Source organism: Klebsiella sp., from assembly GCF_027492335.1.
GTDB classification, from domain to species: Bacteria; Pseudomonadota; Gammaproteobacteria; order Enterobacterales; family Enterobacteriaceae; genus Klebsiella; species Klebsiella huaxiensis.
This window is the reverse complement of record NZ_JAPUEW010000011.1, coordinates 1-115,343: the sequence shown is the minus strand read 5'-3', so window position 1 is coordinate 115,343 and position 115,343 is coordinate 1. Positions and strand designations below refer to the sequence as shown.

The window sequence follows — 115,343 nt, the reverse complement described above, 5'->3', positions numbered from 1 at the left end:
TGGCGATGGTTTTGTAGCGCTCGCCGGTGAGGACGTTAAGCACCGCCTGGGTGCCGACAATCTGTGAAGTCGGGGTGACCAGCGGGATAAAGCCGAGGTCCTCGCGCACGCGGGGGATTTCCGCCAGCACCTCATCCAGCCTGTCGGCGGCGTTCTGTTGCTTCAGCTGACCCTCGAGGTTAGTGAGCATCCCGCCCGGCACCTGGGCCACCAGAATACGGCTGTCGTAGCCCTTCAGCTGGCCTTCAAAGGCGTGATATTTTTTGCGCACCTCGCGGAAGTACGCCGCGATGCTCTCCAGCTTCAGGATATCCAGCCCGGTGTCGTACTGTGTCCCGGCGAGGGTGGCGACCAGCGCTTCGGTGGCCGGGTGGCCGTAGGTGGCACTCATGGAAGAGATGGCGGTGTCGACGCCGTCAACACCCGCTTCGATGGCCTTCAGCAGGGCCATCTCCGCCATCCCGGTGGTGGCGTGGCAGTGCAGGTGCAGGCGCACGTCGTGGCGTTTTTTGATTTCGCTCACCAGCTCAAAGGCGGCAGACGGGGTGAGAATGCCGGACATATCCTTGATGGCGATGGAATCGACGCCGGTTTCCAGCAGCTGTTCGGTCAGGTCCAGCCAGGTCTGCAGGGTGTGCGCCGGGCTGGTGGTGTACGAGAGCGTGCCCTGAGCGTGCGCGCCGTGGCTGCGCACGGCTTGTAAAGCCGCCTTCATATTGCGCGGGTCGTTCATGGCGTCGAAGACGCGGAACACGTCCATGCCGTTTTTAACGGCGCGTTCAACGAAGCGCTCCACCACGTCATCGGCGTAGTGGCGGTAGCCGAGCAGGTTCTGGCCGCGCAGCAGCATCTGCAGCGGGGTCTTCGGCATGGCTTTTTTCAGCTCGCGCAGGCGGACCCACGGGTCTTCGCCGAGGAAGCGGATGCAGGCGTCATAGGTGGCGCCGCCCCAGCATTCGAGGGAGCCGTAGCCCACGTCGTCGAGCTGAGCGGCGATGGGCAGCATATCGTCAAGGCGCAGGCGGGTGGCGAAAAGGGACTGGTGGGCGTCGCGCAGGACGACATCGGTAATGGCAACGGTCATGGAATGCTCCGTGAATTAAGGGTTAAGGCGGCGATGGTGGTGGATAGCGGCGGCAATCACCGGCTTTAAGCGGGCGAAGTCGTCAGCGGGCGCGGCAGCAACGGGAGCCGCTTTGGGCGCCGGGGCCGGTTCAGGGAAGAAGCGGTTGACGGCGGCGGACATGCCCTGGATGGCGAAAATCAGCAGGAACAGAAACGCCAGCACGAATCCCATGCCGAGGAACATCAGGGTGAAGCCTTCACCCAGCAGTACTGCATCACTCATGAAAAGGTCCAAAAGTAAGGGCACGATGGCGTGTTTGAAAGTAAATTCATTGGTGCGTCCGGCTAAGGAGTAGGGTGGATTTCCCGAAGCCGCCCCCGGCCCTGGACCCTAATTTGCACCGCTGTGGTTTACGCTCAAACATCGCCATCGTGCGTGTTTATTACATCATCATGCCGAACACGATGCTCGCGATGACCAGCACAATACCGCCGCCCAAACGGGAGGAGATTTGCGCATAGGAGATAAGATTCATACGGTTACAGGCAGAGAGTACTTCCAGGTCACCGGAACCGCCGCGGTTAGCCATACACAGGCCAGCGGTAATTGCGGATTCAATCGGGAAGAAGCCAATCAGCCAGCCGCCGACAGCGGCACCGACGACGGCACCCACTACGATGACTGCGGCAATCACCACGTTAGCGAAGGTGATCGCGTCGATGATCTCTTGCAGGTCGGTGTAGCACACGCCGACGCCGACCATCAGCACCCACAGCAGTTGCTTAGAGAAGAAGTCAGACAGACGTTTAGCTCCGGCTTTGATTTCCGGCGAGCAGAGGCCAGAGGCATTCAGCGCCGCGACGATCAGCACCATCCAGGCGAAGTAGTGAATGGATACACCACCAATGCTTGGCAGAATTTTCTTGGCAATCACGTAGGCCAGCAGGAAGCAGGTGGTGGCGAGTACCAGGCCGACAGCCGTTTCACGATGGGTAATCGCGCCCGCTTTTTCATCGTCTTCGACTTTGAATGAAGCTTTACGTACCAGCTCGCCCTCACCGCTCAGCCAGGTATATTTTTTGCCGATAATATCGAGGAGTGCGGCGAAAACGATGGCGAAGATGTTGGCGATGGTCAGAATGGCAATCGCGGTCGAGTAGTACTCTTCACGAGAACGACCGGTGACGGAGTGATAAATTTCAGACAGCGGAACCGCGCCTGCGCCGTTGCCGCCGCCCATAATCGGCAGGACATACAGCATCATGATGCGATCGATAGAAATACCGAAGCACAGCCCGATAGCAATGCCAAAGATTGATGCCCCGAGGATCCCCATAAGGATAGTTGGAATATAACCCAGTAGGGATTTCAGCAACAGTTTACGGTTAACCGCGAGAATAGCACCGGTAATCAACACTGCGATGAATAAGTTCAGGAAGTTACTTTTATCCATCACATTGGTGATTGCGTCGATTTCTCTCTGTGTGAAAATACCGGCATAAACAAAATACGCAGCCACCAGGAAGATCATTACCGGTGCGCCACCAATATATTTATTAAATATCGGTAGACGTTTACCAATTTCACCAAAAATAGCGCCAATAATAAACATTATCGCGAAGCCGCCCACGATATCAGTGGGTAGCGCGTCATAAAAGTGTGAAAGGAGTAGTGTAATTAATGCAAACGCGTAAAGCGGGAGCGGCATACCGAAGATTTTAAACCCCAGTATATCGCTAACGCCTTTTTTCTCCGCTGCCGGAGCCTGGCTCATGTTAGTCATGACGTCACCCTGTGAAAAATAATAAGGCCGTTGGAAAAAACAATAATAAGACGGCGGCATCATAATAAATATACTCCTGGCTGATATGTGATTATCTTCACTGATCGGCTGTGTTTTTAATTAATTTAATTGTTTTTATTCCTCTGAATTAATTAACAACATAAAAACCATAAAGCCAATTAAGGTACGGGGAAAAGTGTGATTTAAATAAAAGAACCGCTACGGGAACGGTGGCGAAATACAGTTCGTTTTTGGTTAATGAAGCGCGAAAAAATGAATCTGATATTAAAACGCGTCGTGGTACAAAAAGATCCCCGGCGGCGAGAGGCGGTTGATCTCTTCCTTCACCAACATCAGCTCTCTCTCGAAGCGGATTGCGAAATCGTGATTGTCGCCGAGCATCAGCGGCGTATTGTCGGCTGCGGTGCGATTGCCGGGTGCGTGCTGAAGTGTATTGCCGTCGACCCGTCGCTACAGGGGGAAGGGCTAAGCCTGAAGCTGCTGACCGAACTGATGACCCAGGCGTATGAACTGGGCCGCAGCGAACTGTTTTTATTCACCAAACCTTATTCCGCCGCGCTCTTTTCCTGCGCTGGATTCTGGCCTATCGCCCGCGCGGGCGACCAGGCCGTATTAATGGAAAATAGCCGCGAACGTCTGGCCCGCTATTGCCGCCAGCTCACGATGTACCGTCAGCCCGGGGAGAAAATCGGCGCTATCGTGATGAACGCCAATCCTTTTACGCTGGGGCACCGCTGGCTGGTGGAACAGGCCGCCCGCCAATGTGACTGGCTGCATCTGTTCGTGGTGAAGGAAGACGCGTCATTTTTCAGCTATCAGGATCGCGTAGCGCTGATTGAGCAGGGGATTGCGGGAATTGAAAACGTCACCCTGCATCCTGGATCGGCTTACGTTATTTCCCGGGCAACCTTCCCCGGCTATTTCCTCAAAGACAAAGGCGCGGTTGACGATTGCCATTGCCAGATCGATCTGCAGCTCTTCCGCGAACATCTCGCCCCGGCGCTAGGCATCACTCACCGCTTTGTCGGCAGCGAACCGCTGTGTGGATTAACCCGCAATTACAACCTGCGCATGCGGCAACTGCTGGAAGCGCCGGGCGAGACGCCTGCAATCAAGGTGGTTGAGCTGGATCGGGTTGAGAAGGGCGGCGAGCCAATCTCTGCTTCCCGAGTGCGCAAGCTCTATAACGCGCGGCAGTGGTCGGCTATCGAGCCGCTGGTGCCGCCGGGAACGCTCTCTTTTCTGATGCATCTGGCGGAAAGCGAACATCAAACCGCCTGATTTTACCTCCATAACTAAGGATCTGCCTCTATGGAAATAATGATTGACGCCCTGGCCGGCACGCTGGAATCCAGCGATGTGATGGTCAGGATCGGGCCTGCTAATGAGCCGGGCATCCAGCTTGAAATCGACAGCATTGTGAAGCAGCAGTTTGGCGCGGCGATTGAGCAGGTGGTCAGAGAGACTCTGGCGCAGCTTGGTGTTACCCAGGCGAATGTGGTCGTCGATGATAAAGGCGCGCTTGAATGCGTACTGAAGGCGCGCGTTCAGGCAGCGGCGCTACGCGCAGCGCAACAATCTCAACTGCAATGGAGCCAGCTATGAAACCTCGTCGCAGTATGCTGTTTATTCCCGGCGCCAACGCCGCGATGTTAAGCACCTCTTTTGTTTACGGCGCAGACGCGGTGATGTTTGACCTCGAAGATGCCGTTTCGCTGCGTGAAAAAGATACCGCCCGCCTGCTGGTGCATCACGCACTACAGCATCCGCTGTATCGGGATGTCGAAACCGTGGTGCGTATTAACCCGCTCAATACCCCGTTTGGCCTTGCTGACCTCGAAGCGGTAGTGCGTGCGGGTGTGGATATGGTCCGTTTACCGAAAACCGATAGCAAAGAAGATATCCATGAGCTGGAAGCCCACGTTGAGCGCATTGAGCGCGAGTGTGGCCGGGAAGTGGGCAGCACCAAATTAATGGCGGCGATTGAGTCGGCGCTTGGAGTGGTGAATGCGGTCGAGATCGCCCGCTCCAGCCCGCGTTTGTCGGCCATTGCGCTGGCGGCCTTTGACTACGTGATGGATATGGGCACCTGCCGCGGTGATGGTACCGAGCTGTTTTATGCTCGCTGCGCGGTGCTGCACGCCGCCCGCGTCGCCGGGATCGCGGCCTATGACGTGGTGTGGTCGGATATCAACAATGAAGAAGGTTTCCTTGCGGAAGCGAATCTGGCGAAAAATCTAGGCTTTAACGGCAAATCGCTGGTGAACCCGCGCCAGATTGAGCTGCTGCATCAGGTTTATGCTCCAACGCTTAAAGACGTCGAGCATGCGCGCGAAGTTATCGCGGCGGCGGAAGAGGCGGAAGAGCGCGGTCTGGGCGTGGTATCGCTGAACGGTAAGATGATAGATGGACCGATTATCGATCATGCGCGCAAGGTCGTGGCGCTGTCGGCTTCCGGCATTCGTGATTAAGGGGGAAATAATGAAAGAGACCGTGGCAATGCTTAATCAACAGTACGTCGTGCCGGAAGGATTAGAGCCCTATGCGGGCGTGACGGCGAAAAGCCCGTGGTTGGCCAGCGAAAGCGAAAAGCGCCAACGTAAAATTTGCGCCTCGCTGGAAGAGGCGATTCGCCGCTCCGGGTTGCAAAACGGCATGACCATCTCCTTCCACCACGCGTTTCGCGGCGGTGACAAGGTGGTCAATATGGTGGTGGCGAAGCTGGCGGAAATGGGCTTTCGCGATCTGACGCTGGCTTCCAGTTCGTTGATTGACGCCCACTGGCCGCTGATTGAGCATATTAAAAATGGCGTGGTTCGCCAGATTTATACTTCCGGCCTGCGCGGTAAGCTCGGGGAAGAGATCTCCGCGGGCCTGATGGAAAACCCGGTACAAATTCACTCCCACGGCGGTCGTGCGCATTTAGTGCAAACCGGCGAACTGAATATTGACGTGGCGTTCCTTGGGGTGCCGTGCTGCGATGAGTATGGCAACGCCAACGGCTTTAGCGGCAAATCGCGCTGCGGTTCGCTCGGCTACGCCAAAGTGGATGCTGACGCGGCCAAATGCGTGGTGCTGCTGACCGAAGAGTGGGTGGATTATCCGAACTACCCGGCTAGTATCGCGCAGGATCAGGTTGATCTGATCGTACAGGTTGAGGAAGTTGGCGATCCGGCGAAAATCACCGCTGGGGCGATCCGCCTGACCAGCAACCCGCGCGAGCTACTGATCGCCCGCCAGGCAGCAAAAGTGATCGAACATTCTGGCTACTTCAAAGACGGCTTCTCTTTGCAAACCGGTACCGGCGGCGCGTCGCTGGCGGTAACCCGCTTCCTCGAAGATAAGATGCGTCGTAATGAGATCACCGCCAGCTTTGGTCTGGGCGGGATCACCGGCACGATGGTCGATCTGCATGAAAAGGGTCTGATTAAAGCACTGCTGGATACCCAGTCTTTCGACGGCGATGCTGCGCGTTCGCTGGCGAATAACCCGAACCATATCGAAATCTCTGCTAATCAGTACGCGAACCCAAGTTCTAAAGGTATCTCCTGCGAGCGCCTGAACGTGGTGATGCTGAGTGCGTTGGAAATTGATACCGGATTCAACGTCAACGTGATGACCGGCTCCAACGGCGTGCTGCGTGGGGCATCTGGTGGCCATAGCGATACGGCGGCAGGGGCTGATTTAACTATTATAACCGCGCCGCTGGTGCGCGGGCGCATTCCGTGCGTGGTGGAGAAGGTGCTGACTCGCGTCACGCCGGGGGCCAGCGTAGATGTGCTGGTGACCGACCACGGTATCGCCGTGAATCCGGCGCGTCAGGATCTGATCGATAACCTGCGCAGCGCCGGTATCCCGCTGATGACTATTGAAGAGCTACAACAGCGCGCCGAGCTTCTGACTGGTAAACCTGAGTCGATCGAATTTACCGATCGGGTGGTGGCCGTCGTGCGCTATCGCGATGGTTCGGTGATTGACGTGATTCATCAGGTTAAAACCGCCAGCTAAACGCATCGAGGAGAGAAGGCATGAGCGAAGTGATCATGAGCCAGCATCGCCAGTTGAGTCGTCAAACGGTCGCGGCGGAGGATATCGTTTCTCGCGTGGAGCGGGCGCTGCTGACGGAAGTTCGCCTGACGCCGAAGCCGGGCTTGGTGGATATCCGTAATACCGGCGCGCATCAGGATATGGATCTGGCGTCATTTGAAGCCAGTACGGCGGTTGTCGCCCCATGGATGGAGAAGTTTTTCATTATGGGGCACGACACGGCCAATATCACACCGGAACAGGTGCTGATGATGCTGCGTCCGGTGGGCATGGCCTGCGAGACGGATATGCTGGAAGTCACCGGAGGGGTGAATACTCATCGCGGGGCGATCTTCGCTTTTGGCCTGCTCAGCGCGGCGGCAGGAAGGCTGGTTGCCCGAGGGGAGCCGGTTGAACAGCACCGGGTTTGCGATCAGGTTGCCCGATTCTGTCGCGGCGTGGTTGGGCGCGAGCTTTCCGCCTCGGAAGGGAAGAAGGTGAGCAAAGGCGAGGCGCATTTCCTGCGCTACGGGCTATCTGGTGCCCGGGGTGAAGCTGAAAGCGGCTTTCGTACCGTGCGCACTCAGGCGATGCCGGTATTTAATCGCGTGATGGAAGATACCGGCGACACCAATCTGGCGTTATTACAGACCTTGCTGCATCTGATGGCGTGGAATGACGATACCAACCTGGTTTCACGCGGCGGGCTGGAAGGGCTCAACTTTGTTCAGCAGCAGGCGCAAAAGTTGCTGTGGGAAGGTGGGGTACTGGCCGACGGCGGGCTGGAAGCGCTGCGTCAGCTGGATGATGAGCTGATTGTTCGCCATCTTAGCCCTGGCGGCAGTGCCGATCTGCTGGCGGTGACCTGGTTCCTGTATGGCTTTCCTCCAGGAGAGCTGTTCCTGCATTAATTGCTCGGTTTTTCATCGATAGCTGACCCCGGATTGACCTGCAAATGGCCGAACCGGGGTTCCAGCCCCCATTTGTTCATCCCTTCTCACTGCCCTTTGGCCGATTCCCGGCACAATCGTATAGTTTTTACTGATATCGGCGGCAGTTTGTCATAAATTTCTAATTATCGGTGTTTTTGAGTAGCGGCTCATCGATGGGCTGGTTACTCTGAAAACAATTTACGTAGTGTTAACAAAAGAGAATAGCTATGCATGATGCAAAAATCCGCGTGGCCATCGCGGGCGCGGGCGGCCGGATGGGACGCCAGTTAATCCAGGCGGTACAGCAAATGGACGGCGCGGCGCTTGGCGCGGCGCTGGAACGTGAAGGCTCCTCACTACTTGGCAGCGATGCGGGCGAGCTGGCGGGCGTGGGTAAGTCGGGCGTTGTGGTGCAAAGCAGCCTTGAGGCGGTAAAAGATGATTTCGACGTGTTCATCGATTTTACCCGCCCGGAAGGCACGCTGAACCACCTCGCTTTTTGCCGTCAACACGGTAAAGGGATGGTGATCGGCACCACCGGCTTTGATGATGCCGGGAAGCAGGCGATTCGTGATGCTTCGCAGGAAATCGCCATTGTGTTTGCTGCCAACTTTAGCGTCGGCGTCAACGTGATGTTAAAGCTGCTGGAGAAGGCGGCGAAGGTGATGGGCGACTACACCGATATCGAAATTATCGAAGCGCATCATCGTCACAAAGTCGATGCTCCATCAGGTACGGCGCTGGCAATGGGCGAGGCGATTGCTGGTGCTCTGGATAAAGATCTGAAGGACTGTGCGGTCTACAGTCGCGAAGGCTACACCGGTGAACGCGAGCCGGGCACGATCGGTTTTGCCACTGTACGCGCTGGAGATATCGTCGGTGAGCATACGGCGATGTTTGCCGATATCGGCGAACGTATCGAAATCAGCCATAAGGCCTCCAGCCGTATGACTTTTGCAAATGGTGCAGTTCGCTCTGCATTATGGTTGAAAGGTAAAGAAAACGGTCTTTTTGATATGCGTGATGTGCTTGAACTGAACTCTTTATAACGATTATTACCCATCGTGATGTGGTTATTGCATTCAATATGTAATTGATTGCAAAGGGCAATATTTTATTGCCCTTTTTATTTTTCCAGTATTTTTATATTTTTATCATCAAAGCTTCAAAATATTATGTTATCTCCGTGTTTCTTGTTGTTTTATTGTAAATTTTGACCATCTGGTCTACTTTTTTGTTCTCCCTTCAATAATTTTACAATAATCCGGCCCCGCAAGCGTTTTCCCAGGCGAGTTAGTTGATCTTTTTGCCCATTAAGACAGGTATTACTGAATAGTCTCCTGAAATGAGATTAAAAATATCCGCTTTAAGTTGACTTTTACCCGCCATCTCTCCAGAATGCCGCCGTTTGCCAAAATTCTGCGGGCAACAGATTTGCATTGATTCAGATCTGCATTATGAATTAATATGCAAATAAAGTGAGTGGATATTCTCTGGAGGGTGTTTTGATTAAGTCAGCGCTATTGGTTCTGGAAGACGGAACCCAGTTTCACGGTCGGGCCATTGGGGCTACCGGCACGGCGGTTGGGGAAGTCGTTTTCAATACTTCAATGACCGGTTATCAAGAAATCCTCACTGATCCTTCCTATTCCCGCCAAATCGTCACTCTGACTTATCCCCATATCGGCAACGTCGGCACTAACGCCGCCGATGAAGAATCTTCTCAGGTACATGCGCAGGGCCTGGTCATTCGCGACCTGCCGCTGATTGCCAGCAACTTCCGCAATACTGAAGACCTCTCTTCTTATCTGAAGCGCCATAACATCGTGGCGATCGCCGATATCGATACCCGTAAGCTGACCCGTCTGCTGCGTGAGAAAGGTGCGCAGAACGGCTGCATTATTGCGGGCGATAGCCCGGATGCGCAGCTGGCGCTGGAAAAAGCGAAAGCGTTCCCGGGCCTGAACGGGATGGATCTGGCGAAGGAAGTGACTACCGCAGAAACCTACAGCTGGACGCAAGGTAGCTGGACTCTGGCGGGTGACCTGCCGGAAGCCAAAGCAGAAAGCGACCTGCCGTTCCACGTTGTGGCCTATGATTTTGGCGCTAAGCGCAACATTCTGCGCATGCTGGTCGACCGAGGCTGCCGTCTGACGGTAGTGCCGGCGAAGACCTCCGCTGAAGAGGTGCTGAAGATGAATCCGGACGGCATCTTCCTGTCTAACGGCCCCGGCGACCCGGCTCCGTGCGACTACGCCATCGAAGCAATAGAGAAGTTCCTCGAAACCGAGATTCCGGTATTCGGCATCTGCCTCGGCCATCAGCTGCTGGCGCTGGCGAGCGGAGCGAAGACCATCAAGATGAAGTTTGGTCACCATGGTGGTAACCACCCGGTTAAGGATATCGATAACAACGTGGTGATGATTACCGCGCAGAACCACGGTTTTGCGGTGGATGAAGCCTCGATGCCTGCTAACCTGCGCGTGACCCACAAGTCGCTGTTCGACGGCACCCTGCAGGGGATTCATCGTACCGACAAACCGGCATTCAGCTTCCAGGGACACCCGGAGGCGAGCCCGGGCCCGCACGATGCCGCGCCGCTGTTCGACCACTTTATCGAATTGATTAAGCACTACCGTTCTTCAGCAAAATAATCAGGAGCAAACAAAATGCCAAAACGTACAGATATAAAAAGCATCCTGATTCTTGGCGCTGGTCCGATCGTTATCGGCCAGGCTTGTGAATTTGACTACTCCGGCGCGCAGGCGTGTAAAGCGCTGCGCGAAGAGGGTTATCGCGTCATTCTGGTGAACTCCAACCCGGCGACCATCATGACTGACCCGGAAATGGCCGATGCGACTTATATCGAGCCGATTCATTGGGAAGTGGTACGCAAAATCATCGAAAAAGAGCGTCCGGATGCGGTTCTGCCGACCATGGGCGGCCAGACCGCGCTGAACTGCGCGCTGGAGCTGGAGCGTCAGGGCGTGCTGGAAGAGTTCGGCGTGACCATGATTGGTGCTACCGCCGACGCGATTGATAAAGCAGAAGACCGTCGCCGTTTCGACGTCGCGATGAAGAAAATCGGCCTCGACACCGCGCGTTCCGGTATCGCGCACACCATGGAAGAAGCGCTGGCGGTTGCCGCTGACGTTGGCTTCCCATGCATCATCCGCCCGAGCTTCACCATGGGCGGCACCGGTGGTGGTATCGCCTACAACCGCGAAGAGTTTGAAGAAATTTGCGAGCGCGGGCTGGATCTCTCGCCGACCAACGAGCTGCTGATTGATGAATCGCTGATCGGCTGGAAAGAGTACGAGATGGAAGTGGTGCGTGATAAAAACGACAACTGCATCATCGTCTGCTCTATCGAAAACTTCGATGCGATGGGCATCCATACCGGCGACTCCATCACCGTAGCTCCAGCGCAGACCTTAACCGATAAAGAGTACCAAATCATGCGTAACGCCTCGATGGCGGTGCTGCGTGAAATCGGCGTAGAAACCGGCGGATCTAACGTTCAGTTCTCGGTGAACCCGAAAGATGGCCGCCTGATCGTTATCGAAATGAACCCGCGCGTCTCCCGCTCTTCGGCGCTGGCCTCGAAAGCCACCGGCTTCCCGATTGCCAAAGTGGCGGCAAAGCTGGCGGTGGGTTATACCCTCGACGAGCTGATGAACGACATCACCGGCGGCCGTACTCCGGCGTCGTTTGAGCCGTCCATCGACTACGTTGTGACGAAAATTCCACGCTTCAACTTCGAGAAATTCGTTGGCGCTAACGACCGTCTGACCACGCAGATGAAATCTGTCGGTGAAGTCATGGCGATTGGCCGTACCCAGCAGGAGTCCCTGCAGAAAGCGCTGCGCGGTCTGGAAGTGGGCGCGACCGGTTTCGACCCGAAAGTGAGCCTGGATGACCCTGAAGCGCTGACCAAGATTCGCCGTGAGCTGAAAGATGCTGGTGCCGAGCGTATCTGGTATATCGCTGACGCCTTCCGCGCCGGTCTGTCCGTTGATGGCGTGTTCAACCTGACCAATATCGACCGCTGGTTCCTGGTACAGATTGAAGAGCTGGTGCGTCTGGAAGAGAAAGTGGCTGAAGTCGGTATTACCGGTCTCGACGCCGACTTCCTGCGTCAGCTCAAGCGCAAAGGCTTTGCCGATGCGCGTCTGGCGAAACTGGCGGGCGTGCGCGAAGCGGAAATCCGCAAGCTGCGCGACCAGTATGACCTGCACCCGGTTTACAAGCGCGTGGATACCTGCGCGGCGGAATTCGCCACCGACACCGCCTACATGTACTCCACCTATGAAGATGAGTGCGAAGCGAACCCGTCCGCTGACCGTGACAAAATCATGGTTCTCGGCGGCGGCCCGAACCGCATCGGTCAGGGCATTGAATTCGACTACTGCTGTGTACACGCCTCGCTGGCGCTGCGCGAAGACGGTTACGAGACCATTATGGTCAACTGTAACCCGGAAACCGTCTCCACTGACTACGACACCTCCGACCGCCTGTACTTTGAGCCGGTGACGCTGGAAGACGTGCTGGAAATCGTGCGCATCGAGAAGCCGAAAGGCGTTATCGTGCAGTACGGCGGCCAGACTCCGCTGAAGCTGGCGCGCGCGCTGGAAGCCGCAGGCGTACCGATTATCGGCACCAGCCCGGATGCGATTGACCGTGCAGAAGACCGCGAGCGTTTCCAACAGGCGGTTGACCGTCTGAAGCTGAAGCAACCGGCAAACGCCACCGTGACCGCCATCGAAATGGCTGTCGAAAAAGCGAAAGAGATTGGCTACCCGCTGGTGGTGCGTCCGTCCTACGTTCTCGGTGGGCGGGCGATGGAAATCGTTTACGATGAAATCGACCTGCGCCGTTACTTCCAGACCGCTGTCAGCGTTTCTAACGATGCGCCGGTGCTGCTGGACCGCTTCCTTGACGATGCGGTTGAAGTTGACGTCGACGCTATCTGCGACGGCGAAATGGTGCTGATTGGCGGCATCATGGAGCATATCGAGCAGGCGGGCGTGCACTCCGGCGACTCTGCGTGTTCACTGCCTGCCTACACCCTGAGCCAGGAAATTCAGGATGTGATGCGCGAGCAGGTGCAGAAGCTGGCCTTTGAGCTGCAGGTTCGCGGCCTGATGAACGTGCAGTTTGCGGTCAAAAACAACGAAGTCTACCTGATTGAAGTCAACCCGCGTGCAGCGCGTACCGTCCCGTTCGTGTCGAAAGCCACCGGCGTACCGCTGGCGAAAGTCGCGGCGCGCGTGATGGCGGGCAGAACTCTGGCTCAACAGGGCGTCACTAAAGAGATCATCCCGCCGTACTATTCGGTGAAAGAGGTGGTGCTGCCGTTTAACAAATTCCCGGGCGTTGACCCGCTGTTAGGGCCAGAGATGCGCTCTACCGGCGAGGTGATGGGCGTCGGCCGCACCTTCGCGGAGGCGTTTGCTAAGGCGCAACTGGGCAGCAACTCAACGATGAAGAAACAGGGCCGCGCGCTGCTCTCCGTTCGCGAAGGCGACAAAGAGCGCGTGGTGGACCTGGCCGCTAAGCTGCTGAAGTTTGGCTTCGAGCTGGATGCGACTCACGGCACCGCGATTGTGCTGGGTGAAGCGGGTATCAACCCACGTCTGGTGAACAAGGTGCATGAAGGTCGTCCGCACATTCAGGACCGCATCAAGAATGGCGAATATACCTACATCATCAATACCACCGCAGGTCGTCAGGCGATTGAAGACTCCAAGCTTATTCGCCGCAGCGCGCTGCAGTACAAAGTACATTACGACACCACGCTGAACGGCGGCTTCGCCACGGCGATGGCGCTGAATGCCAACGCGATGGAGAAGGTGACGTCGGTGCAGGAAATGCACGCGCAGATTAAAAAGTAATGTAATCTGCCAGTAACAGCGCCTCCGGTGGTTGACACCGGAGGCGCTTTTTTATGCGCGGCGGTGAGCTTCAAGCTAAAACGCCACTTCGGAGAGTTCTGGTTTTTTCTCCCGATTCAGTCAGCTAGCCTAAAGTGGTTAGGGTGATAATTAATTTGACTGAATAACGGGAGAGAAACACGATGCAATTCAAACCACTCACTGCGGCAATTTTCACCGCCGCTGCACTGTTTACCATCGCCGGGTGTTCAACAAACCAGTCCCTAAAAACCACCGATGGCAGAACGATTGTGACCGATGGCAAACCGCAGGTAGATGATGATACCGGGCTGGTGTCCTATAAAAATGCTGAAACCGGTCGCACAGAGCAGATCAATCGCGATCAGGTGAAATCGATGGACGAACTGGATAACTAAGCGTTATCCGTGGCCCCGCGAGGAGTGCGGCGGGGCCGGTTGATTTACAGTAAGGCGTAGTCAATTTTGACGATAATTTTGCGCAACGGCGCGCCTGCATCCATCGCGGCCATGGGCCGGTGTAGTTCGCCTGGGAACAGGATCGCCAGCTCTTCAGGATGTAGGTGAATCAGCGTTTCGCTGCTGATTGCCTGGCAAAAGCCAATATCATGCGCGGTATTAAACGGCCCATCGTCAACGATCTCCAGACCCTTATTACCGGCACCGATAATCTCTTCGCCTTTCAGTACAATATGAATATCTATGTACTGACGATGATATTCCGGGCGCTGCTCCGCCAGTGGTTTAGTGCTGCCTTCAACAACGGTAAAAAACAGATTATCGCCATCAACGGTATATTTCCCCGGCGGCAGGGCGTGCGGCTCCTGTTGCAAAACTGCCTGTAGTGCTTTGCGGATGACCGACGGATAAAAGCTATTTTTGGCGGCGGCGGTTAAGGTATCGATAATCATGCCGGGATCTCCTGTCGTTGATGATGGTCGAGTAGCGTGATGGAGTGCGCCACAATGCTCGCGACATCAGGAGCGATATCGACGGCTAAAATGTCGCTTTCGCTGGCGTCTGGCGTTTCCAGCGCAGCGAACTGGCTGCGCAGCAGGGCTTCAGGCATAAAGTGGCCTTTGCGCGCCTGCATACGCTGCAAAATGCAGTCGTAGTCGCCGGTCAGCCACAGGAAGCGTAAATGGGGATTCCCCTCACGCAGCTGGTCGCGATAGCGCTTTTTCAGCGCCGAACACACCAGTACGCCGGACTCGTTTTTCTGCCCGAGACTGAAAATGACATCACCAATACGCTCCAGCCACGGCTGGCGATCGTCGTCATCAAGCGGCTGACTGGCGGCCATTTTGACGATATTTTTGCGAGGATGCAGATCGTCGCCATCGATAAATTTCGCGCCAAGCGCCTGGGCCAGGGCCTGACCGACGGTGGTCTTACCGGTGCCGGATACACCCATCAAAATAATGCATTGTCCTGCCATGGTGAACTCCTTGTTCAGACGGCGACCAGCATTCCGCCGTCGACGAACAGCAGATGGCCATTAACAAAATTCGAGGCGTTAGATGATAAAAATACTGCTGCGCCGACCAGTTCCTGCGGGTCACCCCAGCGAGCGGCGGGTGTGCGTTTGCACAGCCAGTCGGTAAAGGCTTTATCGTCAACCAGCGCCTGGGTCATGGCGGTTTTAAAGTAGCCTGGCGCAATACCGTTGACCTGAATGTTATAACGCGCCAGCTCGACGCACATCCCGCGGGTCAGCATTTTTACTGCGCCTTTCGCCGCAGCATATGGGGTTATGGTGTCGCGCCCGAGTTCGCTCTGCATTGAGCAGATATTGACGATTTTTCCTTGCTGGCGGCCAATCATGCGTTTGGCGACGGCCTGGGAAACGAGAAATACGGCAGTTTGGTTGACCGAAATAACGTCGTTCCACTCCTGTACCGGAAATTCGGTAAACGGGTGGCGGCGCTGAATTCCGGCATTATTAAATAACACGTCAATTACGCCAATTTCATTTTCAATTTGATTAATGGCTTTTTCTACGGAATCAGCATCGGTAACGTTAAATACCGCTGCATGTGCGGTAGCGCCTTCATCGCGTAATTTCATTACCGCATCATCAGCGCGTGATGCCGAAATATCGTTAATAATAATTTCTGCACCATATTGCGCAAGGCCCTGCGCCATGACAAAACCAATACCCTGTCCTGCGCCAGTAATTAAAATACGTTTGCCTTGTAAGCTGAAAAGATCTTTCATCTTGATATCCTGATTAACGGCTGAATATATACCCGTCATACTTCAACGTAAGTGGAATAACCTGTGCTCTATCTCACGGATTTTCGACGGGTAAAACTGTGATGTAGATCACTCAAAACCATGTTACTAAAAGGGGTTACGTTAAACGTGAAGCGAGGCGGAAATTACCGTCGCTCAGCGGGTTAACCGGACAGCGGTAAGATTCTCTTTTTAACCCGCGACAGGCATAATGGCCTGATGCAGTGGATGTATTTGACGGGCCGATAGATGAAAGCACAACGCATTACGCTCAATGATATTGCAGCGCTGGCGGGCGTAACCAAGATGACCGTCAGCCGCTATTTACGTACCCCGGATAAAGTGAAGCCTGAAACGGCGGAGCGTATCGCCAGCGTGATTGCCGAAATTGGCTATGAGCCGGACCCCGATAATCCGGCGATGATCAGCGTTGTCGTCCCGCGCATTGGCGTGCTTATTCCCTCCTTTCATAATCAAATTTTTGCCGATCTGCTGGCTGGAATTGAGTCGGTCACCACCGCGCACGGTTATCAGACGCTGGTGGTGAACTACGATTACGACCGCCAGCGCGAAGAGGAGCAGATCGCCGCCGTGCTGGCCTTTAACGTCAAGGGCCTGCTATTGACCGAGTCGGCGCATACTTTGCGGGCAGACAAATATCTCAATGCGGCAAAAATTCCCGTGGCTGAAGTGATGGGGCTGACGGACAACGTCGGGCGTATCAATGTCGGCTTCGATAATTTTAAAGCCGGGTTCGATATGACCAATATGCTGCTGGCGAGCGGCAAGCGGCGGGTTATCTACTTTGGTTCGATGTCTGACGTGCGTGATGAGCAGCGCTATGCCGGTTACTGTCAGGCGATGGCGAATGCCGGATTGCCGCAAGGGCGTATCGCGCCGAATAAGGTATCGTCGGTATCAATAGGCACCGGAATGATGACCCTGGCGCGGCAGATGTACGCCGATATGGACGCGATTCTGTGTACTAATGACGATCTGGCGGTCGGCGTGTTACAGGAGTGCCTCGCTTGCGGTATCAATGTGCCGCAGGAGCTGGCGATTGCGGGTTTTCATGGCCTGGAGATAGGGCAGATAGTGTCCCCGCGTCTCGCCAGCGTGCTGACGCCGCGTTTTGAAATGGGTAAAGTCGCGACAGAGATCTTAATTAAGAAAATCAAAGGGCTGCCCACTATCGAAAAAGTCGATCTGCATTATCGGCTGTCGATGGGCGAAACCATTTAACCCTGCCTGAACGGCGATGGCTCGGTGTTAGCAGAAGGTTAACGCATCGTCCACCGTACGCCCGCCGCAAGCCAGTTTTGTCTTAGCGATCACGGAGAGCGTAACAGCTATTTTTAACACGATTCAGCGTGACGCAGATCGCAAAAAACCACACAAAAAACCCGTTTGATAGTGACTACCGTCGTACTGAACTATCAAACAGGTGATCTGATGAATAATGCTATTACCCGCGCCGTCCTTTTAGTGGCCCCCGTTATTGACGCTCTGCAGGCGCAACTGGCTGCAGAGTTTCCGCTGTATCGCCTGTATGAGCAGGAAGACCCGATTACTTTTCTGCGCGAGCAGGGGGAAAACATTGCCGCTGTTGTGACCCGGGGTGATGTTGGCGTACAGAACAGCGTTCTGGAACTGCTGCCGCACGTTGGGTTGATTGCTATCTTCGGCGTGGGGACTGATGCCGTCGATTTAGATTTCGCCCGTTCCCGGCAGATTGCCGTCTCTATCACTTCCGGCGTGCTGACCAACGATGTCGCGGACCTGGCGATGGGTCTGCTGCTGGCGGGTTCACGTCAGCTGTGTCAGGGCGATCGTTTTGTGCGTGAGGGGCGCTGGCTGAACGGCGGACTGCCGCTGGCAACCCAAGTGAGCGGCAAACGCATTGGCCTGCTGGGGATGGGCAATATCGGCCAGGCTATCGCCCGCCGCGCGAGCGGATTCGATATGGAAGTGCTCTATACCGATCGCAAAAAGGTTAAAGGACTGCGCTATCAGTGGTGTGCGGATCTGCACACGCTGGCCCACGAAAGCGACTTTCTGGTGATCGCGGCTTCGGGGGGCGAAGCTAACCGCGGGCTGATTGATGCTTCCGTGTTTAACGTCATGCCGAAACACGCCTGGCTGATTAATATCGCCCGTGGTTCTCTGGTGGACGAAAAAGCGCTGATTCATGCGTTACAAAACGGTGTTATCGCCGGGGCGGGTCTTGATGTCTTCGAAGATGAGCCACATGTACCGGCTGAACTCATTGCGCTCGATAATGTCGTCCTGCAACCGCACGTTGCCAGCGCCACTCACGAGACACGGCAGAAAATGAGCGATGTGGTATACGCCAACGTTGCCGCTTATTTCGCCGGCGCGGAATTACCCAACGCGATTAATTAATTACCATTTCTTTTTCTCTGTCCCTACGCTCACTTTATTACAATGATAACCTCTGCATAGAGAGTGCGATATATGAACGATAAAATTCCCAGCACCCGCTGGCTGCGTATTATTACGCCGGTGTTGATCGCCTGTATTATTTCGTTTATGGACCGGGTTAATATTAGCTTTGCGCTGCCCGGCGGAATGGAAACCGATTTAGGTATTACCAGCCAGATGGCCGGTGTCGCCAGCGGAATATTTTTTATTGGTTATTTATTTCTGCAAATACCCGGCGGCAGAATTGCGGTAAACGGCAGTGGGAAGAAATTTATTGCCTGGTCGCTGGTGGCCTGGGCGGTGGTCTCTATCGCCACCGGTTTTGTCACGCACGAATATCAGTTGCTGGTGCTGCGTTTTATTCTCGGCGTTTCTGAAGGTGGAATGCTGCCGGTAGTGTTGACCATGATCAGCAACTGGTTCCCGGAGAAAGAGATCGGCCGGGCGAATGCTTTCGTGATGATGTTTGCCCCGCTGGGCGGTATGTTGACCGCGCCGGTATCGGGCGCGATTATCGCGGCGCTTGACTGGCGCTGGCTGTTTATCATCGAAGGCCTGCTGTCGATAGTGGTGCTGGTAGTGTGGTGGTTCATGATCAGTGACCGTCCAGAAGAAGCGCGCTGGTTGCCGGAAAGCGAGCGTCAGTATCTGGTCACTACCCTGGCCGCCGAGCGGGCGGCAAAGCTGGAGGAAGCGCCGGTAAGCAACGCGCCGGTTAAAGATGTGTTCCGCAACCCTGGCCTGATGAAGCTGGTGATCCTCAATTTCTTCTACCAGACCGGCGATTATGGCTACACGTTGTGGCTACCGACCATCCTGAAGGGGCTGACCGGCGGCAGCATGGCCAGCGTCGGGTTCCTCGCCATACTGCCGTTCATGGCGACGCTGGCAGGGATCTATGTGATTTCGCTGTTCAGCGATCGTAGCGGCAAACGTCGTCTGTGGGTTCGTTTCTCGCTTTACTGCTTCGCAGCAGCGCTGGTGGCCTCGGTAATATTGCGTGAACATGTGGTGGCGGCCTATATCGCGCTGGTGGTCTGCGGCTTCTTCCTGAAATCGGCAACCAGCCCATTCTGGTCAATGCCGGGACGTATCGCCTCGCCGGAGGTAGCCGGTAGCGCGCGCGGCGTGATTAATGGCCTGGGTAACCTTGGTGGGTTCTGCGGTCCGTATCTGGTGGGGGTGATGATTTATCTTTACGGGCAGAACGTGGCGGTTTGCGCGCTGGCCGGCTCGTTAATCATTGCCGGGACCATTACCTTCCTGCTGCCGAAGAAGTGCGACCTGGATACCACTCAGCCGGATGTTGCGGTCACTAAACAACCGCGAAATGCGTAACACTATGAGATATAAATCACACTTATCATTGTAAGCGATTCAATTAACTGTCTACACTCTTGCTGATTACAACAAGAGTTAACGCAGGCGAATCAATGATTCTTATAATTTATGCACATCCCTATCCGCAGCACTCGCATGCGAATAAGCGGATGCTTGAGCAGGCAAGGACGCTTGATGGCGTAGAGATACGCTCTCTCTATCAACTTTATCCCGATTTCAATATCGATATCGCCGCCGAACAGGCGGCGCTGGCCCGTGCCGATCTGGTTATCTGGCAGCATCCGATGCAGTGGTACAGCGTACCGCCGTTGCTGAAGCTGTGGATGGATAAGGTGTTATCGCACGGCTGGGCTTACGGCCACAACGGTATCGCGCTGCGCGGGAAATCGCTGATGTGGGCGGTGACCACCGGTGGCGGCGAAAGCCACTTTGCTATCGGTTCATTCCCCGGTTTTGACGTTCTGGCGCAGCCGCTGCAGGCGACGGGTTTGTACTGTGGTATGAAATGGCTGCCGCCGTTCGCCATGCATTGCACTTTTGTCTGCGATGACGAAACCCTTCAGGCGCAGGCGCGCCATTATCGGCAACGCTTAATCGAATGGCAGGAGGCGCACAATAATGGATAGCCATACGCTCATACAGGCGCTCATCTATTTGGGGTCCGCCGCGCTGATTGTGCCGATTGCCGTGCGTCTTGGGCTGGGGTCGGTGCTCGGCTACTTAATCGCTGGCTGTATTATTGGCCCGTGGGGGTTGCGGCTGGTCACCGACGCCGAGTCGATTCTGCATTTTGCGGAAATCGGCGTGGTGCTGATGCTTTTTGTCATCGGCCTGGAGCTGGATCCGCAGCGCCTGTGGAAGCTGCGCGCCTCGGTGTTCGGTGGCGGGGCGTTGCAGATGGTGGTCTGCGGGGCGCTGATCGGCCTGTTCTGCATGTCGCTGGGCCTGCGCTGGCAGGTGGCGGAACTGATTGGTATGACCCTGGCGCTCTCATCAACGGCGATTGCCATGCAGGCGATGAACGAACGCAACCTGACGGTGACGCAGCTGGGCCGGAGCGCATTTGCGGTGTTACTGTTCCAGGATATCGCGGCAATTCCGCTGGTGGCGATGATCCCGCTGCTGGCGGCGAGCGGCGGTTCAACGACGCTGGGGGCGTTTGCTCTCTCGGCGCTGAAAGTCGCGGGGGCGCTGGCACTGGTGGTGGCGCTCGGCCGCTATCTGACCCGGCCCATGCTGCGTTTTGTTGCGCGCTCCGGTCTGCGTGAGGTGTTCAGCGCCGTGGCCTTGTTCCTGGTGTTTGGCTTTGGGCTGCTGCTGGAGGAGGTTGGGCTGTCGATGGCTATGGGGGCGTTCCTTGCCGGAGTATTGCTGGCAAGCTCTGAATACCGTCATGCGCTGGAAAGCGATATTGAGCCGTTTAAAGGCCTGCTGCTGGGGTTGTTTTTTATCGGCGTCGGGATGTCTATCGACTTCGGTACCCTGGTGACCCATCCGCTACGTATTCTGATTTTACTGGTTGGTTTCCTGGTCATTAAATCACTGATGCTGTGGTTGATAGCCAAACCGTTAGGTGTACCGCGCGCCCAGCGCCGCTGGTTTGCGGTGCTACTCGGGCAGGGAAGCGAGTTTGCTTTCGTGGTCTTCGGCGCGGCGCAGATGGCTGATGTGTTGGACAGTGAGTGGGCGAAGGCGCTGACCCTGGCCGTTGCGCTGTCAATGGCGGCAACGCCGATTCTGCTGGTGCTGCTGACCCGTCTGGAAAAATCTGCCAGCGGTCAGGAGCGTGAAGCCGATGAGATTGATGAAGAGCAGCCGCGAGTCATCATCGCCGGATTCGGGCGCTATGGGCAGATTGCTGGTCGTGTGCTGCTCTCCAGCGGCGTGAAGATGGTTATCCTCGATCATGACCCTGACCACGTCGACACCCTGCGTAAGTTTGATATGAAAGTGTTCTACGGTGATGCGACGCGGGTTGATCTGCTTGAATCGGCGGGGGCGGAAAAAGCAGAAGTGCTGATTAACGCCATCGACGATCCGCAGACTAACCTGCAGCTGGCGGAACTGGCGAAAGAGCACTTCCCGCATCTGCAAATTATCTCCCGCGCCCGCGATGTCGATCATTACATCAAGCTGCGTCAGGTCGGCGTCGAAGCGCCAGAGCGTGAAACCTTTGAAGCGGCGCTGAAGTCCGGGCGAATGACCCTCGAGGCGCTGGGGCTGGGGGCATATGAGGCTCGCGAGCGTGCCGATCTGTTCCGCCGTTTCAATCTGCAAATGGTCGAAGAGATGGTGGCGATGGCGGAAAACGATGCGGCTTCCCGGGTGGCGGTATTCAAACGCACCAGCGATATGCTGACCGGTATTATCAACGAGGATCGCAACCATTTATCGCTGGTTCAGCGCCATGGTTGGCAGGGGACGGAAGAGGGACGGCACACTGGCGATATTGCCGATGAGCCACAGAATAAGCCCTCGGCCTGACGATGAATTACGCGTGTTACGCTAGCTTTACAAGTAACAATTTGTTTTCAATTTAGATCCTGTTCTGGCGGCTCACGTGGCTTACGTGGGCTTGCCAGCAAATCTTAAAATTTTCTGATTCTTTACTCTTCGCCCAGTCGACGAAGTATTACGCTTTCCGTATAGTGGCGGCAATTTTTTGCATTCGGGAATTAATCAATGATCAGTCTGATTGCGGCGTTAGCGGTAGATCGCGTCATCGGTATGGAAAACGCCATGCCGTGGAATCTGCCTGCCGATCTCGCCTGGTTTAAGCGCAACACCTTAAACAAGCCGGTAGTAATGGGTCGTCTGACCTGGGAATCCATCGGACGCCCGTTACCGGGGCGTAAAAATATCGTTATTAGCAGCCAGCCCGGCACCGACGATCGCGTGCAGTGGGTGAAGTCCGTTGATGAAGCCATTGCCGCCTGCGGCGATGTTGAAGAGATGATGGTGATTGGTGGTGGTCGCGTTTACGAGCAGTTCCTGCCGAAAGCGCACAAGCTCTATCTGACGCATATTGATGCTGAAGTGGAAGGCGATACCCATTTCCCGGATTACGATCCGGACCAGTGGGAGTCGGTATTCAGCGAGTTTCACGACGCTGATGCGCAGAACTCCCACAGCTACTGCTTCGAGATTCTGGAACGCCGCTAAAGCTTTCCCCGGTGGCTATGGCTCACCGGGGGACTTTTCTCAGGAGGCGATCGCCTCGCCTTCATCCATATTTTTCTGGCGATTCGACGGCTGCGTGAAGTACATTTTATCTTCCCAGCGCAGACAGGTGAGATCTCCGCCCCAGCAGCAGCCGGTATCCAGCGCGTAAATGCCTTCCGGCGTTCCTTTTCCTTCCAGCGAAGCCCAATGACCGAAGGCGATGCTGTATTCGCTCGCTACCGGGCCAGGAATGGCGAACCACGGTTTGAGCGGTGCGGGGGCGCTTTCCGGCGCTTCTTTGGCATACATATCCAACTGCCCGTTCGGGAAGCAGTAGCGCATGCGGGTAAAAGCGTTGGAGATAAAGCGCAGGCGTGCCAGACCGCTGAGTTCGTTACTCCAGTTGTTCGGCATATCGCCGTACATGGCATCGAGAAAGAACGGGTAGGAGTCGCTGGACAGCACCGCCTCAACATCGCGGGCGCACTGTTTGGCGGTTTCCAGATCCCACTGCGGAGTGATGCCTGCATGAGCCATCACCAGCTTTTTCTCTTCATCGATTTGCATCATCGGCTGACGACGTAGCCAGTTGAGCAGTTCGTCGGCATCCGGCGCTTCAAGCAGTGATTTCAGTCGGTCTTTCGGTTTGTTGCGGCTGATACCCGCAAATACCGCCAGCAGATGTAGGTCGTGATTACCCAGCACAATGCGCACGCTATCGCCAAGCAGTTTTACGAAACGCAGTACTTCGAGCGAACCGGGGCCGCGCGCGACCAGGTCGCCCGTGAGCCACAGCGTATCAACCTCAGGATTAAACTCCACCTGCTCTAATAATGCGATCAGTTCATCGTAGCAACCGTGAACGTCGCCAATAAGGTATGTAGACATTGTTTTAATGGATGAGAGTGGGTACTGCGAGACGGAAAACAGGGACTTCAATGGAGAACGGCGCGCCGTTCACATCGATCATCTCATAGTGTCCCTGCATGGTGCCCAGCGGCGTTTCAATAACCGCGCCGCTGGTATATTGAAATTCGCCGCCGGCCGGAATATGCGGCTGCTCGCCGACAACCCCTTCACCCTGAACTTCGGTCTCACGACCATTGCCGTTGGTGATAAGCCAGTAGCGACCAAGAAGCTGAACCTGAGTCCGCCCCAAATTACGCAGGGTGACGGTATAAGCGAAAACGTAGCGCTCTTCTTCTGGAGAAGATTGCGATTCGATATAGACGCTTTGTACCTGCACACAAACTCGGGGCGAATTGATCATGGTTAGCTCTCCTTGGTGGGCGCGTTCTCAGATAACCAGTTAGCTAACTGACAATACTGCGCCACGGAAATATTTTCTGCGCGCTTCGCCGGGTCGATACCCAGCTCGGTCAGAACCTCGACGCTGAACAGATTGCCGAGGCTGTTACGGATCGTTTTCCGACGCTGGTTGAAAGCCTCGGTGGTGATGCGGCTCAGCACGCGAATCTCTTTTACCGGATGCGGCAGCGTGCGGTAAGGCACCAGACGCACGACGGCAGAATCCACTTTAGGTGCTGGCGTAAAGGCGCTCGGCGGGACTTCAAGTACCGGAATTATCTGGCAGTAATATTGCGCCATCACGCTCAATCGACCATACGCCTTACTGTTCGGCCCGGCAACCAGACGATTGACGACTTCTTTTTGCAGCATAAAGTGCATGTCGGCAATGGCATCAGTATAGCTGAACAGATGGAACATCAGCGGCGTGGAGATATTGTACGGCAGGTTGCCAAACACGCGCAGCGGCTGGCCCATGGTCTGCGACAGCTCGCGGAAGTTCATGGTCATCGCATCTTGCTGATAAATCGTCAGCTTTGGTCCGAGGAACGGATGCGTTTGCAAACGTGCAGCCAGATCGCGGTCCAGCTCGATAACGGTCAACTTGTCGAGGCGTTCACCGACCGGCTCAGTCAGTGCGGCAAGGCCGGGGCCGATTTCAACAATCGCCTGATCTTTTTGTGGATTAATGGCCGAGACAATGCTGTCGATCACGAACTGATCGTTGAGAAAGTTTTGCCCGAAACGTTTACGGGCTAAGTGGCCCTGATGGACTCGATTATTCATTGGGTATTAACAATCATTTTGATGGCGAGATTAAGCGCCGTGATAAAACTGCCGACTTCCGCTTTTCCCTGGCCCGCAAGTTCGAGTGCGGTACCGTGGTCAACAGAGGTGCGAATAAAAGGTAAACCGAGCGTAATATTCACGCCGCGGCCAAAGCCCTGGTATTTTAGCACGGGCAGGCCCTGATCGTGATACATCGCGAGTACCGCATCGGCATGGTCGAGATATTTCGGCTGAAACAGGGTGTCTGCCGGTAGCGGGCCGCTCAGGTTCATGCCCTTTGCGCGCATCTCTTCAAGCACCGGAATAATCGTATCGATCTCTTCCGTTCCCATGTGACCGCCTTCGCCTGCATGCGGGTTCAGGCCGCAGACCAGCACGTGCGGGTCATTAATGCCAAATTTGGTGCGCAGGTCGTGATGCAGAATGGTGATGATTTCACGCAGCAGGTCTGGCGTAATCGCATCGCTTATCGCTTTTAGCGGCAGATGAGTGGTCACCAGCGCCACGCGCAGCTCTTCGGTTGCCAGCATCATCACCACTTTACTGGCCTGTGAGCGCTCTTCAAAGAACTCGGTGTGACCAGTAAAGGCGATACCTGCATCATTGATAATGCCCTTATGTACCGGCCCGGTGATCAGCGCGGCAAATTCGCCGTTCAGGCAGCCATCGCAGGCGCGGGCCAGCGTGTCGACCACGTAACCACCGTTGCTAACGTTAAGCACACCTGGCTCAACCGGTACGTTGAGAGCGACAGGAAGAAGCGTCAGGGTGCCCGCGCGTTGCGCTGAGGCAGGAACGGTGGGGTCGTAAGGCCTAAGGGATAAAGGAAGACCGAGCAGGTTTGCTCGGTCGGATAACAGGGCGCCATCGGCGCAAATCACCAGCTCTACCGGCCAGTCGCGCTGCGCAAGCTGCACGACGAGGTCGGGGCCAATCCCGGCGGGTTCGCCGGGAGTGATTACGACTCGTTGTGTACCGATCATTTAGTTACTCAGAACTTTAACGTACGCGCTGGCGCGCTGTTCCTGCATCCAGGTAGCCGCTTCTTCGGAGAATTTACGGTTCATCAGCATGCGGTAAGCACGGTCTTTCTGCGCGGCGTCGGTTTTGTCGACGTTGCGGGTATCCAGCAGTTCAATCAGGTGCCAGCCGAAGGATGAGTGAACCGGAGCGCTGGTCTGGCCTTTGTTGAGGCGCAGAATCGCGTCGCGGAACGCCGGATCGAAAATATCCGGAGTTGCCCAACCTAAATCACCGCCCTGGTTAGCAGAACCCGGATCTTCAGAGAACTCTTTCGCCGCTTGAGCAAAGGTGGTTTTGCCGCTCTTAATATCTGCTGCGATCTGCTCAAGCTTCGCCCGTGCCTGATCGTCGTTCATGATCGGCGAAGGTTTCAGCAGGATGTGGCGAGCGTGAACTTCGGTAACGGAGATACTTTTGCTGCCGCCGCGCATATCGTTAATTTTCAGGATATGGAAGCCAACGCCGGAACGAATCGGGCCAACGATATCGCCTTTCTTCGCGGTGCTCAGCGCCTGAGCGAAGATGCCAGGCAGTTCCTGAATACGACCCCAGCCCATCTGGCCGCCTTTCAGCGCCTGCTGATCGGCAGAATAGGTGATAGCTAATTTGCCGAAGTCTGCACCGCTGCGCGCCTGCTCAACTACTGAGTTTGCCTGGTCCTGAGCCTCTGCAACCTGCTCGGAAGTTGGGTTTTCCGGCAGCGGGATTAGGATGTGGCTGAGATTCAGCTCAGTGCTGGCGTCATTCTGATCGCCAATTTGTTTTGCTAGGGTTTCTACTTCCTGCGGCAGAACGGTGATGCGACGACGAACTTCGTTATTACGCACTTCCGAAATCGTCATCTCTTTGCGAATCTGACTACGGTAGGTGTTGTAGTTAATACCGTCATAGGCCAGACGACTGCGCATCTGATCCATCGACATATTGTTCTGCTTAGCGATGTTGGCAATGGCCTGGTCGAGCTGATCGTCAGAGATCTTCACGCCCATTTTCTGGCCCATCTGCAGGACTATCTGATCCATGATCAGACGTTCGAGGATCTGATGACGCAGGGTTGCATCATCCGGCAGTTGCTGCCCGGCCTGGCCGGCGTTAAGTTTTACCGATTGCATCAAACCAGCGACGTCGCTTTCCAGAACAACGCCATTATTGACGACAGCCGCTACTTTATCGACAACCTGCGGGGCAGCGAAACTGGTATTCGCGATCATGGCGATACCGAGAAGCAGCGTTTTCCAGTTCTTCATACTTTTTCCATTTCAATTAACCGCAATTGCGGATTACGTTTAAACCAGCCACATCACAGGGAGCTCTGGTACGGTAAAATGTTCGAACGCAGCATCTGCTGGGTGCCGAGGCCGTAATTGGAGCTCAGACCACGCAGCTCGATGTTAAAGCCGAAGGTGTTGTCGTATTTGCTTTCGCTGCTGCTGTTATCCCAGCCGTTAATCTTACGTTCATAGCCGACACGGATAGCGTAGCAACAAGAGCTATACTGCACCCCTAACATCTGATTTGCTGACTTTCTGGTATTCGTGTCGTAGTAGTACGCGCCAACGACTGCCCAACGATCGACGATTGGCCAGCTGGCGGTCATCCCTACCTGCGAAATACCATCTTTATATTGCTTCGCGGTGGAATACGATGGCAGAGTCGCCTGAATGTATTCCGGGCTCGCGTAACGATAGTTAAGCTGTACTAAACGGTTTTCGTCGCGACGGTATTCCACGGTTCCGCTACCGGTAGCGACGTTATCCAGACGCGTATCGTACTGAATTCCCCCGCGTAAACCCCAGTCATCGGTGATGCGCCAGTAGGTATCGCCGGCCCATACCAGTGAACCTCGCGTGTCGTTATTCTCCCAGTTGATGTTGTCGTCACCGGTTCGCGCCTCGGTGAAATAGTAGATTTGACCAACGGAAATGTTAAAACGTTCAACTGCGGCGGCATCATAAACGCGAGATGTGACGCCGGTGGAGACCTGGTTGGCTGAAGCAATGCGATCGAGGCCGCTGTAGGTACGGTCACGGAACAGGCCGCTATAGTCAGATTGCAGCAGCGTTGAGTCGTAGCTACCTATTTTGCTCTGGTCACGATAGGGGATGTACAGATACTGCATACGCGGTTCGAGCGTCTGGGTATAGCTCTCTTGCATATCGCGCTCGAAAACCATTTTGCCATCAACTTTAAACTGCGGCATCACGCGATTAACCGAGTCTTTATAGTCGGTGCCGTTGACCGCGTTGTAATGATCGAGATTGCTCTGCTGATAGTGGGTTGCCAGCAGTTTGGCTTCGGTATTGATGCTGCCCCAGCCGTTAGACAGCGGCAGATCGATGGTCGGCTCGAAGTGAACGCGAGTCGCTTCCGGCATTTTGCTGTTCGAGTTAACAAAATGTACGGCTTGCCCGTAAAAATGGGTATCAAACGGGCCGACATCGTTCTGATAGTAGTTCACGTCCAGCTGCGGCTCAGCGGAATAGGCGTTGCTTGAGTCGCGGTCAAAGACCTGGAACTGCTTGGTCGATACGGTCGCGTCAAAGTTCTGATTGGCGTAGCCCGCGCTCAATTTTTGCGTAGCGTAGCCATCGGTACTGGAACCGTATTTGGAGCTGAAATCGTTAAAGTAGTCCGGGTCGCTGACTTTGGTGTAGTCGGCATTGAAGCGCCACACCTGATCTACGACGCCAGAATGGTTCCAGTAGAACAGCCAGCGGCGACTGTTACTGTCGCCAGAGTGATCGTCCTCGTAAACCTTATCCGATGGCAGGTAATCAAACTCGAATAAACCCGCGCCAGCCTGAGTCAGGTAGCGAAATTCGTTTTCCCACATCACGCCGCCACGCTTGCTCATATAGTGCGGGGTGATCGTGGCATCAAAGTTCGGCGCGATATTCCAGTAATAAGGAAGATAGAATTCTGCGCCGTTTTTGGTGCTGTATTTAGCGTTAGGGATCAGGAAGCCTGAACGACGCTTATCGCCTACCGGCAGCTGCAGGTAGGGACTGTAAAAAATCGGTACCGAGCCGAGCTTAAAGCGTGCGTTCCAGATCTCCGCGACCTGTTCTTCGCGGTCGTGGATAACTTCGCTGCCGACAACGCTCCAGGTGTCAGAGCCCGGCAGACAGGAGGTAAAGCTGCCGTTTTCTAAAATGGTATAGCGGTTTTCACCACGCTGTTTCATCAGGTCAGCGGTACCGCGCCCCTGACGGCCAACCATTTGGTAGTCGCCCTGCCAGACGTTGGTATCTTTGGTGTTCAGATTTGACCAGGCCTTTGGCCCTTTCAGGATAACCTGATTGTCGTCGTAGTGAACGTTGCCGAGCGCATCGACCGTGCGTACAGGTTGCGGCTGACCCGCGGCCTGCTGCTGATGGAGCTGAACTTCATCGGCCTGCAGGCGGCTATTACCCTGATTGATATCAACGTTGCCGGTAAAAACGGCGTTATCAGGATAATTACCCTTCGCATGATCGGCATCGATCGTCACCGGCAGGTCGTTGGGTTTCCCTTCAACCAGAGGACGATTGTAGCTTGGGACGCCAAGCATACATTGCGTGGCGAGATCGGCAGCGAGGCCCTGTTGGCTATACAAGGCGCTGGCAATCATGGTGGCCAGGAGGCTGGGAATACGTTTTTTCATACGTTGTATTTGTTGTTCCGTCATCGTGTGGCAGCGGCTTGCAAACGGTCAGAGCCTAACGTACTCATCTTAATCGCGCTAGTGTTAATCCTGCCCGTTTCGAACCCGAGCGTTAGGCACCGTGTAGAATGACGAGTATGATAAAGCAAATTATAGGCTATGTCCCACAATTGACCGAGGCGTCAACGCTTTGTAATGTGCGGTCAGATATAGCTTAACTGGCGGCAGAGAGATTGGGGAGTCTATGCAGTATTTGGGTAAAATAATTGGCGTTGCGGTTGCGTTGATGATGGGTGGTGGCTTCTGGGGCGTGGTGCTGGGCTTCTTAATCGGGCATATGTTTGACCGCGCACGCAGTCGTCGGCTGAATGTTTTTGCCAACCAGCAGGAGCGCCAGTCGCTGTTCTTCTCCACCACTTTCGAAGTGATGGGGCATCTGACCAAATCTAAAGGCCGTGTCACTGAAGCCGATATTCATGTCGCCAATTTGCTGATGGATCGGATGAATCTGCACGGCGAAGCGCGTACTGCGGCTCAGCACGCATTTCGGGTCGGAAAATCAGATGATTACCCGCTGCGTGAGAAAATGCGCCAGCTGCGCAGCGTCTGTTTTGGTCGGTTCGATTTGATTCGGATGTTTCTGGAAATTCAGCTGCAGGCGGCCTTTGCTGACGGCGACCTGCACCCCAACGAACGCGAAGTGCTGTTTGTCATTGCTGATGAGCTGGGTATCTCCCGCGCCCAGTTTGAGCAGTTCCTGCGCATGATGCAGGGCGGCGCGCAGTTTGGCGGCGGTTCGCAGCAGCAATCGTACGGTCAGCACGGCGGCAATGCCGGCTGGCAGCAGGCGCAGCGCGGGCCAACCCTCGAGGATGCCTGTAACGTATTAGGGGTGAAGCCAACCGACGACGCCGCGACCGTCAAGCGCGCCTACCGTAAGCTGATGAGCGAGCACCATCCGGATAAGCTGGTGGCGAAAGGTCTGCCGCCGGAAATGATGGAGATGGCCAAGCAGAAAGCGCAGGAGATCCAGAAAGCCTGGGAGCTGATTAAAGAGCAGCGCGGCTTCTAAATTACTGGCCTCTCCTCGTCGGGGAGAGGCGTCAGGATGCGCTTGCGGCGCGACGATACATACGGCGCGGATGGCCAATCTTCCCGTACAGCATCTCCACTTCCAGAAAGCCAATTTCCACACAGTGCTCCAGATAGCGCCGGGCAGTGGTTTTGCTTAATCCTGCCTCGCTAACCACTTCATCCACTGAAAAGCAGCGATCCTCTCTGCCGGTAAACAGGTTTTGCACCAGCGCCAGCGTTTTCTCCTCGATGCCTTTACTGCCGCTGTCGGTACGGTAGTTTTTTGCCTGTAGCTGATACAGCGAATCGACGTTCTGCTGGTCGACAATCTTCCATTCGCGCTGTTGATCGTAAAACTGCACAAACCGCTCTAGCGACTGGCTCAGGCGCTTCCATGACACCGGCTTGAGAATGTAATCGAAAGCGCCGTTGCGGATAGCGAGGCTACAGGTTTCCATATCGCTGGCGGCGGTGATAAAAATCACCGAGCAGTGGGCATTAGCCAGAACAGGATCGGTCATCAGCGTGACCCCTTTGCCATCCGGCAGGTAGTTATCGAGCAGCACCAACTGCGGTGGCTTGGTATTGAGCATTTGCCGCGCTTGAGTGAGTGAGGCTGCTATACCTACCAGCCGCATGCGCGGGTGTTTCTGGATAAGCTCGGCGTGCAGTCGCGCCAGTTCGTTTTCATCTTCGATGATCAGAACATCGACCAGGTCATGATGCATAGTGCGTCTCTTGTTGCGGATGAACAGGCCCATCAGCGGGAATAAACAGCGTGAAAATCGCGCCGCGCGGCGCGTTGTCAGCCACTTCAATTGTGCCGCCCGCCTGAGTGACATAACGTTCAATAAGATACAGACCCATGCCGTGATCGCCACGGGTTTTGGTGGTAACGCCGCGTTCAAAAATGCGCTCGCGGATTTCCGCACGAATACCAACCCCGCGGTCAGCCACTTCAATCATTAACTCCCGGGCGTTCAACTGGATCAGAACTTCAACCGGTTCGTGCGGTAGCTCGGCGCGCTGGGTGGCTTCAATGGCGTTATCCAGCAGGTTGCCGATGATAGAAATTAACTCGGACTCCATCAACGATGACAGAGGACGGTCGATACGACAGGCCGGGTCAAAGTTCAGCTCAACGCCTTTTTCCCGCGCCCTGGCGGCTTTACCCAGCAGCAGTCCGCAGAGCGTCGGTGAATTAAAGTGCGATGAGATAAAGTCCAGCAGCTCCTGAGCATGTTCCGACTGGGCCTGAATATAGCGAATCGCCTCATCATAGTGGCCCAGATGCAGCAGGCCGGAAAGGGTGGTCATGCGATTTAGCTGCTCGTGACGCATGATGCGCAGGTTGTCGACGTAGCGTTTGACCTGGCTGAGCTGGGCGCTAAGGGAGTTGATTTCGTCGCGGTCGCGGAAGGTAATTACCCAGCCCTGTAGCGAATCCTCCAGCATGATACGCACCCGGCTGGCGAGCACGGTAAGCTGATTAAAGCGACACAGCTCATCGTGGGTATCGCTTTCGAGCATCTCTGCGCTGGCGAAAAACGGTTGCGGGGTGATGACATTATCGATCGACTTACCGCGCAGCTGGTGCGCGAGTTGGCTCAGCCCAAGCAGGCTGCGGGCGGCGTGGTTTATCACTTTGATACGCCGGTTGTGGTCAATCACAATCACCCCTTCGTATATCGACTCCATCATCGCTTTTTGCTGGCGCACCAACAGGCCGATTTCGCGCGGCTCTAGCGAGAAAATCTGCTTCTTGATGCTGCGGGTGAAGTACCAGGAGAAGACAAACAGCGCGATAAGCAGCAGTACGGCGGCGACGAAAATATTAATCACTTTTTCCAGCGTGATGCTGTCGAGGTAGCTGGTGAGATAGCCAACGGAGACAATCCCCACAACCCGACCCGCATCATCAAGAATCGGCGCTTTGCTGCGTAGCGAAATACCGAGCCCGCCTTTACGGATGGTGGTGGTGCTTTTCCCCTCCAGCACCGCCAGGTTATCGCCGCCAACTAACCGCGTCCCGACCCATTCCGGATGGACCGAGTGAAATAGATGCACTCCCCGCTTATCGCCAATCACGATAAAGCTGGCGTCGCTGTGGGCGGCGATATTTTGCATAAACGGTTTTATCGCCTGCGGGTCTTCACGTGCGACCTGCTGACGTAAATTCGGCATTAAAGCAATTTCTTCCGCCTGTATTTTAGCGCGGGCGCTCATTTCCTGATAAAGCTGATGGCTGGCGTCGAAATAATAATAAGCGCCCAGCAGTGCAAACAGGACTGAGAAAAAGGCGACCAGCGAAATGAACAACTTAAATTGAAATGAAACTTTCATAAGTATGATGCACAGTATCAGGGATGCGGCACTTTATCATCTTTTGCGCTGCCGACATCATGGCTGAAGGAAATTTGTGAACACCTATACCCGTCATACTTCAAGTTGCTTATGTGTTGGCTACGCTCGCTCACCCCAGTCGCATAGTTTATCTATGCTCTTGGGGATTCACTCCCTTGCCGCCTTTAAGCAACTCGAATTATTTAGGGTATACACAGGCATCAGGGAAGCAGAATTATCCGCTGGCGGTGAATTTATCAAAGTGAATTAGCAGGTAGATTTAAAACCATAAAAACCACGCTAATAAATCAGAGAAATATCACATAAATAATAGAAACCATAAAAACCATAATGACCATTAAAACTTCGTGTTTAATCTGTGACGCCTCACATTAAGTCTGCGTATGGCCCTCTAACCTGAAAAGTAATAATAACCAGAGGGCTTAATTATGAGCACCACAGACAATGCATTCTCTGCAACCATCGACCCTATTAATACGCCGAAAGCACCGCTCAAGCAGCGCTGGTGGCATATCCTCGATAACTGGAAAGTCGGTATTATCCCGCTGCCGCTGTTTCTACTAGCCGGTGGCCTGATCGCGCTGGACTGCCTGGGCGGCAAGCTGCCGAGCGACATTGTGGTGATGGTGGCAACGCTGGCCTTTTTCGGCTTTGCCTGCGGTGAATTCGGTAAGCGTTTGCCGGTTCTGGGCAAGCTCGGCGCTGCGGCGATCTGCGCGACGTTTATTCCCTCCGCGCTGGTGCACTATGGCCTGCTGCCGGATGTGGTGGTGGAATCGACCACCAGGTTCTATAAGTCGACCAACATTCTCTATCTCTACATCTGCTGCATCATCGTCGGCAGCATCATGAGCATGAACCGTACCACGCTGATTCAGGGCTTTCTGCGAATTTTCTTCCCGATGCTGTGCGGAGAAATCGTTGGCATGCTGGTTGGCGTTGGCGTCGGTACCGCTCTGGGGCTGGAGCCGTTCCAGGTATTCTTCTTTATTGTCCTGCCGATTATGGCTGGCGGCGTAGGCGAGGGGGCTATTCCGCTGTCGATAGGCTATGCCGCGCTGATGCATATGGATCAGGGCGTTGCACTGGGCCGCGTGCTGCCTATGGTGATGTTGGGCAGCCTGACGGCGATTGTTATCTCCGGCTGTTTAAACCAGCTCGGCAAACGCTTCCCGCATTTAACCGGCGAAGGACGGCTGATGCCAAACCGCCGCAACGAAACGCACCGCGAAGAGTCTGCTGAGGGAAAAATGGATGTGACGACGCTGGCCTCCGGCGCGCTGCTGGCTGTGCTGCTGTATATGCTGGGAATGTTGGGTCAGAAGATGATTGGCCTGCCGGCTCCGGTGGGGATGTTGTTCCTCGCAGTACTGCTGAAACTGGCTAACGGTGTCTCTCCGCGTCTGCAGGAGGGCTCGCAAATGGTGTATAAATTCTTCCGCACGGCGGTAACCTATCCGATTTTGTTTGCCGTTGGCGTGGCGATCACCCCCTGGCAGGAGCTGGTCAACGCCTTCACCGTGAGCAACCTGCTGGTGATTATCAGCACCGTGTCGGCGCTGGTGGCGACCGGCTTTGTGGTGGGGAAAAAGATAGGTATGCATCCGATTGATGTGGCGATTGTTTCCTGTTGCCAGAGCGGTCAGGGCGGCACCGGCGACGTGGCGATTCTGACTTCCGGCAACCGCATGAACCTGATGCCGTTCGCGCAGATCGCAACAAGAATTGGTGGTGCGATTAATGTTTCATTGGGTCTGCTATTCCTCAGTCACTTTTTAACCTGATTTAACTTTTTTGTAACATTTAAATCTGCTTTTTCGTGCTAAATGGCGCAGAAAATTTCTGCGCCCCGTCTCCAAAACAGGGATCGTTTAGCGATACAATCAGCGCCATTATTCGCTATTGCGACGACAGCCCGATCGCTGTCTTTTATTAAGTGAGGAGAGGAACAAATGTCAGTGGATACTCTCGCCCGTGAGGGCGTAAGCATGGAAGCGCTGCTGGCGGCGAAAGAGCAGCGTGCGGCTCGCCAGGCCGACTGGTTAGCCCATTATCAGCAGCCGGTGATTTCGCTGACCCTGGTGACGCCGGGCGCGGTGAAAGACAGCATTCGCTACCGTAATATGATGGGTGTGGCGCTGCAGGCCTGCGATCAGATGCTGTGGAAACATCGCTGGCAAACGCTCGATCGCCAGGTATTGTGGCTGCCGACCGGCCCGGAAGCGCTGTGGTGTGTTGATCACGCCGCCAGTGAAATCAAAGCGTTTTGCTCGGAGCTGGAACAGACTCATCCGCTGGGCCGCCTGTGGGATATCGACGTGATTTGCCCGAAAAATGGCCTGGTTGGTCGTCAATCAATGGGTGAAAATCAGCGCCGCTGCCTGCTGTGCGAAGAACCCGCGCATGCCTGCGCACGCAGTCGTCGTCATGATACCGGGCTGGTTGTCGCTCGCGTCGAGAAGATGATTGATGCGTGGTTTGCCCGCGATTAACGCGAACTTCTCGTTTGCTGAATAAGCAATGGGATAGCCCGGGTGAGCCGCTAGCGGCACGACCCGGGACAGTTCTGAACGATTAGAAATCGACGGGGGCGCGAAATGTCATCGCGTTACCGAACGATGGGTGGGTGATGGTCAGCGTTTCGGCGTGCAGCAGCAGACGCGGCGCCATGGCCAGCGCTTCTGGCGAGGCATAAAAGCGGTCGCCAAGAATCGGATGGCCCAGCGCCAGCATATGCACGCGCAGCTGATGCGAACGTCCGGTAATCGGCTTGAGGCGCACGCGGGCGGTATTATCCTGTGCGAACTCCAGCACTTCATACTCGGTTTGCGCTGCTTTGCCGGTTTCGTAACACACCTTCTGCTTTGGCCGGTTCGGCCAGTCGCAAATCAGCGGTAAATCCACCAGACCTTCCGCTTTTTCCGGATGCCCCCACACGCGGGCGACGTACTGCTTTTTCGGCTCGCGTTCGCGGAACTGACGCTTCAGCTCGCGCTCGGCTGCTTTAGTCAGCGCCACCACAATCACGCCGCTGGTGGCCATATCCAGGCGGTGCACTGACTCAGCCTGCGGGAAGTCGCGTTGAATTCGCGTCATCACGCTGTCTTTGTGTTCCTCCAGTCTCCCCGGCACGGACAACAAGCCGCTGGGCTTGTTGACCACCATAATGTGCTCATCCTGATAGAGGATAACCAGCCAGGGATCCTGTGGCGGATTGTAGTTTTCCATCGCCATATTCGCGTTCCGTTACTGGTGGGTGACCACGATTAAGCGCAGCGCATCGAGACGCCAGCCTGCCTGGGCCAGCGCGTCCATAACCTGCTGACGGTTGCTCTCGATAGCCGCCAGTTCATCATCGCGGATGTTCGGGTTAACGGCACGCAGTGCTTCAAGACGCGACAGTTCAGCCGACAGCTTATCGTCTGCTTCGCTACGCGCGGCATCGATCAGTGCCTGGGCCGCTTTGGCCACCTGGCCTTCGCCCTGTTGCAAAATGGCGTGAACATCCTGTTGGACGGCGTTAACCAGCTTGCTGCCGGTATGGCGGTTAACTGCGCTCAGCTGGCGGTTAAAGCTTTCGAACTCCACCTGACCGGCGAGGTTATTACCGTTTTTGTCGAGCAGCATGCGCACCGGCGTCGGCGGCAGGAAGCGGTTAAGCTGCAGATGCTTCGGCGCCTGCGCTTCGACGACGTAAATCAGCTCCAGCAGCAGGGTTCCTACCGGCAGCGCTTTGTTCTTCAACAGGGAAATGGTGCTGCTGCCGGTATCGCCGGAGAGGATCAGATCCAGACCGTTGATAATCAGCGGGTGCTCCCAGGTGATGAACTGTGCGTCTTCGCGAGACAGCGCAACATCACGTTCAAAGGTAATGGTGCAGCCATCTTCCGGCAGGCCCGGGAAGTCAGGAACCAACATATGGTCTGACGGGGTCAGCACAATCAGGTTTTCACCGCGATCGTCCTGGTTGATACCGACAATATCAAACAGGTTCATGGAGAAGGCGATAAGGCTGGTGTCGTCATCTTGCTCTTCAATGCTTTCCGCCAGTGCCTGGGCTTTTTCTCCGCCGTTAGAGTGGATCTCCAGCAGGCGGTCGCGACCCTGTTCCAGTTGGACTTTCAGCGCGTCATGCTGCTGGCGGCAGGATTTGATCAAATCGTCAAAGCCGTCGGTATTTTCAGGCGCGGCAAGGTAGTTAATCAGTTCGTTATGCACGCTGTCGTAAACGGTGCGACCGGTCGGACAGGTGTGCTCGAATGCGTCCAGCCCTTCGTGATACCAACGTACCAGCACCGACTGAGCGGTTCTTTCCAGATACGGAACGTGGATCTGAATATCGTGGGCCTGGCCGATACGGTCCAGACGGCCGATACGCTGCTCGAGCAGATCCGGGTTGAACGGCAGGTCGAACATCACCAGGTTGCTGGCGAACTGGAAGTTACGCCCTTCGGAGCCAATTTCAGAACATAGCAGCACCTGAGCGCCGGTATCCTCCTCAGCAAACCAGGCAGCGGCGCGGTCGCGCTCGATAATCGACATGCCCTCGTGGAACACTGCCGCGCGGATACCTTCGCGCTCGCGCAGGACCTGTTCCAATTGCAGCGCGGTGGCCGCTTTGGCGCAGATGACCAGCACTTTCTGTGAGCGATGGCTGGTGAGGTGGCCCATCAGCCAATCGACGCGCGGGTCGAAGTTCCACCAGGTGCCGCTATCGCCTTCAAATTCCTGATAAATCTGTTCCGGGTAGAGCATATCGCGGGCGCGTTCTTCGGCAGTTTTGCGCGCACCCATAATGCCGGAGACCTTGATAGCGGTCTGATACTGGGTCGGCAGCGGCAAACGAATGGTGTGCAGCTCGCGTTTCGGGAAACCCTTGACGCCGTTACGGGTGTTGCGGAACAGCACGCGGCTGGTGCCGTGGCGATCCATCAGCATGGAGATCAGCTCCTGACGGGCGGCCTGTGCGTCATCGCGGTCGCTGTTGGCGGCCTGCAATAACGGTTCAATATCCTGCTCGCCGATCAGATCGCTCAGTGCGTTCAGTTCGGCGTCGTTGAGTTTATTGCCCGCCAGCAGCAGGGCAACGGCGTCGGCCACCGGGCGGTAGTTTTGCTGTTCTTCAACGAACTGAGCGAAATCATGGAAACGGCCAGGGTCAAGCAGACGCAGGCGAGCGAAGTGGCTCTCCATACCCAGCTGCTCCGGGGTTGCGGTCAGCAGCAGAATGCCCGGCACGCGTTCGGCCAGCTGTTCAATCGCCTGATATTCACGGCTCGGTGCCTCTTCGCTCCACACCAGGTGGTGCGCTTCGTCGACGACCATAATGTCCCACTCGGCATCGCACAGGTGTTCCAGACGTTGCTTGCTGCGGCGCACGAAATCCAGCGAGCAGATAACCAGCTGTTCGGTTTCAAACGGGTTAAAGGCGTCGTGCTGGGCTTCTGCGTAACGCTCATCATCAAACAGCGAAAAGCGTAGATTAAAGCGGCGCAGCATTTCCACCAGCCACTGGTGCTGCAGGGTTTCCGGGACGACAATCAGCACGCGTTCGGCAGCGCCACTGAGCAATTGTTGATGGAGGATCATCCCGGCTTCGATGGTTTTACCTAAGCCCACTTCATCTGCCAGCAGGACGCGCGGCGCGTGACGGCGACCGACATCGTGGGCGATATTCAGCTGATGCGGGATCAGGCTGGTGCGCTGTCCGCGCAGGCCGCTCCACGGCATACGGTACTGTTCGCTTTGAAATTTGCGCGCGCGATAGCGCAGGGCGAAACGGTCCATGCGGTCGATCTGCCCGGCGAACAGGCGGTCCTGCGGTTTGCTGAAGGACAGCTTGCTGTCGAGCAGCACTTCACGCAGGGTGACGTTGGCTTCCTGGGTATCAAGGCGGGTGCCGGTGTAGGCCAGCAGGCCGTTCTCTTCATTAACTTCGTCAACCTGGAGCTGCCAGCCTTCGTGGCTGGTGATGGTATCGCCCGGGTTAAACATCACGCGGGTGATCGGGGAGTCGTTGCGTGCGTACAGACGGTTTTCGCCGATAGCAGGGAAAAGAAGGGTAACCATGCGCGCATCCAGCGCAACCACCGTCCCTAATCCCAGTTCGCTCTCTGTGTCGCTAATCCAGCGTTGACCAAGTGTAAAAGGCATATATGTTCGGCTCTTTAGTTCTTTAATTGCAGGCAATAGTTGAGAGTCTCCAGAAAGTCGGAGATGTGTCAATATTGGGTCCGGGAATGGAAAGGGCGCTATATTACTGGATGGCGGAACGTTCGTCACGTCCTGCTCACCCTTCAATTTACTGCTTTTTTGCAGGTTGAATGAATGAGTAAAAATCAAAATAGCCCCAGCTGACCTGTCACTATTGTAGCAAAATCGTCGTCGACAAAGGGAAGAATTCCGTCGGCAACAGGCTGTAATTGCTTTGACAAATAGTGCTCATAATCGAGCGGTGATTGCTGATAGTCCACCGGCTCGGGCCCGCTGGTGGTCCAGACATACTTAATGCTGCCGCGCTGCTGATACTGCTGAGGCCTGCCCAGCTTGACGTTTTGCTCATCCGCGAGCCTTGCTGCTCGCACGTGCGGCGGCACGTTACGCTGATACTCCGCCAGCGGGCGGCGCAGGCGCTTACGGTAGACCAGCCGATCGTCAAACTCGCCGTTCATCAGTTTATCAATGGTTTCGCGCACGTAGTCGCGATAGGGCTGATTGCGGAAGATGCGCAGATAAAGCTCCTGCTGAAACTGCTGGGCCAGCGGTGTCCAGTCGGTGCGTACCGTCTCCAGCCCTTTAAACACCATGCGCTGTTCGCTTCCTTCCTGAATCATCCCGGCGTAGCGTTTTTTACTGCCGGTATCGGCACCGCGAATGGTGGGCATTAAAAAGCGGCAGAAGTGGGTTTCAAACTCCAGCTCCAGGGTGCTGGTCAGGTTATCTTTGCCAAGTTCTGTCGCCCACCACTCGTTAACAAAGGCCACCAGCGAGCGGCCGATGCTGCTTGCTTCCTCTTCGCTGTGGGGGCGTTTGAGCCACACGAAGGTGGAGTCGGTATCGCCGTAGATGACGTCATAGCCCTGGGATTCAATCAGCGCTTTGGTCTGGCGCATAATCGCGTGGCCGCGCATGGTAATTGAGGAGGCCAGGCGCGGATCGAAAAAGCGGCAGGCGCTGGTACCGAGTACGCCGTAGAAGGCGTTCATGATGATCTTCAGCGCCTGCGACAGTGGCTTATTTTTATGCCGTTTTGCCTCGTCGCGCCCGTGCCAGATCTGCCCGACAATCCCCGGCAGGCAGTGTTTCTCACGCGAGAATCGCGCGCCAAGAAAACCTTCGGTACTGTGAGCATCATCGGGCTGCGCCAGTCCTTCAACCAGCCCTACGGGGTCGATCAGGAAGGTGCGGATAATTGACGGGTACAGGCTCTTATAGTCCAGCACCAGCACCGAATCGTACAGGCCGGGCCGCGAGTCCATCACGTAGCCGCCGGGGCTGGCCTGTGGCGGCACTTCGCCGAGGTTTGGCGCGACGTAGCCCAAACGGTGCATACGCGGGAAATAGAGATGGCCGAAGGCGGCGACCGAGCCGCCGTGACGATCCGCAGGCAGGCCGTTGACCGTAGCGCGCTCCAGCAAAAACGGCATGATCTCCGTTTTATGAAAGATACGCGTAACCAGCTCGCAATCCTGCAGGTTATAGGTTGCCAGCGCCGGTTTATCTTGGTTAAAGCGGCGATCGATTTCGTCCATCCGATCCCAGGGATTATCAATGGCTTTCCCCTCGCCGAGCAGCTCGCGAGCGACCGATTCCAGGGCAAAAGAGGAAAAGTTCCAGAAGGCGGATTTTAGCGCCTCGATGCCGTCGATAATCAAGCGGCCGTTGGCCTGAGCGAAGAAGACGCCGTTTTTAAACCCGTGCTCGCGCCACTCCAGTTCGCTGTTGCCGCGCCCGAGCATCAGCGGGATACGATAGCGCTCGGCGTGCTTTTGCAGGACACGTAAATCGAACTGCACGACGTTCCAGCCAATCAGTACGTCCGGGTCGTGGGCGGCAAACCAGGCGTTAAGTTTTTCCAGCAGCAGGGGGCGGCTGGCAACATACTCCAGCTCAAAATTGACATCTGGCGAAGAAGCAGGTTCAGGCCCGAGCATATAGACGACTCGCTGCCCGCAGCCTTCAAGGCCGATGCAGTAGAGCTCGCCGTGGCGGCTGGTTTCGATATCCAGTGAAACCCATTTTAGCGGCGGGCGGTAGTCGGGGTTGGGCTTCATCCGCGCGTTAACCAGCTGCTGGCCCCGCGCGTCACCTTCGACCCACACCGGGGCGGTGATAAAGCGCTCCATCAGATAGCGCTCTGGTGGACGAATATCGCCTTCATAGACCGTGATGCCGTTTTCGCGCAGTTTTTTTTCCAGTCGCATCAGCTGGCGGTGAGCGCGGCAGTAGAGGCCAAACACCGGCTGGCGATGAAAATCTTTCAGGGTGAGGGGAGCAATACGGTGGCCGTTTTCCCCTTGCAGCAGGCGTTCAACCTGCGCGCGCTGGGATTCGGGGATGAAAGCAACGGATTCCTGCGGCGGCAGCGTGACCTGAAGCGGGCCGTCATCGGTCGCCAGCCAGAAGGTCAGTTCGGTGCCCTGCGCGGTATCCCGCCAGTGACGGGTCAGTAAAAAACCTTCTCGTGGCTGCGTCACGCCGTGCTCTCATTAGTAAAAACCAGGCCTGATTATAGCCTGGTTCATACAATGGTGCTGGGGTTTTATACAGGTGTGACGGGCATCCGTTCCCGGAGGCGGTGCTTCGCACCTGTCCGGGCTACCAGACTTGCAGACGGTTGTGGAGGGTTACTGCCCGTAATAGGCTTTCGCCCCGTGTTTACGCAGATAATGTTTATCCAGCAGCGTTTGTTGCATATCCGGCAACTGTGGTGCCAGCTGGCGGCAGAAGATGCCCATATAGGCGATCTCTTCGAGCACAATAGCGTTATGCACTGCGTCTTCAGCGTTTTTCCCCCAGGCAAACGGGCCGTGGGAGTGTACCAGTACGCCGGGCATTTGCGCCGGGTCGATGCCTTTTTCACGGAAGGTTTCGACAATCACCTCGCCAGTTTCCCACTCATATTCACCATTGATCTCGTCGTCGGTCATCAGGCGAGTACAGGGGACCGCGCCGTAGAAATAGTCGGCGTGAGTGGTGCCGGTGGCCGGAATCGACTGCCCGGCCTGCGCCCAGATGGTGGCGTGGCGCGAATGGGTGTGAACGATGCCGCCCAGCGTTGGAAATGCCTGATACAGCAGGCGGTGGGTTGGCGTATCTGAAGAGGGTTTTTTCTTACCTTCAACCACTTCACCAGTCTCAAGGCTGACCACGACCATGTCTTCGGCGGTCATCATGCTGTAGTCGACGCCGGAAGGTTTAATCACCAGTACGCCTTGTTCACGGTCGACGGCGCTGACGTTGCCCCAGGTAAGGGTGACAAGATTGTGCTTTGGCAGGGCCAGGTTGGCTTCCAGTACCTGGCGTTTGAGATCTTCTAACATAATGTACTCCAAATAGCAGGCGAGTCAGGTTTCCCTCACCCCGACCCTCTCCAAAAGGGAAGGGGAGAAAGGCGGCATTGCGCTCGAGCGGTCCCCTCTCCCCGCTGGGGAGAGGGTTAGGGTGAGGGGAACGGCCTCTTAACGTTTTGAACCGTAATAAACTTCGTTCCAGCGCAGCGCATCTTTGAACGACGGCAGGCGCGTCTCGTTATCAATGACAGTCAGCTCGATATCCTGCAGTTCGGCGAACTGGCGCATATCGTCCAGGGTCAGCGCGTGGCTGAAGACGGTGTGGTGTGCGCCGCCAGCGATAATCCAGGCTTCAGACGCTGTGCGCAGGTCTGGATGGGCTTTCCACAGGGCGTTAGCCACCGGCAACTTAGGCAGATCGTGCGGGGTTTTCACCGTTTCAATGGTGTTAACCAACAGACGATAACGATCGCCGAGATCGATCATGCTGGCGACGATCGCCGGGCCGGTCTGGGTGTTAAAAATGATACGAGCCGGATCGGCTTTACCGCCGATGCCCAGCGGCTGCACGTCGAGAATTGGTTTCTCGGCGGTAGCGATGGTCGGGCAGACTTCCAGCATGTGTGAACCCAGTGCCAGATCGTTGCCTTTCTCGAAGTGGTAGGTGTAATCCTCCATAAAGGAGGTGCCGCCCTGCAGACCAGTTGCCATCACCTTCATGATGCGAAGCAGAGCGGCGGTTTTCCAGTCGCCCTCGCCAGCAAAGCCGTAGCCCTGCTGCATCAGACGTTGTACGGCCAGACCCGGAAGTTGTTTCAGGCCGTGTAAATCTTCAAAAGTGGTGGTGAACGCATGGAACCCACCTTGTTCGAGGAAGCGCTTCATCCCCAGTTCGATGCGTGCGGCATCAATCACGTTCTGACGCTTATCGCCGTGTATTTGCGCCGCAGGCGTCAGTCGGTAGGTACTTTCGTACTCATCGATCAGCGCGCTGATTTCACCCTCAGTGACCGCGTTGACCACCTGCACCAGATCGCCCACTGCCCAGGTGTTAACCGTGAAGCCGAACTTGATTTGCGCGGCAACTTTATCGCCGTCAGTGACCGCCACTTCACGCATGTTATCGCCGAAACGGCACACTTTCAGATGGCGAGTATCCTGTTTTGATACCGCCTGGCGCATCCATGACCCGATGCGCTGATGAGCTTCCTGATCCTGCCAGTGGCCGGTCACCACACTGTGCTGTTGACGCATACGCGCGCCGATGAAACCGAACTCGCGGCCGCCGTGCGCGGTCTGGTTCAGGTTCATAAAGTCCATATCGATGCTGTCCCACGGCAGAGCCGCGTTGTACTGGGTATGGAACTGCATCAGCGGTTTATTGAGGATAGTCAGGCCGTTAATCCACATTTTGGCAGGCGAGAAAGTATGCAGCCACACCACCATCCCGGCGCACTTATCATCGTAGTTCGCGTCGCGGCAAATATGGGTGATTTCATCCGGGGTGGTACCTAACGGTTTAAGCACCAGTTTGCACGGCAGTTTGGCTTCCGCATTGAGGCTATTCACCACATGTTCGGCATGCTTCGTGACTTGACGCAGCGTTTCTGGGCCATACAGATGCTGGCTACCAATAACGAACCACACTTCATAGTTATTAAAAATTGTCATTTTCATGTCCTTAATGGGTGAGAGCTGCCTGGGATTGCGGGGCTGTTTCCGCCTTTGCAGTCGAAGGGAGATAGAGTTGTTCTGCGCTGACCGACCATTGCTGGTAGCGCTGATAGAGTTGTTCGAAACGTTGTGCCTGCTCAGGGCGCGGCTGCAAGGTGCTTTCCACCTGGCTTGCCATGTTCTCCTGCGCGGTCGGAATATCGCGGTACACGCCAGCGGCGACGGCGGCGAAGATGGCGGCGCCCAGGGCGCAGCACTGATCAGAGGCGACGATTTGCAGCGGGCGATTCAATACATCGCAGCAGGCCTGCATGATCACCTGGTTTTTCCGCGCAATGCCGCCGAGCGCCATCACGTTATTGACCGGGATACCCTGTTCGGTGAAGCACTCCATAATAGCGCGTGCGCCGAAAGCGGTAGCGGCAATCAGTCCGCCGAACAGCGCCGGAGCGTCGGTGGCGAGGTTCAGGTCAGTAATCACCCCTTTCAAACGCTGGTTTGCGTTCGGCGTGCGGCGACCGTTAAACCAGTCCAGCACCACCGGCAGATGATCGAGGGATGGGTTTTTTGCCCAGGCTTCGGTCAGGGCGGGTAGCAGCTGTTTTTGGCTAACTTTGATCTGCTCTTTCAGCTCCGGATGCGCGAGCGCCAACTGCTCGAGCGGCCAGCCAAGAATGCGGCCAAACCAGGCATAGATGTCGCCAAAAGCGGATTGTCCGGCTTCCATACCGATAAAGTCGGGCACCACGCTACCGTCTACCTGGCCGCAGATCCCTTTTACCGTGCGTTCGCCAACGCTTTGTTTGTCGGCAATCAGGATGTCGCAGGTTGAGGTACCGATAACTTTGACCAGTGCGTTAGGTTGGGCACCAGCACCGACTGCGCCCATATGACAGTCGAAAGCGCCGCCGGAGATGGTGACGGTTTGCGTCAGACCCAGGCGCTGCGCCCATTCGGCGGTCAGCGTGCCGACAGGTAAATCGGCGGTCCAGGTTTCGCTGAACATCGGCCAGGTCAGGTTCTGGTTAAGAATGGGGTCGAGTTCATCGAAGAAGCTGGCTGGCGGTAGGCCACCCCAGCTATCGTGCCACAGTGATTTGTGCCCGGCGCTGCAGCGGCCACGACGAATATCCTGCGGACGGGTGGTGCCGGAAAGCAGGGCTGGCACCCAGTCGCACAGCTCAATCCACGAAGTTGCGGCCTCGGCAACGGCGCTATCCTCGCGGGTGACATGGAGGATCTTGGCCCAGAACCACTCGCTGGAGTAGATGCCGCCGATATAGCGAGAGTAGTCCTCTTTGCCTGGCTGGTGGCACAGACGGGTGATGGCCTCCGCCTCTTCCACCGATGTGTGGTCTTTCCACAGTACGAACATCGCGTTCGGGTTGTTGGCGAACTCTTCGCGTAACGCCAGGACGTTGCCGTCGGCATCAATCGGCGCGGGCGTTGAGCCAGTGCTGTCGACGCCGATACCCACGACGGCGGCGCGTTGTTCGGCGCTCAATGACGCCAGAACGCTTTTCAGCGCGGCTTCCATTGATTCAATGTAATCACGTGGATGATGGCGGAACCGATTGTTCGGGCCATCGCAGAACAGCCCCTCCTGCCAGCGCGGATACCATTCGACGCTTGCGGCGAGCTCTTCGCCGGTCGCGCATTCCACTGCCAGGGCACGTACTGAATCACTGCCAAAATCGAGGCCAATCGCAATTGCCATTCTGTTACTCCATGCTAAAAAACATTCATGGTGAAACAGTAGATATTCGTGCCGAAAACCGTCAGGCTGTATTCGCTAATCTTATGGACTATATTGCTGTGAGGTCGCAAAGTGTGACGCCGTGCAAATATTCAATGTGGACTTTTCTGCCGTATTTATAGACACTTCAGTTATGTGCTGAATGCGTATGAATTGTGCGCTGCGCTCAGTTTCTGCCGAGAGAAGGCGGGTTTTAATTCGATTTCTAATCCACGTCGCAGTACGGGCTGTCAGCCAGACGATAAAATACAAGGTATGGACAATTGGTGTCCAAAATGTCTCCGGGAGAGCTGATTTTATGGCCGAAACGCAAAACGATCCTTTATTGCCAGGTTACTCCTTTAATGCCCATCTGGTGACGGGCCTGACGCCAATTGACGCAGAAGGCTATCTGGATTTCTTCATTGACCGCCCGCTGGGTATGAAGGGGTATATTCTGAACCTGACGATCCGCGGCGAAGGGATAATCAACAACCACGGAGAGCAATTTATCTGCCGACCCGGCGATATGCTGCTGTTCCCGCCGGGGGAAATTCACCATTATGGGCGCCACCCTGATGCCCGGGAGTGGTATCACCAGTGGGTTTACTTCCGGCCGCGCGCCTACTGGCATGAATGGCTGAACTGGCCGACGATTTTTGCCCAGACCGGTTTTTTTCGCCCCGATGAGCAGTGGCAGACGCGTTTTTGCGAACTGTTTGGTCAAATTGTTGATGCCGGGCAGGGGGCCGGGCGTTATTCAGAACTGCTGGCGATAAACCTGATGGAGCAACTGCTGCTAAGGCGCATGGAGGCGATCAACGAGTCACTGCACCCACCGCTGGATAACCGGGTGCGCGATGCCTGTCAGTACATCAGCGATCATCTGGCGGATAGCCATTTCGATATTGCCAGCGTTGCCCAGCACGTCTGTCTGTCGCCGTCGCGCCTGTCGCATCTGTTCCGCCAGCAGCTAGGGATTAGCGTGCTGGGGTGGCGTGAGGACCAGCGAATTAGCCAGGCAAAACTGCTGCTCAGCACCACGCGAATGCCGATCGCCACCGTAGGGCGTAACGTGGGCTTTGAAGACCAGCTCTACTTTTCGCGGGTATTTAAAAAGTGTACCGGTGCCAGCCCGAGCGAATTTCGCGCCGGGTGTGAATAATCTAATAAGAGGTGCTGAGATTTATATTTATACTCAGCACCTGATGTTTATTTATATATATTCCGTCACTGTGATTTATTGCATGTATTTATGTGGGGTATATATCATATCATCTAGTATTAATTTACGATTTACCTCCCCTCGTTTTTTGTTTATTTTTGTTTCTCTGTTTTTTTCTTGAGTAAACTCCCGGTAAACTTTTTCTTTTTGGTGATAATAAAAGAAAAGGATGACTTATGTATCGTGATACTCGCCGTGAGCATATCGTCAGGCTACTGCGCTCCAGAGAAGAGCGCAGCGTAAGCGATTTGGCGGAACATTTTTCCGTGACCAAAGAGACTATTCGTGCGGATTTAACGTGGCTACAAAAACGAGGGATTGTTACCCGCCATCACGGAGGCGTTTCATTAAAAAAACATTTGATGCAAAGCGCGCTCTTCCAGCACGACTATGTGGATATGAGCTTGCTGCTAAAACAGCAGCAACGGGGAATTAGTTATTTAACATCTCAGGATGAAAAAGGACGCGCTATGGTTGGAAAAGTTTGCATATTAGGTTCGTTTAATGTCGATATCGTTGCCAAAGTACATCGCTTCCCCCGTGATGGCGAAACCCTGATTGCCAGAGAAACGACGCTGGGCCCGGGAGGCAAGGGAGCGAATCAGGCGTTGGCATCGTATCGCGCGGGTGCTCAGATTCATTTTGCCTGTAAAGTGGGTCGCGACCAGTTTAATCTTTTTGCCCGTAACCATATTGAATCCGTTGGCATGAGCTCATTTACGTTGTATGAAACAGATAATGCCGCAACGGGGTGCGCCGTTATTTATGTTAATGATGAAGGGGAGAATATGATTGCTATTTCTCCCGGTGCCAACCATGAACTGACTGACGGCGATATTGCGCAACTTTCGCATTTCATTGCCGAGTCCGATGTCTTCGTTGTGCAAATGGAAAATAATCTTTCGGCGACCCAGTTAGCACTGAAATGCGCGAAAGAATTACAAATTACGACAATATTAAACCCGGCTCCGTGGTCGCCTGATGTCGCAAGTCTATTGTCATTTGCGGATATTGTTACGCCGAATGAAACGGAGGCAGCAGCCATGTCTGGTGTGCAGGTACATGATATCCCTACGGCTATGCAGGCGGCAACGCATATTAATAATGCCGGGCAGTGTGCCGTTATTATTACCATGGGCAAGCAGGGGGCCTTAATTTTTGACGGTCAGAACTACTCACATATTCCGGCATTTTCCGCCGTTGCAGTGGATACCACCGGTGCGGGTGATGCGTTTAACGGCGCGCTGGCCGCGTCGCTGGCGAAGGGAGAATCGCTGGTCAGGTCGGCCTGGTACGCCAGCGCCTTTGCTTCTTTAGCGGTTGAGCAGGAAGGGGCAGCCAATATGCCGGATGACTCATTAGTCGCCGCCCGAATGAAACAACAGAACGTCGCTATTCAGACTCTCTGATTTATCGTCGAATAAAGGATTGATGAAATGAAAAAAATTGAGGGTATTATTCCCGTTATGTTAACCCCTTTTACTGATGATAATGTCGTTGATTATCCGGGGCTGGGGAATTTAATTGACTGGTATATTGCCAACGGCGCGGATGCGCTATTTGCCGTGTGCCAGTCCAGTGAGATGCAATTCTTAACGTTGGAAGAACGCGTCGAACTGGCGAAATTTGTCGTCGATTATACGCAAAAGCGGATTCCGGTCATCGCTTCAGGGCATATTTCCGACGATCTGAACGCGCAGATTGCCGAGCTTTCGGCGATGGCGCAAACCGGCATTGATGCGCTGGTGTTAGTGACTAACCATCTTGATCCTGAGAATCAGGGGACGGATGCCTTTAAACACCATCTGGACGCTATTCTGGCCGCGCTGCCGTCTTCAATGGCGTTGGGGCTTTATGAGTGCCCAGCCCCATACCGCCGCCTGCTTTCCGACGAAGAGCTGATGTATTGCGCCGCCAGCGGCCGCTTCCGGGTGTTGAAAGATGTGAGCTGCGATCTGCCAACCGTCATCCGCCGCGTTGAACTGGTGAAAGAGACGCCGATGGCTATTGTAAACGCCAACGCGGCCATTGCCTGGGAGGCGATGCAGGCAGGTTCAAAAGGATTCTGCGGCGTGTTTACTAACTTCCATCCGGACCTGTACCACTGGCTCTACCACCATGGCGCACAGCACCGTGATGCCGCAGAGCAGTTGGCCTGGTTTTTATCCCTCAGCGCCGTTACCGAAACTATCGGCTACCCGAAAAACGCCAAAATTTTCCATCAGAAGCGCGGAACCTTCGCCAGCGTTCACTGCCGCGTCACTGCGGACGATGTGCTGAAAAAATACTGGGGCCTGGAGGTGATTTTGCAGCAGATTGCCGATAGCGGCGAGTGGCAGCGTAAACAGCTCGCGGATCTACCGAAGTAAACGAACTGACCTACGATAGAACATCAGACAGGAGTCCAGAACATGAAACGTACCTTCGCAAGTTTAGCGGTTGCTTCACTCTTTGTTTCCACCTCCGTACTCGCTGCATGGCCGGATAAACCTATTCAGATAATCGTACCTTGGGGGGCGGGCGGCAACACCGATACCGTGGCGCGGCTAGTGGCAGAAGGCCTGCAAAAGCAGCTTGGCGTTAACGTCAACGTGGTGAACCGCACTGGCGGCGCGGGTGTCGTCGGACATGATGCCATTGCGCGGGCGAAAGCGGACGGCTATACGCTGGGGATCGCCACGGTCGAAATTGCGATGATGCATCATCAGGGTATGACCAATCTGAGCTACAAAAATTACACACCGATAACCCGTCTGGCGGTAAATCTTGGTGGCGTTCAGGTGGCAGCCAATTCTCAGTTTGAAAATATTGTGCAACTGACGGATTACATTAAGGCTAATCCCGGCAAGCTGAAGGCCTCTGGCAGTGGTCTGAATTCCGGTTGGCATCTTAATTTGATTGGCATGTTGGATAGCATGGGGCTGCCGCCGTCTGCGGTGATCTGGGTTCCGTCTGAGGGCGCTAACTCCGCGCTAATGGAGCTGGTTTCCGGTGGTATTGATTTCACGACCTCTTCACCCGGTGAGGCGAAAAGCATGGTTGATGCCAAAATGGTGCGTAACCTGACCACCATGGCGGAGAAACCGGAAGGTTTATATAAAGATATTCCGGTTTTCCAGCAGGCGACGGCTTATAAATATAGCCTCGCGACCTGGAACTCGCTGGTGGTTCCTGCCGGAACGGCAGATGACATTTCGCAGAAGCTAACCGAGGCGATGAAAGCCGTTTTCGCAGAGGGCAAGTTGCAGGAGTTCGCGACTAAGCAAGGGTTTGAAGTCTATCCGCTCTTTGGTGCTGAAATGCAGACTTTTATGGCTCAGGAAGATGAAAAATACGGCAAGTTAATTAACAAAATAAAATAGTTACCGCAAGCCTGGCGGCGGCTGAGCGCCGTCGCCGTTATGAAGGGATATCATCATGCGTGCATTACCGTTAACCCCTTTTTTAATTCTTATATTTGCTATCACCATTTTCTCTATCAGCGTCACGGAATACGGCGGTGCCGGACAGCATGGCGCGGGGTTTATGCCGACGCTGATTAGCGGGCTGCTGCTATTTCTTACCGCCATTGATGCCGTTATCGATATCAAAAACCGTGGAACTCGGCAGTCATTATTCAGCCGGGCGGAATGTAAAGCGCTGGCGCTGATTATCATTGCGGTGATGCTGTTTGTTTTATTGCTGGATATTTTAGGCTTTGTTGTTTGCTCCTGTTTGCTGCTGTTTATTTTAATGAAAATCAGAGGCGTCAAACTCCTGCTGGCGACGGGAACATCTATTGCCGCATCGCTCATTATCTATTACGTGTTTGCCAGCGTGCTGCTGGTGGCGCTTCCTGCGGGTATCTGGTTTTAAGGGGAGATATGGACATCTTTTTACAGGCATTTGCCTATATTAATCTCAGCGCAATTTTAGCGGTGCTCGCCGCCAGCGCATTTGGTTTATTTGTCGGCTCCATTCCTGGCTTAACGGCGACGATGGCCGTGGCGTTGATGGTGCCGTTCACCTTTTTTATGGACCCTATTCCGGCGCTGGCATTGATGATTTCCGTTGGCGCATCATCCATTTACGCCGGGGATATTCCGGGAGCGCTATTAAGAATACCGGGAACGCCGGCATCGGCTGCCTACGTGGCTGACTCAAATGAACTTGTGAAGCAGGGTAAGGTTAACCGCGTATTAGGCATCGGTTTAGTCAGTTCGGTGATCGGCGGTATTATCGGCTCGTTTATTTTGATGGGCGCAGCGCCGATGTTGGCGAAATTCGCTTTGAAATTTAGCTCTTATGAATATACCTGGTTGTCGCTGCTGGGCTTGACCTGCGCGACCCTGGTGGTGGGTAACCACCCGCTAAAGGGGATGGTTACGTTATGTCTGGGGTTATTAATGGCCTGTATTGGCTACGACCAAATCTCAGGCATACCGCGTTTTACCTTTGGTCAGATTAGTTTGCTGCAAGGGGTTAATTTTATTCCGGCAATGATCGGCTTGTTTGCGATTTCCGGAGCAATTGAGTATTACCGCGATCGGGTGGTCGAGGCGGTACGTAGCGTGCCGGAAACGCAGTCGGGTATTAACCTGTTTAAAGGCATGGGGCAGGTTATCTGGTCGCGTAAGCTAAATCTCGGCCGCAGCAGTATTATCGGTACGCTTATCGGCGCGCTGCCCGGTGCCGGAGCGGATATTGCCGCCTGGATTAGCTATGCGATTTCGAAGAAGTTCTCTAAACAGCCGCAGCTGTACGGCCACGGCTCAGAAGAGGCAATCGTGGATTCTTCCAGCAGCAACAATGCTAGCCTCGCGGGAAGCTGGATCCCCTCGCTGGTGTTTGGTATTCCCGGCGACTCTGCTGCGGCGATCATCATTGGCGTGCTGTACATGAAGGATATGAACCCCGGGCCGACGCTGTTCCTGTTTCAGGCCGATAAGCTGTACGCGGTGTTTATTCTGTTTCTGATTGCCAACCTGGCGCTGCTGCCGCTGGCTACGCTGGCCGTCAGCTTTATTAAGCGCATTATCTGGATTGATAAAGCGATTCTGTACCCGATTATCCTTATCTTCAGCATTGTCGGCTCCTTTGCTATCGATAACTCCGTCTCTTCTGTGGTGGTGATGCTGGTGATGGGTGTTATTGGTTATTGGCTACAGCGCAAAGAGTATCCTATTTCGCCGATTATTCTGGGCATGATCCTCGGACCTATGCTTGAGAAAAACCTCCTGTCATCCATGATTAAGGCCGGAGGCGATCCGATGGCATTCGTTGCCAGACCGATCTCTATGGTTCTGGCCGCCTGCTTTTTCCTCGTGGTCGCTCTGCAGCTGACGAATATTTACCGTTCGTTCCAGCGTCGCGCCTGATACAACTGACCGCTTCTCCCGGAGGCGGTCCCTCTCTCTTTTACTCTTGCCGCATACGTAAATTCCTGTATTACTGCTAAATTCATTAATACAAATAATGTATTGACGCGAATTACGCCTCTCCGCACAATCCTCTGCTGATCACACTGCCGGGTACATTATGCAAGCATTGCTGGAACACTTTATTACTCAATCCACGGTCTATTCCCTGATAGCCGTTCTGCTGGTCGCCTTCCTGGAGTCGCTGGCGCTGGTGGGACTTATCTTACCGGGAACGGTTATGATGGCCGGATTGGGCGCGCTGATCGGCAGCGGTGAAGTTAACTTCTGGCAGGCATGGTTGGCGGGGATTATTGGTTGCTTGCTTGGTGACTGGATTTCGTTCTGGCTTGGCTGGCGCTTTAAGAAGCCGCTGCATCGCTGGTCTTTTTTGAAGAAAAACAAAGCGCTGCTCGATAAAACCGAACATGCGCTGCATCAGCATAGTATGTTCACCATTCTGATTGGTCGATTCGTCGGACCGACGCGCCCGCTGGTGCCGATGGTTGCCGGAATGCTTGACCTGCCGGTCGCGAAATTTATTCCGCCTAATATTATTGGCTGTCTGCTGTGGCCGCCGCTCTACTTTTTACCAGGAATTCTGGCCGGAGCGGCGATTGATATTCCGGCCGACGAGCATAGCGCCAGCTTTAAGTGGCTGCTGCTGGGGGCGGCGCTGCTGGCGTGGCTGGCTGCGTGGTTGTGCTGGCGACTGTGGCGCAGCGCCAAAAGTTCGGGCGATCGCTTAACCCGCTTCCTGCCGCGCTCGCGCCTGCTGTGGCTGACGCCGCTGATGCTTATTGCCGCCGGAGTGGCGCTGACTTTTGCCTTCCGCCATCCGCTGATGCCGGTCTATCTTGAGATCCTGCATAAGGTTATTTTGCGCTAATCCCCAATAGCGACGAGGCACAGCTGTTGCCGCTGAGCAGTTCGGCAGTTGTGCCATCCCAGGCGATTCTCCCCTCGGCGACCACGATTGAACGCGGCGCAATGCGCGCCGCATCTTCCACACTGTGCGACACCATCAATAGCGTCAACTGCTGCTGCTGACAAACGTCGGCGACCAGCGCCAGCATCTCCTGGCGCAGAGCGGGATCAAGCGCCGAAAAGGGTTCATCCAGCAACAGTACCGGCTGTTTGCGCACCAGACAACGCGCTAGCGCCGCACGCTGCCGTTGGCCGCCGGACAACTCGCCCGGCAGGCGGTCCAACAGCGAATCGATACCCATCTGCCCGGCAATAGCCTGCAAACGGTCTGTCTGTTCGGCATTTAACTTAAGCCCCGGATTCATCCCGAGCGCAATATTCTGGCGAATGGTCAGATGGTTAAATAGGTTATTTTCCTGAAACAGCATCGATACCGGGCGGCGCGCGGGCGGCGTATGGGTATGGGACTGGTCGTCGATGGAGATACTGCCGCTGGCGGGCGGTAAAAAACCGGCAATCAGGTTTAGCAGTGTGCTTTTCCCCGCGCCGCTGGGACCGAGAACCGCAATGCGCTCGCCGCGTTCAACGCCGAGCGTAAAGCGCATCGGTAGATGCTGGTAAAGCCAGGTCACATCATTCAGTTTTAGCATCACGCCCCGGAAGTTTTTCAATCACGCTAAAGAGTACAAAGCACAGCAGCAGGAGCAGCAGGGCGGTAACGGCGCCGTCCTGGCTACGGTAAGAGCCAATTTGCTGATACAGGTAGAACGGCAGGGTGCGGAAGTTTTCATTGCCAAACAGCGCTACGACACCGAAATCGCCAATCGACAGCACGCAGGCAAAAGCCAGTGCCTGGGCCAGCGGACGTTTTAAAGCGCGAAGCTCAACCACCCGCAAGCGGGTAAAACCGTGCATCCCCAACGACTGGCACAGCGTGCCATAGCGGGTAGCGATGTCGCGCATAGGGTTTTCCAGCACCTTAAGCGCATAGGGAATCGCCATTAGCGCATTGGTGAAAATCACGATGCCATCGGCGGATTCCGGCAGGCCCACGCTGTTATTGAGCAGCAGGAAGAAACCGGTGGCCAGCACGATGCCCGGCATGGCGAGGATCAGCATCCCGCTGAGTTCAAGCGCCTGGCCAGCCAGCGGGTAACTGCGGGCGCGAAGCTCGCGGCTGCTCCACAGCAGCATCATGGTCAGAATGACGCTTAAGACGCCAGCAGCAAGGGCGATGCGCAGTGAAGCCCATAGCGCCTGCCATAGCGCGGGCTGGCGCAGCACGCTAAACATATTGCTGTTCAGACCGTCGAATATTACCGCCAGCAGCGGAGGTAGCAGAAGCAGCAGCGCCGCGGTGATCAACGCAAAATCGCTTAAGCGACTGTGTAGTCGGTCGTCGGGATCGCGCCAGCCGTGGATGTTGCTGGCCCCGATGGCAAGGGCTTTGCTCAGGCGCTGGCTGAGCAATACCAGCCCGAGACAGCAGATCATCTGGATAAGCGCCAGCATCGCGGCGCGCGCCGGGTCGTAGTCAAAATTAAGCGCCTGGTAAATCGCCAGTTCGATGGTGGTGGCTCGCGGGCCGCCGCCCAGCGATAGCACGGTGGCAAAGCTGGCAAAGCAGAGCATAAAAATAAGCGCGGCGACAGGTGAAATTTGCCGACGCAGCCACGGCCATTCAACCAGCCTGAAGAAGACGTAACCGCGCATCCCGAGCTGGGCGGCGATTTGCCGCTGCTCGCCGGGGATATTCTCCAGAGTCTGAAGTAACAGGCGCGTGGCCATCGGCATATTAAAGAACACGTGCGCCAGCAGGATCCCTTGTAGCCCGTAAGGCGAGAACTCCCACTGCCAGCCGAGAGCGTTAAATAATTCGGCGAGCCAGCCCTGGCGGCCGTAGACGCTAAGAATACCAAACACCGCGACCAGCACCGGTAGGATTAAGGTTATTGCGCACAGACGCAGTAGCAGCATACGTCCGGGGAATCGACGTCGGTAAAGGGCGCGGGCAAGAAATATCGCCGGTATCACCGAAAAAAACGCGGAAAGAAAGGCCTGCCAGAAGGAGAAACGTATCACGTGCCAGAGATAGCTATCACTAACAATTGTACGCCAGGCCGCTTCTGGTGCGCTGAACCACAGAGCCAGAAACGCGGCCAGCGCGACGGCGACCAGTAAGGCGGCCGCCGTCAGGCCCGGCATGAGCCAGCCGAACGTTAGCGGCTGACGGCGCGTTGCCATGCGTTGATCCAGTTCTGGCGGTCGGTTGCGACCTGCTGAGGGGTAAATTCGAGAGTAATTTGCGGTTTCATCAGTGCGCCAAAGCCTGCCGGAAGCGCAACCTGGGTGACCGGATACATCCAGTTGCCAGTAGGGACAGCGTTCTGGAAACCTGGCGAAACCATAAATTTGAGGAATTTCTCCGCCAGTTCCGGCTGCTTGCTGGCCGCTGTGCGGGCGGCAACTTCAACCTGCAGATAGTGGCCTTCTGCGAAATTGGCTGCGGCGTAGTTATCTTTCTTCTCTTCAATAATGTGGTAAGCAGGGGAGGTGGTATAGCTCAGCACCAGGTCGCTTTCGCCTTTCAGGAACAGGCCGTAGGCTTCGCTCCAGCCTTTAGTGACGGTGACGGTTTTTGCCGCCAGCTTCTGCCAGGCTTCCGGGGCTTTATCGCCGTAGACTTTTTGCATCCACAGCAGCAGGCCAAGGCCCGGCGTGCTGGTGCGCGGATCTTCATAAATCACCCGCCATTTCTGGTCGCTCTCAACCAGTTCTTTCAGGCTTTTCGGCGGATTTTTGAGCTTGTTTTTATCGTAAACAAAGGCGAAGTAGCCGTAATCAAAGGGGACAAAGGTATCGTTGTCCCAGCCGCCAGGCACGCTGAACGCGGTGGCTGGTACGCCGCTTTTGGCGAACAGTTTGCTTTGAGAGGCAGCTTCCAGCAGGTTGTTATCCAGCCCAAGCACGACATCGGCTTTGCTGTTTTTGCCTTCCATGCGCAGGCGGTTAAGCAGCGAGACGCCATCTTCCAGCGCCACAAACTTCAGTTCGCAGTTGCAGTCGGCTTCAAAGGCTTTTTTAATCGCCGGACCTGGCCCCCAGTCGGCGGAGAAAGAGTCGTAGGTATAAACGGTCAGGAGTGGTTTGGCGAAAACGGGCGCAGCGACCAGCGCCAGCAGCGGGAGTAATTTTTTCAACACTTTGCACCTCAGAAAAAAGGGGTGGCAAAGGATTTTGAGTGGGCCTCAAATCCCTTCGCCGGCGTTATCCGGATCAGGTTCGACGGGTATTTTCTCAGCCCATACGCTTCATCCTTCAAGCCGTATCTGCGTTAGCTTCGCGCGTTCACCCCCAGTCACATAGTTATCTATGCTCCAGGGGATTCACCCGCTTGCTGCCTTGATGCAACTTGAATGATATTGCGTATGTTTATTAGCACCCCGTTGAGAACGGCAGTTAGTGTAATGATTTTGTTAGCTGACGGAAAGCCTTACGGCTCCGGTGGCGCAAACCACGCGGACTTAAAGTCGAACCAGCCGAGGGTATTCATGCGCACGCCGCGCATGCTGCGCTGCCCCTGGATCATCAGCCAATGGTGTATGAGCGGCACAATGGTTTGGTTGGCCAACAGCTGCTGGCTCCAGGTGGCCGGATTAAGCTCTCCTGCGCGCCAACGGCTGGCGTCCTGCTCCCAGTCGATGGGAATACAGTGGCGAATCAGCGGGACTTCATACAACCAGGCAAACAGGGAAAAATCGATCGGTAACGTGAAGTTGGCGCTATTGAGCCACACGTCGCTGACCACTTCGCCGCGATGCCACTCTTCGTACTCCAGCTCCTGAATTTCCAGTTTGACCTGATGCTCGGCCAGCAGCGTCGCCATAATCCCACCTATCAAGCGATGCTCAACGTGGTCCTGGTAATAGGTCAGTTTGACCGTCTCCAGGCCCGGCGGTTTTTCGCAAGCGTGGCTGCGCGCATGGTGCCAGCGGGGTAGCAGGCCGTAGGCCGGGAACCAGTTGCCCTGATAATGTTCACCAGCGTGATAGAGCAGGCTGGCGGGCTGGAACAGGTAGCTTAACCACTGGCGAACCGCGGTGTTGCCGCCGAGCGGGCTACGGGTATCGAACAGCAGATAGTAGCAACCCTCTTCCAGACGGCTTTCCACCGCTTTTTCACTCTCCGTGGTGCCCTGGAGCGTTAATCCGCCATTGGGTTCTTCGCTGATTTCCGGCAGCACCCAGACGTTAACTTCATCGATCAAGGCCCGATAGCCGAAATAGTCGTCGAAAGCATGAATTTTGAGCTGATTCTGGTTATTGCGTACCACCGAGTAAGGCCCGGTACCAACAGGGATACTGGAGAATTTCTCCATAGACTGCCACTCATGCGGCAGGATCATTGCCGGGACCTGACTTAACAGCCACGGTAGCCAGCGGTCAGGCTGGCTAAGATGAATGTCGAGAGTCCATGCTGTGGGGGAGTCGATGCGCTCGATATGAGAGAACAGCGGCAGCGCGTTGCTACGCTGTAAGGAGGTGATGACATCTTCCATTTCCAGTTCACGTCCATGATGAAAATGAATGCCAGGACGCAGAAAAAAACGCCAGTGGGTTGGGGTAATTTGCTGCCAATGGTGAGCAATATCGGCTTCCAGTTCCCCATTTTCCTCATTTACCCGCGTCAGGGCGCTAAAAATCTGCCGGGCGATATGGGTTTCCGAACGGCGCAACGCGCTGCCGGGCAACAGGTTTTTCATCGGCCGATAATAGAGGACGCGCAGGATATGCCGCCCCTGACGGAAGCTGCGGCCGAGATGGGAAACCAGCATTTGCCGGACGGCGGCTTTATCGCCAACCAACTGCACCAGTTGATCGATTCTGTCCTGCTCAAGCAGGTCTTCCGCTCGCTGTTGTTGCAAGGCGAGACCGGTATAGAGGAAAGCCAGCCGGGAGCGCTTACCGCGCCCGACCTCCGCCTCCCAGGTCAGCCAGCCGCGCTCTTCCATCATATTCAGTAAGGTACGCATATGACGGCGCGAGCAGCTCAACATATCTGCCAGCTCATTTAGCGTTGTCTCCTGCGACTTGCCGTCGCAGCACTGCCATAAGCGGATGAACTGCTGTTGTAAACGACCGGAAGACATAAAAGGGGAACTCCTGATAAAAACTCAGCAATTTATTACTTCCTATATTAAGTCAATAATCAACCTCGATGAAGTGAGGAGGTGAATATGATGAGGTCAACCACAAAACAGTTCTACCTACGCTACTTTTCTGCGACGCAGGATGCGTCCTGGCTGGCCCGCCTGATGGCAGGAAGACAGCAGGAAATTCTTGGCGAACTGATGCAGTGGGGAGTTACGTCGCAGACCTCTGATCATTGACTTGCAGACATCATGTGTGACTGAGTATTGGTGTTATACTCGTCGTCTTTCAAGCTGCAGGTGCGTTGGCTGCGCCCGCTCGCCCAGGTCACATAGTTATCTATGTTTCCAGGGACTTACGTTCTGGCCACCTGCCCGCAACTCGAAATCCATAGAGTATAGAATCACCCGCCAGCAGAAAACCTCTGCTGGCTTTTTTCGTTTTCTTCGCGTGGTTTAAGGACATGACATGCTGTGGTTAATGACGATGGGGCGACGTCTTAACGGCGTTTACGCCGCTTTTATGCTGGTCGCTTTCATGATGGGAATCGCTGGTGCACTGCAAGCGCCAACGCTCAGTTTATTTCTTAGCCGCGAAGTGGGCGCGCAGCCTTTCTGGGTGGGGCTTTTCTATACGGTTAACGCGATTGCCGGGATCCTGGTCAGCCTGGCGCTGGCTAAGCGCTCCGATAGTCGGGGCGATCGTCGGTGCTTGATTATGTTCTGCTGCCTGATGGCGGTAGGTAATGCGCTGTTGTTTGCATTTAATCGCCATTATCTGACGCTGATTACCTGTGGGGTGATGCTGGCTTCGGTGGCGAATGCCGCGATGCCGCAGCTTTTTGCGCTGGCGCGGGAATATGCCGATAGCTCGGCGCGTGAAGTGGTGATGTTCAGTTCGATAATGCGTGCTCAGCTCTCGCTGGCGTGGGTGATTGGCCCGCCGCTGGCTTTTATGTTGGCGCTGAATTACGGCTTTACCACCATGTTTACGATAGCTGCGGGCATTTTTGTCATCAGCCTGGTGCTGATTGCCTTCAAGTTGCCGTCGGTTGCCCGCGTTGAGCAACCTTCGGAAGGTACTGAAGTGCTACAGCAGGCTGGAGGGTGGCATGATAAAAACGTACGTATGCTGTTTATCGCCTCTACCCTGATGTGGACCTGCAACACGATGTATATCATCGATATGCCATTGTGGATCAGCAGCGATCTGGGTCTGCCGGATAGTCTTGCGGGGATTTTGATGGGAACCGCCGCCGGGCTGGAAATTCCGGCTATGATTTTGGCAGGCTACTACGTTAAGCGCTGGGGCAAACGCAACATGATGGTAGCAGCGGTTGCGGCAGGCGTTCTGTTTTATGTCGGCCTGATTCTGTTTCATGACCGGGTAGCGTTGCTGGCACTACAGTTGTTTAACGCTGTGTTTATCGGCATCGTCGCCGGGATTGGCATGTTGTGGTTTCAGGACCTGATGCCCGGAAGGGCAGGGGCGGCAACGACGCTGTTCACCAACAGTATCTCCACTGGAGTGATTCTGGCCGGGGTCATTCAGGGGGCGATATCACAGAGCTATGGGCACGCCAGCGTCTACTGGACCATTGCCGCTATTTCGCTGGTGACGCTGTTTATGACCTGTAAAGTTAAGGATATCTAATTACCTGACTACCCCGGTAGATGGTGCCTGCCGGGGTAGTTTCACGCAACTTGCTATTTCAATACAATCCGTTTGATATCGCCGATAATAAAAATATAGGCGATAACGCCAATAAATGCCGTCAGACCAATATAAATGAGTGCGTAGAAGAAATTACCGGTCATCGATATAATTACGCCAATAATCAATGGGGTAATGATCGATGCCATATTTGCGCAGAAGTTGAAGATCCCACCAGTAAGCCCAGCCATATTTTTAGGGGCAATATCTGAAATTAGCGTCCAGCCCAGCCCAACCATCCCTTGGCCAAAGAAGGCTATCGACATAATAATAATGACCGCAGTGTTACTCTCCACCCAGTTAGCCGCGATGATACAACTGGAAAGCAATAGCCCTGAAATAATGGGTAATTTTCGACTAATATTTACAGACTTGGTTTTTCTTAATATTTTGTCGGAGACCCAGCCACCGAAAAGAATGCCAACAGCCGCTGCCATAAATGGCCAGGAGGCGAAGAAACCAACGTGAAGCCATGGCAAATGGCGCTCATTGGCCAGATAGGTGGGGAACCAGGTCAGGAAGAAAACCAGCGTAGTATTACCTGCAAACTGCCCAAGGCTGGCGCCAATGATTTGCCTGCAGCACAATAAACGTTTTGCATCGGGCCAGTTGAAAGGGACATTTTCATTCGCTTTCTCGGTATTTTCTAAACCGATATATTCCAGTTCGGCTTTATTTGCGGTTTTGGATTCATGCGGTTCGTGATAAAATTTCCACCAAACAAAAGTGAATACAATACCTAAACCACCAGTAATAAAAAATAACGTTCTCCAGCCATGATGTTCAAGAATAATAAAGAGTAAAGGAGAGAATGCCGCCAGGCCAATATATTCTCCGACGGTGTAAGTTGCCGTTGCACGTGCGCGTTCATGTTGGGGAAACCATTTACTCACGACCCGACTGTTGACCGGGAAGCAGGGGGCTTCACTGATTCCCAAACCTAAGCGCAGTAGCAACAAGGATTTTAAACCGACAGAAAAGCTTTGTAATAGAGTGAAGGTTGACCAGAAAAAAATTGAAAGTGCGTAGGTTAATTTGTTACCAAAGCGATCTAAAAACATGCCGCCAGGGATTTGTGCCAGCGCATAGGTCCAGGCAAAAGCAGAAAAGACGATGCCCATCATTGCCGGATCGATATGTATTTCGCTTGTTAACTTAGGAGCAACAACACCAAGGATAGTACGATCAAGATAATTTATCATCGTACCAATAGAGAGTAACATTAAAATTACAATTCGCGTTTTGGTTCGCTTCTGCGTGGCCGGTGGCGAAATAGGCCTTTCCTGAACATCGATTGTCCTCATTGAGAGTTCCTTTAAAGTTTAAAATATTTTTGCATATATTGACACATGCAAAAATATTCTACTGAACCATTGATTTAGTCTATGATATTGCAATCCTTTGTTACGTGATGAATAAAATAACAAAACAATATTTGATGCGACGCCGATATTTGCCCTTTGCGACTCATCATAGATGGCTTGTATGGTATATTAGGTGCATTAGTTTTATTCTTATATTATACGAGCAAAAATAATGAACCTAAAGCAACTTTATTATTTTAAGCGACTGGCAGAAACCGAGCATTACACCGAGGCGGCCTCTAGTCTTTTCATCACCCAGCCCTCCTTAAGCCATGCCATATCTGAGTTGGAGAAAGAACTGGGAGTGGCGCTATTTGCCAGAAAAGGGCGAAATGTCAAGATCACACAGAATGGTAAACGCTTTCTGCCCTACGTTGAAGATGCGCTGGCTTCTCTGGAAAATGGTCGCATGACGCTGCAAAAAAATAGTGCGGAAAACAAAGAGAATATTCGTATTGCTTTTATTTATACAATGGGTGAGTTTGTTGTTCCGCAGTTAATTAATAAGTACTCACTTTCACCATCTTGTCACAATGTGACGTTTTCTTTCACTCAGGGCACGTCGCTAACACTGCTGCAGGAACTGAAGGCCGGAAAGACTGATTTAGCGATTTGCTCTTATATTGCTGATGAGCCAGATATTGATTTTATTCCAATTATTCAGCAAGAACTGGTTGTAGTGACGGCGAAAGATCATCCTCTTGCCAGGCTATATGATGATGAAGTCGATCTCGTGGAAACGATTCATTATCCCTATGTCTATTTTTCAGAAAATAGCGGTCTGCGGCCTTTTATTGATAACGTATTTATGCAGCAAAAATTAGTGCCGGACATTGCTTGCTACGTTGACGAGGATACGGCGATGGCGGGTCTGGTGAGTATTGATTATGGTATTGCGATTATGCCGCGAATTTCCGCACTCTCGTACTACAACGTGCATATCCTGACGATCAAAAATGCGATTCCTCCACGCTATATCTATCTGGCAACGATGAAAGAGCGGGTACTTTCCCCTGCAATTCAGTCGTTTAAGAATGTCATTATTAATGACAGCCAAAAAATGATTTAAGCAGATGCCCGGAGGAAACCTCCGGGCACCGTTTTATCAGGAAAGAATATCCATCAGCTCACGCAACTGAGTAATGGCGATTTGCCCCGGTGCTGACGCCTGACCTACGGTACCGAAGGTCATTGCTGAACCGAATAAACGACCCGTTACCCGGCTAACCCCACCGGATTTACCCATCGACATGGTAATTAATGGGCGGGTTGCATACTTTTCTTTCATCGTCAGGGTTGCAGATAGCAGGGTTAATACATCCTTTGGCGACTGCGGCATGACGGCGATTTTCGGTAAATCGGCACCCAGGTCCTGCATACGACGCAGGCGGTAGATAATATCTTCCTGAGCCGGTGTTTTATGGAAATCATGATTACTCATGATGACTTTTACACCAGCCGCATGGGCATCGTTCACCAGTGAACGAATCTGTGCTTCATCATTGAATAGCTCGACATCAATGACGTCAGCGAGCCCGCTAACCGCCGCCTGGCGATTCAGTTCAAAATAAGCTTCATCACTAATTTCCGTTTCGCCGCCCTCTTTTTTACTGCGGAAGGTGAACAGCAGCGGAATGTCTTTCAGCAACTGACGAATTTCGCCCAGCGCCAACAGTACCTGCTCAATTTCTCTAACCTGCGTGAAGTGATCAACACGCCATTCGATAATGTCGGCTCCGGCGGTAGCCAGGGCACGAGCATTGACTTGCAGTTCGTCAATGGTTTTACCAATCAGCGGAACGCAAATCAGGGTTTCCCCTTCCTGGAAGGTGATGTTTTTTACTGTTACTGCTTTAGTCATGTTGGTATCCATTATTCTTTTTGTCATTGACCATCAGGCGGTTGCTGCAACATGAGATGTTTTTGCAGCGGCGCGAGCCTGAAACTGACGATAACCGATGTACAGAGCGATCACAAAGCCGACGATAGCGATCATGAGATCAAACCACATAATGCTGGCGATACCAATCTTCGACAGTTTTGCCGTGATAAGCGGAATCGTAAAGCTTGCCAGACTCCCTGCGGTATAAAAGATCCCGGTGGCTTTGCCTTTTCCGTTAGGAAAGCTCATCGCCATAATGGTCGCGCCTATCTGCAGAACACCGCCGGCAGCGGCAAAGCCGATGATAAAGGCGAACCCAGTGACCACCATTGGCGTGGGAAACAAGCAGACGATCAGCAATGAAATCATCGACAGGAAGGTATAGATGATCATGGCGATGGCCGAACTGAACACTTCTTTGACAAATGCCGCGGTGACAAATACGCAAGTCAGAGAACCCGCAGTATAGACGCTCAGCAGTTTAATGGCTGACTCATGCGGGATCCCTGCAACGAACTCGCCGTACTGCGCTAACCATTGGCTAACCAGATAGAAAGTCGCCATCCCGATATAGCCGTACAGGGTAAATATCACCATATCCAGCTTGCCGGAATTAGTTTGCGGAGCAGCTGTAGCAGCCTGCGACTTTTCAACAATTTCCTTTTTCGCCCTATGATCCGGGAAAGGCATTCTTATCAGATAGATGGCGCTCAGAACCATCAATGCTGCGGCGATGATAAACGACCAGCCATACCACATATTAGCCCATATCAGCGCGCCGATAATGAATGGCAGCAGGAACTGTCCGGCAGAAACGAAGGCTTTAATCAGCACGTTCGCTCGGCTGGCGGAGTTAGGGAAAGACTCCATCAACGCCGGATAGGTTCCGGAATCGAGGAAGCTGTTTGCCAGACCGGCCATAATGCCGAAGAAGTAGGCCATATAAATGTTTTTCGTCAGTAAAATACCGAGGAAAAACACCAGATAGCTGGCGATCCCGAGATAGATAAAGGGTTTGCGTCCAAAGCGATCGGACAGGAATCCTGTCACGATCGTGGCGAGTTTACCAATACCTAGCGACGATATGACGATGGAGACGCCGGCAGCGTCGGTTCCCCATTGCGTCTGTAAATTCGCCATATTGAGGGTAATTAATAATACCCCCATGCCATGGATCAGATAGTTAAGGTATAGCCCCGCTGCCGTTGGGACATATTTATTTTTCATCGCACCCATCCTTAAAAAAGGATACTTTTGACGTGTTCAACCGGCATTTCTTTGCCCGTCCAGATTTCAAAAGCGCGTGCACCTTGCCAGAGCATCATGCCCAGACCGTTGATGGTGCGGCAGCCTTTTTTCTCAGCGACTTCCAGCAGATACGTTTTGCGCGGGTTATAAACCACGTCAGAAACGATCAGATCCGGACGCAGGAAGCTGTCGTCAGGCAGCAGCATCTGGCCTTCAAACGGTTTCATGCCAACGCCGGTCGCATTAGTAAGAATGACGCTGCTGTCGATCTCGGCGCGCAGTTTGTCATGGTCGTCCAGGTCGAACAGATGGATCGCACAGTTGGTGTTATTACGGATCTTGGCGACGGTTTGTTCTGCGTTGGCGAAGAATTTATCTTTACGGTTGAAGATGGAGATCTCTTTGACGCCATCCAGCGCGGCCTGTACGCAGAGCGCGGTTGCCGCGCCGCCTGCGCCTAATACGGTCATTTTTTTGCCGATGATGTCGATGCCTGCTTCAGACAGCGCGCGCATATAACCGGTGCCATCGGTGATGTGACCCGTTAACACGCCGTTGTCGTTCACCACGGTATTCACCGCGCCAACCAGTTCTGCTGCCGGGGAGAGTTTATCCAGATACTGGCAAATCTCAGTTTTGTTCGGCATAGAGACGTTGCAGCCGCGTAGTTTTAGCGCCCGAAAGCCCTGTACGACATCTTTCAGCTCCTCATTACCGACTTCAAAAGCCAGGTAAACATAGTCCAGCCCCAGTTTGGCAAAGGCTTCGTTGTGCATTGTCGGTGACATGCTGTGGCGAATCGGAGTTGCAATCAGGCCAATCAGCTCAGTGTGTCCAGTAATACGTTCTGCCATGATAAAATCCTCAATATGTTAGAAATGGAATTTTTGTTGATTCGCGGTTACCCAGAGCACCCATGTCTTCCAGGGTGTCCAGCACGTTGCGCCCCTCGCGCACGCCATCAATGATTCGCCGGGCCATCAGGCTGTCGCCGATGTTCATTATTTTTACGTTATTGGCTCTGGCCCATTGTTCAATCTCATTGAGACCGGTGGTATTGGCGCGCATTCCCAGGCAGACGAAGCCGTAATCAAAGGGAATGTCAAAGGTGCTATCCGCGTTTTTAACTGTGAAGTGCGTTGGAGTAACGGCAACCAACTGCGTTTGCATGTGCTGTTCCACGTGATGTTCATCAAGCATGGTCAACATGGCATTTTTAGTGATGATGTCCAGGTCGCGGCCCGCTGACTCCTGCATTTCGATAAGTACTGCGCTGGCACCGCGTGCGGAGAAATATTCGATGACGTCCAGACCGACGGCACCTGCGCCGACGACAGCAATGCGTTTACCTTTCGCATCGGCAAACTGGTCCAGGTGATGAATCATATTGGTAATCGAAAAGACGCTGCCGCCTTCGACATCAATGTTCTCGCGCAGCCCTTCAATTGGTGGCAGCAGGGGAACCGAACCGGTCGCATTGACAATTAAATCAGGGTGCAGGGCGGAAACCGATTCAACAGTGGCGCGTTTGCCGACCTGTAGCATCAGGTTATCCAGCGAGGCGATACGGTTTTTCATAAACTGCGGGAAATCAGCAATACGCTTTTTCTCTGGCAACAGAGAGATCTCGCTGGCCAGCCCGCCGATGCTGTGTTTTTCTTCCAGCAGCCAGGTGTGGCAGCCAACTTCGGCCGCGGTACAGGCCGCTTCCATTCCCGCCGTGCCCGCGCCGATGACCACCACGTTGGTGTCGCGGTTCACACGCTGCTGTTTGTAAGCGTCGCCGTGGATAATATCCGGGTTGATAGAGCAACGCAGAGGGCGAGAACGGGCGATGCGGTGATCCGCGCAGCCAATGTTGCAGGAGATGCATTTACGCATCAGGCGCTCGTTACCGCTCTGAACTTTTTGTACCCATTCTGGCTCGGCGATAAGCCCGCGGCCAATGGCAATCAGGTCGGCATCACCGCTGGCGATAATGTCTTCCGCGACTTTTGGCGAACGAATGTTGCCGGCGATAACCGTTGGTTTGTGGAATTTGTCGCGTACCGCGCGAGAGAGGTAACGCTTCCAGCCATCTTCCAGAGACATCTGGTCAATCTGGAAATTCAGGTTGTCGTTTTGCGCGGCGGAAACGTTGATAATATCGACTTTATCCTGGCACAGTTCGAGGATACGCAGAGAATCTTCGAGCGTATTCCCCCCCTTCAGGAAATCATCAGCGCTAATGCGCAGGCTGACCGGGAAACGCGGGCCTACGCAGGCGCGTACTTTATCGACAATTAAGTTTAATATTCTGGCGCGATTCTCTACGCTGCCGCCAAATTCATCGGTGCGTTTATTAAACAGCGGCGATAAAAACTGGCTAATTAAATAAGAGTGACCCGCGTGTATTTCCACGCAATCAAAACCTGCGCGGCGTACGCGTTCCGCTGCATCACCAAATTTATCGACGGCATGATAAATTTCGTCGTGCGTCATCGGGCGCGGAATATTTCCGTTCTTTTTGGACGGCGTGCTCGAAGAAGAAAGCGGCATTTCACCATTCAGACGATATGCATAAGCCGAAGCGCCAGCATGGTTTAATTGGATGCTGACACAGGCACCGTGTTTATGCAGGGTCTCGGTTAATTTGAACAGGCGTGGAATATATTGGTCGTTATCGATGCGCAGCTGCGTTGTACCGTTAGAAGCGAAAGGAAAATCGATGCAAATATTCTCGATGGTGATGAGTCCCGTGCCACCGCGAGCGCGTAACTCATAATACTCAATCTGTTCCTGAGTGACTTCACCGTTCAGGCTTGCCAGGTTGGTACCCATTGGCGGCATGATGATACGGTTTTTTATTGTCATCCCGTTAATGGTCATCGGGGAAAAAAGATGGGGGTAGTGGCTCATATGCTCTCTCCACTGGATGCCTGATGGCCGCTATACGGCGATCCTGGCCTGTCCAAAGTTAATATTTCTCTATGGGGAAAGATAACGAGGCACCAAATGGAAAAATAATGCTTTTTTTTGCGTGGAGCTATAGTGTTTTTCTATGGAGTTAACGTTTTAGTTACATATTTGTATTCTTATCTTAAATATCTCAAGCGATTTTTTACTTGTACTTGTGAATTGACACAATAAAAGGAGGGGAATGATTGAATAAATGCCCAATTGATAAATATTTATTTTCCTGGCTTTAAATATTTCTATATATCAGGCCGAATAATATCGATATATGTGCGCCAGATCTCATTTTTCTGCTGAGGAAAACAAAAAGCCCGGCGCAAAGACCGGGCTGAGAGATGAACTATGCGTGGTTTTAATTCATAAAGGCGGGTTGTTTATTCTCGTAGGTAGAGATTGCATCTTCATGCTGCAGGGTCAAGCCGATGCTGTCCAGGCCATTGAGCATGCAGTGACGGCGGAAAGCATCAATTTTAAAGCTGTAGGATTTATCGCCCGCTTTAACCACTTCAGCTTGCAGATCAACTTCAAATTTAATGCCTGGCTGCGCCTGAACCAGCTTAAACATTTCATCGACCTGTTCGTCGCTCAGGGTGACCGGCAGCAACTGGTTGCTGAAACTGTTGCCATAGAAGATATCGGCAAAGCTTGGGGCGATAACGACTTTAAAACCATAGTCGGTCAACGCCCACGGCGCGTGCTCACGAGAGGAGCCGCAGCCAAAGTTTTCTCGCGCCAGCAGAATCGACGCCCCTTTGTACTCAGGGAAGTTCAGCACGAATTCCGGATTCGGCTGCTCACCTTTGTCATCAAGGAAGCGCCAGTCGTTAAACAGATGTGCGCCAAAGCCGGTACGCGTGACTTTTTGCAGAAACTGCTTTGGAATGATTGCATCGGTGTCCACGTTCGCGGCATTCAGCGGAACCACCAGGCCGGTATGTTGGGTAAATTTCTCTGCCATGATGGTTTCCTTATTTCAAGCTACGGATGTCGGCGAAATGGCCGGTAACGGCTGCCGCTGCGGCCATTGCCGGGCTGACCAAATGGGTGCGTCCGCCGCGGCCCTGACGGCCTTCAAAGTTACGGTTGCTGGTAGATGCACAGCGCTCACCCGGGTTCAGGCGATCGTTGTTCATTGCCAGGCACATGGAACAACCCGGCAGACGCCATTCAAAACCGGCTTCAATAAATATTTTATCCAGACCTTCTGCTTCAGCCTGCGCTTTCACCGGACCGGAGCCTGGTACAACCAGCGCCTGAACACCTGGCGCCACTTTGCGGCCTTTAGCGATTTCCGCTGCGGCACGTAAGTCTTCGATGCGAGAGTTGGTGCAAGAGCCGATAAAGACTTTATCAATCGCTACTTCAGTTAACGGCACGCCAGACTTCAGGCCCATATACGCCAGCGCTTTTTCAGCACTCGCACGTTCTACCGGATCGGTGAATGATGTCGGGTCCGGAATAATGTCGGTAACGGAGATAACCTGGCCTGGGTTTGTTCCCCAGGTGACCTGTGGGGCAATCTCTTCTGCTTGCAGAGTGACAACGCTATTAAAAGTCGCGCCATCGTCGGTAGTCAGGGTCTTCCAGTATGCGACAGCATCGTCAAAATCCTGACCTTTCGGCGCGTGCAGACGGCCTTTCACATAGTCAAAAGTCGTTTGGTCAGGCGCTACCAGGCCCGCTTTGGCACCCAGTTCAATGGCCATATTGCACAGGGTCATACGACCTTCCATGCTTAAATCACGAATAGCTTCGCCGCAGAATTCGACAACGTGCCCGGTACCGCCAGCGCTGCCGGTTTTACCAATAATCGCCAGTACGATATCTTTTGCCGTGATGCCTGGAGCCGCTTTACCCTTGACTTCAATTTTCATGGTTTTAGCACGACCCTGCTTGAGGGTCTGGGTCGCCAGCACGTGCTCAACTTCTGAGGTGCCGATACCGAAGGCCAACGCACCGAATGCACCATGAGTCGCCGTGTGGGAATCGCCACAGACGATAGTCATACCCGGCAGGGTAACGCCCTGTTCCGGCCCCATCACGTGGACGATGCCCTGGTAAGGGTGGTTCAGGTCATACAGTTCAACGCCAAACTCTTTGCAGTTTTTAATCAGTTCCTGCATCTGGATACGCGCCATTTCACCGGACGCATTAATGTCTTTGGTTTGCGTTGAAACGTTGTGATCCATGGTGGCGAAGGTTTTACCCGGCTGGCGTACCGGGCGGTTGTGGGCGCGCAGGCCATCAAATGCTTGCGGCGAGGTAACCTCATGGACCAGATGACGGTCGATGTACAACAGCGGGGTTTCGTTTTGCGCTTCATAAACGACATGAGCATCAAACAATTTTTCGTATAACGTCTTCGCCATGATTACACCCCTTCAGCGATATAGCGGGCAATGATATCGCCCATTTCATCGGTACCGACCGCTGCCGCACCGCGAGCTAAATCGCCGGTACGCACGCCTTCTTCTAATGCTCGGTTGATCGCATTCTCAATTGCCGTTGCCGCGTTATCGGCATCCAGGCTGTAGCGCAGCAGCAGCGCCAGCGACAGGATCTGCGCGATCGGGTTAGCGATGTTTTTGCCTGCGATATCCGGAGCGGAGCCGCCGGCTGGTTCGTACAGGCCGAAACCTTGCTCGTTGAGGCTGGCGGATGGCAGCATGCCCATAGAACCCGTGATCATGGCGCACTCATCAGACAAGATGTCTCCAAACAAGTTGGAACACAGCAGAACGTCGAACTGAGACGGATCTTTAATCAGCTGCATGGTGGCGTTGTCGATGTACATATGCGCCAGTTCAACGTCGGGATACTGCTTGCTAATTTCACTCACGATTTCGCGCCACAAAATAGAAGACTGCAGCACGTTGGCTTTATCAATAGAAGTGACTTTGTGACGACGCTTGCGGGCAGACTCAAACGCAATGTGAGCGATACGCTCAATCTCAAAACGGTGATACACCTCGGTATCAAACGCTTTCTCGTGCTGGCCGCTGCCTTCACGGCCTTTTGGTTGGCCGAAGTAGATGCCGCCGGTCAGTTCACGAACGCACAGAATATCGAAACCGTTGGCGGCGATATCCGCACGCAGCGGGCAGAACTCTTCCAGACCCTGGTACAGCTTGGCTGGACGCAGGTTGCTGAATAATTTGAAGTGTTTACGCAGCGGCAGCAGCGCGCCGCGCTCCGGCTGCTCTGCAGGCGGCAGGTGTTCCCATTTCGGGCCACCAACGGAACCAAATAAAATCGCATCAGCCTGCTCGCAGCCTTCTACGGTCGTCTGTGGTAACGGAGTGCCCTGACGGTCGATGGCGATGCCGCCGACGTCATGTTGACTGGTGGTAATGCGCATATCAAAACGGTTGCGAACAGCTTCCAGTACTTTCATCGCCTGGTTCATGACTTCCGGGCCAATACCATCACCTGGCAAAACAGCAATATGGTAATTCTTCGACATTACACGGTTTCCTTATTGTTCTCTTTATTCTGAGCTTTGCGTTGCAATTCTTTCTCGACTTCGGCGGCGCGCCAGATGTTGTTCAGGACGTGAACCATGGCTTTCGCGGATGATTCCACGATATCCGTTGCCAGACCCACGCCGTGGAAGCGACGTCCGTTGTAGGTTGCCACGATATCCACCTGACCCAGCGCATCTTTGCCCTGACCCTTGGCGTTCAGGTCGTATTTAACCAACTCAACCTCATAGCCGGTGATACGGTTAATCGCTTGATAAATGGCATCTACTGGGCCATTGCCGTTGGCGGCTTCAGCTTTCGTTTCTTCACCACAGGCCAGCTTCACAGACGCGGTCGCGATATCGCTGGAACCGGACTGGACGCTGAAGTAGTCCAGGCGGAAATGTTCTGGCTCTTCTTGCTGCTTGTTAATGAAGGCTAAAGCTTCCAGATCATAATCAAACACCTGGCCCTTTTTATCCGCCAGCTTCAGGAAAGCGTCATACAGATGATCCATGTTGTAGTCGCTTTCTTTATAGCCCATCTCTTCCATACGGTGTTTCACCGCGGCACGGCCTGAACGAGAAGTCAGGTTCAACTGAACCTGGTTCAGTCCAATAGATTCCGGCGTCATGATTTCGTAGTTTTCGCGATTCTTCAGCACACCATCCTGGTGAATACCAGAGGAGTGAGCGAAGGCTCCGGTACCGACGATGGCTTTGTTCGCCGGGATCGGCATATTGCAAATCTGGCTAACGGTCTGGCTGGTGCGCCAGATTTCGTTGTGATTAATGCGGGTGTGCACATCCATGATGTCTTTGCGCACTTTGATAGCCATGATCACTTCTTCCAGCGAGCAGTTACCTGCGCGCTCGCCGATGCCGTTCATTGCGCCTTCAACCTGACGAGCGCCGGCGTGAACCGCAGCGATGGCGTTACCGACCGCAATGCCTAAATCGTCATGAGTGTGGACGGAGATAATCGCTTTATCGATATTCGGAACGTGTTCGTACAGGCCGGTAATAATATTGGCGAATTCGAACGGCATGGTGTAGCCGACGGTGTCCGGGATGTTGATGGTGGTGGCGCCAGCGTTAATGGCTGCTTCGACGACACGCGCCAGATCGGCAATCGGCGTACGACCAGCATCTTCACAGGAAAACTCAACGTCGTCAGTATAATTACGTGCGCGCTTCACCATATACACCGCGCGCTCAATCACTTCGTCCAGGGTGCTGCGCAGTTTGGTGGCGATATGCATCGGTGAGGTGGCGATAAAGGTATGAATGCGAAACGCCTCTGCCACTTTTAAAGATTCTGCCGCTACATCAATATCTTTTTCAACACAGCGGGCCAGCGCACAAACGCGACTGTTCTTAATGTTGCGAGCGATGGTTTGTACGGACTCAAAGTCGCCCGGAGAAGAGACCGGAAAACCGACTTCCATCACATCAACGCCCATACGCTCCAGGGCCAGAGCAATTTGCAGCTTCTCTTTCACACTCAGGCTGGCCTGTAAGGCTTGTTCGCCGTCACGTAAGGTTGTATCGAAAATAATGACTTGCTGGCTCATGGTTTAAATCCTTAGTCTGTGTCCGGGCGCCTTGCTGACGAGCATAAAAAAACCCGCGCATCGGCGCGGGTTTTATAGTCTTGCTGGAAGATGACTTAACGATGAACGTCGCCCAACAGCCTACCGCGCAAAATGGATGCGTTTAGTAGTAGTAGGCTGAGGAAGCGAGTGGTGCAAATCATTGCGTCATACTCCAAATGAAATCGTTATGCTTTTAGAGTTACTGGATATGGCGTTTAATGTCAACACTCGGAAGAAGAAAACGTCTTTTTGCCAGAGTGGTGAATTAGCTAATTGTGCTAGAGATCGCGCTTTTTGACCGATGATCCTTTTTTGGATGTTGCTCCTCGCTGTGTGACTGTCAACATTTGATAAGTTTTCTTTTCATTTACGCTCTCATTTCCTGTGCGTGATGGCTAGATGATATCTTAATGAAAATTATGAATTTATTTATTTTGTGAATGTTTTTATGTGAATGTGGATAGATTATCAATGATAAATAAATGTTATATTTAAGGTTGACTTAAATAGATACTTTAATAATGCTTAAATTATAGTTAACCACTACTATTGTTGTTTATTTTTAATATTTATGGGTAAAATTAATATCATCAAGTAAACGATATGGTTTAAGTGGTTTCGGTACTTTCAATCGTGCGGATTTTTCGTCGCCACTCATAACCTTGATATATTCCTAAAATTCATCTTTGCCCTTTTGCAAATGTCATATGCATGATAAATGATATTCTCAGAATTAATTACTGCACTTTGGCAAAGGGAATTTAGCGTGACAGTGGAGTTAGATATGTTAATTGAAGGTACTGAATATAAAGCTGCCCCAGGGGCAGAGATCACTAAACCTCAACTGCGTATGGTTGATCTCAATCTACTTACCGTTTTTGATGCGGTGATGCAGGAGCAAAACATCACCCGTGCGGCCCATTCTTTGGGAATGTCCCAACCAGCGGTCAGTAATGCGGTATCACGTTTAAAAGTGATGTTTAATGATGAGCTGTTTGTTCGCTACGGACGCGGCATCCAGCCTACAGCACGTGCTTTCCAGCTATTTGGCTCAGTACGTCAAGCACTGCAGTTAGTACAAAATGAATTACCAGGCTCTGGCTTTGAGCCGCTCAGTAGTGAACGTGTTTTCAATCTGTGTGTCTGTAGCCCGTTAGATAACTATTTGACTTCCGTTATCTTTAATAAAGTTGGCGAAATTGCGCCGAACATTCATTTGGTTTTTAAATCAGCATTGAATCAAAACACTGAGCATCAATTGCGTTATCAGGAAATTGAATTCGTTGTTGGTTATGAAGAGTTTCGTCGTCCTGAGTTTGCTTGTGTTCCATTATTTAAAGATGAAATGGTGCTGGTTGCCAGTCGGAAGCATCCGCGTATTTCCGGGCCGTTAATGGAAACGGATATTTATCAGGAAGAACATGCGGTGGTTGCTCTCGACCGCTACGCATCATTTAGCCAGCCATGGTATGACTCTGCAGATAAACAATCTCGCATAGCGTATCAGGGAAATGCGATGGTCAGCGTATTAAATGTTGTTTCGCAGACCAACATGGTTGCAATTGCACCACGCTGGCTGGCGACTGAGTTTGCCGATAAGCTGGATCTACAAATATTACCTTTGCCGCTGAAAGTGAATAGCCGCACCTGCTATCTCTCCTGGCACGAAGCGGCGGGGCGCGATAAAGGTCATCAGTGGATGGAAGAATTACTGACGAGTATTTGCCAGCGCTAAATTGTCGCTAAACAAACGGGGGCTTCGGCTCCTGCTTTGTGTGATAAAAATCATGAAATGCAGAATTTTATTCTGTTTAACCTTGTTGGTGGTCATCAGTATCAGATGAAAAATGGATGATTTACTGTAGTTGGTAATTTTATCCGAGCATTGGCCATCATATTTTCTTATTTCTGAAGTTTTTCACCACTTTTCCCCTTAGATTCTATCTTTTCTTCTATTAATGCTTGCAGTGTGGCGGCGGTGGCTAATTGCCTGCCCGTTGGCGAGCAGTTATGGTAAAGGCATGCAGTCTATTCACCTCACTGCGGAGCCTTTTTGCTTCGTATTGTGCGAGCGCGCGGAAGCGGAAATTGGATTCCGCTGTCGTTAAAAACAATAAGCCGGGAGGCAAACCATGGAGATGTTGTCAGGAGCCGAGATGGTCGTCCAGTCGCTAGTCGATCAGGGCGTCAAGCAAGTGTTCGGTTATCCCGGGGGCGCAGTCCTCGATATCTACGATGCGTTACATACCCTTGGTGGTATCGATCATATTCTGGTTCGCCATGAACAAGCCGCTGTTCATATGGCTGATGGCCTGGCCCGTGCGACAGGCGAAATCGGTGTAGTGCTGGTGACGTCGGGGCCAGGAGCCACGAACGCGATTACCGGCATTGCGACGGCCTACATGGATTCTATTCCGCTGGTGATTCTCTCCGGACAGGTTGCGACCTCTTTAATTGGCTACGATGCTTTTCAGGAGTGCGATATGGTGGGGATTTCCCGACCGGTGGTGAAGCACAGCTTCCTGGTTAAGCAAACCGAAGATATCCCTGGCGTCCTAAAAAAAGCCTTTTGGCTGGCGGCGAGTGGACGTCCTGGTCCGGTGGTGGTTGATTTGCCGAAGGATATTTTGAACCCGGCGAAAAAGCTGCCCTACACCTGGCCAGATACGGTCAGCATGCGATCCTATAACCCGACGACAACGGGCCATAAAGGGCAAATTAAGCGTGCGCTGCAAACGCTGATTACGGCAAAAAAACCGGTCGTTTATGTTGGCGGTGGGGCGATAAATGCGAAATGTGAACCGCAGCTATATACCCTGGTTGAGAAACTGAAGCTGCCCGTCGTTTCTTCGCTGATGGGGCTGGGCGCTTTTCCTGCATCGCATCAGCAGGCATTGGGGATGTTAGGTATGCATGGCACCTATGAAGCCAACATGACTATGCATAACTCTGATGTGATTTTCGCTGTTGGTGTGCGCTTCGACGATCGTACGACGAACAATCTGGCAAAGTACTGTCCGAACGCGACGGTGTTGCACATTGATATTGATCCCACTTCGATTTCAAAGACCGTTCCCGCCGATGTTCCTATCGTTGGTGATGCGCGTCTGGTGCTGGAACAAATGCTGGAGCTACTCGAACACGAAGAGTCTCTGCAGCCGTTAGATGAAATTCGCGACTGGTGGCAGCAGATTGAACAGTGGCGCGCGCGTCATTGTCTGCAATACGACACCCAAAGCGGCAAAATCAAACCGCAGGCGGTTATCGAGACTATCTGGCGTCTGACTAACGGCGATGCGTACGTGACGTCTGATGTTGGCCAGCACCAAATGTTTGCAGCACTCTATTATCCTTTCGACAAACCAAGGCGTTGGATTAATTCCGGCGGGCTGGGGACCATGGGATTCGGCTTACCCGCAGCACTTGGTGTGAAGATGGCGCTACCGGAGGAAACGGTTGTCTGTGTGACGGGTGATGGCAGTATTCAGATGAATATTCAGGAGCTGTCTACCGCGTTGCAATACGATCTTCCTGTATTGGTACTGAATCTGAACAATCGTTATCTCGGGATGGTTAAGCAGTGGCAGGATATGCTTTATTCTGGCCGTCATTCACAATCTTATATGGAATCGCTACCCGATTTTGCCCGCGTAGCGGAAGCCTATGGTCATGTCGGGATTCGTATTAGCGACCCACAGGAGCTGGAAGCGAAGCTGACTGAAGCTCTGGAGCAAGTACGCAACAATCGCCTGGTTTTTGTCGATGTGACGGTTGACGGCAGTGAGCATGTATACCCTATGCAGATTCGCGGCGGTGGTATGGACGAGATGTGGCTGAGCAAAACGGAGAGGACCTGATTATGCGCCGGATATTATCAGTATTGCTGGAGAATGAATCGGGTGCATTATCCCGCGTGATCGGTCTCTTTTCGCAGCGTGGCTATAATATTGAAAGCCTGACGGTAGCTCCGACGGACGATCCGACGCTGTCCAGGATGACGATTCAAACCGTTGGCGATGAGAAAGCGATAGAGCAAATAGAAAAGCAATTACATAAGCTGGTGGACGTTTTACGCGTTACTGAGCTTGGGCAGGGCGCGCACGTTGAGCGAGAAATTATGCTGGTGAAAGTCCAGGCCAGCGGTTATGGGCGCGATGAAGTCAAGCGCAACACGGAGATTTTCCGTGGGCAAATTATCGATGTGACGCCGTCTATTTATACCGTTCAACTGGCGGGCACTAGCGACAAGCTGGATGCGTTCCTGGCTTCACTGCGCGATGTTGCGCGAATTGTGGAAGTGGCTCGCTCCGGCGTAGTCGGATTGTCGCGCGGCGACAAAATCATGCGTTGAGTCGCTGAAACTGATGTAAAAATAGCCCGACACCGCCTGTCGGGCTATTTTTTTGCGAAATCGGTGGGAACTGTGGACTAAAGCGGTTGCTGTGCTCACTTTTCTGCGCTTAGATGTTATAAAAATGAATCCATACCTGAAGAATGGTTATGTTCTGTACTTATTACCCAAGGGGCAATTGTGAAATTGGATGAAATCGCCCGGCTGGCCGGTGTCTCGCGAACCACCGCTAGCTATGTGATTAACGGTAAAGCGAAGCAGTATCGCGTTAGCGATAAGACTGTTGAAAAGGTGATGGCGGTTGTTCGTGAGCACAATTATCACCCGAATGCGGTCGCTGCGGGCTTGCGTGCAGGACGCACGCGTTCCATTGGTCTGGTCATTCCAGATCTGGAAAATACCAGCTATACGCGCATCGCTAATTACCTGGAGCGTCAGGCGCGTCAGCGCGGCTATCAGTTATTGATTGCTTGTTCTGAGGATCAACCGGATAACGAAATGCGTTGTATTGAGCACCTGCTACAGCGTCAGGTTGATGCCATTATCGTTTCTACCTCGCTACCGCCTGAACATCCGTTCTATCAACGCTGGGCCAATGATTCCTTCCCGATTGTCGCCCTTGACCGGGCGCTCGATCGTGAACACTTTACTAGCGTTGTTGGTGCCGATCAGGACGATGCTGAAATGCTCGGCGCGGAATTACGTAAATTCCCTGCTGAAACGGTACTGTATCTTGGTGCGTTACCGGAGCTATCGGTGAGCTTCCTGCGCGAGCAGGGCTTCCGTACGGCATGGAAAGACGATCCGCGAGAGGTGAATTACCTCTACGCCAACAGCTATGAACGCGAAGCAGCGGCACAGCTATTCGAGAAGTGGCTGGAAACGCATCCGATGCCGCAGGCGCTGTTCACGACATCATTTCCGCTGTTGCAGGGGGTGATGGATGTCACGCTGCGTCGTGAAGGGAAGCTGCCTTCTGAACTGGCTATTGCGACTTTTGGCGATAATGAGCTGCTGGATTTCCTCCAGTGTCCGGTGTTAGCCGTTGCTCAGCGCCATCGTGATGTTGCTGAACGCGTGCTGGAGATTGTGCTCGCTAGCCTTGATGAACCGCGCAAACCAAAGCCGGGCTTGAGTCGCATCCGGCGCAATCTGTATCGTCGTGGTAGTTTGAACCGTCGTTAAACATATCGGCAGTATGCGGTTAGGATTATTCGTAGGTTGTTCGCCAGATGGATACTCGTCTGGCGATAATCCGAACAAATGATGTAAATATTTTTTGGCTGAATATCTTTCAGACAAATCCCTAAACTTCTTTACGTATTATTTTTGTTTTATTAGGACCCATTGCCTTTTTGTATCAAGTGCGTGCATGAAAAGCGCTTCAGGTTTTTATTCGTATTATTTTGTTACATTCATTTGGTTATTTGCTGAATTAACAATCATTTTATGCCCGTGCTCCCCCTCATTACTCTGCACCCCGCGGCAAACGTGCTTCTCTGACAACAACTGGTGCTGTTAACGGACATCAGAATGGCCTAAAATGCCGCTCGCGTCGCAAACTGACACTTTATATTTTCCCCGCGAAGATATTTTGCTGCTTTTAACTGTTACAAGTTTGTTGGTTGTTTTCTTGCCGATATTCATAACGTTAATTTGCTTCGTTTGTTGGGTGATTTTCCATCAGGGTGAATATCGGCTGTAAATAATGGGTTTTTGAGCTCTGTTAGCATCCGTGCTGGCTTGACAAGCTTTTCCTCCGCTCCGTAAACTCCTTCTTGTGGGAATTTGTGGGTTAAAGTGGCGAAAAGGGGTGAGGCTGGCATGTTCCGAGGGGCAACGTTAGTCAATCTTGACAGCAAAGGCCGTCTGGCCGTACCGACGCGTTACCGCGACGGGCTGATCGAGGACGCTTCCGGTCAATTGGTTTGCACCATTGACATTCATCACCCATGCCTGCTGCTTTACCCCTTGCCCGAATGGGAAATCATCGAGCAAAAATTGTCGCGTTTATCGAGCATGAATCCCACTGAGCGGCGCGTGCAGCGTTTGCTTCTGGGGCATGCCAGCGAATGTCAGATGGATAATGCCGGGCGACTATTGATTGCCCCGGTGCTGCGGCAACATGCCGGGCTGACAAAAGAAGTGATGCTGGTCGGGCAGTTCAATAAATTTGAGCTGTGGGATGAAACGACCTGGTATCAACGGGTCAAGGAAGATATCGACGCTGAGCAGTCCGCATCCGGGGAACTGTCGGAGCGCCTGCAGGACTTGTCTTTGTAAAATGATGGAAAATTTTAAACATACTACGGTACTTCTGGATGAAGCCGTCAACGGCCTGAATATTCGTCCGGATGGTATCTACATTGATGGAACCTTTGGTCGCGGTGGTCACTCGCGTCTGATTCTCTCCCAACTGGGAGCGGAGGGACGTCTGCTGGCAATCGATCGCGATCCACAGGCTATCGCCGTCGCGAAGACCATCGATGATCCGCGCTTCTCCATCATTCATGGTCCTTTCTCTGCGCTTGCTGATTATGTTAGCGAGCGCGAACTTACTGGCAAGATCGATGGGATTCTGCTCGATCTTGGAGTTTCCTCTCCGCAGCTTGATGATGCTGAACGCGGTTTTTCGTTTATGCGCGATGGCCCGCTGGATATGCGCATGGATCCAACTCGCGGTCAATCTGCCGCCGAGTGGCTACAAACTGCCGATGAAGCCGATATTGCCTGGGTGATTAAAACCTTTGGCGAGGAGCGTTTTGGTAAACGTATTGCCCGCGCCATTGTTGAGCGCAACCGTGTGGAGCCGATGACGCGAACTAAAGAGTTGGCGGAAGTTGTGACGGCCGCCACCCCGGTAAAGGACAAATTCAAACATCCCGCGACCCGTACCTTCCAGGCGGTGCGCATTTGGGTGAACAGTGAACTGGAGGAGATAGAGCAGGCGCTAAAAAGCTCGCTCAGCGTGCTGGCTCCGGGTGGGCGGCTCTCAATCATCAGTTTCCATTCGCTGGAAGACCGTATTGTGAAGCGCTTTATGCGTGAACAAAGCCGCGGTCCGCAGGTTCCGGCTGGATTACCGATGACCGAAGAGCAGCTCAAAAAACTGGGCGGCCGTGAGTTAAGAGCACTAGGCAAGTTAATGCCGGGTGAAGAAGAGGTAGCTGAAAATCCTCGTGCCCGTAGTTCAGTTCTGCGTATTGCAGAGAGGACGAACGCATGATCGGCAGAGTGACAGAAGCCCTAAGCAAGGTTAAAGGGTCGATTGGAAGCAACGAGCGCCATGCTTTGCCTGGCGTGATCGGAGACGACCTTCTGCGGTTTGGGAAGCTGCCACTCTGTCTGTTCATTTGCATCATTGTTACGGCGATTACGGTGGTGACAACGGCGCACCATACTCGCCTGTTAACGGCACAGCGTGAACAACTGGTTCTGGAACGTGACGCGCTGGATATTGAATGGCGCAACCTGATCCTTGAAGAGAACGCCTTGGGCGATCACAGTCGGGTTGAGCGGATCGCGACGGAGAAGTTGCAGATGCAACACGTTGATCCATCACAAGAAAATATCGTTGTACAGAAATAAGGATTATTGCGACGCATGAAAGCAGCGCCGAAAACGCCAAAAGCAAAACGTCAGGAAGAACAGGCCAACTTTGTCAGTTGGCGTTTTGCGTTGTTATGCGGCTGTATTCTGCTGGCGCTGGGCTTCCTGCTGGGCCGCGTGGCCTGGCTGCAGGTGATTAGTCCGGATATGCTGGTACGTCAGGGCGATATGCGCTCTCTGCGCGTACAGGAAGTTTCCACCGCGCGTGGGATGATTACCGACCGCTCTGGTCGCCCGCTGGCAGTGAGCGTGCCGGTAAAAGCGATTTGGGCTGACCCGAAAGAGCTACACGATGCTGGCGGTGTCACGCTGGATAATCGTTGGAAAGCGCTGGCCGATGCGTTGAATATGCCGCTGGATCAGCTGGCATCGCGTATTAATACCAACCCGCGAATGCGTTTCATCTATCTGGCGCGTCAGGTTAACCCTGATATGGCCGATTACATCCGCAAGCTGAAGCTACCGGGGATTCATTTGCGTGAAGAGTCGCGCCGCTACTACCCGTCAGGAGAAGTAACCGCTCACCTTATTGGCTTCACCAACGTGGATAGCCAGGGGATTGAGGGCGTCGAGAAGAGTTTCGATAAGTGGCTTACCGGCCAGCCTGGCGAACGTGTCGTGCGTAAAGACCGCTATGGCCGCGTGATTGAAGACATTTCTTCCACCGACAGCCAGGCGGCGCATAATCTTGCGCTGAGCATCGACGAACGCCTGCAGGCGCTGGTCTATCGTGAACTGAACAACGCGGTGGCCTTTAACAAAGCGGAGTCAGGTACTGCGGTTCTGGTCGATGTTAACACCGGCGAAGTGCTGGCGATGGCCAACAGCCCCTCTTACAACCCGAATAATTTCGCCGGTACCGCCAAAGATACGATGCGTAACCGCGCCATCACCGACGTGTTTGAACCTGGTTCAACGGTGAAGCCGATGGTAGTAATGACGGCGCTCCAGCGCGGTATCGTTAATGAAAATACCGTGCTGAATACCATTCCATACCGAATTAACGGCCACGAGATTAAAGACGTGGCGCGCTATAGCGAATTGACCCTGACCGGGGTACTACAGAAGTCGAGTAACGTCGGTGTTTCCAAGCTGGCGTTAGCGATGCCGTCCTCAGCGCTAGTAGATACTTACTCACGTTTTGGACTTGGAAAAGCGACCAATTTGGGGTTGGTCGGAGAACGCAGTGGCTTATATCCTCAAAAACAACGGTGGTCTGACATAGAGAGGGCCACCTTTTCTTTCGGCTATGGGCTAATGGTAACGCCGTTACAGTTAGCGCGAGTCTACGCAACGATTGGCAGTTATGGCATCTATCGCCCGCTGTCGATTACCAAAGTTGATCCACCGGTTCCGGGTGAGCGCGTTTTCCCGGAATCACTCGTTCGTACTGTTGTTCACATGATGGAAAGCGTGGCGCTGCCCGGCGGCGGCGGCGTGAAGGCGGCGATCAAAGGCTATCGCATCGCCATTAAAACCGGTACGGCGAAGAAAGTAGGACCGGATGGTCGCTACATCAACAAATATATTGCTTACACCGCAGGCGTTGCGCCCGCCAGCCATCCGCGTTTCGCGCTGGTGGTGGTGATCAACGACCCGCAGGCGGGTAAATACTACGGCGGCGCCGTTTCCGCGCCGGTCTTCGGTGCCATCATGGGCGGCGTACTGCGTACCATGAACATCGAGCCGGATGCGCTGGCAACGGCTGAGAAAAGTGAATTAGTCATTAATCAAGGCGAGGGAACAGGTGGCAGATCGTAATTTGCGCGACCTTCTCGCTCCGTGGGTGCCAAATGCGCCGGAGCGAATTCTGCGGGAAATGACGCTGGACAGCCGGGTGGCTGCTTCTGGCGATCTTTTTATCGCGGTTTTGGGTCATCAGGCGGACGGGCGTCGTTATATCCCGCAGGCGATAGCGCAAGGTGTTGCTGCCATTATTGCTGAGGCCAAAGATGAGGCTGATGACGGCGAAATCCGTGAGATGCACGGCGTGCCGGTCATTTACCTGAGCCAACTCAATGAGCGCTTATCCGCGCTGGCCGGTCGTTTTTACCATCAGCCTTCGGAACAGCTGCGCCTGGTTGGCGTTACCGGGACGAACGGTAAGACCACCACCACTCAACTGCTGGCGCAATGGGCGCAACTGCTTGGCGAAACCAGTGCGGTGATGGGTACGGTAGGCAATGGTCTGCTGGAGAACGTGATCCCAACAGAAAATACTACCGGTTCTGCGGTGGATGTGCAGCACGTACTCTCCGGCCTGGCAGGGCAGGGGGCGACGTTTGCCGCGATGGAGGTTTCCTCCCATGGCCTGGTGCAGCATCGCGTTGCCGCGCTGAAGTTTTCCGCATCGGTATTTACTAATCTGAGCCGCGATCACCTCGATTACCATGGCGACATGGAGCATTACGAAGCGGCGAAATGGCTGCTCTATTCAACACATCATTGCGGCCAGGCGATCGTCAACGCTGACGATGAAGTGGGCCGCCGCTGGCTGGCGAAGCTGCCGGATGCGGTTGCTGTTTCAATGGAAAACCATATTAATCCGAACTGCCGGGGCCGCTGGCTCAAAGCAACCGCTGTGAATTATCACGATAGCGGCGCAACCATTCAGTTTGAATCCAACTGGGGCAACGGTGAGATCGAAAGCCGCCTGATGGGCGCGTTTAACGTCAGTAATCTGCTGTTGGCGCTGGCAACGCTGCTGGCGTTGGGGTATCCGCTGGCTGAACTGTTAAAAACCGCTTCTCGTCTGCAACCGGTTTGCGGGCGAATGGAGGTGTTCAGCGCGCCGGGTAAACCGACCGTCGTGGTTGATTACGCCCACACGCCTGATGCCCTGGAAAAAGCGCTGCAGGCGGCGCGTCTGCATTGTAACGGCAAGCTGTGGTGTGTGTTTGGCTGCGGCGGAGACCGCGACAAAGGCAAGCGTCCTCTGATGGGGGCCATCGCCGAAGAATTTGCCGATATCGTGGTTGTCACCGATGACAATCCTCGCACCGAAGAGCCGCGGGCGATTATTAACGATATCCTGGCGGGTATGCTCGATGCGGGTCGTGCCAAAGCGGTGGAAGGCCGTGCGGAAGCTGTCACCAACGCGGTAATGCAGGCAAAAGAAAACGATGTGGTGTTGGTGGCAGGTAAAGGCCATGAGGACTACCAGGTCGTCGGCAATCGCCGACTGGATTACTCTGACCGCCTCACCGTGGCGCGTCTGCTGGGAGCGGTAGCATGATTCGCTTGACTCTCAGCCAGCTTGCCGACGTGACGCGCGGTGAACTGCACGGCAGCGATGTGGCGATTGATGAGGTCACGTCAGATACCCGTAAGGTCACGACAGGCAGCCTGTTTGTGGCCTTGAAAGGCGAGCGCTTTGATGCCCATGACTTTGCCGAACAGGCCAAGGCCGCCGGCGCGCGCGCACTGTTGGTCAGCCGTCAACTGGCGTGTGATTTGCCACAGGTGGTGGTGAAGGATACGCGTCTGGCCTTTGGTGAACTGGCAGCGTGGGTGCGCCAGCAGGTTCCGGCGCGAGTTGTTGCACTGACTGGTTCTTCCGGGAAAACCTCGGTCAAAGAGATGACCGCCGCTATTCTCAGCCAGTGTGGTAACACGCTGTATACCGCAGGCAATCTGAATAACGATATCGGCGTCCCGATGACGCTGCTGCGCCTGACCAAAGAACATGATTACGCGGTTATCGAATTAGGTGCTAATCACCAGGGCGAAATAGCCTGGACCGTCAGCCTGACGCGCCCTGAAGCCGCGTTAGTCAACAATCTTGCTGCCGCGCATCTTGAAGGCTTTGGTTCGCTGGAAGGTGTTGCCAAAGCCAAGGGCGAAATTTATACCGGTCTGCCGGTCAATGGCATTGCCATTATGAACGCCGATAACAATGACTGGCTGAACTGGCAAAGCGTGATTGGCGAACGTAAAACGTGGCGCTTTTCGCCGAATGCCGCTAATAGCGATTTTACGACGACTAACGTTCATGTGACCTCGCACGGTACTGAATTTACCCTGCAAACCCCAACGGGCAGCGTTGATGTACTGCTGCCGTTGCCAGGGCGTCACAACATCGCCAATGCGCTGGCCGCCGCTGCGCTGTCAATGGCGGTTGGTGCAACTCATGAGGCGATCAAAGCCGGGTTGCGGGATCTGAAGGCGGTACCGGGGCGTCTGTTTCCGATCCAGCTGACTGACAGCCAACTCCTGCTGGACGATTCATACAACGCAAACGTCGGCTCGATGACCGCGGCGGTGCAGGTTTTATCTGAGATGCCGGGCTATCGGGTGCTGGTTGTCGGCGATATGGCCGAGCTCGGCGCAGAAAGCGAGACGTGCCATCGTCAGGTGGGCGAGGCGGCGAAAGCGGCTGGTCTCGATTGCGTGTTGAGCGTCGGAACGTTGAGTTCAGATATCAGCAGTGCCAGCGGTGTTGGCGAACATTTTAGCGAGAAGGCCGCGCTGTTAGCTCGTCTGCGCGAGCTTATTGCAGAACACAAAATTATGACCATTTTAGTGAAGGGTTCACGTAGTGCCGCCATGGAAGTGGTAGTACGCGCATTACAGGAGAACGGAACATGTTAGTATGGCTGGCCGAACATTTGGTCAAATATTATTCAGGCTTTAACGTCTTTTCCTACCTGACGTTTCGCGCCATTGTCAGCCTGCTGACCGCGCTGTTCATCTCTCTGTGGATGGGACCGCGCATGATCGCCCGTCTGCAAAAACTCTCTTTCGGCCAGGTTGTGCGCAACGATGGCCCGGAGTCACACTTTAGCAAGCGCGGTACTCCGACGATGGGCGGGATCATGATCCTGACCGCTATTGTTGTCTCCGTACTGCTGTGGGCCTATCCGTCCAACCCTTACGTCTGGTGCGTGCTGACCGTATTGATCGGCTACGGCATCATCGGCTTCGTTGACGACTACCGCAAAGTGGTGCGCAAGGATACCAAAGGCCTTATCGCCCGCTGGAAATACTTCTGGATGTCAGTGATTGCACTTGGCGTCGCCTTTGCGCTGTATATGGCGGGCAAAGATACGCCAGCGACTCAACTGGTGGTCCCATTCTTTAAAGACGTGATGCCGCAGTTGGGCCTGTTCTATATCCTGCTGGCCTATTTTGTCATCGTTGGTACGGGTAATGCGGTCAACCTGACCGATGGCCTTGATGGTCTGGCGATTATGCCAACCGTGTTTGTGGCGGCGGGCTTTGCGCTGGTGGCCTGGGCTAGCGGTAACATGAATTTTGCCAGCTATCTGCACATTCCTTATCTACGTCATGCGGGTGAATTGGTGATCGTCTGTACGGCGATTGTCGGTGCGGGTCTGGGCTTCTTGTGGTTTAACACTTACCCGGCACAGGTCTTTATGGGGGATGTTGGCTCGCTGGCCCTCGGCGGCGCGCTGGGCATCATCGCCGTGCTGCTGCGCCAGGAGTTCCTGCTGGTGATTATGGGCGGCGTTTTCGTCGTAGAAACGTTATCGGTGATTTTACAGGTCGGCTCCTTCAAGCTGCGCGGACAGCGCATCTTCCGTATGGCGCCGATTCACCATCACTATGAATTGAAAGGCTGGCCAGAACCGCGCGTTATCGTGCGCTTCTGGATTATTTCGCTGATGCTGGTGCTGATTGGCCTGGCGACGCTGAAGGTACGTTAATCATGGCAGATTATCAGGGTAAAAAAGTCGTCATTATTGGGCTGGGTATGACCGGCCTGTCATGCGTGGACTTTTTCATGGCTCGTGGCGTCACGCCTCGGGTGATGGATACCCGCGTCGCGCCCGCTGGACTGGATAAACTGCCGGAAGCCGTTGAGCGCTATGTCGGTGGTCTGAACGATGACTGGCTGCTGACAGCCGATCTGATTGTCGCCAGCCCTGGTATTGCCCTGGCGCATCCTTCCCTGAGCGCGGCGGCTGATGCTGGTGTGGAAATTGTCGGCGATATTGAGCTGTTCTGCCGCGAAGCGCAGGCCCCGATTGTCGCTATCACCGGCTCTAACGGTAAAAGCACCGTAACTTCGCTGGTGGGTGATATGGCGAAAGCGGCGGGGCTGAACGTTGGCGTTGGGGGCAATATTGGCCTTCCGGCGCTGATGCTGCTGGATCCTGAACGCGAACTCTATGTTCTGGAACTCTCCAGCTTCCAGCTGGAAACAACCTCCAGCCTGCGCGCGGTCGCGGCGACCATTCTTAACGTCACCGAAGATCATATGGACCGGTACCCGCTGGGTCTTCAGCAGTATCGCGCTGCCAAACTGCGTATTTATGAAAATGCACAGGCCTGTATCGTCAATGCCGATGATGCCTTGACCATGCCGGTACGCGGCGCTGACGAGCGCTGCATCAGCTTCGGCGTTGACGTTGGCGACTATCACCTGAACCGCCAGCAGGGAGAAACCTGGCTGCGCGTCAAAGGCGAGAAAGTCCTCAACGTCAAAGAGATGAAGATTAGCGGTCAGCATAACTACAGTAACGCCCTGGCGGCGCTGGCGCTGGCGGATGCCGCAGGCCTGCCGCGCGCCAGCAGCCTGAAGGCGCTGACGACCTTTACCGGACTGGCGCATCGTTTCCAGCAGGTGCTGGAGCATAACGGCGTGCGCTGGATCAATGATTCCAAAGCCACTAACGTCGGTAGCACCGAAGCTGCGCTTAATGGGCTGCATCTTGACGGAACGCTCTATCTGTTGCTGGGCGGCGATGGGAAATCGGCTGATTTCACACCGTTAAGTCGCTACCTGACCGGCGACAATATCCGTCTGTACTGCTTTGGCCGCGATGGTGCACAGCTGGCAGCGCTTCGACCGGATGTTGCCGTGCAAACTGAAACCATGGAACAAGCGATGCGCGAGATAGCGCCACAGGTTGTTCCCGGCGATATGGTGCTACTGTCGCCTGCATGTGCCAGCCTGGACCAGTTTAAGAGTTTTGAACAACGCGGCGATATCTTTGCTCGTCTGGCGAAGGAGCTAGGCTGATGCGTTTATCACTCCCGCGCCTGAAAATGCCACGGCTGAGACTGCCGGGAATGTTTATTTTCACCTGGCTGTTCGCTGCGATGAAAGGCTGGGTGATGGGGTCGCGACAGAAAGATAGCGATAGCCTGGTGATGTATGACCGGATGCTGCTGTGGCTGACCTTTGGCCTGGCCGCTATCGGTTTCATCATGGTGACCTCGGCTTCAATGCCGGTGGGGCAGCGCCTGGCTAACGATCCGTTTTTGTTCGCCAAGCGTGATGGTTTATACATTTTGCTGGCGTTAGGGCTGGCGATGGTGACGCTGCGCCTGCCGATGGAGTTCTGGCAGCGCCATAGTACCGCGATGCTGATTGCTTCTATCGTCATGCTGTTGATCGTTCTGGTGGTTGGCAGCTCGGTTAACGGGGCATCGCGCTGGATTGCGCTGGGGCCGCTGCGTATTCAGCCTGCTGAGTTTACCAAGCTGTCGCTGTTCTGTTATATCGCCAACTACCTGGTGCGTAAAGGCGATGAAGTGCGTAACAACCTCCGCGGCTTCCTGAAGCCAATGGGCGTGATTTTCGTGCTGGCGATTTTGCTGCTGGCACAGCCTGACCTCGGTACCGTCGTTGTGCTGTTTGTGACCACTCTGGCTATGCTGTTCCTGGCGGGAGCCAAGCTGTGGCAGTTTATCGCGATTATCGGGATGGGGATTTCGGCAGTTGTGCTGCTGATTCTCGCCGAACCGTATCGTATTCGCCGCGTAACCTCTTTCTGGAACCCGTGGGAAGATCCGTTCGGTAGCGGCTACCAGCTAACCCAGTCGCTGATGGCCTTTGGTCGCGGCGAAATGTGGGGGCAGGGCCTGGGTAACTCGGTACAGAAACTGGAATATTTGCCCGAGGCTCATACCGATTTCATCTTCGCCATTATCGGCGAGGAACTCGGTTATATCGGTGTGGTACTCGCGCTTTTAATGGTATTCTTCGTCGCTTTTCGCGCCATGTCCATTGGTCGCAAAGCGCTTGAGATTGATCACCGTTTCTCTGGTTTTCTGGCCTGTGCCATTGGGATCTGGTTTAGCTTCCAGGCGCTGGTTAACGTCGGCGCGGCGGCAGGTATGCTGCCAACCAAAGGTCTGACGCTACCGCTGATTAGTTACGGTGGTTCCAGTTTGCTTATTATGTCGACGGCCATCATGTTGCTGTTACGAGTTGATTACGAAACGCGTCTGGAAAAAGCCCAGGCGTTTACACGGGGTGTTCGATGAGCGGTCAGGAAAAGCGGTTAATGGTGATGGCGGGCGGTACCGGCGGGCATGTGTTCCCCGGGCTGGCGGTTGCGCACCATTTAATAGACCAGGGCTGGCAGGTTCGCTGGCTGGGCACCGCGGATCGTATGGAAGCGGACTTAGTGCCGAAAAACGGCATTGAGATTGATTTCATCCAGATTTCCGGCCTGCGTGGCAAGGGGTTGAAGGCGCAGCTGTTGGCGCCGGTCCGTATTTTCAACGCCTGGCGTCAGGCGCGGGCGATCATGCAGCGTTTTCAGCCGGATGTGGTGTTGGGGATGGGCGGATATGTTTCCGGTCCCGGCGGTCTGGCGGCCTGGTCGCTGGGTATTCCAGTCGTACTGCATGAGCAAAATGGGATCGCTGGCCTGACCAACAAGTGGCTGGCAAAAATTGCTAAAAAGGTGATGCAGGCGTTTCCTGGTGCTTTTCCGGATGCCGATGTTGTTGGTAACCCGGTTCGTACCGATGTCCTCGCGCTGCCGTTGCCAGAACAACGCTTAGCCGGGCGTCAGGGACCCATTCGCGTATTAGTCGTGGGGGGCTCGCAGGGCGCGCGCGTGCTTAACCAGACGATGCCGCAGGTGGCGGGGAAGCTGGGTTCTTCTGTCACCATCTGGCACCAGAGCGGTAAAGGTGGACAGGAAACCGTGCAGCAGGCTTATACCGATGCCGGGCAGCCGCAGCACAAAGTGACCGAATTTATTGACGACATGGCGGCGGCTTATGCCTGGGCCGATGTTGTTGTGTGCCGTTCCGGGGCGCTGACGGTGAGCGAAATTGCCGCCGCTGGTTTACCGGCGCTATTTGTGCCTTTTCAGCACAAAGACAGGCAGCAGTACTGGAATGCACTACCGCTGGAGAAAGCGGGCGCAGCGAAGATTCTCGAACAACCGCAGTTTACCGTGGATGCCGTCGCGCAAGTCCTGGCCGGTTGGGATCGCGAAACGCTGCTGGATATGGCGGAGCGAGCGCGTAGAGCCTCGATTCCGGACGCTACCGAGCGGGTAGCAGAAGAAGTCAGCGCCGCAGCACTGGCGCGCTAATCGCGGTGATAATCACCGTCCGAATAAAGAAGTTGATGGCGTAAAGAATGAATACACAAGATCTGGCAAAACTGCGTTCCATAGTGCCCGAGATGCGTCGCGTCCGGCACATTCACTTTGTTGGCATTGGCGGTGCCGGCATGGGCGGTATTGCCGAAGTTCTGGCGAACGAAGGTTATCAGATTAGCGGCTCCGACCTGGCGCCGAATCCGGTGACTCAGCAGTTGACTCAACTTGGCGCCACTATTTATTTCAACCATCGCCCTGAAAACGTTCGCGATGCGAGTGTGGTGGTGGTTTCCAGCGCAATCTCTGCAGAGAACCCGGAGATTGTCGCTGCCCATGAAGCACGAATTCCGGTTATTCGTCGCGCGGAGATGCTGGCGGAGCTGATGCGCTTTCGCCACGGTATTGCTATCGCCGGGACGCACGGAAAAACGACGACGACAGCGATGGTTTCCAGCATTTATGCCGAAGCGGGTCTCGATCCAACCTTCGTGAACGGTGGGCTGGTGAAAGCTGCGGGTGTTCATGCGCGCCTGGGACATAGCCGTTATCTGATTGCCGAAGCGGACGAAAGCGATGCCTCGTTCCTGCACTTGCAGCCGATGGTCGCCGTGGTGACCAATATCGAAGCCGATCATATGGACACCTACCATGGCGACTTCGAAAACCTGAAGCAGACGTTTATTAACTTCCTGCACAACCTGCCGTTTTACGGACGCGCGGTGATGTGCGTGGACGATCCGGTTATCCGTGAACTGCTGCCGCGCGTTGGTCGCCAGATAACCACGTACGGATTTAGCGATGATGCCGATGTTCGCATTGAAGATTATCGCCAGGTCGGTGCTCAGGGGCATTTCCGCCTGATTCGCCAGGACAGAGACGTTATTCAGGTAACGCTCAATGCGCCAGGTCGGCACAATGCGCTAAACGCAGCGGCGGCGGTGGCCGTGGCGACGGAAGAGGGCATCGAAGATGAAGCCATTCTGCATGCGCTGGAAAGCTTCCAGGGTACCGGTCGTCGTTTTGATTTCCTTGGCGAATACCCATTAGCCGGAGTTAATGGCAAAGAGGGGACCGCCATGTTGATTGATGATTACGGTCATCATCCGACGGAAGTTGATGCCACCATTAAAGCGGCGCGTGCGGGCTGGCCGGATAAAAACTTGGTCATGCTGTTTCAGCCGCACCGTTTTACCCGTACGCGCGACTTGTACGACGATTTCGCCAATGTCCTGACTCAGGTTGATGCTCTGCTGATGCTCGACGTCTACTCTGCTGGTGAGGCTGCTATTCCTGGTGCTGATAGTCGTTCACTGTGCCGTACGATTCGCGGGCGCGGTAAAGTGGATCCTATTCTGGTTTCAGACCCGACACAGGCGGCGGAGATGCTGGCTTCTGTATTGACCGGCAACGATTTGGTGTTGGTTCAGGGAGCGGGAAATATCGGTAAAATCGCCCGTCACCTGGCTGAAATCAAATTGCAACCGCAAAAAACGCAGGAGGAGCGCCATGGCTGATAAAATCGCGGTCCTCCTTGGCGGAACCTCCGCTGAACGTGAAGTCTCTCTCAATTCAGGTTCTGCGGTGCTTGCTGGCCTGTGTGAAGCTGGCGTTGACGCACATCCGGTAGATCCGCGCGATGTTGATATTACTCAGTTGAAAAACATGGGTTTTCAGAAAGCGTTTATTGCGTTACATGGCCGTGGCGGTGAAGATGGTACGTTGCAGGGGCTGCTTGAACTGATTCGATTGCCTTATACCGGCAGCGGTGTGATGGCTTCCGCTATCTCGATGGATAAACTGCGTAGCAAATTGCTGTGGCAGGGAGCAGGATTACCCGTTGCACCATGGGTTGCTTTGACGCGTAAACAGTTTAATGCAGAGCTTTCTGCTGACATAGAACAGCAAATTACGGCACTTGGCTTACCGCTGGTGGTTAAACCCAGTCGTGAAGGTTCAAGCGTCGGCATGTCGATAGTGAGTGAAAGCTGTGCATTACAAAATGCATTGACGCTGGCTTTTCAGCATGATGACGAAGTTTTAATCGAAAAATGGCTCAGTGGGCCAGAATTTACCGTCGCTATCGTCGGAGAAGAAATTTTACCGTCAATACGTATCCAGGCGGCTGGAACCTTCTATGATTATGAAGCGAAGTATCTCTCTGATGAGACGCAATATTTCTGCCCTGGTTTTGAAGAACCCTCACGTGAGTCAGAAATTCAGGCTCTGGTACAGAAAGCCTGGGATAGCCTTGGCTGTGAAGGGTGGGGGCGAATTGACGTGATGCTGGACAGCGATGGCCAGTTTTATCTGTTGGAAGCGAATACATCTCCTGGCATGACCAGCCATAGCCTGGTGCCGATGGCGGCTCGTCAGGCAGGGATGAGCTTCTCGCAGCTTGTTGTACGAATTCTGGACCTGGCGGGGTGATATGTCGCAGGCTGCGCTGAATACGCGGAACCACGAAGAAGAGGAAGAGTCTTCTTCGCGTAGAAGTAATGGAACTCGCCTGGCAGGCATTTTCTTCCTGCTGGCGGTGCTATGTACCGTGCTGGTCAGCGGATGGATGGTTCTGGGTTGGATGGAAGATGCACAGCGTTTACCGCTGTCAAAGATGGTGGTTACCGGCGATCGTCACTACACGCGTAATGATGATATCCGTCAGGCGATTCTGGCGTTAGGGTCTCCGGGCACCTTTATGACCCAGGACGTTAATATTATTCAAAGCCAGATTGAGCGTCTGCCGTGGATTAAGCAGGCGAGCGTCAGAAAGCAGTGGCCGGACGAATTGAAGATTCATCTGGTTGAATATGTGCCGATTGCGCGCTGGAATGATCAGCATATGGTCGACGTGGAAGGGAATTCTTTCAGCGTGCCGTCAGATCGCACCAGTAAACAGAATTTACCGATGTTATACGGCCCGGAAGGTAGCGAGAACGAAGTTCTTCAAGGATACCGCGACATGGGGCAGGTGCTGGCAAAGGATAAATTCACGTTGAAAGTGGCGGCAATGACCGCGCGCCGTTCCTGGCAGTTGACGCTTAATAACGATATTAAGCTCAATCTTGGTCGGGGCGACACCATGAAACGGCTTCAGCGCTTTATGGAACTCTACCCGGTTCTTCAGCAGCAGGCGCAGACCGACGGCAAACGGATAAGCTACGTTGATTTGCGTTATGACTCGGGGGCGGCAGTCGGTTGGGTACCGGTTCCCGTAGAGGAAACTCATCAACAACAGAATCAGGCACAGGCAGAACAACAATGATCAAGGCGACGGACAGAAAACTGGTAGTTGGACTGGAGATCGGCACCGCTAAGGTTGCCGCTTTAGTAGGGGAAGTTCTGCCCGACGGTATGATTAATATCATTGGCGTGGGCAGTTGCCCATCGCGTGGTATGGATAAAGGTGGAGTGAACGACCTGGAATCCGTGGTGAAATGCGTACAGCGTGCCATTGACCAGGCCGAACTGATGGCCGATTGTCAGATCTCGTCAGTCTATCTGGCGCTTTCAGGCAAACATATCAGCTGTCAAAATGAAATTGGTATGGTGCCGATTTCTGAAGAGGAAGTGACGCAGGATGACGTCGAGAACGTAGTGCATACCGCGAAGTCGGTTCGCGTGCGCGATGAGCATCGTGTTTTGCACGTTATTCCTCAAGAATATGCTATCGACTACCAGGAAGGGATTAAAAACCCTGTCGGACTGTCTGGTGTCCGCATGCAGGCGAAAGTGCATTTGATTACCTGCCATAACGATATGGCGAAAAATATTGTCAAAGCGGTGGAACGTTGCGGTCTGAAAGTCGACCAACTGATATTCGCCGGTTTAGCCGCTAGCTATTCCGTATTAACAGAAGATGAACGTGAACTGGGCGTCTGCGTGGTGGATATCGGCGGTGGTACAATGGATATTGCCGTCTATACCGGCGGCGCGTTGCGTCATACCAAAGTGATCCCGTATGCGGGCAACGTAGTGACCAGCGATATCGCCTACGCCTTCGGTACGCCGCCGAGCGACGCTGAAGCCATTAAGGTACGTCATGGTTGCGCGCTAGGTTCCATCGTAGGTAAAGACGAGAACGTCGAAGTGCCAAGCGTGGGTGGACGTCCGCCTCGTAGTCTGCAGCGTCAGACGCTGGCTGAGGTTATTGAGCCGCGGTATACCGAATTGCTCAACCTGGTAAACGAAGAGATCCTGCAACTGCAGGAGCAGCTCCGCCAGCAAGGGGTGAAGCACCACCTGGCGGCAGGCATTGTATTAACCGGCGGCGCGGCGCAAATTGAAGGTCTTGCCGCCTGTGCACAGCGAGTGTTCCATACGCAGGTACGAATCGGTGCGCCGCTGAACATTACCGGATTAACGGATTATGCCCAGGAGCCGTATTACTCAACGGCGGTTGGGCTGCTGCACTACGGGAAGGAATCTCATCTCAGTGGTGAAGCCGAAGTGGAAAAACGCGTGACTGTCGGGTCGTGGATCAAACGGCTCAACAGTTGGTTGCGAAAAGAGTTTTAATTTTTTAAGAGAACGCAGAAAATTAGCGTTCTCAGGCGACAGGCACATACACAAAATCATTCAAGTTGCATCGCGGCAGCAACTGAACGAATCTCCTGGTGCATAGTTTACTATGTGACTGGAGTGAGGGAAGGCGGCGCACAAAGAGGCAGCTTGAAGGACGAAGTGTAAAACGGAGAGAGAAACTATGTTTGAACCAATGGAACTAACCAACGACGCGGTGATTAAAGTCATCGGCGTCGGTGGCGGCGGCGGTAACGCCGTTGAGCACATGGTGCGCGAGCGCATTGAGGGTGTTGAATTTTTTGCGGTGAACACCGACGCGCAGGCTCTGCGCAAAACGGCGGTTGGCCAGACTATTCAGATCGGTAGCGGTATTACCAAAGGTCTGGGCGCAGGCGCAAACCCGGAAGTTGGCCGTAATGCGGCGGATGAAGATCGTGAAGCGCTGCGCGCTGCTCTTGACGGCGCAGACATGGTGTTTATCGCTGCCGGTATGGGGGGTGGTACCGGAACCGGTGCGGCACCTGTTGTCGCTGAAGTAGCAAAAGATTTAGGTATCCTGACCGTTGCCGTCGTGACCAAGCCTTTTAATTTCGAAGGCAAGAAGCGCATGGCATTCGCTGAGCAGGGGATTACCGAGCTGTCCAAGCACGTAGACTCACTGATCACTATCCCGAACGACAAGCTGCTGAAAGTCCTGGGCCGCGGTATTTCGTTGCTTGACGCTTTCGGCGCAGCAAACGACGTGCTGAAAGGTGCGGTGCAGGGTATCGCTGAATTGATTACCCGTCCGGGTCTGATGAACGTCGACTTTGCAGACGTGCGTACCGTGATGTCTGAAATGGGCTACGCGATGATGGGCTCTGGTGTAGCGAGCGGTGAAGACCGCGCAGAAGAAGCCGCTGAAATGGCTATTTCTTCCCCGCTGCTGGAAGATATCGATCTGTCCGGCGCGCGCGGCGTACTGGTCAACATCACCGCGGGCTTCGATCTGCGTCTGGATGAGTTCGAGACCGTAGGTAACACTATTCGTGCATTTGCTTCGGATAACGCGACCGTGGTTATCGGTACTTCTTTGGACCCGGATATGAACGACGAGCTGCGCGTGACCGTTGTTGCCACTGGTATCGGTATGGACAAACGTCCAGAAATTACCCTGGTAACCAACAAACAGGTTCAGCAGCCGGTGATGGATCGCTACCAGCAGCACGGTATGTCTCCATTGAATCAAGAGCAGAAACCTGCAGCTAAAGTGGTGAACGACAATACGCCACAAACTGCAAAAGAGCCGGATTATCTGGATATTCCAGCGTTCCTGCGTAAGCAAGCCGACTAAGAATTGGCTGGAAGTTGGGCATCTGCGCTCTTTGTGCTAAACTGGCCTGCCGAATGTATTGTACACTTCGGTTGGATAGGTAACTTGGCGAGATTATACGATGATCAAACAAAGGACTCTTAAACGTATCGTTCAGGCGACTGGCGTCGGTTTGCATACCGGCAAAAAGGTCACACTGACGTTACGCCCTGCGCCGGCAAATACCGGGGTCATCTATCGTCGCACCGACTTGAATCCACCGGTTGATTTTCCGGCTGATGCCAAATCTGTGCGTGATACCATGCTCTGTACTTGCCTGGTCAACGAGCATGACGTGCGGATATCGACGGTCGAACACCTCAATGCCGCACTGGCTGGCTTAGGTATCGACAACATTATTATTGAAGTCGATGCCCCGGAAGTCCCGATTATGGACGGTAGTGCGGCTCCGTTCGTTTATCTGTTGCTGGATGCCGGCATTGATGAATTGAACTGCGCTAAGAAATTTGTACGTATCAAAGAGACAGTTCGCGTTGAAGATGGCGATAAATGGGCTGAATTCAAACCGTATAATGGTTTTTCACTGGACTTCACCATTGATTTTAACCATCCGGCGATTGATTCCAGCAGCCAGCGCTATGCAATGAACTTCTCAGCTGATGCGTTTATGCGCCAAATTAGCCGCGCGCGTACCTTCGGTTTCATGCGTGATATCGAATATCTGCAGTCCCGTGGCTTGTGCCTGGGCGGCAGCTTCGATTGTGCCATCGTTGTTGACGATTATCGCGTACTGAACGAAGACGGTCTGCGCTTTGAAGATGAGTTTGTCCGCCATAAAATGCTGGATGCGATTGGTGACTTGTTTATGTGTGGTCACAATATCATCGGTGCATTCACGGCGTACAAATCCGGTCACGCGTTGAATAACAAACTGCTGCAGGCTGTTCTGGCAAAACAGGAAGCCTGGGAGTATGTGACTTTCGAAGACGACGCAGAAATGCCGCTGGCATTCCGTGCACCGACGTTGGTTATGGCATAAGTCTGACCATGCAGTAAATTCGACTGGTAACCTGGTACTCTCTCCGGCCAGGGAGCCAGTCGTTTTTCTTTCTGAGTTTCCAGTCCTGTATTCTGCTTCGATCTTTCTTCTGCATTTATCGTGCGTTCGCTCCTTTTTTAAACGTTTTTACCCCGTGTAAGCCTTCATTCCTGCTGCTGTGATGGCGTATTAATGTTAATATTTGGGCGCAAAATATTTCTCAGGGTTGCTACCAACATAAAGGTAATGTAAGTGAGTGGATTGCTGACGCGCTGGCGACAGTTTGGCAGACGGTATTTTTGGCCGCATCTCCTGTTGGGGATGGTCGCGGCTAGCCTTGGCCTGCCTGCGCTTAGTAACGCTCATGAGCATGAAACCGCATCACCTGCAAAAACGACATCCAGCAACCATAACCCGGCTAAAGTTAACTTCTCTCAGCTGGCACTGCTGGAATCCTCCAATCGTCGTCCCAATTTCACGGTTGATTACTGGCATCAGCACGCTATTCGCACGGTCATTCGTCACCTGTCATTCGCGATGGCACCGCAGGTGTTGCCGGTAGCCGAAGAATCTTCGCCGCTTCAGGCACAACATCTGGCCCTGCTCGACACGCTCAGCGCGCTGCTGACGCAGGAGAGCAAACCGCCAGCCATTGTCCGCCAGGTGGCATATAACCCGTCCTGGTCTCATTGTGCATTTCGTGTCTGTACCTGGATTAGCCAGGTAACGGGTATCCGTGCCGGGCCTCAACGTCTCAGCTGAAACAAAAACGAACCTTTATATTTTTTGTGACTCCGCATCGCGGGGCGTTTGAGATTTTATTATGCTAATCAAATTATTAACTAAAGTATTCGGTAGCCGTAATGACCGTACACTGCGTCGTATGCGCAAAGCCGTCAACGTCATCAATGCCATGGAACCGTCCATGGAAAAACTTTCGGATGATGAGCTGAAGGCTAAAACCGTCGAGTTCCGTGCGCGTCTGGAAAAAGGCGAAAGCCTGGAGAGTTTGATTCCAGAAGCCTTCGCGGTGGTACGCGAAGCCAGTAAGCGTGTTTTTGGTATGCGCCACTTTGATGTCCAACTGCTGGGTGGGATGGTGCTTAATGAGCGCTGCATCGCGGAGATGCGTACTGGTGAAGGTAAAACCCTGACCGCAACCCTGCCAGCATATCTTAATGCACTGACTGGTAAAGGCGTACACGTGGTTACCGTCAACGATTACCTGGCGCAACGTGATGCGGAAAACAACCGCCCGCTGTTTGAGTTCCTCGGGATGAGCGTGGGTATCAACATGTCTGGTCTGCCGGCTCCAGCCAAGCGCGAAGCATACGGTGCAGATATTACCTACGGCACTAACAATGAATATGGTTTTGACTATCTGCGCGACAACATGGCGTTTAGTCCTGAAGAACGCGTACAGCGCAAACTGCACTATGCGCTGGTGGATGAGGTGGACTCCATCCTGATTGATGAAGCACGTACCCCACTTATCATTTCTGGCCCGGCTGAAGACAGCTCCGAAATGTATAAGAAAGTGAACAAAATCATCCCGCATCTGGTGCGTCAGGAGAAAGAAGATTCTGAGACCTTTACCGGTGAAGGTCACTTCTCTGTCGATGAGAAAGCGCGTCAGGTTAACCTGACTGAACGCGGTCTGGTGTTGATTGAAGAGCTGCTGGTTAACGAAGGCATCATGGATGAAGGTGAGTCTCTTTACTCACCGACTAACATCATGCTGATGCATCACGTTACCGCCGCGCTGCGTGCTCATGTACTGTTCACGCGTGACGTTGATTACATCGTTAAAGATGGCGAAGTTATCATCGTCGACGAACATACCGGTCGTACTATGCAAGGTCGTCGCTGGTCAGATGGCCTGCATCAGGCCGTTGAAGCGAAAGAAGGCGTTGATATCCAGAACGAAAACCAGACGCTGGCCTCCATCACCTTCCAGAACTATTTCCGTCTTTACGAGAAACTGGCGGGGATGACCGGTACTGCCGATACCGAAGCCTTTGAATTTAGCTCGATCTACAAACTGGATACCGTTGTGGTTCCGACCAACCGTCCGATGATTCGTAAAGATATGGCGGACCTGGTCTATATGACCGAAGCGGAAAAAATTCAGGCCATTATTGAAGACATCAAAGAGCGTACTGCCGCGGGGCAGCCGGTTCTGGTGGGTACCATTTCTATCGAAAAATCAGAAGTGGTCTCTAATGAATTGACGAAAGCGGGTATCAAGCACAACGTGCTGAACGCGAAGTTCCACGCCAGCGAAGCGGACATTGTTGCGCAGGCGGGTTACCCGTCAGCGGTGACCATTGCGACGAACATGGCCGGTCGTGGTACTGACATTATGCTCGGCGGTAGCTGGCAGGCAGAAGTCGCTCAGCTGGAAGATCCGACTCCGGAACAGATTGCTCAAATCAAAGCCGACTGGCAGGTTCGCCACGATGCGGTGCTGGCTGCGGGCGGTCTGCATATCATTGGTACCGAGCGCCATGAATCCCGGCGTATCGATAACCAGCTCCGCGGCCGTTCAGGTCGTCAAGGGGATGCCGGTTCTTCCCGTTTCTATCTGTCGATGGAAGATGCGCTGATGCGTATTTTTGCCTCTGACCGTGTGTCGGGCATGATGCGTAAATTGGGTATGAAGCCTGGCGAAGCTATTGAGCACCCTTGGGTGACCAAGGCGATTGCCAATGCTCAGCGTAAGGTGGAAAGCCGTAACTTTGATATTCGTAAGCAACTGTTGGAATATGATGATGTTGCTAACGACCAGCGTCGCGCAATCTACAGCCAGCGTAACGAGCTGTTAGATGTGTCTGATGTGAGCGAAACTATTAACAGCATCCGCGAAGACGTTTTCAAAGTGACTATTGATGCGCACATTCCGCCGCAGTCTCTGGAGGAAATGTGGGATGTTGAAGGGTTGCAGGAACGTCTGAAAAACGACTTCGATCTCGACATGCCAATCAAAGAGTGGCTGGATAAAGAGCCAGAGCTGCATGAAGAAACCCTGCGCGAGCGTATTCTGCATAGTGCCATCGAAACTTATCAGCGTAAGGAAGAGGTTGTTGGCGCTGAGATGATGCGTCACTTCGAGAAAGGTGTCATGCTGCAGACTCTGGACTCCCTTTGGAAAGAGCATCTGGCGGCAATGGACTACCTGCGTCAGGGTATCCACCTGCGCGGCTATGCGCAGAAAGATCCGAAGCAGGAATATAAGCGTGAATCCTTCTCAATGTTCGCTTCTATGCTGGAATCGCTGAAATATGAAGTGATTAGCACGTTGAGCAAAGTCCAGGTGCGGATGCCGGAAGAGGTTGAGGCGATGGAACAGCAGCGTCGTGAAGAGGCTGAACGTCTCGCGCAGATGCAGCAGCTTAGTCATCAGGATGATGACACCGCCGCCGCTGCCGCACTGGCAGAGCAAACTGGCGATCGCAAAGTGGGCCGTAACGATCCTTGCCCATGCGGTTCTGGGAAAAAATTCAAGCAGTGCCACGGTCGCCTGAGCTAAGTTCTACAACAATAAACATAAAGGCGCAGATATCTGCGCCTTTTTTATGGAATGAATACAATGAAGAAACTGCAAATCTCAGTCGGTATTATCCGCAATCCGCAAGGCGAAATTTTTATAACACAGCGGTCTGCTGATGCACATATGGCGAATAAACTTGAATTTCCCGGTGGAAAAATTGAAGAAGGTGAGTCGTCAGAGCAGGCATTAGCGCGTGAATTGCAGGAAGAAGTGGGCATTACGGTTAAATCGTGCCGCCTGTTCGATAAGCTGGAATATCAGTTTCCTGACCGCCATATCACGCTGTGGTTCTGGCTGGTAGATGTCTGGGAAGGTGAACCGTGGGGGAAAGAGGGACAACCTGGCCGTTGGATGGCGCAGAATGCGCTGAATGCTGAGGATTTCCCTCCCGCAAATGAGCCTGTGATTGCAAAATTAGTTCAAAACTCGTGAGCCATTATTTGGTCAATTATGGCGGGAGCGCTATGCTTGCCCGCCTTAAGAAAAAAACCAGACAACTTACTCTTTCTCTTCGCTCCAGCCATCGCTGTCTGATAGATCGCTACTGCTTGGGATGCGTTTTTCTTCTGCTGCCCATTCGCCTAAATCAATAAGCTGGCAGCGCTTGGAGCAAAAAGGGCGATACGGGCTCTGTTCATTCCAGACCACAATTTTGCTGCAGGTTGGGCAATTGACGGTTATCTCTTCTGACATATTTTCTCCTTAACAACAGGCCAGTTCAAAATCAAAACGCTCTGGCACGATGCCATGCTCGCTGTCCAGCGGCAAAAAGCGGATCGCAAAACGGCTCTTATGACCGGATATTTGCGGGTACAGCTGGCTGGCAAGATCCAAACGCAGGCGTAACAGATCGGCATCCTCGCCGTTATCCTGATAAAAGCCGTTCAGGCTGGTCTGCTTGCGAAAGGCGGCTGAGTTGCGGATCAGATCGAGAATGAGCACCAGCGATTGTGACAGAGGGTCGAGGCTGGACAGCCACTTGCCAACCTGTTCATTGCGATATTCCTGGGGCATATGCAACCAGATATGTAGCGTTGGGAGATCAAAGCTGCAGCAACCGCCGGGGATGCTTAAGCGTTGACGCACCAGTCCGACCAGGCGATCTTCGCGCAGATATTGACCAATGCGAGGGGCTGAGATCAGCATGCTGGATAACTGCTTCAACTGCTGGCGCAGCGTATTGATACGTTCCTGATCGACACCAGGGACTTCTGCCCAGGATTGTAATTTCCGCTGTTGGCGTTCCAGCTCTTTCATCAGATCGGTACGGACTTCGCCACGTTCAAGGACATCTAAGAGATCGCCGATGTTACGGAAAAAATGAAGCGCATCCGCATGGCTGGTGATAGTTGGGTGAACGGATAGCTGCTGAAGCAAAAACTCAATACGCAGCCACGTGCGCATTTTTTCATTGAGCGGATGTTCAAATAGAACAGGGGTATGCATTACGTTTTTTCCTGTGAGGCGGCCTGCAATGCCAGCGTTTGATACTTTTTATGCAGGCGGGCGACATCTGCTGCAATAGCCGCAGGTGGACCCATATTTTCAATAACATCATCCGCAACGGCAAGGCGCTGCTCGCGCGTGGCCTGAGCGGCGAGAATATGTTCCGCATGTTGGCGGCTGACCCGATCGCGGAGCATCGTGCGCTCTATTTGCGTCTCTTTTGGCACATCGACAACCAGTATGCGATCGGCTTTGGCGGACAAACGATTTTCGACCAATAATGGTACGACCCAGAGAATATAAGACGAGGTTGCAAGCTGCATCTGTCGACGCGTTTCCTGCTGAATTTGGGGGTGCAACAGCGCGTTAAGCCAGATTTTATCCATAGCATGAGCAAAGATGTGTTCACGCAGAGCGCGACGGTTCAGCGTTCCGTCTTCGTTGAGTATCTGCTGGCCGAAGCGTTCGGCGATAGCATCAAGCGCCGTGGTTCCGGGCTCTACAACCTGACGTGCGATAACATCGGCATCGATAACGTTAACTCCAAGATGTGCAAATGTATCGGCTACGGTACTTTTACCACTGCCGATGCCGCCCGTTAACGCTACCGTGTACTTCATAGGCTTCAATCCTGAAACTGACAACATGCACAATTTTCTTTGAGACAGTCCCCGCTATTCACGGCGAGACTACACTGTGGCAGTGGTTTCATCGGCAGGTTGTCAAACCGATAAATTGCTTTCACAACGCATTCTGGTTTTTTTTGTACATGTAAATCAATTGGTTAAAAATGATACGTTGGTGATTGAGTGTTGCAAAATCACTTTTGGCTATTCACCAGGTAAATTTATACGATTGTAGCGTAAAAAAAGTGAAAATCGCAGTCTTGCGCGGTCATGATTCGTGCGTATGATAACGTCACTGGAGTTGTGCTCTCACAATAATGCAATTAACCCCAGGAATTCGCACATGCGTATTGAAGAAGATTTGAAGCTTGGTTTTAAAGACGTTCTTATCCGCCCGAAACGTTCTACCCTCAAAAGCCGTTCTGATGTACAGCTGGAACGTGAATTCACCTTCAAACACTCTGGCCAGACCTGGTCCGGTGTGCCAATCATTGCGGCCAATATGGATACTGTCGGCACCTTTGCTATGGCTAAAGCTCTGGCCTCCTTTGGCGTTCTGACAGCAGTCCATAAGCATTACAGCGTTGAGCAGTGGCAGGCGTTTGTACAGGGCGAATCCGCAGATATAGTGAAACACGTCATGGTCTCTACTGGCACTTCCAATGCAGACTTTGAAAAAACGCAACAGATCCTGACCCAGAATCCGCAGCTTAGCTTCGTGTGTATTGACGTCGCGAATGGTTATTCCGAACACTTTGTGCAGTTTGTTGCCAAAGCCCGCGAAGCCTGGCCGCAAAAAACCATTATTGCGGGTAACGTTGTTACCGGTGAAATGTGTGAAGAATTGGTTCTTTCTGGCGCTGATATTGTGAAAGTCGGTATCGGCCCGGGTTCTGTATGTACTACCCGTGTGAAAACCGGCGTGGGCTACCCTCAGCTTTCCGCTGTTATCGAATGTGCCGATGCGGCACATGGCCTGGGCGGGCAGATCATTAGTGATGGTGGCTGCACCATGCCTGGCGATGTGGCTAAGGCATTCGGCGGTGGTGCTGATTTCGTGATGCTGGGCGGTATGCTGGCAGGTCATGAAGAGAGCGGCGGTACCGTAGTTGAAGAGAATGGTGAAAAATTCATGCTGTTTTACGGTATGAGCTCCGAATCAGCAATGACCCGTCACGTTGGCGGCGTCGCTCAGTATCGTGCAGCAGAAGGTAAAACTGTTAAGCTGCCCCTGCGCGGTCCGGTTGAAAATACCGCGCGTGATATCCTCGGCGGCCTGCGTTCAGCGTGTACCTATGTTGGTGCTTCACGTCTGAAGGAGCTGACCAAGCGTACTACCTTTATTCGCGTACAGGAACAAGAGAACCGCGTGTTCAATAGCCTGTAATGCCTCTCGCTGGCGCATTCGCGCCAGCGTTTATCCGCCCATCCCGCTAATGGCATCACCCAGATGAAAAATGGGTAAGTACATTGCCACAACCAGCACTCCGACAATCGCTCCAGTTATCACCAGCATTATAGGTTCAAGTAGGGTTGCCAGGTTATCTGCCTGCTGATGCGTTTGCTCACTATGATGGCGAGCCAGATTCTCCAGCATAGTATCCAACGAACCTGAAGCTTCACCGGTACGAATGAGTTGTAGACAGAGCGGTGTAAAACCTCCGCTATGAGTCAGCGCCTGCCAGATGGGTTCACCATGGGTAATATGCAGACCGACCTGCTGGAGCCTTTGTCGCCATAACGGGCAACTTAGGGTTTCCTCCACGCTTTGCAGGCCCTGTAAGAAGCTGATACCCGCGCTTTGCGTTAACGCAAGTACGGTGAAAATCTGGCTAAGCCGTTGCCCACTCAGCAATTTACCAAATACCGGCAGCGTGTGGAGTAGCTTTTGGCGATGCAGCAACCAGCCTGATCTCTGGCGAATCAGCCGATTAAGAATTGTAGGTAAAATGACCAGTACAGCCAGAGCCGGCCAATAGCGAGTCAGCACATTGCCGACGCTCATCACCGCTCGGGTCAGTAATGGTAGCGGAGTATTGAAGGTTTGATAGATAGCGGCGAACTCCGGTAAGACGAAGCACAGCATCCCCATGACCACCAGCAGCGCCAGGGATAAAATAATAATCGGATAGCGCAGCGCTTTTTTCACTTTCTCGCTAAGAAGCAGTTGTTCTCGCTGCTGAAGGGCTAACTGTGTGCAGCAACGTTCCAGCTTGCCGGTGAGTTCACCGGTACGGATCATGGCCAAATAGAGTGGGGGAAATACTTCAGGCCATTTCTCCAGGGCAACCGAAAGCGAAATGCCTTGCGCCAGGTCATCAGCCAACGTTTGCAGCAGGGCTTGCCATTGTGCGTTGGGTTGCTGTTGCGCCAGCAGTTCCAGCCCCTCCGCCAGTGGGAGGCCCGCTTGCAGTAGCGCGGCTAGTTGGCGGATGATTTCACCGCTGTGGCGTGGATGCCACAGTGAATTTTGCACGCTACAGCGGCGCAGCGTCAGTGGGATGATTCGCTCCTGTTGCAACACCTGCAATGCCAGCGGGCGATTCTCTTTCCAAAGCGTTCCCTGGCAGGGGACGCCCTGAACATCAATACCACGCCAGCGCCACAGTCGCTTAGTCGCCATGCGGGATCCCCAGAACGCGAACTACCTCTTCGAGGCTGGTCAGTCCTCGTTCCACGGCCAGACAGCCGCTCTCAAACAGCGTCATCATTCCCGCTTCTCGCGCCAGGGATTCGATTTCGGTAGCGCTAAGCTCCTGAGTGATGGCTTGCCGTAGCGCGGTGTTAACGGGTAAAAGCTCAAATAGCGCCAGTCGCCCGTAGTAGCCGTGATAACAGTGCTGGCAGCCCGGAGCCTGCCAGCGAGGAAGCGCTCGTGGCCACAGGCTATGCGGGATATCGGCCGAGCTGCCGGTTTCCCGGCGACAGTGTGGGCACAACCTGCGCACAAGGCGTTGAGCAACAACCAGCGAGAGTGCTGATGAGATCATCCAGCGAGCGACGCCCATTTGCTGCAGGCGCACCAGGGTTTCGCTGGTCGAATTAGTGTGTAAGGTCGAGAGGACCAGGTGTCCGGTTTGCGCCGCTTTTATCGCAATTTCAGCCGTTTCCGCATCGCGTATTTCGCCCACCATTACGATGTCGGGGTCCTGACGCAGCAGGGCGCGCAGTACACTATGGAAGGTTAGCCCGGCACGGGGGTTAATCTGCGTCTGATTCATCCCCACAATCGGAATCTCCAGCGGATCTTCCACGCTACAGATGTTCACCTCATCGCGATTTCTCGCCTGCAGCGCGCTATATAAGGTGACGGTTTTTCCGCTTCCCGTTGGGCCTGTGACCAACAGTAGACCCTGCGGTTGGTTAAGCGCCGAGCGAAAGTCAGCAAGCTGTTGAGAGGAGAGCCCCAGCGCTTCGAGATCCAGAGCTTGTTCGACCTGGTGTAATAAACGCAGAACGATTTTCTCTCCGCCGCGACAGGGAAGCGTAGCGATACGAAAAGAGACCGGGCGATCTGCAAGCGTAAGTGTAAATTGACCGTCCTGAGGTAAACGGTGCTCGGCGATATCCAGATTACTCAATACTTTCAGCCGGGCCGTAATCGGTGCAGCAAGCTCCGGGGCCAGAGGCGAAAGCGGGTGCAGCACGCCGTCTACCCGCAGGCGAATTCTCAGGTGGTTTTCGCCGGGTTCGATATGAATATCGGACGCACGTTGACGTAGGGCTTGTTCCAGGATGTGATTAACCTGTTCAACTACGCTTGCCGAGGCTTCACTATGCATTGGGGATACCGCTATCCCTGGTGTCTGTAGTCGTTTGTCCATCCGGTCCTGACTCCAACACTCAATATCGATTCGTTTCTGGGTCGCGAAGCGTAGTGCTTCCATAAGCTCTGGTGCTGGCGCATCAACAACGGCGATGGCAATGGTGTGTGCATCGCTATTGAGCAGTAATGCCTGGTAGCGCTGGCACAGAGGTATCAATTGTTCAGTTTTCATTGCCTCACCCTCAGTTAAAACGGAATACGTCTTCGCAGGCTTGCTTAAGCGCACTGTCGCCGGTAATGCTGCAAACGCGCTGCCAGCCGGTGATGCCGTTAGCGTTATCCCAGCTAGGGGTCATCGTGACGCTTAAGCCATTGAGGCTTTCCTGGCCGGTGAGCGTGACAACGCCAGTGGCGACGCTCATTGCCGAGACGTAACGCGTGGTGGTGGGGGAGGGGATACCATTGCTGCCGCCATCACAGGTTGTTAATCCACCGTGCTCTAGCGCGCAAAGCTCAATGGCGGTGCGGAAAGGTACAAAGGTTTGCAGCATGTCAGTGAGAGCCGCTTTTCGCAGGTAGTTCTGGTAAGCAGGAATGCCGATAGCGCTGAGGATTGCGATGATCCCAATGACCACCATCAGTTCAATAAGGGTAAAGCCACGTTGTTTATCCATAAGTTGCTCCTTGTTGTTTTCGGGAGCACTTTGCCGGGCTTTAATCTGCTGTGCGAGTCGCTGATCGCGCCTAAGGAAGCAAGGTTCCAGGCTTTTTTTGCTGGTTGCAGTGAGGGATTATCGGTGTGCGAGTCGGCTCGCAAAAAAAAGAGCCCCGGTGCAGGATATCAACCGGGGCAGGACAGTTAGCGGAAACGCATTGAGAGATCGAGCGCGCGCACGTGCTTGGTTAGTGCACCTACGGAGATGTAATCGACACCGGTTTCGGCAAATTCACGGATGGTATCGAAGGTAACGTTGCCGGAAACTTCCAGCGCCGCCTGACCATTGGTGCGCTTCACTGCTTCACGCATCAGATCGGTGGTGAAGTTGTCGAGCATAATGATGTCAGCGCCCGCTTTCAGTGCTTCTTCAAGCTCTTCAAGGGTTTCGACTTCGACTTCGACCGGAACATCAGGGTGCAGCCAGAACGCTTTTTCTACCGCCTGGCGTACCGATCCAGAGGCGATAATGTGGTTCTCTTTGATCAGGAAGGCGTCAGATAGACCCAGACGGTGGTTCGCTCCGCCTCCGCACAGAACTGCATACTTCAGCGCCGTGCGCAGACCGGGCAACGTCTTACGCGTATCGAGAAGTTGGGTTTTGGTTCCAGCAAGCAGGTCGACATAGCGGTGGACTTCGCTTGCCACCCCGGATAATGTCTGCACGAAATTGAGCGCAGTGCGCTCGCCAGTTAACAGAACACGGGAGGGGCCATCCAGTTCAAACAGCGGCTGATCAGCCTTAACCGCGTCGCCATCGGCAACATGCCAGGTGAGGTTGACGTCATCACCAGCGAGCTGAATAAAGACCTCTTCTACCCAGCGTTTACCGCAGAATACGCCGTCTTCACGAGTGATCACCACTGCGTGCGAGCGTGCGTCTTGCGGCAACAATTGTGCGCTAATGTCGTTATTAGCATCCACTTCACCGCCCAGATCCTCCCGCAGGGATTGGGCGACGGCGTCAGTAATATCATGATTAACACGTTCCAGCAGCGCGTCACGGCGGCGGTCGGGATTGTAGCGACGAGGCGACATGATAAAGCTCCAGATAGATAGGATTCAGAAGTGTGAAACATGCTAACCTGAACCACGTTTCTGTACCACATCCACTTCACCCTTCTGGCGGCTTCACCGTGGGTCTCAAGTTAGTTTTGTGATGAGTGATAGTGCGTATAACAGCAGGCATTCTTTGGGCCCCGGGCGCCGCGAATGCATAGGTTAGTAAAAGGAGACTCAACATGCAGTTGAACGGGGGATGGCTGGTAGATGCGCGTCGGGTTCCTTCGCCGCACCACGATAGCCGCCCGGATAATGAAACGCCTTCTTTGCTGGTGGTGCACAATATCAGTCTGCCGCCCGGCGAATTTGGTGGTCCATGGATTGATGCCCTGTTCAGCGGTACGCTCGCTCCCGATGCTCATCCTTTCTTTGCTGAGATAGCCCATCTTCGCGTTTCGGCGCATTGTCTGATTCGCCGGGACGGTGAAATCGTGCAGTATGTGCCTTTCGATAAGCGCGCGTGGCACGCGGGTGTTTCCAGCTACCACGGACGCGAGCGCTGTAATGATTTTTCAATAGGCATTGAGCTGGAAGGGACCGACACACAGGCCTATACCGAGGCGCAATATCAGCAACTGGTGGCTATTACCCGGCAGCTTATTTCGCTCTACCCGGCCATTGCAGACCATATCACCGGCCACAGCGATATTGCACCCGTGCGTAAAACGGATCCCGGCCCGGCTTTTGACTGGGCAAAATTTCGCGGTTTGTTAACCTCGTCGTCAGATAAGGAGATGCCATGACGTTGTTTACCACGCTGTTAGTGCTTATTGCCGAGCGTTTGTTCAAGCTGGGCGAGCACTGGCAGCTTGATCACCGGCTGGAAGTGTTGTTTCGCCGGGTGAAGCATTATTCACTCTTTGGCACCGTACTGATGACGGCTGCAGCGGTAGCGGTGGTCTTTATTATTCAGCGCTTGCTACAAGGGCAGCTATTTAACGTTCCGCTGCTGGTGTTCTGGATTTTGCTCGGCCTGCTGTGCATTGGCGCTGGGAAAGTCCGCTTGCATTACCATGCGTATCTGAAAGCCGCTGCCCGTGATGATAGCCGCGCCTGCGACGCCATGGCCAGTGAGCTTACCCTTATCCACGGCGTGCCGCCGGGTTGCGATCAGCGTGAATATCTCAGCGAGCTGCAAAACGCACTGTTGTGGATTAACTATCGCTATTATCTTGCCCCGCTGTTTTGGTTCGTTGTTGGTGGACCGTGGGGGCCGTTAACGCTAATCGCTTATTGTGTGCTGCGTGCCTGGCAAACCTGGCTGGCGCGTTATCAGACGCCACATCATCGTTTACAGTCGGGAATCGACGGTATCCTGCACGTAGTGGACTGGGTGCCGGTACGCCTGGTTGGCGTGGTTTATGCTCTGGTAGGGCACGGAGAAAAAGCTTTACCGGCCTGGTTTGCTTCGCTAGGCGATCGCCACTCTTCGCAATATCAAGTATTAACCCGTCTGGCGCAGTATTCGCTGGCTCGCGAGCCCCACGTCGATAAAGTGGCTACGCCGAAAGCGGCGGTTTCCATGGCGAAGAAAACGTCGCTGGTGGTAGTGGTGATTATGGCGCTGCTGACGATTTACGGGACGTTGATTTAACCGCCTGCCCGTTAAGGGCAGGCGTTGCTCTTAATATGTATCTGCTGCCGGGATGCCAAAATCAGGCATCCCATTTTCTTGCCAGCGAACCAATTTCAGACGGGTATGACGATTCGGATCGTACAGCGGATCGCCTTCGATTTCGGTGTAGTTGCGCGCGTGGTACACCAGCACATCTTCTCCCTCCGGCGTTTGTGTAAAGCTGTTGTGTCCCGGCCCATACTGACGATTTTCGTAGCTGGTGCGGAACACCGGCTGCGGTGCTTTATGCCAGTTTTCCGGCTGGAGCGGATCGGCGTTGACATCTATCCACAGTAAGCCCATGCAATAGTTTTCATCGGTAGCGCTGGCGGAGTAGCTGACGAACAGTTTGTCATCGTGGAACAGCGCCGCCGGACCCTCGTTGACCAGAAAGCCGCGGCACTCCCAGTCAAACTCCGGCTTACTCAGCATCACTGGTTTTCCTTTTAGCGTCCACGGGTTTTCAAGTTCAGCCAGATACAGGTTGGTGTTGCCCGCAATATCCGGGTCTTTTTGCGCCCACAGGTACCACTGCTTGCCCTGATGGTGGAAGGTGGTGGCATCCAGTGCAAAGGTATCAAACGGCGTTTTTACCTGGCCCTTTTCCTGCCATTTGCCGGTTAGCGGGTCGCTATCCGCGCATTCCAGAGCGAACATGCGATGCTGGAACATGCCCAATTCATCGAGATCGTGCGTGTGGCTGGCGGCAAAGTAGATGTACCATTTGCCTTCTATTTCATGTAGTTCTGGGGCCCAAATCAGCTGACTCATTGGGCCGCTCTCCGGCTTGCGCCAGACCACCACCGGCTGCGCGTCGCGCAGGCCTTCAAGGGTTGCAGAGCGGCGGATTTCCAGTCGGTCATACTCCGGAACCGAGGCAATAAAATAGTAGCAATCCTGATGGCGCAGAATAAACGGATCTGCGCGTTGTTCAATAAACGGATTTGGCCAGTTTTTCATCAAGCTTTCCTTACGTGTTCACTAGTTTTGTGATCCTGGAACTCATTTAGTTCGCTGTAGTTGATGCGGCGTTTCTCCAGGTCAGACTGAATTTGACGCATGAATTCGCGGTTTACCTTCAGCATACGCACGACCCCTGCGGTAATCAGATAGCCGACGCCGGGGATGACGCTGAATAACAGTACGATTCCGTTAATCGCCGAGGCGCTTTGCTGTTTCGCTCCGGCATCGTAGCCGTACCAGGAAAGCAGGAAGCCAACCATCGCCCCGGCAATTGCCAGTCCGACCTTCAGGAAGAACAGGTTGCCGGAGAAGCTGATGCCGGTAATGCGTTTGCCAGTTTTCCACTCGCCGTAGTCGTCTACGTCGGCCATCAGCGACCAGTGCAGCGGCGATGGAATTTGATGCAGAATATTCAGCAGGAAGTAGAGCACCATAATCATCATGGTGGCATGGGGATCGAAGAAGTAGAACGCGCAGGAGAAAATGGCCAGAACGATGTTGGTCCAGAAAAATACCTGCAGTTTGCACCAACGGTCGGTCAGTACTTTTGCCAGCATGCTGCCAATCATCATTCCCACCACGCCGAGGCTGATAAACAGCGTCGCGAAGTGGGTGCTTTGCTGCATAACCCAGGTGACGTAATACATGGTGGCGGCCATGCGGATAAAGCCCGGACAGACGTTGCACAGGGTTAGCAGCAGGATACGTACCCACTGATCGTTCTTCCAGACGTCTTTCAGATCTTTTTTCAGTTCGTCGTTAGTCTGCACCGCCGGGCGTACGCGTTCACGAACGGTAGCGAAGCAAAACAGGAACATGCACATACCTATAAAGGCGAGCACCGTCATCGCCATCTGGTAGCCTTTGGCTTTATCTTCGCCGCCGAACCAATCCGCCATTGGCAGCAGCGTCAGAGAGAGCAGCAGGGTGGCGATACCGACCATGACAAAACGATAGGACTGGCAGGCCACGCGTTCCTGCGGGTCATTAGTAATCACGCTACCCAATGAGCAGTAAGGAATGTTGATTGCGGTATAGGTCAGCGAGAGCAGGAAGTAGGTGACGAAAGCATAGATAACTTTGCTGTTGTAGGTCCATTCGGGGGTGGTAAACATCAGCACGCTGAACAGCGCGTACGGGAAGGCAATCCACAGTAGCCATGGACGAAAACGGCCATATTTACTGCGAGTACGGTCAGCCATTGCGCCCATAATCGGGTCGGTCACGGCATCGATAACGCGTACGGAAAGCAGCAGAACGCCGACCAGGGCCGGTGTGAGCCCGAAGATGTCCGTATAAAAATAGTTAACAAACAGCATGATGGCGCCGAAGATGATGTTACATCCGGCATCGCCCATCCCGTAGCCAATTTTTTCTTTAACTGAAAGCTTATTGCCATTCATGGTGGAGATCTCCCCGTTGCGGTATGGAGAGAATTATTAGCTGGATAATGGATAAATACGTTGCAGGAAAAGGTCAACGATATGGACAAATAGGTTGTTGCGAGGAAAGTGTGAAGCAGATAACAATGCTCTGTGCCCGCAAAATGGCGGCGGGCACAGATTTTTGAGATGTATGATTATGCTTTTATCGCGCTGGCCGTTTTTTGCTTAAACAGATAGCCGACGCCGAGAACGGCAATCCATACCGGAATCAGATAGACGGAAATCGCCATGCCTGGGGTAATCAGCATGATAACCAGCACCCCAACCATAAACAGCAGGCAGATCCAGTTTCCTAGCGGGTAGAACAGCGCCGGGAAGCGAGTAACGACCCCCTGCTGCTGCTTAGCACGACGGAATTTGATGTGTGCCAGGCTAATCATCGCCCAGTTGATCACCAGCGCAGAAACGACCAGCGCCATCAGCAGACCAAACGCGGATTCCGGTGCGAAGTAGTTAATCAGGACGCACAGTGCGGTCACTACCGCGGAAACCAGGATGGTGTTAACCGGTACGCCGCGTTTATCGACGTTCATTAGCGCTTTTGGTGCGTTCCCCTGCTGTGCCAGGCCGAACAGCATCCGGCTGTTGCAGTAAACACAGCTGTTGTAAACAGAAAGCGCCGCAGTCAGTACCACGACATTCAGCGCGTTGGCCACAAAAGTATCGCCCAGTTCGTGGAAGATCAGGACGAACGGGCTGGTGTCAGCGGTCACGCGGCTCCACGGCAGCAGGGAGAGCAGAACGGCCAGCGAGCCCACATAGAAAATCAGGATACGGTAGATAACCTGGTTGGTGGCTTTAGGAATGCTTTGCTCCGGATTATCGGCTTCTGCTGCCGTAATACCGACCAGCTCCAGACCGCCAAAGGAGAACATAATAATCGCCATCATCATCACCAGCCCGGTGAAGCCGTGCGGCAGGAATCCACCCTGCTCCCACAGGTTGCGTACGGTGGCCTGCGGGCCGCCGTTGCCGCTGAACAGCAGCCAACCGCCGAACAGGATCATCGCCACGACGGCGACGACTTTGATGATTGCGAACCAGAACTCCATCTCGCCAAACACTTTGACGTTGGTCAGGTTGATGGCATTGATGGCAACGAAGAAGATGGCTGCAGAAACCCAGGTCGGGATTTCAGGCCACCAGAACTGGACGTATTTCCCTACGGCAGTGAGCTCTGCCATGGCCACCAGAACGTAAAGAACCCAGTAGTTCCAGCCGGAAGCGAAGCCTGCGAAGCCGCCCCAGTATTTGTAGGCGAAATGGCTAAATGAACCTGCTACAGGCTCTTCTACCACCATCTCACCCAACTGACGCATGATCAGAAAGGCGATGAAACCGGCAATTGCGTAGCCCAGAATAATACCTGGGCCTGCGTTTTGGATGACGGATGCACTACCCAGAAATAAACCGGTACCGATAGCGCCTCCCAGCGCAATAAGCTGAATATGGCGGTTTTTAAGGCCGCGCTTTAGCCGATCGCCATGCTGTTGACCTTCCATCATGAAACCTCGTGTGTGGTTATGGTTATTATGTTTGTACGCGTCATCCTTCAGGTGACTTCTTCACTGTCTGTCCCTGCCTGATAGCATAGTCAGCGAAATTTCAGCGAGCCTGCGCCCGTTTTACCCTGAGTGATACGACGCACATATTGTTGTGTTTGTGTAATTATGAAATTCCGTTTCTGTACTGATTTCTTTACGCAAGGCGGGATGGTAATTCATTAAAAGGCCTTTCGTATCATGGAGAATAGTGATAAGCGGAAGTGAATGCACCTGCTTTATGAAGGGATGATGACGAAGCGAGCAAAAAGAAACCATTTGTAAATCATGCCAGCATACCCACTACCTACCTCTTATTTTCTTTATATTCACACCAAATGAATTTTTATTCACTTGGTGGTGAGGTGAATCGGTTCAGATAGCGTATTTTTTCGTTTCGATTACGTTAACGCTACCTCATTGTGGGTAAACATAACATTTGTGCAAAGTTACATTTTTGAAATGTTATTTCTGTATGTTTGTTAAAACATGCTGGGTTTACTGATTTCAATCAAAACCTGTATGGACAGAAGGTGAATACTTTGTTACTTTAGCGCTACGAACTATGAATTGGTAAGACCAATTGACTCCGGGCTAATGGCAGAGACAGGGAATATGGCCTACAGCAAGATCCGCCAACCAAAACTATCCGATGTGATAGAGCAGCAGCTGGAGTTTTTGATCCTTGAGGGGACGTTGCGCCCCGGTGAAAAGCTCCCGCCTGAACGCGAACTGGCAAAACAGTTCGACGTTTCCCGCCCCTCGCTGCGTGAGGCGATTCAACGCCTCGAAGCCAAGGGGTTGTTGCTTCGTCGCCAGGGAGGTGGAACGTTTGTACAAAGCCGCCTGTGGCAGAGCTTCAGCGACCCGCTGGTAGAGCTCCTGTCCGACCACCCTGAATCCCAATTTGATCTGCTGGAAACCCGCCACGCGCTTGAAGGCATTGCGGCTTATTACGCAGCGCTGCGCAGCAACGATGAAGATCGCGAACGCATTCGCGAACTGCATCAGGCCATTGAGCGGGCTCAGCAGTCCGGCGATCTTGACGCCGAATCCGATGCCGTCGTCCAGTATCAAATAGCCGTCACCGAAGCGGCGCACAATGTGGTGCTGCTCCATCTACTACGCTGTATGGAGCCGATGCTGGCCCAGAACGTTCGTCAGAATTTTGAATTGTTGTACGCCCGCCGGGAGATGCTCCCGCAGGTCAGCAATCATCGCACTCGGATTTTCGAGGCGATAATCGCCGGGGAGCCGGAGCAGGCGCGTGAAGCCTCGCATCGTCACCTGGCGTTCATTGAGGAAATTTTGCTGGATCGCAGCCGTGAGCAGAGCCGTCGTGAACGCTCATTGCGCCGTTTACAGCAACGAAAAGATGAGAACTCCGGTTCTTAAGCGCCATTTTTAGAGCGCGGCAACTAAACGCAGAACCTGTCTTATTGTGTTTTCCGGCGAAAATACAATGGGACAGGTTCCAGATTAATCAACGATTAGATAGATAAGGAATACCCCCCA

General features: G+C 53.8%; 99 protein-coding genes (1 of these 99 running past the window's edge). 55 read left to right on the top strand and 44 right to left on the bottom strand.

The genetic code is table 11. The features are described from left to right. The 3 genes from oadA to citS form a co-directional block, all read right to left on the bottom strand. Positions 1 to 1,084 carry the 5' portion of a sodium-extruding oxaloacetate decarboxylase subunit alpha gene (gene oadA / locus QVF11_RS04820; protein ID WP_287855361.1) on the bottom strand. It extends 683 nt beyond the left edge of the window, so the window shows 1,084 of its 1,767 coding nt (coding positions 1–1,084); the start codon lies at positions 1,082 to 1,084; its stop codon lies beyond the left edge, outside the window. A gap of 15 nt (positions 1,085 to 1,099) precedes the next feature. Next, the gene (locus tag QVF11_RS04815; protein WP_130624400.1) at positions 1,100 to 1,348 is read right to left on the bottom strand and encodes an oxaloacetate decarboxylase subunit gamma; all 249 of its coding nucleotides are present in this window, start codon (positions 1,346 to 1,348) and stop codon (positions 1,100 to 1,102) included. Positions 1,349 to 1,508: 160 nt separating this feature from the next. Next, on the bottom strand, positions 1,509 to 2,849 hold the full coding sequence (gene citS / locus QVF11_RS04810; protein ID WP_181483643.1) for a citrate/sodium symporter CitS: 1,341 nt from the start codon (positions 2,847 to 2,849) through the stop codon (positions 1,509 to 1,511). Between the two features lie 273 nt (positions 2,850 to 3,122). Between citS and citC the strand changes: the two genes are divergently transcribed. The 9 genes from citC to QVF11_RS04765 all read left to right on the top strand — a co-directional run bounded on the left by citC (position 3,123) and on the right by QVF11_RS04765 (position 14,138). Then, on the top strand, positions 3,123 to 4,151 hold the full coding sequence (gene citC, locus QVF11_RS04805) for a [citrate (pro-3S)-lyase] ligase (protein WP_287855358.1): 1,029 nt from the start codon (positions 3,123 to 3,125) through the stop codon (positions 4,149 to 4,151). A 30-nt stretch (positions 4,152 to 4,181) separates the two neighbouring features. Beyond that, positions 4,182 to 4,475 carry a citrate lyase acyl carrier protein gene (gene citD / locus QVF11_RS04800; RefSeq protein ID WP_112215577.1) on the top strand — a complete coding sequence of 98 codons (294 nt, stop codon included), beginning with the start codon at positions 4,182 to 4,184 and terminating at the stop codon, positions 4,473 to 4,475. Beyond that, positions 4,472 to 5,341, top strand: a complete 870-nt coding sequence (gene citE, locus QVF11_RS04795; RefSeq protein WP_112215576.1) for a citrate (pro-3S)-lyase subunit beta — start codon at positions 4,472 to 4,474, stop codon at positions 5,339 to 5,341. The genes citD and citE overlap by 4 nt, the downstream gene beginning before the upstream one ends. Before the next feature lie 10 nt (positions 5,342 to 5,351). Continuing rightward, complete coding sequence (citF, locus tag QVF11_RS04790; RefSeq protein ID WP_181483641.1) at positions 5,352 to 6,878, top strand: citrate lyase subunit alpha; 1,527 nt, start codon at positions 5,352 to 5,354, stop codon at positions 6,876 to 6,878. Between the two features lie 35 nt (positions 6,879 to 6,913). After that, entirely contained in the window at positions 6,914 to 7,807 is an 894-nt protein-coding gene (gene citG, locus QVF11_RS04785) for a triphosphoribosyl-dephospho-CoA synthase CitG (protein WP_375538818.1), read from the top strand. Positions 7,808 to 8,055: 248 nt separating this feature from the next. Further along, positions 8,056 to 8,877 carry a 4-hydroxy-tetrahydrodipicolinate reductase gene (dapB, locus tag QVF11_RS04780; protein ID WP_287855354.1) on the top strand — a complete coding sequence of 274 codons (822 nt, stop codon included), beginning with the start codon at positions 8,056 to 8,058 and terminating at the stop codon, positions 8,875 to 8,877. Positions 8,878 to 9,333: 456 nt separating this feature from the next. Continuing rightward, a complete protein-coding gene (gene carA, locus QVF11_RS04775; RefSeq protein WP_112215573.1) occupies positions 9,334 to 10,482 on the top strand; it encodes a glutamine-hydrolyzing carbamoyl-phosphate synthase small subunit in 1,149 nt (382 codons plus the stop codon). A 15-nt stretch (positions 10,483 to 10,497) separates the two neighbouring features. Next, the gene (gene carB / locus QVF11_RS04770; RefSeq protein WP_287855353.1) at positions 10,498 to 13,722 is read left to right on the top strand and encodes a carbamoyl-phosphate synthase large subunit; all 3,225 of its coding nucleotides are present in this window, start codon (positions 10,498 to 10,500) and stop codon (positions 13,720 to 13,722) included. A 182-nt stretch (positions 13,723 to 13,904) separates the two neighbouring features. Further along, positions 13,905 to 14,138: a YgdI/YgdR family lipoprotein gene (locus QVF11_RS04765; protein WP_112215572.1), complete on the top strand. Its 234-nt coding sequence runs from the start codon at positions 13,905 to 13,907 to the stop codon at positions 14,136 to 14,138. Between the two features lie 44 nt (positions 14,139 to 14,182). On the opposite strand, the gene QVF11_RS04760 is transcribed toward QVF11_RS04765, so the two are convergent. Genes QVF11_RS04760 through idnO form a run of 3 tightly spaced genes read right to left on the bottom strand, consistent with a single transcriptional unit; the run spans position 14,183 to position 15,956 of the window. Then, positions 14,183 to 14,650 (bottom strand): NanQ anomerase/TabA/YiaL family protein, encoded by a 468-nt coding sequence (locus tag QVF11_RS04760; protein WP_112215571.1) that lies wholly within the window; start codon positions 14,648 to 14,650, stop codon positions 14,183 to 14,185. After that, positions 14,647 to 15,177 (bottom strand): gluconokinase, encoded by a 531-nt coding sequence (locus tag QVF11_RS04755; RefSeq protein ID WP_112215570.1) that lies wholly within the window; start codon positions 15,175 to 15,177, stop codon positions 14,647 to 14,649. Before QVF11_RS04755 ends, QVF11_RS04760 begins: the two co-directional genes overlap by 4 nt. Positions 15,178 to 15,191: 14 nt before the next feature. Then, positions 15,192 to 15,956, bottom strand: a complete 765-nt coding sequence (gene idnO, locus QVF11_RS04750; RefSeq protein WP_112215569.1) for a gluconate 5-dehydrogenase — start codon at positions 15,954 to 15,956, stop codon at positions 15,192 to 15,194. A gap of 267 nt (positions 15,957 to 16,223) precedes the next feature. Between idnO and QVF11_RS04745 the strand changes: the two genes are divergently transcribed. From QVF11_RS04745 to folA, 6 genes are all read left to right on the top strand, one after another. Continuing rightward, complete coding sequence (locus tag QVF11_RS04745) at positions 16,224 to 17,216, top strand: LacI family DNA-binding transcriptional regulator (RefSeq protein ID WP_112215568.1); 993 nt, start codon at positions 16,224 to 16,226, stop codon at positions 17,214 to 17,216. Between the two features lie 210 nt (positions 17,217 to 17,426). Continuing rightward, a complete protein-coding gene (locus tag QVF11_RS04740) occupies positions 17,427 to 18,377 on the top strand; it encodes a 2-hydroxyacid dehydrogenase (RefSeq protein WP_287855352.1) in 951 nt (316 codons plus the stop codon). Between the two features lie 72 nt (positions 18,378 to 18,449). After that, the gene (locus QVF11_RS04735; RefSeq protein ID WP_142512335.1) at positions 18,450 to 19,754 is read left to right on the top strand and encodes an MFS transporter; all 1,305 of its coding nucleotides are present in this window, start codon (positions 18,450 to 18,452) and stop codon (positions 19,752 to 19,754) included. A 95-nt stretch (positions 19,755 to 19,849) separates the two neighbouring features. Continuing rightward, a complete protein-coding gene (gene kefF, locus QVF11_RS04730; RefSeq protein ID WP_110272616.1) occupies positions 19,850 to 20,383 on the top strand; it encodes a glutathione-regulated potassium-efflux system oxidoreductase KefF in 534 nt (177 codons plus the stop codon). Then, positions 20,376 to 22,241 carry a glutathione-regulated potassium-efflux system protein KefC gene (kefC, locus tag QVF11_RS04725; RefSeq protein WP_112215566.1) on the top strand — a complete coding sequence of 622 codons (1,866 nt, stop codon included), beginning with the start codon at positions 20,376 to 20,378 and terminating at the stop codon, positions 22,239 to 22,241. The genes kefF and kefC overlap by 8 nt, the downstream gene beginning before the upstream one ends. Before the next feature lie 198 nt (positions 22,242 to 22,439). Further along, positions 22,440 to 22,919 (top strand): type 3 dihydrofolate reductase, encoded by a 480-nt coding sequence (gene folA, locus QVF11_RS04720; RefSeq protein WP_112215565.1) that lies wholly within the window; start codon positions 22,440 to 22,442, stop codon positions 22,917 to 22,919. A gap of 39 nt (positions 22,920 to 22,958) precedes the next feature. Here the strand turns inward: folA and apaH are convergent, their stop codons facing one another. From apaH to lptD, 6 genes are read right to left on the bottom strand one after another with little or no spacing between them, the layout of a single operon-like run. Continuing rightward, a complete protein-coding gene (gene apaH, locus QVF11_RS04715; protein WP_112215564.1) occupies positions 22,959 to 23,807 on the bottom strand; it encodes a bis(5'-nucleosyl)-tetraphosphatase (symmetrical) ApaH in 849 nt (282 codons plus the stop codon). A 4-nt stretch (positions 23,808 to 23,811) separates the two neighbouring features. Beyond that, positions 23,812 to 24,189: a Co2+/Mg2+ efflux protein ApaG gene (gene apaG, locus QVF11_RS04710; RefSeq protein WP_112215563.1), complete on the bottom strand. Its 378-nt coding sequence runs from the start codon at positions 24,187 to 24,189 to the stop codon at positions 23,812 to 23,814. A 2-nt stretch (positions 24,190 to 24,191) separates the two neighbouring features. Beyond that, on the bottom strand, positions 24,192 to 25,013 hold the full coding sequence (gene rsmA, locus QVF11_RS04705) for a 16S rRNA (adenine(1518)-N(6)/adenine(1519)-N(6))-dimethyltransferase RsmA (RefSeq protein ID WP_110272611.1): 822 nt from the start codon (positions 25,011 to 25,013) through the stop codon (positions 24,192 to 24,194). Next, positions 25,010 to 25,999 (bottom strand): 4-hydroxythreonine-4-phosphate dehydrogenase PdxA, encoded by a 990-nt coding sequence (gene pdxA / locus QVF11_RS04700; protein ID WP_112215562.1) that lies wholly within the window; start codon positions 25,997 to 25,999, stop codon positions 25,010 to 25,012. Before pdxA ends, rsmA begins: the two co-directional genes overlap by 4 nt. Continuing rightward, complete coding sequence (gene surA / locus QVF11_RS04695; RefSeq protein WP_112215561.1) at positions 26,000 to 27,286, bottom strand: peptidylprolyl isomerase SurA; 1,287 nt, start codon at positions 27,284 to 27,286, stop codon at positions 26,000 to 26,002. It abuts the gene before it with no gap. Between the two features lie 53 nt (positions 27,287 to 27,339). Continuing rightward, positions 27,340 to 29,682 (bottom strand): LPS assembly protein LptD, encoded by a 2,343-nt coding sequence (lptD, locus tag QVF11_RS04690; protein WP_112215560.1) that lies wholly within the window; start codon positions 29,680 to 29,682, stop codon positions 27,340 to 27,342. Between the two features lie 244 nt (positions 29,683 to 29,926). Between lptD and djlA the strand changes: the two genes are divergently transcribed. Continuing rightward, positions 29,927 to 30,754, top strand: coding sequence for a co-chaperone DjlA (djlA, locus tag QVF11_RS04685; protein WP_112215559.1), 828 nt, complete (start codon positions 29,927 to 29,929; stop codon positions 30,752 to 30,754). 31 nt (positions 30,755 to 30,785) lie between these two features. Here the strand turns inward: djlA and QVF11_RS04680 are convergent, their stop codons facing one another. After that, complete coding sequence (locus QVF11_RS04680; RefSeq protein ID WP_287855351.1) at positions 30,786 to 31,484, bottom strand: response regulator; 699 nt, start codon at positions 31,482 to 31,484, stop codon at positions 30,786 to 30,788. Next, on the bottom strand, positions 31,474 to 33,099 hold the full coding sequence (locus QVF11_RS04675) for an ATP-binding protein (protein WP_287855350.1): 1,626 nt from the start codon (positions 33,097 to 33,099) through the stop codon (positions 31,474 to 31,476). Before QVF11_RS04675 ends, QVF11_RS04680 begins: the two co-directional genes overlap by 11 nt. 449 nt (positions 33,100 to 33,548) lie before the next feature. Between QVF11_RS04675 and QVF11_RS04670 the strand changes: the two genes are divergently transcribed. Together QVF11_RS04670 and citX are read left to right on the top strand one after the other, a co-directional pair. Then, on the top strand, positions 33,549 to 34,904 hold the full coding sequence (locus QVF11_RS04670) for a 2-hydroxycarboxylate transporter family protein (protein ID WP_287855349.1): 1,356 nt from the start codon (positions 33,549 to 33,551) through the stop codon (positions 34,902 to 34,904). 168 nt (positions 34,905 to 35,072) lie between these two features. Then, on the top strand, positions 35,073 to 35,612 hold the full coding sequence (citX, locus tag QVF11_RS04665) for a citrate lyase holo-[acyl-carrier protein] synthase (RefSeq protein ID WP_110272603.1): 540 nt from the start codon (positions 35,073 to 35,075) through the stop codon (positions 35,610 to 35,612). An 82-nt stretch (positions 35,613 to 35,694) separates the two neighbouring features. Here the strand turns inward: citX and rluA are convergent, their stop codons facing one another. The 6 genes from rluA to araB all read right to left on the bottom strand — a co-directional run bounded on the left by rluA (position 35,695) and on the right by araB (position 46,023). Further along, positions 35,695 to 36,354 (bottom strand): bifunctional tRNA pseudouridine(32) synthase/23S rRNA pseudouridine(746) synthase RluA, encoded by a 660-nt coding sequence (gene rluA / locus QVF11_RS04660; protein ID WP_110272602.1) that lies wholly within the window; start codon positions 36,352 to 36,354, stop codon positions 35,695 to 35,697. Positions 36,355 to 36,366: 12 nt separating this feature from the next. Further along, entirely contained in the window at positions 36,367 to 39,273 is a 2,907-nt protein-coding gene (rapA, locus tag QVF11_RS04655) for an RNA polymerase-associated protein RapA (protein WP_287855348.1), read from the bottom strand. A 185-nt stretch (positions 39,274 to 39,458) separates the two neighbouring features. Next, positions 39,459 to 41,816, bottom strand: a complete 2,358-nt coding sequence (polB, locus tag QVF11_RS04650) for a DNA polymerase II (RefSeq protein ID WP_112215554.1) — start codon at positions 41,814 to 41,816, stop codon at positions 39,459 to 39,461. Positions 41,817 to 41,966: 150 nt separating this feature from the next. Further along, positions 41,967 to 42,662, bottom strand: a complete 696-nt coding sequence (araD, locus tag QVF11_RS04645) for an L-ribulose-5-phosphate 4-epimerase (protein WP_110272592.1) — start codon at positions 42,660 to 42,662, stop codon at positions 41,967 to 41,969. A 138-nt stretch (positions 42,663 to 42,800) separates the two neighbouring features. Further along, positions 42,801 to 44,303 (bottom strand): L-arabinose isomerase, encoded by a 1,503-nt coding sequence (araA, locus tag QVF11_RS04640; protein WP_110272591.1) that lies wholly within the window; start codon positions 44,301 to 44,303, stop codon positions 42,801 to 42,803. A gap of 10 nt (positions 44,304 to 44,313) precedes the next feature. Next, on the bottom strand, positions 44,314 to 46,023 hold the full coding sequence (gene araB / locus QVF11_RS04635; protein ID WP_112215552.1) for a ribulokinase: 1,710 nt from the start codon (positions 46,021 to 46,023) through the stop codon (positions 44,314 to 44,316). Positions 46,024 to 46,360: 337 nt separating this feature from the next. Between araB and araC the strand changes: the two genes are divergently transcribed. The 7 genes from araC (at position 46,361) to QVF11_RS04600 (ending at position 53,551) form a co-directional block, all read left to right on the top strand. Further along, entirely contained in the window at positions 46,361 to 47,206 is an 846-nt protein-coding gene (gene araC, locus QVF11_RS04630) for an arabinose operon transcriptional regulator AraC (protein WP_112215551.1), read from the top strand. A gap of 236 nt (positions 47,207 to 47,442) precedes the next feature. Next, entirely contained in the window at positions 47,443 to 48,675 is a 1,233-nt protein-coding gene (locus QVF11_RS04625) for a PfkB family carbohydrate kinase (protein ID WP_112215550.1), read from the top strand. Between the two features lie 27 nt (positions 48,676 to 48,702). Next, positions 48,703 to 49,635: a dihydrodipicolinate synthase family protein gene (locus QVF11_RS04620; RefSeq protein WP_142512325.1), complete on the top strand. Its 933-nt coding sequence runs from the start codon at positions 48,703 to 48,705 to the stop codon at positions 49,633 to 49,635. A gap of 42 nt (positions 49,636 to 49,677) precedes the next feature. After that, positions 49,678 to 50,628: a tripartite tricarboxylate transporter substrate binding protein gene (locus tag QVF11_RS04615; RefSeq protein ID WP_287855347.1), complete on the top strand. Its 951-nt coding sequence runs from the start codon at positions 49,678 to 49,680 to the stop codon at positions 50,626 to 50,628. A 55-nt stretch (positions 50,629 to 50,683) separates the two neighbouring features. Then, a complete protein-coding gene (locus tag QVF11_RS04610) occupies positions 50,684 to 51,121 on the top strand; it encodes a tripartite tricarboxylate transporter TctB family protein (RefSeq protein WP_112215547.1) in 438 nt (145 codons plus the stop codon). Positions 51,122 to 51,129: 8 nt separating this feature from the next. Next, positions 51,130 to 52,623, top strand: a complete 1,494-nt coding sequence (locus QVF11_RS04605; protein ID WP_287855346.1) for a tripartite tricarboxylate transporter permease — start codon at positions 51,130 to 51,132, stop codon at positions 52,621 to 52,623. A gap of 160 nt (positions 52,624 to 52,783) precedes the next feature. Then, positions 52,784 to 53,551, top strand: coding sequence for a DedA family protein (locus tag QVF11_RS04600; RefSeq protein WP_142512322.1), 768 nt, complete (start codon positions 52,784 to 52,786; stop codon positions 53,549 to 53,551). Here QVF11_RS04600 and thiQ read toward each other — a convergent pair. The 4 genes from thiQ to sgrR all read right to left on the bottom strand — a co-directional run bounded on the left by thiQ (position 53,538) and on the right by sgrR (position 58,738). After that, positions 53,538 to 54,239 carry a thiamine ABC transporter ATP-binding protein ThiQ gene (gene thiQ / locus QVF11_RS04595; protein WP_142512321.1) on the bottom strand — a complete coding sequence of 234 codons (702 nt, stop codon included), beginning with the start codon at positions 54,237 to 54,239 and terminating at the stop codon, positions 53,538 to 53,540. The two genes, QVF11_RS04600 and thiQ, sit on opposite strands and share 14 nt — an antisense overlap. Then, the gene (gene thiP, locus QVF11_RS04590; RefSeq protein ID WP_287855345.1) at positions 54,223 to 55,833 is read right to left on the bottom strand and encodes a thiamine/thiamine pyrophosphate ABC transporter permease ThiP; all 1,611 of its coding nucleotides are present in this window, start codon (positions 55,831 to 55,833) and stop codon (positions 54,223 to 54,225) included. Before thiP ends, thiQ begins: the two co-directional genes overlap by 17 nt. After that, the gene (thiB, locus tag QVF11_RS04585; protein WP_287855344.1) at positions 55,809 to 56,792 is read right to left on the bottom strand and encodes a thiamine ABC transporter substrate binding subunit; all 984 of its coding nucleotides are present in this window, start codon (positions 56,790 to 56,792) and stop codon (positions 55,809 to 55,811) included. Before thiB ends, thiP begins: the two co-directional genes overlap by 25 nt. Positions 56,793 to 57,082: 290 nt before the next feature. Continuing rightward, the gene (sgrR, locus tag QVF11_RS04580) at positions 57,083 to 58,738 is read right to left on the bottom strand and encodes an HTH-type transcriptional regulator SgrR (RefSeq protein ID WP_112215542.1); all 1,656 of its coding nucleotides are present in this window, start codon (positions 58,736 to 58,738) and stop codon (positions 57,083 to 57,085) included. Between the two features lie 87 nt (positions 58,739 to 58,825). Between sgrR and sgrT the strand changes: the two genes are divergently transcribed. Then, entirely contained in the window at positions 58,826 to 58,978 is a 153-nt protein-coding gene (gene sgrT / locus QVF11_RS04575; RefSeq protein ID WP_110272583.1) for a glucose uptake inhibitor SgrT, read from the top strand. Positions 58,979 to 59,207: 229 nt separating this feature from the next. After that, positions 59,208 to 60,392 (top strand): sugar efflux transporter, encoded by a 1,185-nt coding sequence (locus tag QVF11_RS04570; RefSeq protein ID WP_287855343.1) that lies wholly within the window; start codon positions 59,208 to 59,210, stop codon positions 60,390 to 60,392. A 53-nt stretch (positions 60,393 to 60,445) separates the two neighbouring features. Here QVF11_RS04570 and QVF11_RS04565 read toward each other — a convergent pair whose 3' ends face one another. Next, the gene (locus tag QVF11_RS04565) at positions 60,446 to 61,756 is read right to left on the bottom strand and encodes an MFS transporter (protein ID WP_287855342.1); all 1,311 of its coding nucleotides are present in this window, start codon (positions 61,754 to 61,756) and stop codon (positions 60,446 to 60,448) included. A 232-nt stretch (positions 61,757 to 61,988) separates the two neighbouring features. Between QVF11_RS04565 and QVF11_RS04560 the strand changes: the two genes are divergently transcribed. Continuing rightward, positions 61,989 to 62,885 carry a LysR family transcriptional regulator gene (locus QVF11_RS04560; RefSeq protein WP_110272580.1) on the top strand — a complete coding sequence of 299 codons (897 nt, stop codon included), beginning with the start codon at positions 61,989 to 61,991 and terminating at the stop codon, positions 62,883 to 62,885. 36 nt (positions 62,886 to 62,921) lie between these two features. Here QVF11_RS04560 and aroD read toward each other — a convergent pair whose 3' ends face one another. From aroD to leuL, 9 genes are all read right to left on the bottom strand, one after another. Next, a complete protein-coding gene (aroD, locus tag QVF11_RS04555; protein WP_287855341.1) occupies positions 62,922 to 63,677 on the bottom strand; it encodes a type I 3-dehydroquinate dehydratase in 756 nt (251 codons plus the stop codon). Between the two features lie 33 nt (positions 63,678 to 63,710). Then, a complete protein-coding gene (locus QVF11_RS04550) occupies positions 63,711 to 64,925 on the bottom strand; it encodes an MFS transporter (RefSeq protein ID WP_287855340.1) in 1,215 nt (404 codons plus the stop codon). Positions 64,926 to 64,936: 11 nt separating this feature from the next. Further along, complete coding sequence (locus QVF11_RS04545; RefSeq protein WP_110272577.1) at positions 64,937 to 65,800, bottom strand: shikimate dehydrogenase; 864 nt, start codon at positions 65,798 to 65,800, stop codon at positions 64,937 to 64,939. A gap of 10 nt (positions 65,801 to 65,810) precedes the next feature. Continuing rightward, positions 65,811 to 67,844, bottom strand: coding sequence for an oxidoreductase (locus tag QVF11_RS04540; RefSeq protein WP_112215537.1), 2,034 nt, complete (start codon positions 67,842 to 67,844; stop codon positions 65,811 to 65,813). A 409-nt stretch (positions 67,845 to 68,253) separates the two neighbouring features. Continuing rightward, positions 68,254 to 68,859: a 3-isopropylmalate dehydratase small subunit gene (leuD, locus tag QVF11_RS04535; protein WP_287855339.1), complete on the bottom strand. Its 606-nt coding sequence runs from the start codon at positions 68,857 to 68,859 to the stop codon at positions 68,254 to 68,256. A gap of 10 nt (positions 68,860 to 68,869) precedes the next feature. Next, the gene (gene leuC / locus QVF11_RS04530; RefSeq protein WP_287855338.1) at positions 68,870 to 70,270 is read right to left on the bottom strand and encodes a 3-isopropylmalate dehydratase large subunit; all 1,401 of its coding nucleotides are present in this window, start codon (positions 70,268 to 70,270) and stop codon (positions 68,870 to 68,872) included. Positions 70,271 to 70,272: 2 nt separating this feature from the next. Next, the gene (leuB, locus tag QVF11_RS04525; RefSeq protein WP_287855337.1) at positions 70,273 to 71,364 is read right to left on the bottom strand and encodes a 3-isopropylmalate dehydrogenase; all 1,092 of its coding nucleotides are present in this window, start codon (positions 71,362 to 71,364) and stop codon (positions 70,273 to 70,275) included. Beyond that, the gene (leuA, locus tag QVF11_RS04520; RefSeq protein ID WP_110272572.1) at positions 71,364 to 72,935 is read right to left on the bottom strand and encodes a 2-isopropylmalate synthase; all 1,572 of its coding nucleotides are present in this window, start codon (positions 72,933 to 72,935) and stop codon (positions 71,364 to 71,366) included. The genes leuB and leuA overlap by 1 nt, the downstream gene beginning before the upstream one ends. A gap of 95 nt (positions 72,936 to 73,030) precedes the next feature. Continuing rightward, a complete protein-coding gene (leuL, locus tag QVF11_RS04515) occupies positions 73,031 to 73,117 on the bottom strand; it encodes a leu operon leader peptide (RefSeq protein ID WP_110272571.1) in 87 nt (28 codons plus the stop codon). Between the two features lie 605 nt (positions 73,118 to 73,722). Here leuL and leuO point away from each other — a divergent pair. The 23 genes from leuO (at position 73,723) to mutT (ending at position 101,081) form a co-directional block, all read left to right on the top strand. Next, on the top strand, positions 73,723 to 74,691 hold the full coding sequence (gene leuO, locus QVF11_RS04510; protein WP_112215534.1) for a transcriptional regulator LeuO: 969 nt from the start codon (positions 73,723 to 73,725) through the stop codon (positions 74,689 to 74,691). 397 nt (positions 74,692 to 75,088) lie between these two features. Then, complete coding sequence (gene ilvI, locus QVF11_RS04505) at positions 75,089 to 76,813, top strand: acetolactate synthase 3 large subunit (protein WP_287855336.1); 1,725 nt, start codon at positions 75,089 to 75,091, stop codon at positions 76,811 to 76,813. A 2-nt stretch (positions 76,814 to 76,815) separates the two neighbouring features. Continuing rightward, a complete protein-coding gene (gene ilvN, locus QVF11_RS04500) occupies positions 76,816 to 77,307 on the top strand; it encodes an acetolactate synthase small subunit (RefSeq protein ID WP_110272568.1) in 492 nt (163 codons plus the stop codon). Positions 77,308 to 77,487: 180 nt separating this feature from the next. Then, on the top strand, positions 77,488 to 78,492 hold the full coding sequence (gene cra / locus QVF11_RS04495; protein ID WP_112215532.1) for a catabolite repressor/activator: 1,005 nt from the start codon (positions 77,488 to 77,490) through the stop codon (positions 78,490 to 78,492). A gap of 639 nt (positions 78,493 to 79,131) precedes the next feature. Further along, positions 79,132 to 79,590, top strand: a complete 459-nt coding sequence (gene mraZ / locus QVF11_RS04490; protein WP_110272565.1) for a division/cell wall cluster transcriptional repressor MraZ — start codon at positions 79,132 to 79,134, stop codon at positions 79,588 to 79,590. Between the two features lies 1 nt (position 79,591). Beyond that, positions 79,592 to 80,533 (top strand): 16S rRNA (cytosine(1402)-N(4))-methyltransferase RsmH, encoded by a 942-nt coding sequence (gene rsmH / locus QVF11_RS04485; RefSeq protein ID WP_112215531.1) that lies wholly within the window; start codon positions 79,592 to 79,594, stop codon positions 80,531 to 80,533. Next, positions 80,530 to 80,895, top strand: coding sequence for a cell division protein FtsL (gene ftsL / locus QVF11_RS04480; RefSeq protein ID WP_110272563.1), 366 nt, complete (start codon positions 80,530 to 80,532; stop codon positions 80,893 to 80,895). Before rsmH ends, ftsL begins: the two co-directional genes overlap by 4 nt. Positions 80,896 to 80,910: 15 nt before the next feature. Further along, positions 80,911 to 82,677, top strand: a complete 1,767-nt coding sequence (locus tag QVF11_RS04475; protein ID WP_112215530.1) for a peptidoglycan glycosyltransferase FtsI — start codon at positions 80,911 to 80,913, stop codon at positions 82,675 to 82,677. Next, positions 82,664 to 84,151 (top strand): UDP-N-acetylmuramoyl-L-alanyl-D-glutamate--2,6-diaminopimelate ligase, encoded by a 1,488-nt coding sequence (gene murE, locus QVF11_RS04470; RefSeq protein ID WP_287855335.1) that lies wholly within the window; start codon positions 82,664 to 82,666, stop codon positions 84,149 to 84,151. Before QVF11_RS04475 ends, murE begins: the two co-directional genes overlap by 14 nt. Continuing rightward, positions 84,148 to 85,506, top strand: coding sequence for a UDP-N-acetylmuramoyl-tripeptide--D-alanyl-D-alanine ligase (gene murF, locus QVF11_RS04465; RefSeq protein WP_287855334.1), 1,359 nt, complete (start codon positions 84,148 to 84,150; stop codon positions 85,504 to 85,506). Before murE ends, murF begins: the two co-directional genes overlap by 4 nt. Further along, on the top strand, positions 85,500 to 86,582 hold the full coding sequence (mraY, locus tag QVF11_RS04460) for a phospho-N-acetylmuramoyl-pentapeptide-transferase (RefSeq protein ID WP_110272559.1): 1,083 nt from the start codon (positions 85,500 to 85,502) through the stop codon (positions 86,580 to 86,582). Before murF ends, mraY begins: the two co-directional genes overlap by 7 nt. 2 nt (positions 86,583 to 86,584) lie before the next feature. Then, positions 86,585 to 87,901 (top strand): UDP-N-acetylmuramoyl-L-alanine--D-glutamate ligase, encoded by a 1,317-nt coding sequence (murD, locus tag QVF11_RS04455; RefSeq protein ID WP_287855333.1) that lies wholly within the window; start codon positions 86,585 to 86,587, stop codon positions 87,899 to 87,901. Continuing rightward, a complete protein-coding gene (ftsW, locus tag QVF11_RS04450; protein WP_142512311.1) occupies positions 87,901 to 89,151 on the top strand; it encodes a cell division protein FtsW in 1,251 nt (416 codons plus the stop codon). Before murD ends, ftsW begins: the two co-directional genes overlap by 1 nt. Further along, positions 89,148 to 90,218 carry an undecaprenyldiphospho-muramoylpentapeptide beta-N-acetylglucosaminyltransferase gene (murG, locus tag QVF11_RS04445; RefSeq protein WP_112215525.1) on the top strand — a complete coding sequence of 357 codons (1,071 nt, stop codon included), beginning with the start codon at positions 89,148 to 89,150 and terminating at the stop codon, positions 90,216 to 90,218. Before ftsW ends, murG begins: the two co-directional genes overlap by 4 nt. A gap of 47 nt (positions 90,219 to 90,265) precedes the next feature. Then, on the top strand, positions 90,266 to 91,741 hold the full coding sequence (gene murC, locus QVF11_RS04440; protein ID WP_287855332.1) for a UDP-N-acetylmuramate--L-alanine ligase: 1,476 nt from the start codon (positions 90,266 to 90,268) through the stop codon (positions 91,739 to 91,741). Beyond that, a complete protein-coding gene (locus QVF11_RS04435; protein ID WP_287855331.1) occupies positions 91,734 to 92,654 on the top strand; it encodes a D-alanine--D-alanine ligase in 921 nt (306 codons plus the stop codon). Before murC ends, QVF11_RS04435 begins: the two co-directional genes overlap by 8 nt. Position 92,655: 1 nt before the next feature. After that, positions 92,656 to 93,489: a cell division protein FtsQ gene (gene ftsQ / locus QVF11_RS04430; RefSeq protein WP_287855330.1), complete on the top strand. Its 834-nt coding sequence runs from the start codon at positions 92,656 to 92,658 to the stop codon at positions 93,487 to 93,489. Further along, a complete protein-coding gene (ftsA, locus tag QVF11_RS04425; RefSeq protein ID WP_004098594.1) occupies positions 93,486 to 94,742 on the top strand; it encodes a cell division protein FtsA in 1,257 nt (418 codons plus the stop codon). The genes ftsQ and ftsA overlap by 4 nt, the downstream gene beginning before the upstream one ends. A gap of 187 nt (positions 94,743 to 94,929) precedes the next feature. Beyond that, the gene (gene ftsZ, locus QVF11_RS04420) at positions 94,930 to 96,081 is read left to right on the top strand and encodes a cell division protein FtsZ (protein WP_110272552.1); all 1,152 of its coding nucleotides are present in this window, start codon (positions 94,930 to 94,932) and stop codon (positions 96,079 to 96,081) included. Between the two features lie 100 nt (positions 96,082 to 96,181). Continuing rightward, positions 96,182 to 97,099: a UDP-3-O-acyl-N-acetylglucosamine deacetylase gene (gene lpxC / locus QVF11_RS04415; RefSeq protein WP_287855329.1), complete on the top strand. Its 918-nt coding sequence runs from the start codon at positions 96,182 to 96,184 to the stop codon at positions 97,097 to 97,099. A gap of 252 nt (positions 97,100 to 97,351) precedes the next feature. Beyond that, positions 97,352 to 97,861: a secA translation cis-regulator SecM gene (secM, locus tag QVF11_RS04410; RefSeq protein ID WP_167492826.1), complete on the top strand. Its 510-nt coding sequence runs from the start codon at positions 97,352 to 97,354 to the stop codon at positions 97,859 to 97,861. A gap of 61 nt (positions 97,862 to 97,922) precedes the next feature. Beyond that, a complete protein-coding gene (gene secA, locus QVF11_RS04405) occupies positions 97,923 to 100,628 on the top strand; it encodes a preprotein translocase subunit SecA (RefSeq protein ID WP_287855328.1) in 2,706 nt (901 codons plus the stop codon). A 60-nt stretch (positions 100,629 to 100,688) separates the two neighbouring features. Continuing rightward, entirely contained in the window at positions 100,689 to 101,081 is a 393-nt protein-coding gene (gene mutT / locus QVF11_RS04400; RefSeq protein WP_112215521.1) for an 8-oxo-dGTP diphosphatase MutT, read from the top strand. 66 nt (positions 101,082 to 101,147) lie between these two features. On the opposite strand, the gene yacG is transcribed toward mutT, so the two are convergent. The 3 genes from yacG to coaE are packed head-to-tail and all read right to left on the bottom strand — an operon-like array spanning position 101,148 to position 102,715. Continuing rightward, entirely contained in the window at positions 101,148 to 101,342 is a 195-nt protein-coding gene (yacG, locus tag QVF11_RS04395; RefSeq protein WP_112215520.1) for a DNA gyrase inhibitor YacG, read from the bottom strand. Positions 101,343 to 101,351: 9 nt separating this feature from the next. Beyond that, entirely contained in the window at positions 101,352 to 102,095 is a 744-nt protein-coding gene (gene zapD, locus QVF11_RS04390; RefSeq protein ID WP_112215519.1) for a cell division protein ZapD, read from the bottom strand. Continuing rightward, a complete protein-coding gene (gene coaE, locus QVF11_RS04385; protein ID WP_112215518.1) occupies positions 102,095 to 102,715 on the bottom strand; it encodes a dephospho-CoA kinase in 621 nt (206 codons plus the stop codon). Before coaE ends, zapD begins: the two co-directional genes overlap by 1 nt. A gap of 349 nt (positions 102,716 to 103,064) precedes the next feature. On the opposite strand from coaE, the gene QVF11_RS04380 reads away from it, so the two are divergent. Further along, positions 103,065 to 104,108: a GMP reductase gene (locus QVF11_RS04380; protein ID WP_112215517.1), complete on the top strand. Its 1,044-nt coding sequence runs from the start codon at positions 103,065 to 103,067 to the stop codon at positions 104,106 to 104,108. 30 nt (positions 104,109 to 104,138) lie between these two features. Here QVF11_RS04380 and hofC read toward each other — a convergent pair whose 3' ends face one another. From hofC to nadC, 4 genes are all read right to left on the bottom strand, one after another. Further along, the gene (hofC, locus tag QVF11_RS04375; protein WP_287855327.1) at positions 104,139 to 105,344 is read right to left on the bottom strand and encodes a protein transport protein HofC; all 1,206 of its coding nucleotides are present in this window, start codon (positions 105,342 to 105,344) and stop codon (positions 104,139 to 104,141) included. After that, positions 105,334 to 106,719: a type II secretion system protein GspE gene (gene gspE, locus QVF11_RS04370; RefSeq protein ID WP_287855326.1), complete on the bottom strand. Its 1,386-nt coding sequence runs from the start codon at positions 106,717 to 106,719 to the stop codon at positions 105,334 to 105,336. The genes hofC and gspE overlap by 11 nt, the downstream gene beginning before the upstream one ends. 10 nt (positions 106,720 to 106,729) lie before the next feature. Then, positions 106,730 to 107,161 carry a prepilin peptidase-dependent pilin gene (ppdD, locus tag QVF11_RS04365; RefSeq protein ID WP_112215514.1) on the bottom strand — a complete coding sequence of 144 codons (432 nt, stop codon included), beginning with the start codon at positions 107,159 to 107,161 and terminating at the stop codon, positions 106,730 to 106,732. A gap of 185 nt (positions 107,162 to 107,346) precedes the next feature. Then, positions 107,347 to 108,240, bottom strand: coding sequence for a carboxylating nicotinate-nucleotide diphosphorylase (gene nadC / locus QVF11_RS04360; protein ID WP_110272541.1), 894 nt, complete (start codon positions 108,238 to 108,240; stop codon positions 107,347 to 107,349). Between the two features lie 203 nt (positions 108,241 to 108,443). Between nadC and ampD the strand changes: the two genes are divergently transcribed. Together ampD and ampE are read left to right on the top strand one after the other, a co-directional pair. Then, on the top strand, positions 108,444 to 109,007 hold the full coding sequence (ampD, locus tag QVF11_RS04355; RefSeq protein ID WP_112215512.1) for a 1,6-anhydro-N-acetylmuramyl-L-alanine amidase AmpD: 564 nt from the start codon (positions 108,444 to 108,446) through the stop codon (positions 109,005 to 109,007). Next, positions 109,004 to 109,858, top strand: coding sequence for a beta-lactamase regulator AmpE (ampE, locus tag QVF11_RS04350; RefSeq protein ID WP_112215511.1), 855 nt, complete (start codon positions 109,004 to 109,006; stop codon positions 109,856 to 109,858). The genes ampD and ampE overlap by 4 nt, the downstream gene beginning before the upstream one ends. Positions 109,859 to 109,888: 30 nt before the next feature. On the opposite strand, the gene QVF11_RS04345 is transcribed toward ampE, so the two are convergent. The 3 genes from QVF11_RS04345 to aroP all read right to left on the bottom strand — a co-directional run bounded on the left by QVF11_RS04345 (position 109,889) and on the right by aroP (position 113,792). Then, the gene (locus tag QVF11_RS04345) at positions 109,889 to 110,839 is read right to left on the bottom strand and encodes a glycoside hydrolase family 43 protein (RefSeq protein WP_142512304.1); all 951 of its coding nucleotides are present in this window, start codon (positions 110,837 to 110,839) and stop codon (positions 109,889 to 109,891) included. Further along, a complete protein-coding gene (locus QVF11_RS04340) occupies positions 110,839 to 112,245 on the bottom strand; it encodes a glycoside-pentoside-hexuronide (GPH):cation symporter (RefSeq protein ID WP_112215509.1) in 1,407 nt (468 codons plus the stop codon). The genes QVF11_RS04345 and QVF11_RS04340 overlap by 1 nt, the downstream gene beginning before the upstream one ends. A gap of 176 nt (positions 112,246 to 112,421) precedes the next feature. After that, positions 112,422 to 113,792: an aromatic amino acid transporter AroP gene (gene aroP / locus QVF11_RS04335; RefSeq protein ID WP_287855325.1), complete on the bottom strand. Its 1,371-nt coding sequence runs from the start codon at positions 113,790 to 113,792 to the stop codon at positions 112,422 to 112,424. 651 nt (positions 113,793 to 114,443) lie between these two features. Between aroP and pdhR the strand changes: the two genes are divergently transcribed. Then, positions 114,444 to 115,223, top strand: coding sequence for a pyruvate dehydrogenase complex transcriptional repressor PdhR (gene pdhR / locus QVF11_RS04330; protein ID WP_004098632.1), 780 nt, complete (start codon positions 114,444 to 114,446; stop codon positions 115,221 to 115,223). Positions 115,224 to 115,343: the final 120 nt, after the last annotated feature.

Excerpts from the sequence above, each read along its gene's own strand:
- lptD (WP_112215560.1), bottom strand. The coding sequence starts at position 29,682 with ATGAAAAAACGTATTCCCAGCCTCCTGGCCACCATGATTGCCAGCGCC.
- leuL (WP_110272571.1), bottom strand. The coding sequence starts at position 73,117 with ATGATTTGCACCACTCGCTTCCTCAGCCTACTACTACTAAACGCATCC.
- QVF11_RS04380 (WP_112215517.1), top strand. The coding sequence starts at position 103,065 with ATGCGTATTGAAGAAGATTTGAAGCTTGGTTTTAAAGACGTTCTTATC.
- ppdD (WP_112215514.1), bottom strand. The coding sequence starts at position 107,161 with ATGGATAAACAACGTGGCTTTACCCTTATTGAACTGATGGTGGTCATT.
- pdxA (WP_112215562.1), bottom strand. The coding sequence starts at position 25,999 with ATGATCGGTACACAACGAGTCGTAATCACTCCCGGCGAACCCGCCGGG.
- ftsA (WP_004098594.1), top strand. The coding sequence starts at position 93,486 with ATGATCAAGGCGACGGACAGAAAACTGGTAGTTGGACTGGAGATCGGC.
- rapA (WP_287855348.1), bottom strand. The coding sequence starts at position 39,273 with ATGCCTTTTACACTTGGTCAACGCTGGATTAGCGACACAGAGAGCGAA.
- araD (WP_110272592.1), bottom strand. The coding sequence starts at position 42,662 with ATGTTAGAAGATCTCAAACGCCAGGTACTGGAAGCCAACCTGGCCCTG.
- aroP (WP_287855325.1), bottom strand. The coding sequence starts at position 113,792 with ATGATGGAAGGTCAACAGCATGGCGATCGGCTAAAGCGCGGCCTTAAA.
- QVF11_RS04600 (WP_142512322.1), top strand. The coding sequence starts at position 52,784 with ATGCAAGCATTGCTGGAACACTTTATTACTCAATCCACGGTCTATTCC.
- mutT (WP_112215521.1), top strand. The coding sequence starts at position 100,689 with ATGAAGAAACTGCAAATCTCAGTCGGTATTATCCGCAATCCGCAAGGC.
- lpxC (WP_287855329.1), top strand. The coding sequence starts at position 96,182 with ATGATCAAACAAAGGACTCTTAAACGTATCGTTCAGGCGACTGGCGTC.
- leuA (WP_110272572.1), bottom strand. The coding sequence starts at position 72,935 with ATGAGCCAGCAAGTCATTATTTTCGATACAACCTTACGTGACGGCGAA.
- QVF11_RS04560 (WP_110272580.1), top strand. The coding sequence starts at position 61,989 with ATGAACCTAAAGCAACTTTATTATTTTAAGCGACTGGCAGAAACCGAG.
- araC (WP_112215551.1), top strand. The coding sequence starts at position 46,361 with ATGGCCGAAACGCAAAACGATCCTTTATTGCCAGGTTACTCCTTTAAT.
- citX (WP_110272603.1), top strand. The coding sequence starts at position 35,073 with ATGTCAGTGGATACTCTCGCCCGTGAGGGCGTAAGCATGGAAGCGCTG.
- leuD (WP_287855339.1), bottom strand. The coding sequence starts at position 68,859 with ATGGCAGAGAAATTTACCCAACATACCGGCCTGGTGGTTCCGCTGAAT.
- ampE (WP_112215511.1), top strand. The coding sequence starts at position 109,004 with ATGACGTTGTTTACCACGCTGTTAGTGCTTATTGCCGAGCGTTTGTTC.
- djlA (WP_112215559.1), top strand. The coding sequence starts at position 29,927 with ATGCAGTATTTGGGTAAAATAATTGGCGTTGCGGTTGCGTTGATGATG.
- idnO (WP_112215569.1), bottom strand. The coding sequence starts at position 15,956 with ATGAAAGATCTTTTCAGCTTACAAGGCAAACGTATTTTAATTACTGGC.
- QVF11_RS04540 (WP_112215537.1), bottom strand. The coding sequence starts at position 67,844 with ATGAGCCACTACCCCCATCTTTTTTCCCCGATGACCATTAACGGGATG.
- QVF11_RS04610 (WP_112215547.1), top strand. The coding sequence starts at position 50,684 with ATGCGTGCATTACCGTTAACCCCTTTTTTAATTCTTATATTTGCTATC.
- QVF11_RS04670 (WP_287855349.1), top strand. The coding sequence starts at position 33,549 with ATGAGCACCACAGACAATGCATTCTCTGCAACCATCGACCCTATTAAT.
- QVF11_RS04740 (WP_287855352.1), top strand. The coding sequence starts at position 17,427 with ATGAATAATGCTATTACCCGCGCCGTCCTTTTAGTGGCCCCCGTTATT.
- apaG (WP_112215563.1), bottom strand. The coding sequence starts at position 24,189 with ATGATCAATTCGCCCCGAGTTTGTGTGCAGGTACAAAGCGTCTATATC.
- QVF11_RS04475 (WP_112215530.1), top strand. The coding sequence starts at position 80,911 with ATGAAAGCAGCGCCGAAAACGCCAAAAGCAAAACGTCAGGAAGAACAG.
- QVF11_RS04615 (WP_287855347.1), top strand. The coding sequence starts at position 49,678 with ATGAAACGTACCTTCGCAAGTTTAGCGGTTGCTTCACTCTTTGTTTCC.
- ftsW (WP_142512311.1), top strand. The coding sequence starts at position 87,901 with ATGCGTTTATCACTCCCGCGCCTGAAAATGCCACGGCTGAGACTGCCG.
- QVF11_RS04605 (WP_287855346.1), top strand. The coding sequence starts at position 51,130 with ATGGACATCTTTTTACAGGCATTTGCCTATATTAATCTCAGCGCAATT.
- hofC (WP_287855327.1), bottom strand. The coding sequence starts at position 105,344 with ATGGCGACTAAGCGACTGTGGCGCTGGCGTGGTATTGATGTTCAGGGC.
- mraZ (WP_110272565.1), top strand. The coding sequence starts at position 79,132 with ATGTTCCGAGGGGCAACGTTAGTCAATCTTGACAGCAAAGGCCGTCTG.
- ilvI (WP_287855336.1), top strand. The coding sequence starts at position 75,089 with ATGGAGATGTTGTCAGGAGCCGAGATGGTCGTCCAGTCGCTAGTCGAT.
- kefF (WP_110272616.1), top strand. The coding sequence starts at position 19,850 with ATGATTCTTATAATTTATGCACATCCCTATCCGCAGCACTCGCATGCG.
- QVF11_RS04760 (WP_112215571.1), bottom strand. The coding sequence starts at position 14,650 with ATGATTATCGATACCTTAACCGCCGCCGCCAAAAATAGCTTTTATCCG.
- QVF11_RS04625 (WP_112215550.1), top strand. The coding sequence starts at position 47,443 with ATGTATCGTGATACTCGCCGTGAGCATATCGTCAGGCTACTGCGCTCC.
- QVF11_RS04565 (WP_287855342.1), bottom strand. The coding sequence starts at position 61,756 with ATGAGGACAATCGATGTTCAGGAAAGGCCTATTTCGCCACCGGCCACG.
- folA (WP_112215565.1), top strand. The coding sequence starts at position 22,440 with ATGATCAGTCTGATTGCGGCGTTAGCGGTAGATCGCGTCATCGGTATG.
- murG (WP_112215525.1), top strand. The coding sequence starts at position 89,148 with ATGAGCGGTCAGGAAAAGCGGTTAATGGTGATGGCGGGCGGTACCGGC.
- ilvN (WP_110272568.1), top strand. The coding sequence starts at position 76,816 with ATGCGCCGGATATTATCAGTATTGCTGGAGAATGAATCGGGTGCATTA.
- kefC (WP_112215566.1), top strand. The coding sequence starts at position 20,376 with ATGGATAGCCATACGCTCATACAGGCGCTCATCTATTTGGGGTCCGCC.
- pdhR (WP_004098632.1), top strand. The coding sequence starts at position 114,444 with ATGGCCTACAGCAAGATCCGCCAACCAAAACTATCCGATGTGATAGAG.
- ftsZ (WP_110272552.1), top strand. The coding sequence starts at position 94,930 with ATGTTTGAACCAATGGAACTAACCAACGACGCGGTGATTAAAGTCATC.
- aroD (WP_287855341.1), bottom strand. The coding sequence starts at position 63,677 with ATGACTAAAGCAGTAACAGTAAAAAACATCACCTTCCAGGAAGGGGAA.
- QVF11_RS04815 (WP_130624400.1), bottom strand. The coding sequence starts at position 1,348 with ATGAGTGATGCAGTACTGCTGGGTGAAGGCTTCACCCTGATGTTCCTC.
- QVF11_RS04675 (WP_287855350.1), bottom strand. The coding sequence starts at position 33,099 with ATGAAAGTTTCATTTCAATTTAAGTTGTTCATTTCGCTGGTCGCCTTT.
- gspE (WP_287855326.1), bottom strand. The coding sequence starts at position 106,719 with ATGAAAACTGAACAATTGATACCTCTGTGCCAGCGCTACCAGGCATTA.
- QVF11_RS04755 (WP_112215570.1), bottom strand. The coding sequence starts at position 15,177 with ATGGCAGGACAATGCATTATTTTGATGGGTGTATCCGGCACCGGTAAG.
- sgrT (WP_110272583.1), top strand. The coding sequence starts at position 58,826 with ATGATGAGGTCAACCACAAAACAGTTCTACCTACGCTACTTTTCTGCG.
- murF (WP_287855334.1), top strand. The coding sequence starts at position 84,148 with ATGATTCGCTTGACTCTCAGCCAGCTTGCCGACGTGACGCGCGGTGAA.
- ampD (WP_112215512.1), top strand. The coding sequence starts at position 108,444 with ATGCAGTTGAACGGGGGATGGCTGGTAGATGCGCGTCGGGTTCCTTCG.
- murC (WP_287855332.1), top strand. The coding sequence starts at position 90,266 with ATGAATACACAAGATCTGGCAAAACTGCGTTCCATAGTGCCCGAGATG.
- citC (WP_287855358.1), top strand. The coding sequence starts at position 3,123 with ATGAATCTGATATTAAAACGCGTCGTGGTACAAAAAGATCCCCGGCGG.
- yacG (WP_112215520.1), bottom strand. The coding sequence starts at position 101,342 with ATGTCAGAAGAGATAACCGTCAATTGCCCAACCTGCAGCAAAATTGTG.
- surA (WP_112215561.1), bottom strand. The coding sequence starts at position 27,286 with ATGAAGAACTGGAAAACGCTGCTTCTCGGTATCGCCATGATCGCGAAT.
- QVF11_RS04340 (WP_112215509.1), bottom strand. The coding sequence starts at position 112,245 with ATGAATGGCAATAAGCTTTCAGTTAAAGAAAAAATTGGCTACGGGATG.
- QVF11_RS04735 (WP_142512335.1), top strand. The coding sequence starts at position 18,450 with ATGAACGATAAAATTCCCAGCACCCGCTGGCTGCGTATTATTACGCCG.
- QVF11_RS04765 (WP_112215572.1), top strand. The coding sequence starts at position 13,905 with ATGCAATTCAAACCACTCACTGCGGCAATTTTCACCGCCGCTGCACTG.
- QVF11_RS04435 (WP_287855331.1), top strand. The coding sequence starts at position 91,734 with ATGGCTGATAAAATCGCGGTCCTCCTTGGCGGAACCTCCGCTGAACGT.
- murD (WP_287855333.1), top strand. The coding sequence starts at position 86,585 with ATGGCAGATTATCAGGGTAAAAAAGTCGTCATTATTGGGCTGGGTATG.
- QVF11_RS04545 (WP_110272577.1), bottom strand. The coding sequence starts at position 65,800 with ATGGCAGAACGTATTACTGGACACACTGAGCTGATTGGCCTGATTGCA.
- secA (WP_287855328.1), top strand. The coding sequence starts at position 97,923 with ATGCTAATCAAATTATTAACTAAAGTATTCGGTAGCCGTAATGACCGT.
- rsmA (WP_110272611.1), bottom strand. The coding sequence starts at position 25,013 with ATGAATAATCGAGTCCATCAGGGCCACTTAGCCCGTAAACGTTTCGGG.
- coaE (WP_112215518.1), bottom strand. The coding sequence starts at position 102,715 with ATGAAGTACACGGTAGCGTTAACGGGCGGCATCGGCAGTGGTAAAAGT.
- citS (WP_181483643.1), bottom strand. The coding sequence starts at position 2,849 with ATGACTAACATGAGCCAGGCTCCGGCAGCGGAGAAAAAAGGCGTTAGC.
- QVF11_RS04550 (WP_287855340.1), bottom strand. The coding sequence starts at position 64,925 with ATGAAAAATAAATATGTCCCAACGGCAGCGGGGCTATACCTTAACTAT.
- araA (WP_110272591.1), bottom strand. The coding sequence starts at position 44,303 with ATGACAATTTTTAATAACTATGAAGTGTGGTTCGTTATTGGTAGCCAG.
- araB (WP_112215552.1), bottom strand. The coding sequence starts at position 46,023 with ATGGCAATTGCGATTGGCCTCGATTTTGGCAGTGATTCAGTACGTGCC.
- citE (WP_112215576.1), top strand. The coding sequence starts at position 4,472 with ATGAAACCTCGTCGCAGTATGCTGTTTATTCCCGGCGCCAACGCCGCG.
- sgrR (WP_112215542.1), bottom strand. The coding sequence starts at position 58,738 with ATGTCTTCCGGTCGTTTACAACAGCAGTTCATCCGCTTATGGCAGTGC.
- citF (WP_181483641.1), top strand. The coding sequence starts at position 5,352 with ATGAAAGAGACCGTGGCAATGCTTAATCAACAGTACGTCGTGCCGGAA.
- ftsL (WP_110272563.1), top strand. The coding sequence starts at position 80,530 with ATGATCGGCAGAGTGACAGAAGCCCTAAGCAAGGTTAAAGGGTCGATT.
- mraY (WP_110272559.1), top strand. The coding sequence starts at position 85,500 with ATGTTAGTATGGCTGGCCGAACATTTGGTCAAATATTATTCAGGCTTT.
- QVF11_RS04680 (WP_287855351.1), bottom strand. The coding sequence starts at position 31,484 with ATGCATCATGACCTGGTCGATGTTCTGATCATCGAAGATGAAAACGAA.
- leuB (WP_287855337.1), bottom strand. The coding sequence starts at position 71,364 with ATGTCGAAGAATTACCATATTGCTGTTTTGCCAGGTGATGGTATTGGC.
- ftsQ (WP_287855330.1), top strand. The coding sequence starts at position 92,656 with ATGTCGCAGGCTGCGCTGAATACGCGGAACCACGAAGAAGAGGAAGAG.
- thiP (WP_287855345.1), bottom strand. The coding sequence starts at position 55,833 with ATGGCAACGCGCCGTCAGCCGCTAACGTTCGGCTGGCTCATGCCGGGC.
- nadC (WP_110272541.1), bottom strand. The coding sequence starts at position 108,240 with ATGTCGCCTCGTCGCTACAATCCCGACCGCCGCCGTGACGCGCTGCTG.
- citD (WP_112215577.1), top strand. The coding sequence starts at position 4,182 with ATGGAAATAATGATTGACGCCCTGGCCGGCACGCTGGAATCCAGCGAT.
- QVF11_RS04745 (WP_112215568.1), top strand. The coding sequence starts at position 16,224 with ATGAAAGCACAACGCATTACGCTCAATGATATTGCAGCGCTGGCGGGC.
- rluA (WP_110272602.1), bottom strand. The coding sequence starts at position 36,354 with ATGGCGATGGAAAACTACAATCCGCCACAGGATCCCTGGCTGGTTATC.
- leuC (WP_287855338.1), bottom strand. The coding sequence starts at position 70,270 with ATGGCGAAGACGTTATACGAAAAATTGTTTGATGCTCATGTCGTTTAT.
- QVF11_RS04570 (WP_287855343.1), top strand. The coding sequence starts at position 59,208 with ATGCTGTGGTTAATGACGATGGGGCGACGTCTTAACGGCGTTTACGCC.
- QVF11_RS04620 (WP_142512325.1), top strand. The coding sequence starts at position 48,703 with ATGAAAAAAATTGAGGGTATTATTCCCGTTATGTTAACCCCTTTTACT.
- rsmH (WP_112215531.1), top strand. The coding sequence starts at position 79,592 with ATGATGGAAAATTTTAAACATACTACGGTACTTCTGGATGAAGCCGTC.
- apaH (WP_112215564.1), bottom strand. The coding sequence starts at position 23,807 with ATGTCTACATACCTTATTGGCGACGTTCACGGTTGCTACGATGAACTG.
- QVF11_RS04345 (WP_142512304.1), bottom strand. The coding sequence starts at position 110,839 with ATGAAAAACTGGCCAAATCCGTTTATTGAACAACGCGCAGATCCGTTT.
- thiQ (WP_142512321.1), bottom strand. The coding sequence starts at position 54,239 with ATGCTAAAACTGAATGATGTGACCTGGCTTTACCAGCATCTACCGATG.
- dapB (WP_287855354.1), top strand. The coding sequence starts at position 8,056 with ATGCATGATGCAAAAATCCGCGTGGCCATCGCGGGCGCGGGCGGCCGG.
- carB (WP_287855353.1), top strand. The coding sequence starts at position 10,498 with ATGCCAAAACGTACAGATATAAAAAGCATCCTGATTCTTGGCGCTGGT.
- citG (WP_375538818.1), top strand. The coding sequence starts at position 6,914 with ATGAGCCAGCATCGCCAGTTGAGTCGTCAAACGGTCGCGGCGGAGGAT.
- zapD (WP_112215519.1), bottom strand. The coding sequence starts at position 102,095 with ATGCATACCCCTGTTCTATTTGAACATCCGCTCAATGAAAAAATGCGC.